The sequence below is a fragment of the Microvirga sp. 17 mud 1-3 genome, assembly GCF_003151255.1.
Classification (GTDB): domain Bacteria; phylum Pseudomonadota; class Alphaproteobacteria; order Rhizobiales; family Beijerinckiaceae; genus Microvirga.
Map to the genome: position 1 here is coordinate 3628360 of NZ_CP029481.1, position 112269 is coordinate 3740628.

At 66.9% G+C, this 112269-nt stretch carries 103 protein-coding genes, 1 tRNA gene, 1 other RNA gene and 3 pseudogenes (1 of these 108 only partly in view); 48 read left to right on the plus strand and 60 right to left on the minus strand.

The features are described 5' to 3' along the window. Positions 1–72: 72 nt before the first annotated feature. Together C4E04_RS17055 and C4E04_RS21495 are read right to left on the minus strand one after the other, a co-directional pair. Positions 73–417 (minus strand): hypothetical protein, encoded by a 345-nt coding sequence (locus tag C4E04_RS17055; RefSeq protein WP_245416136.1) that lies wholly within the window; start codon positions 415–417, stop codon positions 73–75. 422 nt (positions 418–839) lie between these two features. Beyond that, a complete protein-coding gene (locus tag C4E04_RS21495) occupies positions 840–1202 on the minus strand; it encodes a hypothetical protein (RefSeq protein WP_245416137.1) in 363 nt (120 codons plus the stop codon). Positions 1203–1420: 218 nt separating this feature from the next. On the opposite strand from C4E04_RS21495, the gene C4E04_RS17065 reads away from it, so the two are divergent. Next, positions 1421–2692, plus strand: coding sequence for an efflux RND transporter periplasmic adaptor subunit (locus C4E04_RS17065; protein ID WP_109599315.1), 1272 nt, complete (start codon positions 1421–1423; stop codon positions 2690–2692). Between the two features lie 79 nt (positions 2693–2771). Then, positions 2772–5927 (plus strand): efflux RND transporter permease subunit, encoded by a 3156-nt coding sequence (locus C4E04_RS17070; RefSeq protein ID WP_109599317.1) that lies wholly within the window; start codon positions 2772–2774, stop codon positions 5925–5927. A 64-nt stretch (positions 5928–5991) separates the two neighbouring features. Here the strand turns inward: C4E04_RS17070 and C4E04_RS17075 are convergent, their stop codons facing one another. Next, on the minus strand, positions 5992–6696 hold the full coding sequence (locus tag C4E04_RS17075; protein ID WP_245416345.1) for an outer membrane protein: 705 nt from the start codon (positions 6694–6696) through the stop codon (positions 5992–5994). A 193-nt stretch (positions 6697–6889) separates the two neighbouring features. Here C4E04_RS17075 and C4E04_RS17080 point away from each other — a divergent pair, with 193 nt between their 5' ends. After that, complete coding sequence (locus C4E04_RS17080; protein WP_210204581.1) at positions 6890–7171, plus strand: DUF2218 domain-containing protein; 282 nt, start codon at positions 6890–6892, stop codon at positions 7169–7171. 74 nt (positions 7172–7245) lie between these two features. Here C4E04_RS17080 and glmM read toward each other — a convergent pair whose 3' ends face one another. Beyond that, the gene (glmM, locus tag C4E04_RS17085) at positions 7246–8616 is read right to left on the minus strand and encodes a phosphoglucosamine mutase (RefSeq protein WP_109599324.1); all 1371 of its coding nucleotides are present in this window, start codon (positions 8614–8616) and stop codon (positions 7246–7248) included. A 255-nt stretch (positions 8617–8871) separates the two neighbouring features. On the opposite strand from glmM, the gene C4E04_RS17090 reads away from it, so the two are divergent. Together C4E04_RS17090 and C4E04_RS17095 are read left to right on the plus strand one after the other, a co-directional pair. Then, positions 8872–9117 carry a hypothetical protein gene (locus tag C4E04_RS17090; protein WP_109599326.1) on the plus strand — a complete coding sequence of 82 codons (246 nt, stop codon included), beginning with the start codon at positions 8872–8874 and terminating at the stop codon, positions 9115–9117. Continuing rightward, positions 9117–9560, plus strand: a complete 444-nt coding sequence (locus tag C4E04_RS17095; protein WP_109599328.1) for a hypothetical protein — start codon at positions 9117–9119, stop codon at positions 9558–9560. Before C4E04_RS17090 ends, C4E04_RS17095 begins: the two co-directional genes overlap by 1 nt. Before the next feature lie 51 nt (positions 9561–9611). On the opposite strand, the gene ftsH is transcribed toward C4E04_RS17095, so the two are convergent. The 4 genes from ftsH to pal form a co-directional block, all read right to left on the minus strand. After that, complete coding sequence (gene ftsH / locus C4E04_RS17100; RefSeq protein WP_109599330.1) at positions 9612–11531, minus strand: ATP-dependent zinc metalloprotease FtsH; 1920 nt, start codon at positions 11529–11531, stop codon at positions 9612–9614. A 143-nt stretch (positions 11532–11674) separates the two neighbouring features. Further along, positions 11675–12709 carry a tRNA lysidine(34) synthetase TilS gene (tilS, locus tag C4E04_RS17105; protein ID WP_371682006.1) on the minus strand — a complete coding sequence of 345 codons (1035 nt, stop codon included), beginning with the start codon at positions 12707–12709 and terminating at the stop codon, positions 11675–11677. Positions 12710–12752: 43 nt separating this feature from the next. Beyond that, positions 12753–13718 (minus strand): tol-pal system protein YbgF, encoded by a 966-nt coding sequence (gene ybgF / locus C4E04_RS17110; RefSeq protein WP_109599334.1) that lies wholly within the window; start codon positions 13716–13718, stop codon positions 12753–12755. A gap of 121 nt (positions 13719–13839) precedes the next feature. Beyond that, entirely contained in the window at positions 13840–14340 is a 501-nt protein-coding gene (gene pal, locus C4E04_RS17115) for a peptidoglycan-associated lipoprotein Pal (RefSeq protein WP_109599337.1), read from the minus strand. 237 nt (positions 14341–14577) lie between these two features. On the opposite strand from pal, the gene C4E04_RS17120 reads away from it, so the two are divergent. Both C4E04_RS17120 and C4E04_RS17125 read left to right on the plus strand, forming a co-directional pair. Next, positions 14578–16125, plus strand: coding sequence for a phosphatidylserine/phosphatidylglycerophosphate/cardiolipin synthase family protein (locus tag C4E04_RS17120; RefSeq protein ID WP_245416138.1), 1548 nt, complete (start codon positions 14578–14580; stop codon positions 16123–16125). Between the two features lie 86 nt (positions 16126–16211). Further along, complete coding sequence (locus C4E04_RS17125; protein WP_109599342.1) at positions 16212–16829, plus strand: HdeD family acid-resistance protein; 618 nt, start codon at positions 16212–16214, stop codon at positions 16827–16829. Between the two features lie 39 nt (positions 16830–16868). Here the strand turns inward: C4E04_RS17125 and C4E04_RS17130 are convergent, their stop codons facing one another. Further along, positions 16869–17495, minus strand: a complete 627-nt coding sequence (locus tag C4E04_RS17130) for a TetR/AcrR family transcriptional regulator (RefSeq protein ID WP_245416139.1) — start codon at positions 17493–17495, stop codon at positions 16869–16871. Between the two features lie 100 nt (positions 17496–17595). Here C4E04_RS17130 and C4E04_RS17135 point away from each other — a divergent pair, with 100 nt between their 5' ends. Continuing rightward, on the plus strand, positions 17596–18357 hold the full coding sequence (locus tag C4E04_RS17135) for an NIPSNAP family protein (RefSeq protein WP_174219289.1): 762 nt from the start codon (positions 17596–17598) through the stop codon (positions 18355–18357). A gap of 64 nt (positions 18358–18421) precedes the next feature. Here the strand turns inward: C4E04_RS17135 and C4E04_RS17140 are convergent, their stop codons facing one another. The 5 genes from C4E04_RS17140 to tolQ all read right to left on the minus strand — a co-directional run bounded on the left by C4E04_RS17140 (position 18422) and on the right by tolQ (position 22963). After that, positions 18422–19093: a calcium-binding protein gene (locus C4E04_RS17140; RefSeq protein ID WP_109599344.1), complete on the minus strand. Its 672-nt coding sequence runs from the start codon at positions 19091–19093 to the stop codon at positions 18422–18424. A gap of 174 nt (positions 19094–19267) precedes the next feature. After that, positions 19268–20602, minus strand: coding sequence for a Tol-Pal system beta propeller repeat protein TolB (gene tolB, locus C4E04_RS17145; protein ID WP_109599346.1), 1335 nt, complete (start codon positions 20600–20602; stop codon positions 19268–19270). Between the two features lie 32 nt (positions 20603–20634). After that, complete coding sequence (tolA, locus tag C4E04_RS17150) at positions 20635–21753, minus strand: cell envelope integrity protein TolA (RefSeq protein ID WP_109599348.1); 1119 nt, start codon at positions 21751–21753, stop codon at positions 20635–20637. Positions 21754–21784: 31 nt separating this feature from the next. Continuing rightward, a complete protein-coding gene (locus C4E04_RS17155; protein WP_174219290.1) occupies positions 21785–22231 on the minus strand; it encodes a biopolymer transporter ExbD in 447 nt (148 codons plus the stop codon). Between the two features lie 12 nt (positions 22232–22243). Continuing rightward, positions 22244–22963, minus strand: a complete 720-nt coding sequence (tolQ, locus tag C4E04_RS17160; protein ID WP_109599350.1) for a protein TolQ — start codon at positions 22961–22963, stop codon at positions 22244–22246. A gap of 510 nt (positions 22964–23473) precedes the next feature. On the opposite strand from tolQ, the gene C4E04_RS17165 reads away from it, so the two are divergent. Beyond that, positions 23474–24700, plus strand: coding sequence for a glycosyltransferase (locus tag C4E04_RS17165; protein ID WP_109599352.1), 1227 nt, complete (start codon positions 23474–23476; stop codon positions 24698–24700). Positions 24701–24734: 34 nt separating this feature from the next. Here C4E04_RS17165 and ybgC read toward each other — a convergent pair whose 3' ends face one another. The 11 genes from ybgC to C4E04_RS17220 all read right to left on the minus strand — a co-directional run bounded on the left by ybgC (position 24735) and on the right by C4E04_RS17220 (position 31782). Then, positions 24735–25211, minus strand: a complete 477-nt coding sequence (ybgC, locus tag C4E04_RS17170) for a tol-pal system-associated acyl-CoA thioesterase (RefSeq protein WP_109599354.1) — start codon at positions 25209–25211, stop codon at positions 24735–24737. Further along, the gene (gene ruvB / locus C4E04_RS17175; RefSeq protein WP_109599356.1) at positions 25204–26250 is read right to left on the minus strand and encodes a Holliday junction branch migration DNA helicase RuvB; all 1047 of its coding nucleotides are present in this window, start codon (positions 26248–26250) and stop codon (positions 25204–25206) included. The genes ybgC and ruvB overlap by 8 nt, the downstream gene beginning before the upstream one ends. A 146-nt stretch (positions 26251–26396) precedes the next feature. Next, complete coding sequence (ruvA, locus tag C4E04_RS17180) at positions 26397–27014, minus strand: Holliday junction branch migration protein RuvA (protein ID WP_109599358.1); 618 nt, start codon at positions 27012–27014, stop codon at positions 26397–26399. Positions 27015–27152: 138 nt separating this feature from the next. After that, positions 27153–27656 (minus strand): crossover junction endodeoxyribonuclease RuvC, encoded by a 504-nt coding sequence (gene ruvC, locus C4E04_RS17185; RefSeq protein ID WP_109599360.1) that lies wholly within the window; start codon positions 27654–27656, stop codon positions 27153–27155. A 7-nt stretch (positions 27657–27663) separates the two neighbouring features. Continuing rightward, positions 27664–28410 (minus strand): YebC/PmpR family DNA-binding transcriptional regulator, encoded by a 747-nt coding sequence (locus C4E04_RS17190; RefSeq protein ID WP_109599362.1) that lies wholly within the window; start codon positions 28408–28410, stop codon positions 27664–27666. 127 nt (positions 28411–28537) lie between these two features. Next, on the minus strand, positions 28538–29227 hold the full coding sequence (locus tag C4E04_RS17195) for an exopolysaccharide biosynthesis protein (protein WP_162559443.1): 690 nt from the start codon (positions 29225–29227) through the stop codon (positions 28538–28540). Between the two features lie 62 nt (positions 29228–29289). Continuing rightward, positions 29290–30111: a TIGR00282 family metallophosphoesterase gene (locus tag C4E04_RS17200; RefSeq protein ID WP_109599366.1), complete on the minus strand. Its 822-nt coding sequence runs from the start codon at positions 30109–30111 to the stop codon at positions 29290–29292. Positions 30112–30120: 9 nt separating this feature from the next. Then, positions 30121–30717 (minus strand): 5-formyltetrahydrofolate cyclo-ligase, encoded by a 597-nt coding sequence (locus C4E04_RS17205; protein WP_109599369.1) that lies wholly within the window; start codon positions 30715–30717, stop codon positions 30121–30123. A gap of 4 nt (positions 30718–30721) precedes the next feature. Next, positions 30722–30877: non-coding RNA, 6S RNA (gene ssrS, locus C4E04_RS17210), on the minus strand. 241 nt (positions 30878–31118) lie between these two features. Next, complete coding sequence (locus C4E04_RS17215; protein ID WP_109599371.1) at positions 31119–31487, minus strand: cell division protein ZapA; 369 nt, start codon at positions 31485–31487, stop codon at positions 31119–31121. Between the two features lies 1 nt (position 31488). Beyond that, entirely contained in the window at positions 31489–31782 is a 294-nt protein-coding gene (locus C4E04_RS17220) for a DUF4164 domain-containing protein (RefSeq protein WP_109599373.1), read from the minus strand. 261 nt (positions 31783–32043) lie between these two features. On the opposite strand from C4E04_RS17220, the gene tkt reads away from it, so the two are divergent. From tkt to C4E04_RS17265, 9 genes are all read left to right on the plus strand, one after another. Next, the gene (gene tkt / locus C4E04_RS17225) at positions 32044–33978 is read left to right on the plus strand and encodes a transketolase (RefSeq protein WP_245416346.1); all 1935 of its coding nucleotides are present in this window, start codon (positions 32044–32046) and stop codon (positions 33976–33978) included. 43 nt (positions 33979–34021) lie between these two features. Beyond that, positions 34022–35029, plus strand: a complete 1008-nt coding sequence (gap, locus tag C4E04_RS17230; RefSeq protein WP_109599377.1) for a type I glyceraldehyde-3-phosphate dehydrogenase — start codon at positions 34022–34024, stop codon at positions 35027–35029. 11 nt (positions 35030–35040) lie between these two features. Next, a complete protein-coding gene (gene pgk / locus C4E04_RS17235) occupies positions 35041–36231 on the plus strand; it encodes a phosphoglycerate kinase (protein ID WP_109599379.1) in 1191 nt (396 codons plus the stop codon). A 53-nt stretch (positions 36232–36284) separates the two neighbouring features. Beyond that, positions 36285–37373 carry a class II fructose-bisphosphate aldolase gene (fba, locus tag C4E04_RS17240; protein WP_109599381.1) on the plus strand — a complete coding sequence of 363 codons (1089 nt, stop codon included), beginning with the start codon at positions 36285–36287 and terminating at the stop codon, positions 37371–37373. 107 nt (positions 37374–37480) lie between these two features. Further along, on the plus strand, positions 37481–38131 hold the full coding sequence (locus tag C4E04_RS17245) for a thiamine phosphate synthase (protein WP_109599383.1): 651 nt from the start codon (positions 37481–37483) through the stop codon (positions 38129–38131). Further along, on the plus strand, positions 38131–39027 hold the full coding sequence (locus tag C4E04_RS17250) for a tetratricopeptide repeat protein (RefSeq protein ID WP_109599385.1): 897 nt from the start codon (positions 38131–38133) through the stop codon (positions 39025–39027). Before C4E04_RS17245 ends, C4E04_RS17250 begins: the two co-directional genes overlap by 1 nt. A gap of 365 nt (positions 39028–39392) precedes the next feature. Continuing rightward, entirely contained in the window at positions 39393–40187 is a 795-nt protein-coding gene (locus C4E04_RS17255) for an inositol monophosphatase family protein (RefSeq protein ID WP_109601241.1), read from the plus strand. A 104-nt stretch (positions 40188–40291) separates the two neighbouring features. Continuing rightward, positions 40292–41254, plus strand: coding sequence for a flagellar motor protein MotA (locus C4E04_RS17260; protein ID WP_109599387.1), 963 nt, complete (start codon positions 40292–40294; stop codon positions 41252–41254). Next, entirely contained in the window at positions 41254–42282 is a 1029-nt protein-coding gene (locus tag C4E04_RS17265; protein ID WP_109599389.1) for a peptidoglycan -binding protein, read from the plus strand. Before C4E04_RS17260 ends, C4E04_RS17265 begins: the two co-directional genes overlap by 1 nt. A gap of 4 nt (positions 42283–42286) precedes the next feature. Here C4E04_RS17265 and C4E04_RS17270 read toward each other — a convergent pair whose 3' ends face one another. Both C4E04_RS17270 and C4E04_RS17275 read right to left on the minus strand, forming a co-directional pair. Then, positions 42287–42469 (minus strand): DUF3606 domain-containing protein, encoded by a 183-nt coding sequence (locus C4E04_RS17270; protein WP_109599391.1) that lies wholly within the window; start codon positions 42467–42469, stop codon positions 42287–42289. A gap of 82 nt (positions 42470–42551) precedes the next feature. Next, positions 42552–44351, minus strand: a complete 1800-nt coding sequence (locus C4E04_RS17275) for an ABC transporter transmembrane domain-containing protein (RefSeq protein ID WP_109599393.1) — start codon at positions 44349–44351, stop codon at positions 42552–42554. 158 nt (positions 44352–44509) lie between these two features. Between C4E04_RS17275 and rpmE the strand changes: the two genes are divergently transcribed. After that, a complete protein-coding gene (rpmE, locus tag C4E04_RS17280) occupies positions 44510–44746 on the plus strand; it encodes a 50S ribosomal protein L31 (protein ID WP_109599395.1) in 237 nt (78 codons plus the stop codon). A 182-nt stretch (positions 44747–44928) separates the two neighbouring features. On the opposite strand, the gene C4E04_RS17285 is transcribed toward rpmE, so the two are convergent. Further along, a complete protein-coding gene (locus C4E04_RS17285; protein WP_109599397.1) occupies positions 44929–45456 on the minus strand; it encodes a DUF1465 family protein in 528 nt (175 codons plus the stop codon). Positions 45457–45735: 279 nt separating this feature from the next. Continuing rightward, positions 45736–45942, minus strand: coding sequence for a DUF1192 domain-containing protein (locus C4E04_RS17290; protein WP_109599399.1), 207 nt, complete (start codon positions 45940–45942; stop codon positions 45736–45738). A 98-nt stretch (positions 45943–46040) separates the two neighbouring features. Between C4E04_RS17290 and C4E04_RS17295 the strand changes: the two genes are divergently transcribed. Both C4E04_RS17295 and C4E04_RS17300 read left to right on the plus strand, forming a co-directional pair. Next, on the plus strand, positions 46041–47039 hold the full coding sequence (locus tag C4E04_RS17295; protein WP_109599401.1) for an NAD(P)H-quinone oxidoreductase: 999 nt from the start codon (positions 46041–46043) through the stop codon (positions 47037–47039). A 152-nt stretch (positions 47040–47191) separates the two neighbouring features. Next, complete coding sequence (locus C4E04_RS17300; RefSeq protein ID WP_109599403.1) at positions 47192–47926, plus strand: DUF1013 domain-containing protein; 735 nt, start codon at positions 47192–47194, stop codon at positions 47924–47926. A 259-nt stretch (positions 47927–48185) separates the two neighbouring features. Here the strand turns inward: C4E04_RS17300 and C4E04_RS17305 are convergent, their stop codons facing one another. Continuing rightward, positions 48186–50147: a propionyl-CoA synthetase gene (locus C4E04_RS17305; RefSeq protein WP_109599405.1), complete on the minus strand. Its 1962-nt coding sequence runs from the start codon at positions 50145–50147 to the stop codon at positions 48186–48188. A 100-nt stretch (positions 50148–50247) separates the two neighbouring features. On the opposite strand from C4E04_RS17305, the gene C4E04_RS17310 reads away from it, so the two are divergent. Continuing rightward, a complete protein-coding gene (locus C4E04_RS17310; protein WP_109599407.1) occupies positions 50248–51006 on the plus strand; it encodes a sulfite exporter TauE/SafE family protein in 759 nt (252 codons plus the stop codon). An 82-nt stretch (positions 51007–51088) separates the two neighbouring features. Here the strand turns inward: C4E04_RS17310 and C4E04_RS17315 are convergent, their stop codons facing one another. Further along, positions 51089–51271, minus strand: coding sequence for a YdcH family protein (locus C4E04_RS17315; protein ID WP_109599409.1), 183 nt, complete (start codon positions 51269–51271; stop codon positions 51089–51091). 197 nt (positions 51272–51468) lie between these two features. On the opposite strand from C4E04_RS17315, the gene C4E04_RS17320 reads away from it, so the two are divergent. From C4E04_RS17320 to C4E04_RS17345, 6 genes are all read left to right on the plus strand, one after another. Continuing rightward, a complete protein-coding gene (locus tag C4E04_RS17320) occupies positions 51469–51669 on the plus strand; it encodes a YdcH family protein (protein ID WP_109601243.1) in 201 nt (66 codons plus the stop codon). 127 nt (positions 51670–51796) lie between these two features. After that, positions 51797–52288: a 5-(carboxyamino)imidazole ribonucleotide mutase gene (gene purE / locus C4E04_RS17325; protein WP_109599411.1), complete on the plus strand. Its 492-nt coding sequence runs from the start codon at positions 51797–51799 to the stop codon at positions 52286–52288. A 4-nt stretch (positions 52289–52292) separates the two neighbouring features. Beyond that, positions 52293–53372 (plus strand): 5-(carboxyamino)imidazole ribonucleotide synthase, encoded by a 1080-nt coding sequence (locus C4E04_RS17330; protein ID WP_109599413.1) that lies wholly within the window; start codon positions 52293–52295, stop codon positions 53370–53372. Positions 53373–53551: 179 nt separating this feature from the next. Beyond that, positions 53552–53800, plus strand: a complete 249-nt coding sequence (gene rpsU, locus C4E04_RS17335; RefSeq protein WP_109599415.1) for a 30S ribosomal protein S21 — start codon at positions 53552–53554, stop codon at positions 53798–53800. A gap of 176 nt (positions 53801–53976) precedes the next feature. Beyond that, positions 53977–54810 (plus strand): tetratricopeptide repeat protein, encoded by an 834-nt coding sequence (locus C4E04_RS17340; RefSeq protein ID WP_109599417.1) that lies wholly within the window; start codon positions 53977–53979, stop codon positions 54808–54810. 14 nt (positions 54811–54824) lie between these two features. Next, positions 54825–55415, plus strand: coding sequence for a nucleotidyltransferase family protein (locus C4E04_RS17345; RefSeq protein ID WP_109599419.1), 591 nt, complete (start codon positions 54825–54827; stop codon positions 55413–55415). Here C4E04_RS17345 and C4E04_RS17350 read toward each other — a convergent pair. The 8 genes and pseudogenes from C4E04_RS17350 to C4E04_RS17385 form a co-directional block, all read right to left on the minus strand. After that, a complete protein-coding gene (locus C4E04_RS17350; protein WP_162559444.1) occupies positions 55399–55878 on the minus strand; it encodes a GNAT family N-acetyltransferase in 480 nt (159 codons plus the stop codon). The two genes, C4E04_RS17345 and C4E04_RS17350, sit on opposite strands and share 17 nt — an antisense overlap. Positions 55879–55948: 70 nt before the next feature. Beyond that, positions 55949–57348, minus strand: a pseudogene (locus tag C4E04_RS17355) (NAD(P)(+) transhydrogenase (Re/Si-specific) subunit beta). A gap of 4 nt (positions 57349–57352) precedes the next feature. Further along, entirely contained in the window at positions 57353–57790 is a 438-nt protein-coding gene (locus C4E04_RS17360) for a proton-translocating transhydrogenase family protein (RefSeq protein WP_109599423.1), read from the minus strand. Positions 57791–57804: 14 nt separating this feature from the next. After that, complete coding sequence (locus tag C4E04_RS17365; RefSeq protein ID WP_109599426.1) at positions 57805–58941, minus strand: Re/Si-specific NAD(P)(+) transhydrogenase subunit alpha; 1137 nt, start codon at positions 58939–58941, stop codon at positions 57805–57807. A 79-nt stretch (positions 58942–59020) separates the two neighbouring features. After that, on the minus strand, positions 59021–59314 hold the full coding sequence (locus C4E04_RS17370) for an aa3-type cytochrome c oxidase subunit IV (protein ID WP_109601245.1): 294 nt from the start codon (positions 59312–59314) through the stop codon (positions 59021–59023). Positions 59315–59420: 106 nt separating this feature from the next. After that, on the minus strand, positions 59421–60638 hold the full coding sequence (locus C4E04_RS17375; RefSeq protein WP_162559445.1) for a glycosyltransferase: 1218 nt from the start codon (positions 60636–60638) through the stop codon (positions 59421–59423). 78 nt (positions 60639–60716) lie between these two features. Further along, positions 60717–62093, minus strand: coding sequence for an AarF/ABC1/UbiB kinase family protein (locus tag C4E04_RS17380; RefSeq protein ID WP_109599429.1), 1377 nt, complete (start codon positions 62091–62093; stop codon positions 60717–60719). 5 nt (positions 62094–62098) lie between these two features. Then, positions 62099–63925, minus strand: coding sequence for a M3 family oligoendopeptidase (locus tag C4E04_RS17385; RefSeq protein WP_109599432.1), 1827 nt, complete (start codon positions 63923–63925; stop codon positions 62099–62101). 210 nt (positions 63926–64135) lie between these two features. Here C4E04_RS17385 and C4E04_RS17390 point away from each other — a divergent pair, with 210 nt between their 5' ends. The 4 genes from C4E04_RS17390 (at position 64136) to C4E04_RS17405 (ending at position 69395) form a co-directional block, all read left to right on the plus strand. Continuing rightward, positions 64136–65173 (plus strand): sigma-54 dependent transcriptional regulator, encoded by a 1038-nt coding sequence (locus C4E04_RS17390; protein ID WP_109599434.1) that lies wholly within the window; start codon positions 64136–64138, stop codon positions 65171–65173. A gap of 105 nt (positions 65174–65278) precedes the next feature. Then, positions 65279–67039 (plus strand): murein L,D-transpeptidase, encoded by a 1761-nt coding sequence (locus C4E04_RS17395; protein WP_109599436.1) that lies wholly within the window; start codon positions 65279–65281, stop codon positions 67037–67039. Positions 67040–67167: 128 nt separating this feature from the next. Then, positions 67168–68853: a DUF882 domain-containing protein gene (locus C4E04_RS21210; RefSeq protein WP_245416141.1), complete on the plus strand. Its 1686-nt coding sequence runs from the start codon at positions 67168–67170 to the stop codon at positions 68851–68853. Positions 68854–69014: 161 nt separating this feature from the next. Continuing rightward, the gene (locus C4E04_RS17405) at positions 69015–69395 is read left to right on the plus strand and encodes a hypothetical protein (RefSeq protein WP_109599440.1); all 381 of its coding nucleotides are present in this window, start codon (positions 69015–69017) and stop codon (positions 69393–69395) included. Positions 69396–69465: 70 nt separating this feature from the next. Here the strand turns inward: C4E04_RS17405 and C4E04_RS17410 are convergent, their stop codons facing one another. The 3 genes from C4E04_RS17410 to C4E04_RS17420 all read right to left on the minus strand — a co-directional run bounded on the left by C4E04_RS17410 (position 69466) and on the right by C4E04_RS17420 (position 70992). Further along, positions 69466–69726 carry a DUF2312 domain-containing protein gene (locus C4E04_RS17410; protein ID WP_109599442.1) on the minus strand — a complete coding sequence of 87 codons (261 nt, stop codon included), beginning with the start codon at positions 69724–69726 and terminating at the stop codon, positions 69466–69468. A gap of 79 nt (positions 69727–69805) precedes the next feature. Next, positions 69806–70111, minus strand: a complete 306-nt coding sequence (locus tag C4E04_RS17415; RefSeq protein WP_109599444.1) for a DUF1244 domain-containing protein — start codon at positions 70109–70111, stop codon at positions 69806–69808. Between the two features lie 35 nt (positions 70112–70146). After that, positions 70147–70992 carry an N-formylglutamate amidohydrolase gene (locus tag C4E04_RS17420; protein ID WP_109601247.1) on the minus strand — a complete coding sequence of 282 codons (846 nt, stop codon included), beginning with the start codon at positions 70990–70992 and terminating at the stop codon, positions 70147–70149. Between the two features lie 117 nt (positions 70993–71109). On the opposite strand from C4E04_RS17420, the gene C4E04_RS17425 reads away from it, so the two are divergent. From C4E04_RS17425 to pyk, 3 genes and pseudogenes are all read left to right on the plus strand, one after another. Continuing rightward, the gene (locus C4E04_RS17425; RefSeq protein WP_371682007.1) at positions 71110–72033 is read left to right on the plus strand and encodes a DMT family transporter; all 924 of its coding nucleotides are present in this window, start codon (positions 71110–71112) and stop codon (positions 72031–72033) included. Positions 72034–72239: 206 nt separating this feature from the next. Then, positions 72240–72689 (plus strand): annotated as a pseudogene (locus C4E04_RS17430) (DUF1036 domain-containing protein); the annotation flags it as partial. A 13-nt stretch (positions 72690–72702) separates the two neighbouring features. Continuing rightward, positions 72703–74139 (plus strand): pyruvate kinase, encoded by a 1437-nt coding sequence (gene pyk / locus C4E04_RS17435; RefSeq protein WP_109601252.1) that lies wholly within the window; start codon positions 72703–72705, stop codon positions 74137–74139. A 276-nt stretch (positions 74140–74415) separates the two neighbouring features. Here pyk and C4E04_RS17440 read toward each other — a convergent pair whose 3' ends face one another. From C4E04_RS17440 to cpdR, 4 genes are all read right to left on the minus strand, one after another. Further along, the gene (locus C4E04_RS17440) at positions 74416–75015 is read right to left on the minus strand and encodes a tetratricopeptide repeat protein (protein ID WP_109599446.1); all 600 of its coding nucleotides are present in this window, start codon (positions 75013–75015) and stop codon (positions 74416–74418) included. Positions 75016–75086: 71 nt separating this feature from the next. Then, entirely contained in the window at positions 75087–75212 is a 126-nt protein-coding gene (ykgO, locus tag C4E04_RS17445; protein WP_109599448.1) for a type B 50S ribosomal protein L36, read from the minus strand. A gap of 45 nt (positions 75213–75257) precedes the next feature. Then, a tRNA-Val gene (locus C4E04_RS17450) sits at positions 75258–75332 on the minus strand. A gap of 91 nt (positions 75333–75423) precedes the next feature. After that, entirely contained in the window at positions 75424–75780 is a 357-nt protein-coding gene (gene cpdR / locus C4E04_RS17455; protein ID WP_109599450.1) for a cell cycle two-component system response regulator CpdR, read from the minus strand. A gap of 175 nt (positions 75781–75955) precedes the next feature. Between cpdR and C4E04_RS17460 the strand changes: the two genes are divergently transcribed. From C4E04_RS17460 to hisN, 4 genes are all read left to right on the plus strand, one after another. Continuing rightward, positions 75956–76846: an N-formylglutamate amidohydrolase gene (locus C4E04_RS17460; RefSeq protein WP_109599452.1), complete on the plus strand. Its 891-nt coding sequence runs from the start codon at positions 75956–75958 to the stop codon at positions 76844–76846. Positions 76847–77173: 327 nt separating this feature from the next. After that, entirely contained in the window at positions 77174–77311 is a 138-nt protein-coding gene (locus C4E04_RS20990) for a hypothetical protein (RefSeq protein WP_162559446.1), read from the plus strand. Between the two features lie 80 nt (positions 77312–77391). Beyond that, on the plus strand, positions 77392–77637 hold the full coding sequence (locus C4E04_RS17465; RefSeq protein ID WP_109599454.1) for a PsiF family protein: 246 nt from the start codon (positions 77392–77394) through the stop codon (positions 77635–77637). A 395-nt stretch (positions 77638–78032) separates the two neighbouring features. Beyond that, positions 78033–78815 carry a histidinol-phosphatase gene (hisN, locus tag C4E04_RS17470; protein WP_109599456.1) on the plus strand — a complete coding sequence of 261 codons (783 nt, stop codon included), beginning with the start codon at positions 78033–78035 and terminating at the stop codon, positions 78813–78815. Here the strand turns inward: hisN and C4E04_RS17475 are convergent. Further along, the gene (locus C4E04_RS17475) at positions 78735–79841 is read right to left on the minus strand and encodes an alpha/beta hydrolase (RefSeq protein ID WP_109601254.1); all 1107 of its coding nucleotides are present in this window, start codon (positions 79839–79841) and stop codon (positions 78735–78737) included. The genes hisN and C4E04_RS17475 overlap by 81 nt on opposite strands. Before the next feature lie 168 nt (positions 79842–80009). Between C4E04_RS17475 and C4E04_RS17480 the strand changes: the two are divergent. Continuing rightward, positions 80010–80470: pseudogene (locus tag C4E04_RS17480) on the plus strand (Hsp20 family protein). 179 nt (positions 80471–80649) lie between these two features. Here the strand turns inward: C4E04_RS17480 and C4E04_RS17485 are convergent. Then, complete coding sequence (locus tag C4E04_RS17485) at positions 80650–81726, minus strand: low specificity L-threonine aldolase (RefSeq protein WP_109599460.1); 1077 nt, start codon at positions 81724–81726, stop codon at positions 80650–80652. A 491-nt stretch (positions 81727–82217) separates the two neighbouring features. Between C4E04_RS17485 and gltB the strand changes: the two genes are divergently transcribed. Next, a complete protein-coding gene (gene gltB / locus C4E04_RS17490) occupies positions 82218–86954 on the plus strand; it encodes a glutamate synthase large subunit (protein ID WP_371682008.1) in 4737 nt (1578 codons plus the stop codon). Between the two features lie 18 nt (positions 86955–86972). Continuing rightward, a complete protein-coding gene (locus C4E04_RS17495; RefSeq protein WP_109599464.1) occupies positions 86973–88394 on the plus strand; it encodes a glutamate synthase subunit beta in 1422 nt (473 codons plus the stop codon). A gap of 24 nt (positions 88395–88418) precedes the next feature. On the opposite strand, the gene C4E04_RS17500 is transcribed toward C4E04_RS17495, so the two are convergent. Together C4E04_RS17500 and C4E04_RS17505 are read right to left on the minus strand one after the other, a co-directional pair. Next, positions 88419–89690 (minus strand): DUF459 domain-containing protein, encoded by a 1272-nt coding sequence (locus C4E04_RS17500; protein WP_162559447.1) that lies wholly within the window; start codon positions 89688–89690, stop codon positions 88419–88421. Positions 89691–89745: 55 nt separating this feature from the next. Beyond that, positions 89746–90969, minus strand: coding sequence for a lytic murein transglycosylase (locus tag C4E04_RS17505; protein ID WP_109599468.1), 1224 nt, complete (start codon positions 90967–90969; stop codon positions 89746–89748). A gap of 284 nt (positions 90970–91253) precedes the next feature. Here C4E04_RS17505 and C4E04_RS17510 point away from each other — a divergent pair, with 284 nt between their 5' ends. Both C4E04_RS17510 and C4E04_RS17515 read left to right on the plus strand, forming a co-directional pair. Next, complete coding sequence (locus C4E04_RS17510) at positions 91254–92120, plus strand: UTP--glucose-1-phosphate uridylyltransferase (protein WP_109599470.1); 867 nt, start codon at positions 91254–91256, stop codon at positions 92118–92120. Between the two features lie 50 nt (positions 92121–92170). Continuing rightward, on the plus strand, positions 92171–93166 hold the full coding sequence (locus tag C4E04_RS17515; protein WP_109599472.1) for an SIS domain-containing protein: 996 nt from the start codon (positions 92171–92173) through the stop codon (positions 93164–93166). A gap of 97 nt (positions 93167–93263) precedes the next feature. On the opposite strand, the gene C4E04_RS17520 is transcribed toward C4E04_RS17515, so the two are convergent. The 8 genes from C4E04_RS17520 to C4E04_RS17555 form a co-directional block, all read right to left on the minus strand. Next, positions 93264–93713, minus strand: a complete 450-nt coding sequence (locus C4E04_RS17520) for an NfeD family protein (RefSeq protein ID WP_109599474.1) — start codon at positions 93711–93713, stop codon at positions 93264–93266. Then, positions 93710–94624, minus strand: a complete 915-nt coding sequence (locus tag C4E04_RS17525; protein ID WP_109601256.1) for an SPFH domain-containing protein — start codon at positions 94622–94624, stop codon at positions 93710–93712. The genes C4E04_RS17520 and C4E04_RS17525 overlap by 4 nt, the downstream gene beginning before the upstream one ends. 223 nt (positions 94625–94847) lie before the next feature. Next, on the minus strand, positions 94848–96533 hold the full coding sequence (locus C4E04_RS17530) for a methyl-accepting chemotaxis protein (protein WP_162559448.1): 1686 nt from the start codon (positions 96531–96533) through the stop codon (positions 94848–94850). Between the two features lie 239 nt (positions 96534–96772). Further along, positions 96773–97834: a ferrochelatase gene (gene hemH, locus C4E04_RS17535; RefSeq protein ID WP_109599478.1), complete on the minus strand. Its 1062-nt coding sequence runs from the start codon at positions 97832–97834 to the stop codon at positions 96773–96775. Positions 97835–97982: 148 nt separating this feature from the next. After that, entirely contained in the window at positions 97983–100223 is a 2241-nt protein-coding gene (locus C4E04_RS17540) for an HWE histidine kinase domain-containing protein (protein WP_109599480.1), read from the minus strand. Positions 100224–100393: 170 nt separating this feature from the next. Beyond that, complete coding sequence (locus tag C4E04_RS17545) at positions 100394–101902, minus strand: bifunctional UDP-sugar hydrolase/5'-nucleotidase (RefSeq protein WP_245416142.1); 1509 nt, start codon at positions 101900–101902, stop codon at positions 100394–100396. A 107-nt stretch (positions 101903–102009) separates the two neighbouring features. Beyond that, a complete protein-coding gene (locus C4E04_RS17550) occupies positions 102010–103341 on the minus strand; it encodes an NAD(P)/FAD-dependent oxidoreductase (protein WP_174219292.1) in 1332 nt (443 codons plus the stop codon). Between the two features lie 47 nt (positions 103342–103388). Beyond that, positions 103389–103760, minus strand: coding sequence for a hypothetical protein (locus C4E04_RS17555; RefSeq protein WP_109599484.1), 372 nt, complete (start codon positions 103758–103760; stop codon positions 103389–103391). 184 nt (positions 103761–103944) lie between these two features. On the opposite strand from C4E04_RS17555, the gene ung reads away from it, so the two are divergent. Together ung and C4E04_RS17565 are read left to right on the plus strand one after the other, a co-directional pair. Next, entirely contained in the window at positions 103945–104649 is a 705-nt protein-coding gene (gene ung, locus C4E04_RS17560) for a uracil-DNA glycosylase (protein ID WP_109599487.1), read from the plus strand. Positions 104650–104718: 69 nt separating this feature from the next. Beyond that, positions 104719–105651 carry a helix-turn-helix domain-containing GNAT family N-acetyltransferase gene (locus C4E04_RS17565; RefSeq protein WP_109599489.1) on the plus strand — a complete coding sequence of 311 codons (933 nt, stop codon included), beginning with the start codon at positions 104719–104721 and terminating at the stop codon, positions 105649–105651. 19 nt (positions 105652–105670) lie between these two features. On the opposite strand, the gene C4E04_RS17570 is transcribed toward C4E04_RS17565, so the two are convergent. Then, positions 105671–109168 carry an indolepyruvate ferredoxin oxidoreductase family protein gene (locus C4E04_RS17570; RefSeq protein WP_109601261.1) on the minus strand — a complete coding sequence of 1166 codons (3498 nt, stop codon included), beginning with the start codon at positions 109166–109168 and terminating at the stop codon, positions 105671–105673. 198 nt (positions 109169–109366) lie between these two features. Here C4E04_RS17570 and C4E04_RS17575 point away from each other — a divergent pair, with 198 nt between their 5' ends. Both C4E04_RS17575 and C4E04_RS17580 read left to right on the plus strand, forming a co-directional pair. Next, the gene (locus C4E04_RS17575; protein WP_109599491.1) at positions 109367–110020 is read left to right on the plus strand and encodes a DUF1007 family protein; all 654 of its coding nucleotides are present in this window, start codon (positions 109367–109369) and stop codon (positions 110018–110020) included. Next, entirely contained in the window at positions 110011–111042 is a 1032-nt protein-coding gene (locus tag C4E04_RS17580) for a nickel/cobalt transporter (RefSeq protein WP_109599493.1), read from the plus strand. The genes C4E04_RS17575 and C4E04_RS17580 overlap by 10 nt, the downstream gene beginning before the upstream one ends. A 6-nt stretch (positions 111043–111048) precedes the next feature. Here the strand turns inward: C4E04_RS17580 and C4E04_RS17585 are convergent, their stop codons facing one another. Next, positions 111049–112269, minus strand: partial view of a gamma-glutamyltransferase gene (locus C4E04_RS17585; protein ID WP_109599495.1) — the 3' portion only. Its footprint extends 354 nt past the window's final position; only the last 1221 of its 1575 coding nucleotides appear in the window; its start codon lies off the right edge, out of view; its stop codon occupies positions 111049–111051.

A 112269-nucleotide genomic window follows, 5' to 3' on the forward strand; every position in this document is an offset into this window, starting at 1 on the left:
CCCGTCAAGACAATTCGGCGCCACCCCGGACGGACGATCATCCCGGCCTGCCGCGAAAGACCGGCCGCACCATCACTTCCAGCGCGTCTCGCACATGCGGGGCAGCGCGAACCACAGGCCGCCGGGATCCTCGTCCTTGGCACCGTTGGCGAGCCACTCGCGCACCACATTCTCGATGATCTCGTCCGGCTTCGATCCATATTGCGGCTGGGCGATCCATTCATGCTCGCCCTCCAGGCCGCCACCCACGACCGGCACCGCGCCGCGCGACAGCAGCTCGGCGATGCAGCGCCGGACATAGTCGGTCAGCGCCTCACCTTCGAAGCCGAAGCCATGGCGACCGCCCGGCACGATCTGCCACATACCGACCGCATCGATCGGCAATTCGTTGGCCACCATCTTGATCCATTCGCTCATAGGGTGGCCATACCGCAAGTGTCTAGGTTCCGTCGTCATTTCTGATGTAACTTCTATCCATTGCGAATATCGGGATGCTCATTCTGAATGACATCAATCGTGATGCCATGGTTCTCGCTTCGTCTCACACCAAAGATGTTTCCGTCCGGGCGCCGATACCAAAGACCTCTATATCCCACAGGCGGCTGAAGGCTCTGCGAGCCCGGTGTCAGAGCCTCGAGCAGGTTGTTGAATTCCGCAGGAGACACCGTACGTGTCGTTTCGTCTGTGCTCCTGTGCTGCATCCCGACATGCTGTCCGTTGGGCATAAGGATTTCCTCCATCGGGCCCCGGACAGGCTCCGGCCTGTTCAATTCCCTCAGCCGGGCCGCTGCCTGTGAGGCTGCGGATTCGTTCGCCAGGATCTCTCCCTCGACACCCTCTTAGATGCTCGGCCTCGGGCGCCAGCTCGGATCGTGTCTCTGCACTTCCTGCACCAGCGCGCGGGCTCGGGCCGACGAAACATCGAGGCGCACTTCCTGCGCCGGCGTCGTTTCGTAAGCCTGGCCGCGGATGACGCGGGTTCCGCCACTTCTCGGACGACGGGCTGATATCCGCGCGATGCGGGCCGAGCCCCCATCCGTCCATTGGCCGCCACCGGGCCGCCCTGCCGGAACGCGGGCTTGCGCCGGGTTGAACCGCCGTAAAGCCAGGATGACGCGAAGGGATCTCAGCTCCAGCCGGGCGGCGTCGAGCGCATAGCGGGCTTTCAGGATTTCCTGCGTCCGCGAGGGGATGAAAGACATAAAGCAATTCCAACACTCCAAAATATGCTATAACGTTAGAACGTATCAGGAACATTGTCAAGCTTGTGCTGGCGGCAGGCTGGGCGGGCAACAGACTTTCGGGGGAGCGTCAGATTACGAAATCGTAATACAAAATCTCGTGCGGCCTGCGGTATGTTCGCTTTGTCTGGCCTAATTTGTGCTAGGAACTCCGACACAAAAAGTTTCAAGGAGCGAGCATGCGTGTGTCACGTCAGCTCGCCGTCATCGCCGTGCTGGGGGCAGCGGGTTATGGCGGCTGGTACGCCTATCAGGGCGGCCACCTCGCGAAGGCGCCGGTCATCGGCGGCTATTTCGCGAAAGCCGGAGAGCCGGCGGGGCCGGCCGGGCGTGGCAGGCGCGGTCCCTCGGGCCCGCCGACGGTCGATGTGGGCACGGTGCAAACCGGCCGGATCGTCGAGACTCGCGAGTCGGTCGGCACGGTGCGTGCCTATGAATCCATCACGGTCACGGCCAAGATCGCCGGCGTGATCAGCGAGATCGGCTTCGAGGAAGGCCAGAAGGTCAAGGCCGGCGACATGCTGGTCCAGCTGGATGCGGCCGAGCGCAAGGCCGAGATCGAGCAGGCCGTCGCCGAGGCAAACCGGGCCGTGGCGCTCCGCAACGAGATCGCGATCAAGCTCGAGCGTGCTCAGGCGCTCAACCGCACCGGCGCCGGCACCACGGCCCAGGTGGAGGACCTGACGGCCCAGTCCAAATCCCTGGAAGGCTCCATCGCCTCCGCCCAGGCCCAGCGGAAGGCTGCGGAAGCCCGGCTCGAGGATCTGACGATCCGCGCCCCCTTCGCGGGCCGCGTCGGCACCCGCGCCGTGTCGCTCGGGGCCTATATCTCGCCCGGCACCCGCATCACGTCCCTGGACGACCTGTCCCGCATCCGGCTGGATTTCGCGGTTCCGGAGAACCTCCTCGGGCGCCTCAAGCCCGGCCAGACCGTGAACGCCACCTCGGCCGCTTATAGGGACCGGGTCTTCAAGGGCACCGTCTCGACCATCGACACGAGGATCGACCAGACCACCCGCACGGTGCGGCTGACGGCCGAGTTCGACAATCCCGACGAGGCGCTCAAGCCCGGCATGTTCCTGGCCGTCGCGCTGGAAGTCACCGTCAAGGACGACGCCGTCGTCGTGCCCGAGGAAGCCATCGTCAGCGAGGGCCTGCGCCAGATCGTCTATCCGGTGAAGGACGGCAAGGTGGAGCGTCGGGTCATCAAGCTCGGCCAGCGCCAGAACGGCAAGGCCGAAATCCTGGAGGGCCTGCAGGCCGGCGAGACCATCGTGGTCCTCGGCGTCCAGCGCGTGCGCCCGGGCCTCGAGGTGATCGCCCGCCCTCTCGGTTCGGCGCCCCAGCAGCCGGCCGACCAGGCGCCGGCGGCGAACCGTGAACAGCCGTCGCGCAGCTCGCTCAACCTGCCGACCGCCATCAGCAGCGCGTCAGCCGCCGAGCGGAACTGATCGGACCCGGCCGCCCCGTACCTCGGGGCGACCCATTCACGTTTGAGTGGCCCCGGCCCTCTTCGGACCTCGTAGGACCATGCAGGTTTCAGACCTTTTCATCCGTCGCCCCGTCTTCGCCATCGTGGTCAGCATGCTGCTCGTCGTCGGCGGCCTCGCGTCGCTGATGAACTTGCCGGTGCGCGAATATCCGAGCGTGGACAAGCCGATCGTCTCGGTCTCGACGATCTATCGCGGCGCGTCGAACGAGGTCATCGAAAGCCGCGTCACCGAGGTGATCGAAGGGGCGGTGGCGGGCATCGAGGGCATTACCCAGATCCGCTCGCAGAGCCGGAACGACCGCTCCTCCGTCTCCATCGAGTTCGCCGTGTCCCGCGACCCCGAAGGCGCGACCTCGGACGTGCGCGACGCCGTGTTCCGCGTCGTGGGGCGCCTGCCGGACGGCGCCGAGCAGCCGGTCATCCGCAAGGTCGACGACGATGCGTCCGCGATCATGTGGATCAGCGTCATATCCTCGACCTACGATGCCCTGGAGCTGAGCGACTTCCTGAAGCGGGTCTATGTGGACCGCCTCTCCACCGTGCCCGGCGTCGCCAACGTCTATATCGCGGGCGAGCGGCGCTATGCGATGCGCCTTTGGATCGACCGGGCCGCCCTCGCGGCCCGCGGGCTCACGGCGCAGGATCTCGAAGCCGCCATCAAGCGCCAGAACGTGGAGCTGCCCGGCGGGCGCATCGAGTCGGAGCAGCGTGAATTCACCGTGAAGACGGATTCCCGCCTCTCCACTCCGCAGGAATTCGAGCAGCTCATCGTCTCGAACAAGAACGGCTATCTGGTGCGCCTCGGCGAGGTCGCCCGGGTCGAGGTCGGTGCGCAGGATACGCGCTTCGAGTTCTACGAGAGCGGCAAGACCGCCATGGGCCTCGGCATCGTGCGCCAATCCACCGCCAACACCCTCTCGGTGGCGGACAGCGTGCGCGCCGAACTCGAGGAGCTGAAGAGCTCCCTGCCGCCCGGCACCACGACGGCGATTTCCTACGACGAGAGCCGCTTCATCAGCGCCTCCATCGAGGGCGTGCTGCACACCCTCGTCGAGGGCCTTATCCTCGTGATCCTGGTGATCCTGCTCTTCCTGCGCGACTGGCGCTCCACCATCGTCGCCATGGTGGCGATCCCGGTCTCGATCATCGCGGCCTTCATGGTGATGAGCTTCTTCAACGCGTCCGTGAACGTTCTCACCCTGCTCGCCGTCGTGCTCGCCATCGGCATCGTGGTGGACGACGCCATCGTCGAGATCGAGAATGTCCACCGCCGCATCGAGGAGGGCCAGCCGCCGCTTCTCGCCTCCTTCGACGGCGCGCGGGAAATCGGCTTCGCGGTGATCGCCACCACGGCGACCCTCATGGCCGTGTTCGTGCCGCTCGCCTTCATGACCGGCAACACCGGCAAGCTCTTCCGCGAATTCGCCATCACGCTCGCGGCCGCGATCTTCTTCTCGGGCGTCGTGGCACGGACGCTCACGCCCATGCTCTGCTCCAAGCTGATGGTGCCGGCCCATGGGCGCATCCAGCTCATGACCGAGCCCTTCTTCACGGGCATGAACAACGTCTACCGGCGCCTGCTGTCCGGCGCCCTGAAGGCGCCGCTCGTCATCCTGGCCATGGGCGTCGCCGTGTCCCTGTCGGCCTATGGCCTGTTCAAGATGATCCCGCAGGAATTCGCCCCCACGGAGGATCGCGGCGCGATCATCGTGCGCATCAGCGCGCCCGAGGGAGCGAGCCTCGACTACACCCGCGAGCGCGTGAAGGAAGTGGAGCGCGAGCTCCTGCCCTATCAGGAGAAGGGCATCATCGCGTCGATCACGAGCCAGGTCGCGCCCGGCTATGCGCGCCCCTCGCCCGTGAACGAGGGCATCATCATTGTCCGCCTCGCGCCCTGGGACGAGCGCTCGTTCAAGCAGCAGGAGCTGACGCAGGAACTCTCCCGGAAGATCACGAACTTCCCGGGCGCCCGCGCCTTCCCGGTCAATCCCGGCTCCCTCGGCCAGCGCGGCACTGCGCAGCCGATCCAGTTCGTGCTCGGCGGACCGGATTACAGCACCCTGCGCGATTGGCGAGACATCGTGATCCAGAAGGCGCAGGAGACCGGCCTCTTCCTCAACATGGATTCCGACTACAAGGAATCCCAGCCCGATATCCGCGTGCAGATCGACCGGTCCCGCGCGGCCGACCTCGGCGTGTCGGTGCAGGATATCGGCCGCACGCTGGAGCTCGTCTTCGGCGAGACGGAAATCTCGACCTTCATCAGCCGCGGCGAGGAATATCCGGTGATCATGCGGGGCCGCCCGCAGGACCGCGCCACGCCGAACGACCTGACGAACACCTTCATCCGGGCCGCGAACGGCGATCTCGTTCCCCTCTCGTCCTTCGTATCGCTGACCGAATCGGCCGCGCCGCAGACCCTCAACCGGTTCGACCGCCTGCGCTCGATCACCATCCAGTCGGCCCTGCGGCCCGGCACGTCCATCGGGGAGGCGCTTGCGGTCCTCGAGCAGATCGTCCACGACAACCTGCCGGCGGAGGCGCGCATCGGCTATGCGGGCCAGTCCAAGGATTTCCGGGAATCTTCCAGCGCCATCTATGTCACGTTCGGCATGGCGCTGCTGGTGGTGTTCCTGGTGCTGGCAGCCCAGTTCGAGAGCTGGATCAACCCGTTCATCATCATGCTGACCGTGCCGCTCGCCGTCACGGGCGGTTTGGCGGCGCTCGCGCTGACGGGTCAGTCCCTCAACATCTACAGCCAGATCGGCATGATCCTGCTCATCGGCCTGATGACCAAGAACGGCATCCTGATCGTCGAGTTCTCGAACCAGCTGCGCGAGCGCGGCTACTCGGTGCGGGACGCGGTGATCGAGGCCTCCGTGCTGCGCCTGCGCCCGATCCTGATGACCTCCATCGCCATGATCGGCGGCGCGATCCCGCTGGCCTGGTCATCGGGCGCCGGTGCGGAGGCCCGCAATGCCATCGGCACTGTGATCGTGGGCGGCGTCACCCTGTCGACCCTGCTCACGGTCCTCGTGGTGCCGGCGATCTACCTGCTCCTCGGCGGCTACACCAAGCCCGCCACCTATGTGAGCGAGCTGATCGACAAGCTGCGCGAACAGACCGGCCTGAAGGCCCATGGGGAGGATATCGGCCCGGCCGAACCGCGCCCGCCCGCGCATCCGGCCGAGTGAGGCTTCCGCCTCCGGTCTTACGCGAGGCGCAGGAGCGTATGCCCCTCGCCTGCGCGGCGTGTGTCTAGTTGAAAGTGTAGCGAGCCCCCAGGCGCAGCTCGTGAGTGCCGATGCTGCGGGCCCGTAAGGGGGGGGCGAATCCGTCCGGCTCGCTGCGCGCCCAGCCCAGATGCGTGTAGCGATAGGCGAGATCGAGCTTGAGGTGGTCCGTCAGGTCGAACGCGACACCGCCCGTGAGCGCCCAGGCGAGAGCGGATTTCGTGTGAGAGGCCAGCGGAACCGCATCGGCCGGGAAGAGGCGCTGCGCCTCCTCGAACCGGTTGAGACTGACGCCTATGCCGGCCCCGAGATAAGGGGTCACGCGACTCCACAGGGGCAGGTCGATATAGGCGTTGAGGAGAAAGGTCGTGGCCTGGAAATCCGCCCGGTCGAAGGCAAGGTTCGAGGCGCCGAAGCGGCTGCCTTTGTAGGATCCACCGAACCGGTGATCGACCGTGATGTCGGTCCGCAGCCAGGGCGCCATGTGATAGCCGATTCCGGCGCCGATGCTCCCTTCCCGCTCGAAGCGGGCCTTCGCGAGGGGCGGTGTGGCCGCCGTTCCCAGATCGCGCCCATGGCGCAGCACAGGCTCGTCGAGGCCGATATCGCCGCGCAGGTACCAGCCGGCGCTGACGGGCTCGTCGGAATCGTCCAGGATGGGCGCCGGCGGAAGGTCGGCGGCGCGGGCCTCCGCGGCCGCGAGGCCGAGGGCGAGGCCGCCTGCCACCATGATCGTCACTCGACGCAATCCGCCACTCCGCACGTGTTCCTCCGGTCCCGGCCATGCGGCGGGCTCTGAAGGCCGAACGTTAAAGGGCAGTGGTTAAGGGGCGATTAACCTTAATTTTCGGTCTATGGACAAAGCCCGACACAGGCGCGGAGGCGCGAATGTTCATGCGGCAGCCATCGAATGGAGACGCACAATGATCCGATCCAGCGCAAGGGTTTCGACCGCGAATGCCAGCCGCTACCTGCAGCAGCTCAGCAAGCATTGGGCGCACAAGTTCGACGTGACCTATAGCGAGACGCAGAGCACCATCCCGTTCGCCGAGGACCGGAAGGCCGAGTTGACGGCCGGGCCAGATCATCTCGAGATCGTCCTCACGGTCCCGGACGAGGAGAGCCGGAACCGGATGCAGAAGATCATCGAGGACCATCTGAACCGCTTCGCGTTCAGGGAGGCGCTTGTCTACGACTGGAGCTGAGCGACAGGCGTCGAGCGTCCTTGCCTCCAAGCCCGCCCCTCACGAAAGGGGCCGGGCTCCAGGGAGAGTGCAGCTCAGGCCGCACCCTTGACGGGAGTATCGGCCAGGGAGGCCGCGCGGCTGACAGCGTCGACCACGTCGTCCACCACGCGGGCGACGAGATCGCTGTCGTCCCCCTCGGCCATGACCCGGATGACGGGCTCGGTGCCCGAAGGACGGATGACAAGGCGGCCCGTCGCGCCCAGGCGCTCGCGGCCGGCCTCGATGGCCTTGACCACGGTTTCGGACTGGAGAGGCTTGCCGGACTTGTAGCGCACGTTCTTCAGGATCTGCGGCAGCGGCTCGAAGCAGTGGCAGACCTCGGAGACCGGGCGGCCAAGCCGCTTGACCACCGCCAGGAGCTGGAGCGCCGCAATGAGGCCATCGCCCGTGGTGGTGTAGTCCGACATGATGATATGGCCGGATTGCTCGCCGCCCAGGTTGAAGCCATGGGCCCGCATGTGCTCGAGCACGTAGCGGTCGCCGACCGCGGTGCGGACGAGGCTGAGGCCGAGATCGCCGAGATAGCGCTCGAGGCCGAGATTCGACATGATGGTGGCCACGATGCCGCCCTGGGTCAGGCGCCCATCCTCGTGCCAGGACCGGGCGACGACGCCCATGAGCTGGTCGCCGTCAACCTTCTGGCCCTTCTCGTCGACGATGAGAACCCGGTCGGCGTCGCCGTCGAGGGCGATGCCCACATCCGCGCGCAGCTCGCGCACCTTGTGGACCAGGGCCTCGGGAGCCGTGGAGCCGACCTCGTGGTTGATGTTGAAGCCGTTCGGCTCGACGCCGATGGACATGACTTCGGCACCCAGCTCCCACAAGGCCTCCGGAGCGACCTTGTAGCCGGCCCCGTTGGCACAGTCGATCACGACCCGCATTCCTTCGAGGTCGAGCTGACGCGGCAGGGTGCGCTTGGCGAATTCGATATAGCGGGCATCCGCGCTCTCGATGCGCTTGGCGCGCCCGAGCAGGGAGGAACCGGCGAGGCGGAACGACAGATCGGAATCGATCAGGCGCTCGATCTCGCGCTCCACTTCGTCGTTGAGCTTGAACCCGTCCGGGCCGAACAGCTTGATGCCGTTATCCTCGTAAGGGTTGTGGGAGGCCGAGATCATGACGCCCAGGTCACAGCGCATGGAGCGGGTCAGCATGGCGACCGCCGGGGTCGGCATCGGTCCAAGGAGCAGCACGTCCATGCCGACCGACGTGAAGCCGGCCACCAGGGCGTTCTCGATCATATAGCCGGACAGGCGGGTGTCCTTGCCGATGATGACCCGGTGCCGGTAATCGCCCCGCTGAAACATGAGGCCGGCCGCCTGGCCGACCTTGAGAGCCAGGTCCGGCGTGATGACCCCGTTAGCACGCCCGCGGATTCCGTCGGTTCCAAAGTATTTGCGCACGTGCTGGTTCTCCGCCTTCTGTAGCGCCGATATGCGCCTTGGTCTTCTCAAAGCAACCTCCCTGAATCGGGTCAAGACTTTCGCGCAGAACCGGCCATCACAAGTGATGAGCGATTGTTACAGTGACGAAGCTCCGCCCCGGTTTGAATTCGGAACTTCGAAGTAGACAGAAAGAAGGTCTTTTGCCGGAAGAGACCCTTCCGGCTACCCCATGGGCCGACTTGACTCTACCTTGGTACATAGGTACCAACGATTATGATCATCGAACGAATCCAGACCGGCGTGCGCCTCGAGAAGAGGCTGGTAAAAGTGCTCAAGGCCCTCGCCGAGCACCAGGACATGAGCCTCGGAGACCTGATCGAGGGGATTGTCCTGCACGCCTTCGAGGGGAAGCAGCCATTCTCCCCTGAAACGCTCCAAACCATTGCGGACCTGCGACGCATCTACGGCCTCACGCTTCAGGCGTCGGACAGTCACAGGCTCAGCGAGGAAAAGCCGTGATGCATCTCGAACGCCGCCATAGCATTGTGCTTCCCGCGCCCGTCGCGGAGATTTTCCCGCTCTTCACCCCGAGTGGCGAGACCCTCTGGGTGAAAGGCTGGGAGCCCGAGTTCCTGCATCCGACGAATGGCGACACGCAGGACGGCATGGTCTTCCGGACCGAGCACGGGGGCGAGACGACCCTCTGGGCCTGTTGCTTATGGGAGCCCGAGGCTTACCGGGTCCGGTACGTCCGGGTCACGCCAAACTCGCGCTTCGGCTTCGTCGAGGTCCGGTGCCGCGAGATCGCTGCCGGGCGAACGGAGGCGACCGTCAGCTACGCCTTCACGGCCCTGAGCGGGGACGGCGAGTCCTATCTTGCCGACCTCGACGAGGAGGCTTTCCGGCGCATGATCGAGGACTGGCGGGTTTCCATCGGCGAATGGCTTGCGAAGGCCGCATGAAAAAAGCCGGCTGGTGTTCCAGCCGGCTTCGGATCGTAATGTGAGGCCGGATCAGGCCTGGGGCTGGGGCTCCATGCCGCCGCCGCTCTCCTTGGGCCGGCCGCGGCCAGCGGTCGGGACGGCGGATCCCCGGCTCGACGACAGATTATCGCCGGTGTCGCGGATCGGAGGCTGGCCGTCGAGGAGGTTGTGGATCTCGTCGCCGGTCAGGGTCTCGTATTCCAAGAGGCCCTTAGCCAGGGTCTCGAGATCGTGGGCCTTCTCGGTCAGGATGCGGCGGGCATCCTCCAGGCCGGCCTCGACCAGGCGGCGCACCTCGGAGTCGATCTTCTGGGCGGTGGCTTCGGACACGTTCTGCTGACGGCCCATCTGCATGCCGAGGAAGACCTCGTCCTGGTTCTCGCCATAGGCGACGGTGCCGAGCTCGGGCGAGAAGCCCCACTTGGTCACCATCATCCGGGCGAGGCGCGTGGCCTGCTCGATGTCGGACTGGGCGCCCGAGGTCACCTTCTCCTTGCCGAAGATCATCTCCTCGGCGATGCGGCCGCCCATCATGATGGCGAGGCGCGAGGTCATCTGCTCGAAGCTCATGGAGAGCTTGTCGCGCTCAGGCAGCTGCATGACCATGCCCAGCGCCCGGCCACGGGGGATGATGGTGGCCTTGTGGACCGGGTCGGTCGCCGGGACGTTGAGGGCGACGATGGCGTGGCCGGCCTCGTGATAGGCCGTCAGGCGCTTCTCGTCGTCGGTCATGACCAGGGTGCGCCGCTCGGCGCCCATCATGACCTTGTCCTTCGCGTCCTCGAACTCGTGCATGGTGACGATGCGCTTGCCGCGCCTTGCCGCCAGGAGGGCCGCCTCGTTCACAAGGTTCATCAGGTCGGCGCCCGAGAAGCCGGGGGTGCCGCGGGCGATGACCTTCAGGTCCACGTCGGGAGCGAGCGGGACCTTGCGCACATGGACGCGCAGGATCTTCTCGCGGCCGGTGACGTCCGGGTTCGGGACAACGATCTGCCGGTCGAAGCGGCCGGGACGCAGGAGCGCCGGGTCAAGCACGTCGGGGCGGTTCGTCGCCGCGATGATGATGATGCCCTCGTTGGCCTCGAAGCCGTCCATCTCCACCAGGAGCTGGTTGAGGGTCTGCTCACGCTCATCGTTGCCGCCGCCGAGGCCGGCGCCGCGATGGCGGCCGACCGCGTCGATCTCGTCGATGAAGATGATGCAGGGGGCGTTCTTCTTGGCCTGGTCGAACATGTCGCGTACGCGGGAAGCACCCACGCCCACGAACATCTCGACGAAGTCGGAGCCCGAGATGGTGAAGAACGGCACGTTGGCCTCGCCCGCAACGGCCCGGGCCGTCAGGGTCTTACCCGTGCCGGGAGGGCCGACGAGCAGCACACCGCGCGGGATGCGGCCGCCGAGGCGCTGGAACTTCTGCGGATCGCGGAGGAATTCCACGATCTCCTGCAGGTCTTCCTTGGCCTCATCGACGCCCGCGACATCGTCGAAGGTCACGCGGCCATGCGCCTCGGTCAGAAGCTTGGCCTTGGACTTGCCGAAGCCCATGGCCCGGCCCGCGCCGTTCTGCATCTGCCGCGACAGGAACACCCACGCGCCGATGAACAGCGCGATCGGCAGGATGTTCATGAGGACGGCGATGAACCAGGGGGTGGAGTCGGATTGCGGACGGGCCGTGATCTGCACGCCCTTCTGCTGCAGCTTCGTCACCAGGCTCGGATCATTCGGCGCATAGGTCGTGAAGGTACGGCCATCCGTATAGGTGCCGCTGATCTCCGGACCGGAGATGACCACGTTCGAAATGCGCCCAGCATCGGCATCGCTGAGAAGCTGGCTATAGGCAATGTCGCCGCTGCCGCCACGATGGCCCGGGCTCTGGAACAGGGTCACGAGCGCGAGCACCAGCAGGAAGATGACGACCCACAAGGCGAAATTGCGGAAATTTGAATTCATCGGATCAGTTTCTGCCCCAGAGGGAGACGAACGCGGGGCATGCCCCGCGCGGCTAAACTCAATGTAGGCGTGGAGCCTCCCCTTGCCAAGGGAATGCGGCGCCCATGCGGCATCTCATGCGGTCTTTGATGAACGGATAGCCCTCAAACCGGCGCCCTTCCCCGCCGACGAGGCGGTTCCGGCGCCAGGGTGAGGCCCCCGCGGGCATCGAGCCGGACCAGCGCCCCTGACACGGTGGCCCGAAAGGCTTCCCCCTTCGCCAGGGCATCCCGGAGCCGACCGACGCAGGCCTCGATACGTTGGAGACGGCCGGTTTCCGGCCGGATTCCCGCCCTGTCGAGGGCCTGGACGAAGGCCCGGAGCGCGATCTCGAAGGGCTCCTCGGCCAGGGGGGCGGCATCGAGCCGCAAGCCACCCTCCCCGGCCACGGGCCGAGCCCGGCCCAGGGCCTCGGCGGCCTTGGCATCAAGCGCCTCCTCGGCCTGCCGGGCCCTGCGCGCGAGGCCGGCCAGGCGCTCGGCCGTCAGGCCCTCCGCAGCGAGGGCCGGCATGAGGCGCCGCCAGCGCACCCGCGCGAAGCGCTCGTCCAGGTTCGAGGGGTCCTCCACGAAGGGCCACCTTTCCCGGCCGCACAGGGCGAGGAGCATGCTCTTCGGGCAATCAAGGAGCGGCCGGACATGGCGCAGGCCGTCCCGGTCGCGCTCGGGCCGCATCCCGCCGAGGCCCGCGAGCCCCGACCCCCGCGACAGGCGCATGAGCAGGGTCTCGGCCTGGTCGTCCAGCGTGTGAGCGGTGACGAGGTGGGTGGCGCCCTCCTCCCGGGCGCAGCCGATCAGAAGCCGGTAGCGCGCCTCGCGGGCCGCCTCCTGAAGACCCGTCCCGGGCTTGGGGCCAGTCCAGACGAGGGTCCGGTGGGGAAAGCCGAGGCGGGAGGCCTCCGCGGCCACGAAAGCGGCCTCCCGGGCAGCTTCGGGGCGCAGGCCGTGATCCACGGTGGCGACGATCACGGGCGGCCGGGCAGCGGATCCGCGCCACAGGGCCAGGAGATGCATGAGAGCCATGGAATCCGGCCCGCCTGACACGGCTGCGACGATTCCACGGGCGGAGGATAGGGAAAAAAAGAGAGCCTCCAGCCATTCGGCGGAGGCAGGATCAATGGGTGCGGAGGAGCGGGTCACGCGAAAGGCGGGAGCGGCACGCAGGCCATCCTCAACCGCACGCTCAGCTGCACTTGGACCGGCGCTGCTCGCGCTCGGAGGCCTGGCGCACATTCGGGGAAGCCTGGGGATACTTGCGGTCGAGTTCGCCGAAGACCGCGCAGGCCCGGTCGCGGGCGCCGAGGCCGTTGAGGGAAATGCCAAGCTTCAGGAGCGCATCGGGCGCACGGGCCGCGCTGGGGTGCTCCGTGGACACGTTCAGGAACTGCTCCGCCGCCTCCCGGTAGCGGTTGCGCTGGAGATAGGTCTCGCCGAGCCAGTAGGCGGCTTCGGGCACCAGCTTGTCGCGGGGGTTGGACTGCAGGAACCGGCGGAAGCCCATCTCGGCCTCCTCGTACTGGCGCTGCGCGAAATAGCCGTAGGCGGTCTCGAAATCGGACCGCGGATCGCCGACGCTGGTGGCCGCGACGCTCGGACCGCGGGAGGCCGGAGCGGCCGGGATCGCCCCTGTTGGGATCGCGACCGTGCGGCCGGCGGGATTGATGTCGAGGGGCGCCGCATCCATGGCCATGTCGTCCTCCTGGATCAGCTCCCCGATTCCGGACACCTGCCCGGGCATCTGGCCCCCGGGAAGGGGAGCGGGCTGGCCCATCTCCGCCGTGAGAGGGGCCGACGGAGGGGTCGCTCCCAGGGGAAGCGGAGCCCCGGGGGCGCTGGGCGCCTCCGAGGGGTTGAAGACGTCGCTGCGTCGCTGGGGCTGCGGGGCCGGACGGGCCGGCGCGCTGCCACCGGGCGAGGCCTTGCCGCCCCGGCCCTCCTGGAATCGGTAATCCACGTCTTCCTGGAACTTGCGGAGCTGCTCCTTGAGAACCTGGTTCTCGTGCTGGAGCTGCTCCATCTGCCCGGACATCTGCCGGAACTGGTTCTCGAGCCGGTTGAGACGGACGATAGCCTCGGCGGCGTCCTGCGCGGCGGCAGGCCCGGCGAGGGCTGTCAGGAAGGCGAAGAAGACGATCAGTCGGCGCAGCATTCTGGAAAACCGTTGAGGTCGCAGCAAAGGTGCCGATAACACAAATGCGCCGCCACGGCGAGATTGTGGCGGCGCAGCGCGGCCCTTCGCGAATCGGAAGGGAAAAGTCACGTTTTGATCCTTACGCTCCGGCACCTGCGCTCAGCACCGTGACGGCGCGGCGGTTCTGCGACCAGCAGGAGATGTCGTTGCAGACCGCAACCGGGCGCTCCTTACCGTAGGACACGGTGCGCAGGCGCGAGGCGTTGATGCCGCGGGACACCAGATAATCACGCACGTTCTGGGCGCGGCGGGCGCTGAGCGAGAAGTTGTATTCGCGGGTACCGCGCTCGTCCGCATGGCCCTCGATGATGAAGGTGTAGTTCGGATAGCGGTTGAGCCACTGGGCCTGCTTGTCGAGGGTCGCGGTGGCGGTCGGGGTCAGGTCGGTCTGGTCGGTCTCGAAGAACACCCGGTCGCCCACATTGACGACGAAATCCTGGGCGCTGCCCGGCGTGGCTGCTCCGCCGGCCCCGAAGCCGCCGGCCCCGTCGGCCATTCCATCTTTGTTGGACGAACACGCCGCCGCCCCGAGGGCGAGGACGATGGCAGCGGCGAACTTGACGGCGCGCAACGTCATCATTGGCAATACTCCTTACACAAACGTCTGCCGAACGTTGTGTGATCTATATCGGGCGATGGTTAAGGGACGGTTTTGTCGGTCGGGACGGGCGAAGCTGGATTAAGGTGAATCGCACCCGGGCCGGGAAACCTGGGCTTAGGGTTAATTAGGAGTAAATGCGGCAAAGAGGTGGCATCGGAGGGCCGGTGACGCACGGCTTGGCTTTTTGATCGCACGGGCAAGCCGAATGGCCGGTTCATGCGTTATACAGTCATGAGTTCGTCCATCACGCCCTTCCCTCCCCTAAGACATCCCGAGCCGACGCCTCCGGGTCCCCTGGACTACCGGCTGGAACGCGCCTTTGCGCGCATTGCCGACAGCGACCTGCGTAAGGGCAATGCCGTCGCGCTCCTGAAGGATGCCGGCGAGAATTATCCGGCCTGGCTCGAGGCGATCCGCGGCGCCCGCCAGGTCATTCACTTCGAGAACTTCATCATTGCGGACGACACCACCGGCCGCACCTTCGCCGAGGCCCTGATGGAGCGGGCCCAGGCCGGCGTGACGGTGCGAGTGCTCTACGACTGGCTCGGCTCGTCCTGGCGGGCCCTGCCGGGCTTCTGGAACCGGCTGCGGCGGGCCGGCGTGGAGGTGCGGGTGTTCAATCCTCCGCGTTTGACGAATCCCTTCTGGATCCGCCGCAATCACCGCAAGGTCATCACGGTGGACGGCCGCAAGGGCTTCGTGGCGGGCCTGTGCGTCTCGAATGCCTGGGAGGGCTCGGACGGGGCCGAACCCTGGCGGGACACGGGCCTGATGCTGGAGGGCCCCGTGGTGGCCGATCTCGATGCCGCCTTCGCGGACAGCTGGGCGCGGGCCGGCACGCCCATCGACCGGGGCGAGCGCAGCGGCCTTCCGGCTATCCCAGAGGCCGGCACGGTGGCCGCGCGGGTGATCTGCGGCCGGCCGGGCATGTTCCGGACCTATCGGTTCGACCAGTTCGTCGCCGCGACGGCCCAACGCAATCTCTGGCTGACGGACGCCTATTTCGTTCCCACCACCTCCTATGTCCAGGCGCTGGCGGAGGCCGCGCGGGACGGGGTGGATGTGCGGCTTCTCGTGCCGGGCACGAGCGACGTGACATGGCTGCAGCCGGTCGTCCGAGCCGGCTATCGCTCCCTCGTGGAGGCCGGAATCCGCATCTTCGAATGGAAAGGCACCATGCTCCATGCCAAGACCGCCGTGGCGGACGGGCGCTGGGCGCGGGTGGGCTCGACCAATCTCAACCTAGCGAGCTGGGCCACCAACTGGGAGCTCGACGTGGTGCTGGAGGACCGCGGCTTCGCCGAGGCCATGGAGGAGATGTATCTCAAGGACCTCACCAACGCGACCGAGATCGTCCCGGGCCTCCTGACCCGCCGCCGGCAGACCCAGAAGATGCGCTCCCGCCGCCTGCACCGCCCCCGGAAGGGCGATGTGCGGCGGCTGGCCGCCGGGGCCCTGGCTCTGGGCAACAGCATCGGCAAGTCCGTGAATGCCCGCTCCCTCACGGCGACGGAGGCAAGCAGCATCGCGGTGATCGGCGGTGCCCTGCTGGTGCTGGCCGTGATCGTCGCCCTGTTCCCGACCCTGGTCGTGCTGCCGCTGGTGATCGGGCTCGCCTGGATCGGACTGGCGCTCATGACCCGGGCGCTGCGCCTGAAATGGCGTGTCCGGGCGCGCCGCCGGAAGCTGGAGCGCAGGCGGAGATTCGCGATCGCCCAGGAGGAAGAGGCCGCTGCCGACCGGGAGGCCCTCCGAGAGGAATGAAACCCTCTGCCAAGCTTGAGCGTTGACTTGTTACCTAACGTTATGTCGGGCATGATGACGTGCCCGAAAGACCGAAGGAGGTCACCATGGCAGGCGGTTCTTCACCATCCTACGGATCCTTCGACCGCGCCGAGGCGATGAGTGCCCTTTTGGCGCAGAACTGGTGGGCGGTCGCCCTGCGCGGCGTCTTCGCCATCATCTTCGCGCTGATCGCCCTGTTCGTGCCCGGGGCGACGATCCTGTCCCTTGTGCTGTTCTTCTCTGCCTACATGCTGGTGGACGGCGTCATCACCATCGTGGCGGCCGTGCGGGCGGCCTCGCAGCACCAGCGCTGGGGCCTGCTCGTCTTCGAGGGGATCGTCGACATCGCGGTCGGTGTCATCGCGTTCCTCTGGCCAGGCCTGACAGTGGTGTTCTTCGTCACCCTCATGGCTGTGTGGTCGCTGATCACGGGCATTCTCGAAATCGTGGCCGCCTTCAAGCTGAACCCGGCCTATGGACGCGGCTGGCTGATCTTCAGCGGGATCGTGTCGATCCTGTTCGGTATCGCGCTGCTCGTCGCTCCGCTTCTCGGCGCCGTGGTGCTGACCTGGTGGCTCGGCGCCTACGCGATGGTCTTCGGCATCACGCTGCTCGTCCTCGCCTTCAAGCTGCGGAGCCGCAAGGACGATACACCCGCCGCCGCCATGCCGCGCGGGGCCTGAAGAGGTCCACCACCGGACTCATGACATAGGGCCGTCGCCTCAGGCGGCGGCCTTTCCGGTCATCATCTGCCCGAGAAGAGCGGCACACACCCGCAAGGGCTCTGCGCTCTGGCCCGCCTTCGCCATGGCCATCGCGCCCGAATAGGCCGCGACCACGAAGGTCGCGAAGGCCTCGGCCTCGAGGTGGGCAAACCGGCCTGCCTCCTGATCGGCCCGGATCCTTTCCGCAATCGCGTGACGCCAGCGCCCGAAGATGTCGTCGATCTCCGCCTGAAAATCCGCATCCTGCCGGGACAGCTCAAGGGCGAGGTTGTTGAGCGGGCAACCCGATACCGCCCCCTTCCCGTCCAGCTCCGCCGCGATGGCCGCAAAGACGCTTTGGATGCCCTCCGCCGCATCCGGTGCCGCGCGGACAGGCGCGATCCAGGTCTCCTCGACCGCATCGGCCACCCGGTCCCGCAGGACCGCGAGGCCGAGATCCTTCTTGGTCGGGAAATGATGGGACAGAGCCCCGCCCGTGGCCCCGGCCTCCCGTTTCAGATCGTGCACCGAGGTGGCGTTGTAGCCCTGCGCCGTGAAGGCCGCGAAAGCTACATCGAGCAGCCGCTGCCGCATCCCTTCCGGATCGTTCGTCCGCTTCCGCCGCTCGGAATCCCGTCTCGTCATCCTGTCCTCCCCGTCCGAGAAAGATAGCAGGTTGACAAAACAGGACAAGCGTCCTGTATTTGCAAACAGGACGCTTGTCCTGTTTTATGGGGGAACTTCAATGTCGGCACAGGTCATGGATCGGATGAAGACGGAGGACACAGGCGGCCCGGTGGTCGAGCTGCGGCGATACCGGCTGCGGCCGGGCGCACGGGAGGACCTGATCGGCCTGTTCGAGGAGGCTTTCATCGAGCCGCAGGAGGCAGCCGGCATGCAGGTGATCGGCCAGTTCCGCGACCCCGATGATCCGGACGCCTTCGTGTGGCTGCGGGGATTTGCCGACATGGAGACCCGGGCCCGGGCGCTCGCGGATTTCTATGGGGGCCCCGTCTGGGCCGCTCACCGGGATCGGGCCAACGGCACCATGGTGAACTCGGACAACGTGCTGCTCCTGCGCCCTGCCCTGCCGGGCGGCGGCTTCGCGCTGCCGCATCGCCTTGATGACGATGCGGCCGGGCAGCGGTCCGGCCTGGTCGTCGCGACCACCTGCTCGCTCGCTCCGCACACGGATACGGATTTCTCCGCCTTCTTCGAAGCAAGCGTCAGGCCCGCCCTGACGGCGGCGGGCGCCCGGGTTCTCGCGACCTTCGTGACCGAGCGGAGCCCCAACACCTTCCCGCGCCTGCCGGTCCGGGAGGGCGAGACCGTCTTCGTCTGGTTTTCAGGGTTCGCCGACGAGGCGGCTTACAATCGTCATCGCGCGGACCTCGCCCGCTCGCAGGCGTGGACTGCCGAGGCATGGCCGGAAATCGAGCGCCGCACTTGGCGGCCGAGTGAAGTCACCCGCCTCGTCCCGACCGCCCGCTCCCTGTTGCGAGGCTGAGCCCCGTTCGTGGGAACGAGGCCCTGGCCAGGGGAAAGGGCTAGAACCCGCCCTTTGCGGTTATTCAGATCCCGACGAAATCTGCGTATGTCATCGCGGATTTCGTCACATTATACGCGAAGATGCGCGCGCCTTGCGCACCATTGCCGTCAGGATCGTAGGAGATTGCCCCTGTTGCCTGATTATAGATGATGCGGTCATCCGCCTCGCTCGCTTGTGACCCAAGTTGGAAAGCGCCGCTGGACAGCGTCCCTTTTTGCACCGCCTCGAAGAAGCCGCGGTCAAGCATGATCGTGTCGTCAGAGGCCTTGAAATCCATGATTTTGTCCGGCCTTCCCTGCTCGAATTCGAAGATAAACTTGTCGCGGCCGGGCCCTCCGTAGAGGGTATTCAAGCCCTCATGACCTGCGAGCCTGTCATTGCCGGCTCCGCCATAAAGAATGTCGTTCCCGATCTCGCCGATCAGTTCGTCGTTCCCCGTCCCGCCGTCGAGAATGTCGTTTCCGCTCCCGCCGGTCAGGGTATCGTTTCCGGCATTGCCGTATAGGCGATCATTGCCGCGGTCGTCGAAAATAGTGTCATTTCCGCCAAGACCGGAGATCACGTCGTTGCCCTTTGTCCCCTCAAGATCATCAGAGCGGCTGGTCCCCGCAATTCTCTTCGCGAGCATGAATCCCAGATCATGGGCGCTCGCCGCCGATGCCTCCTGCCAGCCCCGTTCAATCAGCCCCATCATTTCATTCTCCTCGAATAATGGACGAAGAAATGATTGATATATTATATCAGACGAGGATGTAAGACTTCGCACTTCGCGGCCGAACGAGGTCTCGCGCCTCGTCCCGACCGCCCGCTCCTTGTTGCGCGACTGAGCCCCAAACGAAAAGGGCGCCCGAAGGCGCCCTTTTGCGTGTCAGTTCTGGGCCCGGTTCTCGCTCAGGAGCGGGGACCAGGTCGGGTCCGACGCATAGGAGGGGGTCTGTATCGGCTGCTCGACCCGGCCCGTGATGTCGACCATGTAGAGCTTGCCGCCCGCCTGCCCGCCGGGATCGCGGAAGAACAGGATGTACTGGCCGTTCGGCGCCCAGGTGGGGCTCTCGTTGTGGAAGCCTTCCGTCAGGATACGCTCGCCTGAGCCGTCGGGCTTCATGATGCCGATGGAGAAGCCGCCGGCGCGGCGCTTGGTGAAGGCGATGTAATCACCCCGGGGCGACCAGGCCGGCTGCGAATAGGAGCCGTCCCCGAACGAGATGCGGCGCTGGTTCGAGCCGTCCGCGTTCATGGCGTAGATCTGCTGCTGCCCGCCCCGGTCGCTCTCGAACACGATCTGCGAGCCGTCCGGCGAGAAGGACGGGGACGTGTCGATGGCGGCCGTGGAGGTGAGCCGCGTGGTGGCGCGAGAATTCAGGTCCATCATGAAGATGTTGGCGTTGCCGCCCTGCTGCAGGCTCATGACGATCCGCTGGCCGTCCGGCGAGAAGCGCGGGCTCGAGGTCATGTCCGGGAAGTTGCCGACCACCTGGCGGGAGCCGGTCTCCAGGTTGATCACCTGCACCCGCGGCTGCTGGCCCTCGACCTGGGACATGTAGGTGATGTCCTGGGAGGCCGGCGAATAGCGCGGCGTCACCACGAGGTTGTCGCCCTGGGTCAGGAACCGGACATTGGCCCCGTCCTGGTCCATGATGGCGAGCCGCTTGCGGCGGTTCTCCTTCGGGCCGGACTCGTCCACGAACACGATGCGCGTGTCGAAGAAGCCGCCGAAGCCCGTGAGCTTGGAATAGACCGCGTCGGAAATGATGTGGCCGACCCGGCGCCAGAAATTGGGATCCGTCACATATTGCTGGCCGGTGAGCTGCTGACCCGTATCCACGTCCCAGAGGCGGAACTCGGCTTTCAGGCGGCCCGAGGGGTCGCGGGTTACGCGGCCCGTCACCAGGGCCTGGGCGCCCGCGAGCTTCCAGGCCTCGAAGCGCGGCGCCGTGTCGAAGGCCGGACGCTCCGGAAAGCGCGACCGGTCGAGGGGCGCAAAATAGCCCGAGCGCTGCAGGTTGCTGGAGATGATCCCCGAGACCCGCTGGCCGAGGTCACCCTCGCCGGCGAAATCAGCGACCGCGATGGGCATGGGCTGGAACTGCCCGCCCGGCCCGACGCGGAAGCTCAGCTGCGCGAAGGCCGCGGGAGCAATGGCAAGCGTCGGCACAAGGAAGGCGAGCACGACGAGGAGACGGGAGACGAGGCGAGTGATCATGAGGGCATGTCTCAAGCGGTGGGAACTTCAGATCAGGTGGGAGTGAACTCGACGTTCAGGACCTTCCAATCGGAGTAGTAAGGGGCGAATTGGGCCGGAACACGGTAAGGCGCGCAGCGCCGAACGGCTCGCAGCGCCGCATCCGCAATGGCTCGGTCGGTGGATGCTCCGCCGCTCCTCATGACGGTCGGCTCGCTGGCCAGGGAACCGTCCTGGTTGAGGCGGATATCCAGGATCGGAGAGGCGGCATTGCCGGCGGAGGCACTGATCGGCGCGCTGTAGCACCGCTCCATCTGCTCACGCAGGAGTCCCATCAGGGAATCGCGCATGCTCGGGCTGAGCTTCGCGGCCGATCCCGTCGCGGTGCCGAGGGAGGCGGTCTTCTGGACCTCCGATCCAGTCGCGCCGGTGGATTGGTGCCGCTCTTTGTTCTCCAGGAACTGCTTGAGGTCGCCCATGTCGAGCTTCTTGGCGAGCTGGGCCTCCTTGCGGGCCTTGGCCTCGGCCTCCGCCTTGGCCTTCGCTTCCGCGACCTTCTTGGCCTCGGCCGCCGCCTTGGCCTTGGCTTCGGCCTCGGCTTTCGCTTTCGCCTCTGCGAGCTTCTTGGCTTCGGCCTGGGCTTTGGCCTCGGCTTCCGCCTTGGCTTTCGCTTCGGCCTCGGCCTTTGCTTTCTCAGCGGCCTTGGCGCGCTCGATGGCTTCCGCCTCGGCCTTGGCCTCGGCGATCTTCTTCTCTTCCTCGAGCGCCTTGGCCTTCGCCTCTGCCTCGGCCTGCGTGGGCTTGGGCGGAGGAGGCGGCGGCGGAGGCTGAGCCGCGACCGGCTCCTCCTTCTCGGCCACCTTCATCTCTTCGGGGCGCTTGGGCGGGGCCGGCGCGTCGCGCTTGTCCTCGCCGGGATCGCGCAGTTCGGCCTTGTCGGCCACGCGCTCGGCCCGGGGCTTAGGATCCGGCAGGACCGCCTTCGCGGTCTTCTCGCCCTTGGTGATCTGGGAGAACTGGTTGTCCGTGATGACCTCGACCGGGATGCCTTCCTGCGCCTCGGGGAATTCGCTGGCGACGGACAGGCCGGCGAGCGCCGCGACCAGGAGCACCGCATGCGTGGTGCCCGAGACCCACAGGCCCGGCTCGGAGGTGTTGAATTTGAGCTTCAACGCCACGGTCTCGCCCCTCTTCCTGTCCGGCTCAGCGCTGGTCCGGTTCCGTGACGAGGGCGACGCGCTTGTAGCCTGCCCCGGTCACGATGGACATGACCTGTGCGACACGGCCGTAATCGACCTTCTTGTCGCCGCGCACGAAGATGCGCTCGTCGAGACCGCCCTTGGCGACCTCGCTCAGCTTGCCGACGATGGCGTCGTCCGCGAGCTCCGCATCGCCCATGAAGACCTGGCCGGTCGCCTTGATCGACAGGGTCACGGGCTTGGCGTCCATGTTGAGGGGCGCCGCCTTGGTCTGCGGAAGATCGAGGGGAACGCCCGCCGTCATCATCGGCGCCGCCACCATGAAGATGATAAGCAGCACCAGCATGACGTCGATGAACGGCGTCATGTTGATCTCGTTCATGGCGCCGCCGCGATGGGCGCGCCGCCGGCGACGGGAGCCTCCCTTGGCCATGCCTGCCATCGATGCCATTCCGGTTCCCCCTTAGGCCGCGAGCGCGATGCGCTCGTCGATCTGGCGCGACAGGATGGCCGAGAACTCGTCCGCAAAGCCTTCGAGCCGCGACTGCAGCTTGCCCACCTCGCTCTGGAGCTTGTTGTAGGCGAGCACCGCCGGGATGGCCGCGAAGAGGCCGATGGCGGTGGCGAACAGCGCCTCCGCGATGCCCGGCGCCACCACGGCGAGGCTCGTGCTCTTCGAGGCGGCGATGGACGTGAAGGAGTTCATGATGCCGACCACGGTGCCGAAGAGGCCGATATAGGGGCCGGCCGAACCGATGGAGGCCAGGACCGTCAGCTTGGAATCGAGCCGCTCGACCTCCCGCTGGATCGTCACGTCGAGCACCTTGTCGATGCGCTGGGACAGGCTCTGGAAGGAGCGGCCCGAACCTTCGAAGGAGCGCTTCCATTCCCGCATGGCGGCGACGAACACGGCCGCAAGGCCCGAAGCCGGGCGGCTCTGGAGGGAGCGGAACAGCTCCTCGAGGGACTGGCCCGACCAGAACACCTCCTCGAACTTGTCCATGGACCGCTTGGTGCGGGCATAAAGCAGGGTCTTGTCGATAATGATGGCCCAGCACCAGACGGAGGCGCCGAGAAGGCCCAGCATGACGAGCTTGACGATGAAATGAGCCTGCCAGAACAGGCCGAAAAGGGACATGTCGTGGGCCACAGGGACTGCCTGGGCCACATCCGCCGGATTCATGATTCGCGTCCTTGCTCCTCGAGCAGCCCGGAAACGGGCCCACCGCATTCGTAGGAAAATCTTGTGCGTATCATTGTTCGTTCGCGCCCGAATCTGTCGAAAATAAGGGCGTACGCCCATGGGCCGCCGATCTTCCCGGTCCGTTACATGTTAAGCACAGAGTAAGGTTAAGGCTTGGTTTAAGGGGGATTTCGCGCCCGCCCGCCGCACCCTCTCCGAACGAGCTGCGACGCTTCGCCTTAGAGGAGAACCTCATGCCGGGACCGGGCTGGGCTTCAGTCGGTCCCCGCGGCCCGAAGCCTTGCGTGGAGCCGGTCTGACCGGACAAGACCCTGGAGGCAGGCGCTCACATCGCCTTGCTGGATAAGCGCGGGGTAAGTCAGGGAATGGAAGGCACGGCTGCTTTCCGAAATCATCATCTAGCCGCCCCAGGGACTTGCGGCAAGCCCCCCATCATGCGCCATGAATCCCGCCCTCAATTCGAATCACGGATGAGAGGGAGCAGGAAAAATGCGCATTCTGTTATCGACCTATGGGTCGCGCGGAGACGTCCAGCCGCTGGCAGGGCTCGGCCTCGCGCTGCAGGCGCTCGGCGTCGAGGTGCTGGTCTCCGCACCGGCCGATGCCGAGTTCGTGGAACTCCTGGACCGGGTGGGCCTGCCCCTGGCGCCGGCCTTCATGCCCGTGCGCCAGTGGATCGAGACAGCGAAGCTCTCGGGGGAAAGGCTGCCCCGGCTCGCAGCCCGGATGGTCCCGGCTCAATTCGACGCGATCACGGCCGCGGCCAAGGGCTGCGACGCCATCGTGGCGACAGGCCTGTTCCCGTCCACGGCCGCCGCGCAATCGGCCGCCGAGGTGCTGGGCATCCCCTTCGTCCTCGCGACCTTCTGCCCGCTCATCCTGCCGTCGCCGCACCATCCGCCCATGCCCTATCCCGGCTGGCCGCACCCGCCCGGAATGACCGACAATCTGGCCCTATGGGCATTCAATGCCCAGGCGATGGACGCCCTGTTCGGCGAGGCGGTCAACGCGCACCGAGCCACGGTCGGCCTGCCCACGCTCGCCCATGTTCGCGACCATGTCATTACGCGCCGCCCCTGGCTCGCGTCGGACCCGGTTCTCAGCCCCTGGCAGCCGAACGACCTCATTGATGCCGTACAGACCGGCGCCTGGATCCTGCCGGATCGGCGTCCGCTCCCGACGGAACTGGAGGCGTTCCTCGATGCGGGCGAACCTCCGGTCTATGTGGGCTTCGGCAGCATGGCCATGCAGGCCGCGCCGGATGCGGCCCGCGACGCAATCGCGGCGGTCCGCTCGCAGGGCCGCCGCGTGATCCTCGCCCAGGGTTGGGCCAACCTGACGCGGATCGACGACCGGGACGATTGCCTTGCGGTCGGCGAGGTCAATCAGCAGGCGCTGTTCGGCCGGGTCGCGGCCGTCGTGCACCATGGCGGCGCAGGCACGACAACGGCGGCCGCGCGCGCCGGAGCGCCTCAGGTGGTGGTGCCCCAGGTGGCCGACCAGCCCTATTGGGCCCGCCGCGTGGCCGATCTGGGCATCGGAGCCGCCCATGACGGTCCGGTCCCGACCGTCGAGTCCCTGTCGGCGGCGCTCAAGGCAGCGCTTGCCCCCGAGACCCGCAAGCGGGCAGCCGCAACCGCAAGCACGATCTACCCGGACGGCGCAAAGCTCGCTGCGGACAGGCTCGTTGCTGCAATCAACGGGAAGGAGCTTTAGGGCTCAGGGAGCGGGACAGGCCGGAATCGGCGGCTTAAGCTGGTTCCCCCAGAGCGGCGCGCAGGTGATCGGGAATCCGCACGGCGCGCCCGTTTCGGACCGCCGCCACCGTCACCTCGGCGGTGACGAGAACGTCCTCGCCCCGGCGGACCTCCTGGAAAAGGGTCATGGAAGCGCCGCGCATGTCCTTAGGGCGGGTCACGACCGTCAGCACGTCGTCCATGAGGGCCGCGCCGAGGAAATCGATCACCATCTTGCGGACCACGAAGGCCAGCCCGCCCATCTGGGCATGGAGATCCGACTGGGCTACCTCGGCGGCCCGGAGCAGCTCCGTGCGCCCGCGCTCCATGAAGCGGAGATAGCTGGCGTGATAGACCCGCGCGGAAAAATCCGTGTCTTCGTAATAGACCCGGATGGGGAGGATATGGGTGCCGCCCTGGAGATGGCCCGAGAGAGCGCCGCCCTGGCCCTCTCCACGAGGGGAAGGGGAAGTCTCGCGCGTGTCATTCATCGTCGGCCCCGTTGAACAGCCCGAACTGGGCGGCGGTCTCCCGGGTGGGCTCGGCGAGGCCGAGATGCCGGAAGGCGTGGGGTGTCAGGACGCGCCCGCGCGGGGTGCGCTGCACGAAGCCTTTCTGGATAAGGTAGGGCTCGATGATGTCCTCGATGGCGTCGCGGGGCTCGGAAAGTGCCGCCGCGATGGTCTCGATGCCCACGGGCCCGCCGCCGAAGGACTGGGCGACCATGGTCAGGTACTTGCGGTCCATGAGGTCGAGCCCGATGGGATCGACGTCGAGGAGGCGCAGGGACCGGTCCGCCAGCTCGCGGGACACGATCTCGGCCCCCTCGACGATGGCGAAGTCGCGCACGCGGCGCAGCAGGCGGCCGGCGATGCGCGGCGTGCCGCGGGAGCGACGGGCGATCTCGTTCGCGCCCTCCTCGCTCATGCTCAGGCCCATCACCCGGGCGCCGCGCCGGACGATGAGCTCAAGCTCGTCGACCGTATAGAATTCGAGCCGGATCGGGATGCCGAAACGGTCGCGCAGGGGCGTGGTGAGCAGGCCCGCGCGGGTGGTGGCGCCGACCAGGGTGAATTTCGGCAGCTCGATCTTCACAGAACGGGCCGCCGGGCCTTCGCCGATGATCAGGTCGAGCTGGTAATCCTCCATGGCCGGATAGAGGATCTCCTCCACGGCCGGGTTGAGCCGGTGGATCTCGTCGATGAAGAGCACGTCCCGCTCTTCGAGATTGGTGAGCTGGGCCGCGAGGTCCCCGGCCTTGGCGATGACCGGGCCGGAGGTCGAGCGGAAATTGACGCCCAGCTCCCGGGCGACGATCTGTGCGAGCGTCGTCTTGCCGAGCCCCGGAGGGCCGACGAAGAGCACGTGATCGAGGGCATCGCCCCGGGACTTCGCGGCGTTGATGAAGACTTGGAGGTTCGCCCGCGCGGCCTTCTGGCCCGTGAAATCGTCGAGCGACAGCGGCCGGATCGACGCCTCGACATCGTCCTCGCGCTTTTCAGGGCTGAGCAGGCGGCGTGAATCGGTCAAAGACACTTACCTTCCGGCAGAATGAACAGGGGCTCTCCCCTCCACATACGCCATTTTGCACGAGATCAAAACAGGAACGGCGAAAGGTCACAGCCCGGCATTCGCCTCTCTTACCAATCCGGGCCCCGGGATGCCACCCGGGCCCCTCACCGGGCCAGTTCCCGTAGTCCCAGCCGGATCAAGGTCTTGGCCTCGGCCTCTTCGCCTGCCTGCTTGAGGGCGGCCGCAACGGCCGCGGAGGCCTGGGCCTGGGGATAGCCGAGATTGACGAGGGCCGAGATCGCGTCCGAGACCGGCACCGGCGCGCTTTTGTCCTCCACGGCGCCCGTGAGGCGGATGAGGGCCGGATCGACGGCCGCGAAGGCCGGGGCCTTGTCCTTCAGCTCCGCCACGATGCGGGCAGCGAGCTTCGGCCCGACACCGGGGCCGCGGGCCACGGATGCCTTGTCGCCCGTCGCGATGGCGGTCGCGAGCGTGCCGGGATCGAGCACCGACAGGATGCCGAGCGCCACCTTGGCGCCTACCCCCTGCACGGTCTGGAGCAGGCGGAACCACTCCCGCTCCGAATCCGACCGGAAGCCGAACAGGCGGATCATGTCCTCGCGGACCAGGGTCTCGATGGACAGGACCGCCGCCTCGCCCTGGGGCGGCAGGTTCTGGAGCGTGCGGGAGGAGCAATGGACCACATAGCCGACCCCATGCACGTCGAGGATCACGAAATCCTCGCCGTAGGAATCGATCACGCCCTTGAGTTTGCCGATCACGTTCTTCTCCCCTCCGCCGTCATCCCCGCACAGGCGGAGACATCACCGCCGACGGTGCTCAACCACGTTCTATCCGAGTTTATGGGTTCCGGGCTCGGCTGCGCCGCCTCGGAATGACAGTGGTGTCTGTGTAACAAATTAAAGGCTCGCGGCCAAAGCGCGGGCCTTGCGGTGATGGGCGTGGGCGATGGCGATCGCGAGAGCGTCGGCCGCATCCGCTTTCTTGAACTCGGCCTTGGGCAGCAGGATCCTGACCATCGCCTGGACCTGATCCTTCTCGGCGTGTCCGACCCCGACCACGGTCTTCTTCACCTGGTTCGCCCCATATTCCGCCACCGGAAGCCCGTGCAGGGCCGGGACCAGGAGGGACATGGCGCGGGCCTGGCCGAGCTTGAGAGTGGCCTGGGCGTCCTTATTGACGAAGGTCTCCTCCACGGCGACCTCGTCCGGGGTCCAGGTCCGGACCACGTCGGTGAGCCGGTCATGGAGCTGCTTGAGGCGGAGCGCCAAATCGAGGTCGCCGTCCGAGGTCACGACTCCGCAGGCTACGTAGGAGAGCTTGGTTCCCTCGATCGTGATGACGCCCCAGCCCGTGTTGCGCAGGCCGGGGTCGAGGCCGAGAATACGGACGCGCTCGGTCAACCCCTCCTTACTCCGCCATCTTCTGCATCAGCGTCTCGGACAATTCGAAATTGCCGTAGACGTTCTGCACGTCGTCATGCTCTTCCAGAGTTTCCATGAGCCGCATGAGCTTCTCGCCGGCCTCGTCGTCGACCGCCACGGGGGTCTGGGGCTTCCAGACGAGCTTCGAGGCCTTGGGCTCCCCGAACTTCTCCTCCAGCGCCTTGGTGACCTCGTTGAGGGAGCCCTGGTCGCAATAGATCTCGTGGCCGCTCTCGGACGAGACCACGTCGTCGGCGCCAGCCTCGATAGCGGCTTCCAGCATGGCGTCGGCGGTGGCCGCCTCGGGAGCGAATTCCACGAGCCCGACCCGGTCGAACATGAACGAAACCGCCCCGGTCTCGGCGAGGTTGCCGCCGCTCTTGGTGAAGTAGGAGCGGATGTCGGAGGCCGTGCGGTTGCGGTTGTCCGTCATGGCCTCGACGATGAGAGCTGCGCCACCCGGGCCGTAGCCCTCGTAGCGGATCTCCTCATAGTTCTCGCCGTCGTTGCCGGCTGCCTTGTTGATGGCCCGCTGGATGTTGTCCTTGGGCATGTTCTCGGCCCGGGCAGCGAGGATCGCGGCGCGCAGGCGGGGATTCATGTTGGGATCGGGCATACCCATCTTGGCCGCGACGGTGATTTCGCGGGCGAGCTTGGAAAAGAGCTTGGAGCGCACCGCATCTGCGCGACCCTTGCGGTGCATAATATTCTTGAACTGTGAATGTCCGGCCATGGGGCCTCCGCGATCGCGACCGAGGACGTCTTAACGTTCAAGGGCCCGTCAGGCCGCGGATGTTGACGATAGCGGGCTTATAAAACGCTGAAGCGCCCGAGGCAAAGCCCCCCGGCCTCTCTTTGTTCTAGATCCCGAACCAGCTCGCCAGTCCTGCCCGGATCAGATGATAGGAGGCGCCGAGGACGGTCACCGTATAGGCCAGGCCCGCGAGGCCGATGAGATACCCTAAGGTGAGCAGATAGCCGTCCTCCTCCATCACGGCGATGGAGACGATGACGAGGGCGATCGAGGGCGGGAAGTTGGTGCCCGGGAACGGGATCAGCACCGAGAGCGCCACCAGGAAGGCGAAGAGGCCCACCATCCGGTCCCCGACGACGCTAAAGAGCTGAGGCACCCGTGGCTTGCAGTAGCTTTCCAGCCGGCGCAGCTTCGGCTCGGCAATGTCGATCAGCTTCTTGAACTTGGACACCGAGACGGAGCGGCGCTTCACGAAGCCCGGCAGCCAGGGATGCCGGTGGCCCAGCATCATCTGGATGCCGAAGATCAGCACGGGCGTGCCCACGATTCCGGCGATGCCCGGCGGGGCCGGCACGCAGTTGGGCAGGCTGAACAGGATCAGCACGAAGCCGAAGGCGCGCTCGCCGAAGGCCTCGATGATCTCGCCGATGGTAATGGTCTCGCCCTGCGCCCGGTCGATCACCGCCCGCAGAACCGCCGAGACGCTCTTGTGTCCCGCCGCCTCGGGCGCCGTACCGTTCTCACGGACGTCGTCGCGGGGGGCGGCGTGGAGGGTTCGCGGGTCGTCGGCGTTCACTGGCTTCTCCGTCCGAAGACAGATGGGCATGGTTTGCGGCAAACCAAGGGTGCGGCCGGCGCTTAGTCCCAGAAGCGCGGCCAGGATTCCTCGAGATGGGGACCGATCCGCACGGCCGCGACGCGCATGGCGAGCCCGGTCCGGTCATCCGTCTCGACCGCGATGCCCGAGAGGGTCCCGTCGCCGAATCCCGGCTCCATCCGCGGCCCCGGCGTCTTCTGCAGGAAACGGCGGATCGACTCCTCCTTCTGCATCCCGAGGATGGAATCGTAGTCGCCGCACATGCCCGCATCCGACATGTAGGCCGTGCCGCCGGCGAGCACCCGGTGGTCGGCCGTGGGGACATGGGTGTGGGTGCCCACCACGAGACTGGCGCGGCCGTCGAGGTAATGCCCCATCGCCTCCTTCTCGCTCGTTGCTTCCGCATGGACGTCGACGATGATCGCATCGGCGACCTGAGCCAGAGGGCATGCGTCGAGCTCCCGGTCCAGCGCCGCGAAGGGATCGTCCAGGGCATCCATGTAGAGGCGGCCCATGACGTTGACGACGAGCACCCGCTGGCCTGAGGCGGATTCGATGAGGTTGGCGCCCCGCCCCGGCGTGCCGGGCGGATAGTTCACGGGCCGCAGGAGCCGTGGCTGGCGCTCGATGAAGACCAGGGTCTCGCGCTGGTCCCAGCTGTGGTTGCCGAGCGTGACCGCATCTGCGCCTGCCTGGATCAGCTCGTCGCAGATCGCCTCGGTGATGCCGAAACCGCCGGCGGAATTCTCCCCGTTGATGACGACGAAATCGAGCCGCCAGCGATCCCTCAACGCAGGAAGGCGCTCGATGACCGCATTGCGGCCGGAGCGTCCGACCACATCGCCGAGGAAGAGAAGACGCATGAGGGGTCCTTAAGTCGCTTCGCGGACGGCCTGCGTCCGGATGAGCTCGGTTTCGGTCACGACGATGTCGAGTGGCCGGTCGTGGGGTTCGGCCGGGACCTCGTCGATCTCCTGAACCGCATAGGCGAGGCCGATGGTCAAGATGGGATGCTTGTCCGCAAGGGCCGCGATGGCCCGGTCGAAATGCCCCTTGCCGTAGCCGATGCGCCCGCCGCGCCGGTCGAAGGCCAGGAGCGGCACCAGGAGGGCTGCGGGAAAAACCTCGGGCGCGTCGGGGCCGGGCTCCTGCACGCCGAAGCCCCCCTTTATGAGGACGTCGCCGGGCTGCCAGAGACGGAAGCTCAAATGCGGATGGCGGATCTGCGACAGGGCGACGTCCTGGCCGCGGGCGACGAGCGCCTCCATGAGCGGACGCGGATCGACCTCGCTGCGGATCGGCCAATAGGCGCCGACCGGGTTGGCGGCGGCCAGACGGTCGAGATCGAGGGCCTGAGCGGCGATCAGGCGCGCGGCTTGGCGACGAAAGTCCGCATCCAGGCCGTCGCGGATCGCGAAAGCCTCGCGGCGGAGCCGTTCCTTGCGCTCGGGAAGGGGAAGGGAAACCATGAAGTGCGGAGCCACAAAAGCCGTCGGAGAAGCGATCCCGGGAACCTACAAAGTAGGTGGGCGCCGTATGTCCCGGTCCACGGACCGGGTCAGGGACAGCTCCCTTCAGGATCGATAAGGCCCCGGGGAAATGAACTCCTAACGCGCCCCGCAGCCCCGCCTTCCCTATGTAGGGGTGGAAGGGGCTCGGGGGAAGGGGCAATTTTCGGGAAGCCACATCGGTCATACCGGAGCCACTTCACTGTCATTCCGGGATGGTCCGCAGGACCATGCCCGGAACCCATAACCGCTGACAATGCAGGGTAAAGCACGGCGGCTGCCACAGCTCTTCATTCTAACACGCCGGTGTTTATGGGTTCCGGGCTCGGCTCTGCGAGCCGCCCCGGAATGACGGCAGCGCCCTACCCCTGGCCCGACGCGCTCAGGCTCCGGGCCAGGTGCTCGATCCGCTCGGCGGCCCGGTGAACGCCCTCGGCGAAGCGGGCCTCGATGGCCTGGGTGCGCTCGTCGCCCTGGGAGGCAAAGCGCCTGAGCTCCGCCAGTTCGGCCTCGGCAGCCGCGAGCCGCCGTCTCGTCTCGTGCGCCTCGTCCGCCAACGTGATGGCGGCCATCACGTGGAGCCGCATGTCGCCGATCTCGCCGAAGGTGGCCCGCATTTCTTCGATCTTGGCATCGAGGGAGGCGGCCAGGGACTCCAGATGGGCCTCCTCCCCATCCCCGCAGGCGATCCGGTAGATGCGTCCGGCGATGCTGACTGCGACCTGGGGCATGTCAGCCTTCCTCCGGTTCGAGCTGGCCCGCCTGGACGAGGACGGACTGGATCGAGCCGATGGCCTGGCGGACCCGGCGGCTCACGTCGTCGGTGGCGGCCTCGTAGCGGTGGAGACGGGTCAGCGCCCCGTCGAGCTCCACGGCGAGGCGGGCCCGGTCGTCCTGCATGAGCTGGAGCTCGGTATCGAGATCGCCGCGCCGCCGCTCCGCCTCGAGACGGCGGGACAGGGCGGCCTCGAGCAGCCCCACGGCCACGTCGAGCCGTTTCAGCGCATCGTCGAGAAGGGGGGTCATCGCGCCTCCGGGAATCGTTGCCGACACTACGGCCCCGGCCGCCGGCGGGCAACGGCCGCAGGGGAATTTCGGGCCTGGGAGCCCGCGGGAGCCTTTGACTCGCCCCTCCCCCGTGTTAAGGAGCCGACGCTCCTTTCCGACAGGCTTGGCTCGCCGTCAGGGCCGCCGTCACGATTTTTTGTGGATCCAGCCGTGCCCAATACCGTCTCCGCCGATCGCGTCACCCATTCCGATCTGGCGAACGCCGTTCGCGTTCTCGCCATGGATGCCGTCGAGCAAGCCAAATCCGGCCATCCCGGCCTACCCATGGGCGCCGCCGACATGGCGACGGTGCTGTTCACCAAGTTCCTGAAATACGACGCCACCGACCCGACCTGGCCCGACCGCGACCGCTTCGTGCTCTCCGCCGGCCACGGCTCCATGCTGCTCTATGCCCTCCTCCACCTCACGGGCGTGAAGGGCATGACCATCGACGAGCTCAAGCGCTTCCGCCAGCTCGATTCGAAGACCCCGGGCCACCCGGAGAACTTCATGACGCCCGGCGTCGAGACGACGACCGGTCCCCTTGGCCAAGGCATCGCGACGGCGGTCGGAATGGCGCTCGCCGAGCGCATGCTCAATGCCGAATACGGCGACGATCTCGTCGACCACCGCACCTATGTGCTCGCCTCCGACGGCGACCTGATGGAGGGCATCAGCCAGGAGGCCATCGCGCTCGCCGGCCACCTGAAGCTGAACCGCCTCATCGTGCTCTTCGACGACAACGGCATCTCCATCGACGGCCCCCTGTCGCTCTCCGATTCCGTCGATCAGGTGAAGCGGTTCCAGGCCTGCGGCTGGAACGCGGTGCGCGTCGACGGCCATGACGAGAAGGCCCTCGCCCGGGCCCTGTCCCGCGCCCAGAAGTCCGACCGCCCGACGATGATCGCCTGCCGCACCACCATCGGCTTCGGCGCGCCCAAGAAGGCCGGCACTTCCAAGGCCCATGGCGAGCCGCTCGGCACCGAGGAGCTCGCGGGCGCCAAGAAGGCCCTGGGCTGGAACTACGCCCCCTTCGAGATCCCCGAGAACATCCGTGACGCCTGGGCCAAGGCCGGCAAGAAGGGCCGCCGCCAGCGCAAGGCCTGGAGCGACCGCCTGAAGGCCCAGCCGGGCGACAAGCGGACCGAGTTCGAGCGCCGCATGAAGGGCGCGCGCCCCGAGGGGCTGTCGGACGCCGTCGCCAAGCTGAAGGAGCGCCTCTCGGCCGAGCCGCAGAACGTCGCGACCCGCAAGGCGAGCGAGATCGCCCTCGAGGTGATCACCGAGGCCGTGCCGGAGCTGGTGCTGGGCTCGGCTGACCTGACGCCCTCCAACAACACCAAGACCAAGAACCTCACGGCCATCTCGCCCGGCCAGTATGCGGGCCGCTACATCCATTACGGCATCCGCGAGCACGGCATGGCGGCGGCCATGAACGGCATCGCGCTCCATGGCGGCCTCGTGCCGGCCGGCGCGACCTTCCTGGTCTTCACCGATTACGCGCGGCCTGCCATGCGCATCGCGGCGCTCGCCGGCATCCCGGTCGTCTACGTGATGACCCACGATTCCATCGGCCTCGGCGAGGACGGCCCCACCCACCAGCCGGTGGAGCACCTGGCGGCGCTCCGCTCCATGCCCAAGATGCGGGTCTTCCGCCCGGCCGACACCATCGAGACCGCGGAGGCCTGGCAGCTCGCCCTGGAGCGCACGGACGGCCCGACCGTCCTGGCCCTTACCCGCCAGAACCTGCCGCAGGTGCGCCGGGAGGCGGGCCGCGAGAACCTCTCGGCCACGGGCGCCTATGAGTTGTCGCCGGCCGAGGGCAAGGCCCGCGCCACCATCTTCGCGTCCGGCAGCGAGGTCGAGATCGCCCTCGCTGCCCAGAAGATCCTGGCCGAACAAAGCTTCGCCGTACGCGTTGTCTCGGTGCCCTCGCTCGAGCTGTTCCTGGCACAGCCCGAGAAGGTGCGCGCCCGCATCATCGGCGATGCGCCGGTCAAGGTCGCGGTCGAGGCCGCCGTCCGTTTCGGATGGGATTCGGTGATCGGCCCGGACGGAATTTTCGTCGGCATGCACGGCTTCGGCGCCAGCGCGCCGTACAAGGAACTCTACCGGCACTTCGGCATCACGCCCGAAGCTGTTGCGGAGCACATCCTCAGGACGCACAATCTCTGAGGCTCAAGGCATTTAAAGCCCATCGCAGAAGGGAGCTAAGGCTATGACGGTCAAGGTCGCGATCAACGGGTTCGGTCGCATCGGACGAAACATCCTCCGCGCCATCGTGGAGAGCGGCCGCACGGACATCCAGGTGGTCGCCATCAACGATCTCGGTCCGGTCGAGACGAACGCTCACCTGCTGCGCTACGACTCGGTCCACGGCCGCTTCCCGGCCGAGGTGAAGGTCGAGGGCGACTCGATCGTCGTCAACGGCCAGAAGATCAAGGTCACGGCGATCAAGGATCCGGCCACCCTCCCCCACAAGGAGCTGGGCGTCGACATCGCGCTCGAATGCACGGGCATCTTCACCTCGAAGGAGAAGGCCTCGGCGCATCTGAAGGCGGGCGCCAAGCGCGTCATCGTCTCGGCCCCGGCCGACGGCGCCGACCTGACGGTGGTCTATGGCGTCAACCACGACAAGCTGACGAAGGACCACATCGTCATCTCGAACGCCTCCTGCACCACGAACTGCCTCGCGCCGGTCGCCAAGGTGCTGCACGACGCGGTCGGCATCGAGAAGGGCTTCATGACGACGGTGCATTCCTACACCAACGATCAGCCCTCCCTCGACCAGATGCACAAGGACCTCTACCGCGCCCGCGCGGCCGCGGTCTCCATGATCCCGACCTCGACGGGTGCCGCGAAGGCCGTCGGCCTCGTGCTACCGGAACTCAATGGCAAGCTCGACGGCGTCTCGATCCGCGTGCCGACCCCGAACGTCTCGGTGATCGACTTCAAGTTCATCGCCAAGAAGGCGACCACGAAGGAAGAGATCAACGAAGCGATCCGTCGCGCCTCGGAGCAGGAGCTGAAGGGCGTTCTCGCCTACACGCTCGACCCGAACGTCTCCATCGACTTCAACCACAACCCGGCCTCGTCCACGTTCCACATGGACCAGACCAAGGTTATGGACGGCACCTTCGTGCGCATCATGTCCTGGTACGACAACGAGTGGGGCTTCTCGAACCGCATGGCGGACACCGCCGTCGCCATGGCGAAGCTCATCTGACGGAGGCCCGCATGACCGCCTTCCGCACCCTCGACCAGGCCGACGTCAAAGGGAAACGCGCGCTCGTCCGGGTGGACCTCAACGTCCCCATGGAGAATGGCCGCATCACGGACGCGACGCGCATCGAGCGCGTCCTCCCGACCATCCGGGAAATCGCCGACAAGGGCGGGAAGGTAATCCTTCTCGCCCATTTCGGGCGCCCGAAGGGCCGGGATCCGAAGGATTCCCTGAAGCCGGTCGCGGAGGCGGTCGCGCAGCACCTCGGAAAACCCGTCGCCTTCGCCGATGACTGCATCGGCGAGGCGGCCGAAAAGGCTGTCGCCGCCCTCAAGGACGGCGACGTCCTGCTCCTCGAGAACACCCGCTTCCATGCGGGCGAGGAGAAGAACGACAAGGATTTCGTGGCCGCCCTCGCGAAGCTCGGCGACCTCTACGTCAACGACGCCTTCTCGGCGGCCCACCGGGCCCATGCCTCGACCGAGGGGCTCGCCCATGTGCTGCCGGCCTATGCGGGCCGGACCATGCAGGCCGAGCTCGACGCTCTGACCAAGGGCCTGGAGGCACCGCAGCGCCCGGTCGTCGCCATCGTGGGCGGCGCCAAGGTCTCGACCAAGATCGACCTGCTCGAAAATCTCGTCGCCAAGGTCGACGCCCTCGTCATCGGCGGCGGCATGGCCAACACCTTCCTGCACGCCACGGGCCTGAACATCGGCAAGTCCCTGGCCGAGAAGGACCTCGCCGCGACCGCGATGCGGATCATCGAGAAGGCCCGCGACGCCAATTGCGCCATCATCCTGCCGGTGGACGGGGTCTGCGCCTATGAGTTCAAGGCAGGCGCGCACAACCACACCTATGGCATCGACGCGATCCCCGAGGACCAGATGATCCTCGACGTGGGCTCCCAGTCGGTCGAGCGGGTGAACGCGGCCATCAACGACGCCAAGACGCTCGTCTGGAACGGCCCCCTCGGGGCCTTCGAGATCGCGCCCTTCGATCAGGGCACGGTGGCGGCGGCCCGCCATGCGGCGGAGCGGACCAAGGCCGGCAAGCTGGTCTCGGTCGCAGGCGGCGGCGACACGGTCGCGGCCCTGAACCACGCTGGCGTTGCGGAAAGCTTCACCTATGTATCTACGGCGGGCGGCGCGTTCCTCGAATGGCTCGAGGGCAAGGCGCTGCCGGGCGTTGAGGCTTTGAGAGCTTAAGCCACGGTTCAGCTTCGGCGCGCTTCATTGGCGCGCCCAATCAGGAGGAAAAGATGGCGCGCATTACCTTGAGGCAGCTTCTGGATCACGCCGCCGAGCATGATTACGGCGTGCCTGCCTTCAACATCAACAACATGGAGCAGGCGCTCGCCATCATGGCGGCGGCCGGCGAGGTCGATGCGCCCGTCATCATCCAGGCCAGCCGGGGCGCGCGCTCCTATGCCAACGACGTCATGCTCAAGCACATGATGGATGCGGTCACCGAGATCTATCCGCACATTCCGGTCTGCGTGCATCTCGACCACGGCAACGAGCCTGCCACCTGCATGACGGCGATCCAGGCCGGCTTCACGTCCGTGATGATGGACGGCTCCCTCAAGGCCGACGGCAAGACCCCGGGCGACTGGGACTACAATGTCGGCGTGACCCGCAAAGTGGTCGAGATGGCCCATCTCGGCGGCATCTCGGTGGAGGGCGAGCTCGGCGTGCTCGGCTCCCTCGAGACCGGCATGGGCGATAAGGAGGACGGCCACGGGGCCGAGGGCAAGCTCTCGCACGACCAGCTCCTGACCAATCCGGACGAGGCCGTGAAGTTCGTGGCTGAGACGAAGGTGGATGCGCTCGCCATTGCGATGGGCACCTCGCATGGGGCCTACAAGTTCACCCGCAAGCCCGACGGCGACATTCTCGCCATGCGCGTGATCGAGGAGATCCACCGCAAGCTCCCGAACACCCATCTGGTGATGCACGGCTCCTCGTCGGTGCCGCAGGACCTGCAGGACATCATCAACCAGTACGGCGGCCAGATGAAGCCGACCTGGGGCGTGCCGGTGGAAGAGATCCAGCGCGGCATCAAGCACGGCGTGCGCAAGATCAACATCGACACCGACAACCGCATGGCGATGACCGGTCAGATCCGGAAGGTCCTCTCGGAGAATCCCGGCGAGTTCGATCCGCGCAAATACCTGAAGCCCGCCATGGAGGCGATGACCAAGCTCTGCAAGCAGCGCCTCCAGGAGTTCAACACCGCCGGCCAGGCCTCCAAGATCAAGCGGGTCTACACCCTGGCCGAGATGGCCAAGCGCTACGCCTCCGGCGAGCTCGACCCGAAGTTCGGCGCGAGCCGTCAGGCGGCCGAGTAAGCCATCAGGCTTTCGCCTCAATCCCATCCCAGAAACGGGGCCTCGCAAGATGGCCCCGTTTTCGTTATGGCGTAGCTGTCAGACCGTTCCGAACCCCGCAAGAAGCCATGGCCGAACCCTCCCCCCGTCTCTACCTCGTCTCCCCTCTCCTGGAGGACGCCTCCTTCGCGCCGCGCCTCGCCGAGGCCTGCGGCGGCGGCCATGTGGCCGCGGTGCTCCTGCGCCTTGCGGCCGCCGACGAGCGGACCCTCGTCAACCGGGCCAAGGCCCTATGTCCCGCCGTGCAGGAGAGCGGAGCGGCAGCCTTGATCTCCGTCGACGGGAAGGCCGACCTCGCGGCCGTTGCGGCACGAGGCGGCGCCGACGGAATCCACGTGCGGGGCGACGTCGCCCTGGCCCGGGACCTGCGCGAGCGCCTGAAGGCGGACCGCGCCGTCGGGGCCGGCGGCATCAGGACCCGGGACGATGCCATGACCTTGGGCGAAGCGGGGGTTGATTACCTGATGTTCGGCGAACCCCGGCCCGACGGCTCTCTCCCGTCCCTCGACAGCGTGACGGAGCGGGCCGCCTGGTGGGCGGAAATCTTCGAGACCCCCTGCGTAGCCTTTGCGCCGAGCCTGGAGGCGGTTGGGCCTCTTGCGGCGACCGGCGCGGAATTCATCGCGCTGGGCGACGCAGTCTGGTCCCATCCCGAAGGGCCGGCCGCCGCCGTCGCGGCCGCCTCCCAGGCCATCGCGCGGCAGGAGGCCGGGTCCTGATGCGGAAAATCCTGCTCCCGGCGCTCCTGTGCCTTGTGGTCTCCGTCACGGCGGCCCGTGCCGAATCTGACGCCGCCTACGGCGCCTATCAGCGCGGCCACTATCTCGCGGCCTTCCGGGAGGCAACCCAGCGTCTTGTGAAGAACAAGGACGATGCCCCGGCCATGACCCTGCTGGGCGAGCTCTACAACCAAGGCCTCGGCGTCCCCATGAGCCCCGAGAAGGCGGCGGACTGGTATCGGCTCGCGGCGGAGCGCGGCGATGCCCACGCGCTTGCATCCCTGGGGCTGATGGCGCTCGACGGGCGCGGCATGAAGAAGGACACGGCCCAGGCCAAGGCATGGCTCGAACAGGCAGCCGCCAAGAACGAGCCGGTCGCCTGCTACAATCTCGCGCTCCTGCTCCTGTCGAGCACCAACGATGCGGATCTTACCCGCGCCGCCGACCTCCTGCGCAAGGCCTCAGAGGCCGAGGTCCCGGACGCCCAGCACGCGCTCGGCGTTCTCTATCTCCAGGGCCGCGGCGTCCCGCGCGATGCTGCCCAGGCGGCCCATTATTTCGAGCGGGCGGCCCGGAACGGCAGCTCCACGGGCGAGGTGGAATACGCGATCCTGCTCTTCAACGGCGACGGCGTTGCGAAGAATGAGGCCAAGGCGGCGCGCTATTTCCGCAGCGCCGCCGCCAAGGGCAACGCCATCGCCCAGAACCGCCTCGCGCGGATGCTGGCGGCCGGACGGGGCGTGCCCCAGAACAAGGTCGACGCCGCCGCCTGGCACCTCCTCGCCTCGGCCCAGGGCCTCGCGGATGCCTGGCTCGACGATGCCCTGAAGGACATGACCCCCGAGGAGAAGACCCGCGCCGAGAAGGTCGCGGCGGAGCGGCTCGGAATGCGGTGAGGGGACGTTTACCCGTCTCCGCATGAGGTGATGCGGGAGGCGCTACCCTACCCTCTCGCCCACGGATCTCGGGTGTTCCCGAGATCCGCTCCCATCAGACGCAAGTCGGGAACACCCGACTTGCGGTGGGGGAGAGTTGGAGAGGGGGGTGTCAGCGCCGACCTGGTTTCAGTCCTGCGCTGGCACCCCACCCTGGCCCTCCCCACAAGGGGGAGGGAAACAGGTCGCGCCTCCCCGTCATTCCTGGACAGCGCGTAGCGCTGGGCCCGGAACGACGCTGGAAACTTTCCGACGCTTGACGTTCGCCCCCTCCCGTGGTCCACCCGAACCGCATTTCCTCCCGCCCCTTTCAGGACCGTCCGACCATGATCCGTTCGCCCCTCATGACCGTCATGACCGATGCCGTGATGAAGGCCTCGCGTTCCCTCAAGCGCGACTTCGGCGAGGTCGAGAACCTTCAGGTGTCCCGCAAGGGACCGGGCGACTTCGTCTCGGCCGCGGACCGCAAGGCCGAGAAGATCCTGCGCGAGTCCCTCGAGAAGGCCCGCCCCGATTTCGGCTTCGTGATGGAGGAGAGCGGGATCGTGGAGGGCAAGGATCAAAGCCACCGCTGGCATATCGACCCCCTCGACGGCACCACGAACTTCCTCCACGGGCTGCCCCACTTCGCCATCTCGGTCGGCCTGGAGCGCGACGGGCAGGTTGTGGCCGGCGTGGTCTACGACCCGGCAAAGGACGAGCTTTTCATCGCCGAGAGGGGCAAGGGCGCCTTTCTCAACAACCGCCGCATCCGCGTGGCGGCCCGGAACGACATGGCCGAGGCCGTGATCGCCTGCGGCCTGCCCCATATCGGCAAGGGCGACCACGCCCTGTTCCTGCGCGAATCCGCCTCCGTGATGGGCTATGCGGGCGGCATGCGCCGCTGGGGCGCGGCCGCCCTCGACATGGCCTACGTGGCCTGCGGGCGCTTCGACGCCTATTGGGAGCGGGGCCTCAATTCCTGGGATATTTCGGCCGGAATCCTGCTGATCCGGGAGGCCGGCGGCTTCGTGTCCGACGCGGACGGAGGGAGCAACCCCATGGCGACCGGAAGCGTGGCCTGCGGCAACGAAGTTCTGCACCGAGAGCTGGTCAAGCTCTTGAAGAAGGCAAAAGGCTGATATTTCTGTTTGTGGAGGCGGACGATCCGGGCGGCAACGCTTGATCCCGCCTCCCCGTCCCGTCACATTGGAACGGTCTTGAGGCACCAGCGAGCAGGATCCCAATGGAAGACCAGCCCCTCACCCCACCGCGGATCTACCTCATCCGCATGGCTGTTTTCCTGATCCTGGCCGGGTTCGTCGCCTTCATCCTCTACAAGCAGGTCTGGAATGCCTTCCTGGCCAATCCGGGCCTCAACAGCCTGATCATCGGCGTGATGTTCATCGGGATCGTGCTCGCCATCCGGCAGGTCTGGCGGCTCTTTCCCGAGGTACGGTGGGTCAACACCATCCGCCAGACCGAGGAAGGCCTCATCCAGCCGACCACGCCGGTTCTCCTGGCCCCCCTTGCGGCCTTCATCGCCAACCGCTCGATCCATTCGCTCCTGTCCGTCACGGCCACCCGCTCGCTCCTCGATTCGATCGGCGCGCGCCTGGACGAGAGCCGCGAGATCCTGCGCTATCTCGCCGGCCTCCTGGTCTTCCTCGGCCTTCTCGGCACCTTCTGGGGCCTCATCGACACGGTGGGCTCCGTCGGCCGGATCATCTCGTCCCTGCGCACCGGCCAGGACACGGCCGTGCTCTTCGACGAGCTCAAGAACTCCCTGGCCGGGCCGCTCCAGGGCATGGGCCTGTCCTTCTCGGCCTCCCTCTTCGGCCTCGCCGGCTCCCTGGTGCTCGGCTTCCTCGACCTTCAGGCGGGCCAAGCGCAGAACCGCTTCTATACCGAGCTCGAGGACTGGCTCGCCACCTCCACCACCGACACGGCTCCCGACCTCTCCCTGAGGTCCGGCACGCCGAACGACATCGCGCTCGCGCTCAACCGCCTGACGGCTGCCGTCAATGACGGAGCGGGCGGGCGGGCCTCGACCCAGGCCATGGCCAATCTGGCCGAGGGCGTGCAGGGCCTCGTCCAGCACATGCGCGCCGAGCAGCAGATGATCCGCGACTGGGTGGAGGCCCAGGCCGCCCGCGAGAAGGAACTCAAGCAGGTGCTCGACCGGCTTGCCCGCGAAAGGCTGCCCTGATGCCGACCGCCGGCACCGGGGGACGGCGGCGGGGTCGCCAGGGACAGCTCAATTACTGGCCCGGCTTCGTCGATGCGCTCTCGACCCTGCTCCTGTCCATCGTCTTCCTGATCTCGGTCTTCATGGTCGGGCAGTTCTTCCTGTCCCGGGAATTGTCGAGCCGGGACACGGTGCTCGACCGCCTGAACCGGCAGATTGCCGAGCTCACCGACCTCCTGGCCCTCGAGAAATCGAGCCGGCGGACCACGGAGGAGAACCTCTCGGCCCTCCAGACCACGCTCAAGGCGGCGGAGGCCGACAGGGCCCGGCTGCAGGGCCTGATCGAGAGCGGCGGCGACGCTCAGGCCCGGGCCAGCGAGCTGAACTCGGCCCTCGACGCGGAGCGCCAGGCCACCGGGCGAGCCCTGAGCCAAGTGGAAATCCTCAACCAGCAGATCGCCGCCATGCGTCGCCAGCTTGCGGCCCTGGAGGAGGCGCTGGCGGCCTCGGAGAGCCGCGACAAGGAGAGCCAGGCCCGGATCGCCGATCTCGGCAGCCGCCTCAACGTGGCGCTTGCCCAGAGGGTGCAGGAGCTTGCCCGCTACCGCTCGGATTTCTTCGGCCGCCTGCGCCAGATCCTCGGCAACCGGCCGGACGTGCGCATCGTCGGCGACCGCTTCGTCTTCCAATCGGAAGTGCTCTTCCCGGCCGGTCAGGCCACCCTCAAGCCCGAAGCCTCGGACGAGATCGACCGTATCGCCAGCGCGCTCGTGGAATTGCAGAAGCAGATTCCGCCGGACATTCCCTGGGTCGTCCGGGTGGACGGCCATACGGATGCCCGCCCCATCGCGACGTCACAGTTCCCGTCGAACTGGGCCCTCTCGGCCGCCCGCGCCATCGCGGTGGTCCAGGCCCTCGTGGCCCGGGGCGTCCAGCCTCAGCACCTGCTCGCGGCCGGTTTTGGCGAGTACCAGCCCCTCGATCTCGGCACGACCGAAGAGGCTTACGCCCGCAACCGGCGGATCGAGCTGAAACTGACGGAGCGCTGAGGTTTCAGCGATCCTTGCCGAGGGCCTTCGCCACATCCGAGACTTGGACGCCGACGCGCCGGACCGTGTCCATGAGCTGCTGGCGGGACACGTTCCACTTTCCGGTCCAATAGCGGACCTCCCAATCCTCATGGACATTGATGCGGGAGGCATCCTGCGGATGCCGCTTGTTCAGGTTGTCGACCATTCCGATCTCCCTCGGCCCGATGGCACGGCCGAAGCGCGGCCGCCCCTTTCAACGGCCGGAGAGGCGTCCGGGTTCGATCGGCCTATTCGGCCGCCTGGGCCCGGCCGTCCGCGCCCGTGAACTGGAGGCGGGCGAGCCGGGCATAGAGGCCGCTTGCGGCCAGCAGGCTGTCGTGGGTCCCCTCCTCGACGATCTGCCCGCCATCCATCACGAGGATCCGGTTCGCGGACCGCACCGTGGCGAGGCGATGGGCGATCACCAGGGTGGTCCGCCCCTCCATGAGCCGGTCGAGGGCTCCCTGGACCTTTCGCTCGCTTTCGGCATCGAGGGCCGAAGTCGCCTCGTCGAGCAGCAGGATCGGTGCGTCCTTCAGAATGGCCCGCGCGATGGCGAGCCGCTGGCGCTGCCCGCCCGAGAGCGTGATGCCCCGCTCGCCGATTTGCGTCGCATAACCCTGCGGCAGGGCCCGGATGAACCCGTCCGCCGAGGCGAGCTCGGCCGCCCGGCGGACCTCCTCCTCGGAGGCGTCCAGTCGGCCGTAACGGATGTTGTCGAGCACGCTCGTGGCGAAGACCGTCGGCTCCTGCGGCACCAGGGCCATCCGGAGGCGCAGCGCCAGGGGATCCACCTCGGAGATAGGCAGGCCGTCCACCAGGATGGTGCCCTGCTGGGGATCGTAGAACCGCAGCAGCAGCTGAAGGACCGTGCTCTTGCCCGCCCCCGAGGGGCCGACGAGGGCCACGCGCTCGCCCGCCGCCACCGTGAAACTCAGCCCGTGGAGGGCCCGCTGGTCGGAGCGGGTCGGATAGGCGAAATGCACGTTCTCGAACGCCAGGGTGCCGAGGGAGGGCTGCGGGAGCGGCCGGGGATGGGCCGGCGCCTTGACGCTGGGCTGGGCCGCGAGGATCTCGCCGAGGCGCTCCGCTGCCCCGGCCGCCTGGGCGAGCTCCCCATAAACTTCCGAGAGCTGCCCCAGGGAGCTCGCGGCGAAGACCGCATAGAGCACGAACTGGGAGAGCTGGCCGGCGCTCATGGTGCCGGCGATCACGTCCTGCGCCCCATACCAGAGCACCCCGACCACGCTGGCCGAGACGAGGAACAGGCCGATCCCGGTGAGGAAGGCCCGCATGGTCGTAGAGAGGCGCGCGGCCTCGAACGCCTCCTCGGCGGCGGCCGAGAAGCGCAGGGCCGTGTTCCGCTCCATGCCGAAGGCCTGCATGGTCCGCACGGCCCCGATGGCCTCCGCCGCATAGGCCGAGGCGTCGGCAAGCCGGTCCTGAGCGGCCCGGGAGCGGCGCCGCACGGCCCGGCCGGACATGACGAGAGGCAGGACGATGACCGGAATCGCCACGAGAACCAGCGCCGAGAGCTTGGGGCTCGTGAAGATCATCAGTGCCACCGCGCCGATGAACAGGAAAAAGTTGCGCAGGGCGATGGAGATGCTGGCCCCGAAGGCCGCCTTGACCTGGGTGGTGTCGGCCGTGAGGCGGGAGACGATCTCGCCGCTCTTGGCCTGATCGAAGAAGGCCGGATCCAAAGACGTGAGATGCCGGAAGACCGCGGCGCGCAGATCGGCCACCACCCGCTCGCCCAGGGTGATCACGAAATAATAGCGGGAGGCGCTGGCCAGGGCGAGGAGCCCCACCACCAGGAGCAGGACGCCGAAATAGGCATTGATCAGCCCCCTGCCCCCCTCGGTGAAGCCGAGATCGATCACCCGCCGGACGGCGACCGGCATCGCCAGGGTCATGGCGGAGGCGAGGAGAAGGGCCGCCAGGGCCGCCAGGATCCGCCCCTTGTAGGCGAGCGCATAAGGCAGGAGGGGTCTTAGGGCGCTAAGCGCCGCTTTGGGGCGCTGGGATCCGTCGGGGTCAGAAGGCATGTCTGATATCGTTTCCGGGATGTCGGGCGCTCAAAGGGTTTGATTCCCTGTCCCGGCTTGTTTCAGGGTTCCAAGTAAGGTATAGGCCCGCAACCTTTCAAGACAGCTCGATCGCAGGCTGCGGGCACCACGCTGGCGGACCGCAAGAGGATATGGCAATGGCGCGCAAAGAAACCGACCACCCCGACTACCACTACATCAAGGTCGTGATGACCAACGGCACCGAGTTCACGACCCGGTCCACCTACGGCAAAGAGGGCGACACCCTCAACCTGGACATCGACCCGAACACCCATCCGGCCTGGACCGGCGGCCAGCAGCAGCTGCTCGACCGCGGCGGCCGTCTGTCGCGCTTCAACACGAAGTTCGGCAACATGTCGTTCGGCAAGAAGTAAGCCGAATCAGAGTTTCCGGACCTCCGGCCCGAACGCGAAAGCCCCGCTCCGGCGGGGCTTTTTGCGTTTAGGTGACGAGAACAACAATGCGCGACAGCAACGCGGCGCAATTCCCTCCCCCTTGTGGGGAGAGTTGGAGAGGGGAGGTAGGCGCCTCCCGCGCCATTGCGAATTGCGTAGCTCTAGTTCCCGCCGAACACCTGCTCCAGCAGGCGCTGCTGGGCTGCGACCGGGTTGGGGCGCGGCAGAGGTGGGACATGGTCCGGCTCCGACATGAGGCGCTCGAGGTGGAGGATCCGGGCATGGATCCGGGTGGCGAGACCGATCAGCTCCTTCAGGCGGCTCGGCAGGGCCTCGTAATCGTCCACGGTCGTGATGGTGTCCTGCTGGGTCAGATGGACGCGGTTGTTTTCGAGCTGGGCCTGATCGGGCGTGATCTCGCCCTCGGCGACGGCCCGCTGCAGCAGAAGCCACGAGGCGACCTGCATCAGCCGGGTGGTCAGGCGCATGCTCTCGGTCGCGTAGGCGATGACGCCCTCTCGGGGCAGGCGCTTCGAATCGAACCGCCCCTCGCCGTCGAGATAGGCGGCCGTGTCCTCGACGAGCTCCATACCTTCCTGGAACAGGGCCTTGAACGCCTCCGAATGGACGAAGCTATGCCCGAACGGGACAGTTCCGGCTCCCAGCTTGATCACATCGGGTTCGCTCATGAGCCATCTCCAAACACAACGAACCTCCGACCGCCCACCGGCCCGAGACCTCGATCTATCAGGAGAACACTATAGAGCGCCTCTTGGTTCGATGCTCCGATAACCCTCTCTTAAGGTTAAGCTCGGGAGGAGCACCCAAAAATTGAGCCGCCGGGGGCGGCTCGAGTCATAACAGGGAGGCGTCAAACAGAGTGGGCGATGCCACTCGTCATCCAGGGAGAGAACTGGATGGCTCCGATCTTCGCCGAAAAGGCTTAATGCCCGGTTAAAGCTCCACCCTCAGGCGGAGCCGAGCTTGAAGAAAGCGCTCGCGGCAGCCAGGGAATTCTCCTTGCCGCGCTTGGCTTCCTGCAGGCGGGCGATCTCCCGTTCAAGAAGGGCGATGCGGTCCTCGATCTCGTCGATGGACAGGATCGAGAGGTCCTGGCCGAATTCGTGGCTCGCAGAAGCGACCCGCGTTTCCTCGTCGAAGGGATCGAAAGCCATGACATCCTCCTTCCACACACTCCCGAGAGGGTAGAGCGCAATGCGCAGATTGCCAATCTTGCCCTATATCCATCAACCTTTGGCCGAAGGAGGACGGAATGACGGCAATTTCTGACACGATGCGCGCGGTCGTCGCCCGGGAACCGGGCGGCCCCGAGGTGCTCACCGTGGTCGAGCGCCCCGTCCCCCAGCCGGGCGAAGGTGAAATTCTCGTGCGCGTGAAGGCGGCCGGCGTGAACCGCCCTGATGTCCTCCAGCGCCAGGGCGGCTATCCGCCGCCACCCGGCGCGCCGGACATCCTCGGCCTCGAGATCGCCGGCGAGGTGGCGGCCGCGGGCCCCAATGCCGCCCGCTTTCCGCTCGGCGCTCCCGTGATGGCCCTGATCCCCGGCGGCGGCTATGCGGAATACGCCACCGTCCACGAGACCAACGCCCTTCCGGTTCCGGATGGCCTTTCGATGGAGGAAGCCGGGGCGGTGCCCGAGACCTATTTCACGGTCTGGACCAATGTGTTCGAGCGGGGCGGGCTGAAGCCGGGCGAGACCCTGCTCGTCCACGGGGGCACGTCCGGCATCGGCACTACGGCGATCCAACTGGCCAAGGCCTTCGGCTCCCGGGTGATCGCCACCGCCGGAACGGACGAGAAATGCGCCTCCTGCCGGAGCCTCGGCGCCGATCTCGCGGTCAATTATCGGGAGGCCGATTTCGTCGCGGCCGTGAAGGAGGCGACGGATGGTCGGGGCGCCGACGTCATCCTCGACATGGTCGGCGGCGACTACATTTCCCGCAACTACGGGGCCGCGGCCCGGGACGGGCGAATCGTCCAGATCGCCTTTCTCAAGGGGAGCCGGGTCGAGGTCGATTTCCGCTTTCTCATGCTCAAGCGCCTGACCCATACGGGCTCGACCCTGCGGGCCCGCAGCGTTGCCGAGAAGGCCGCCATCGCCCGCGCCCTGGACGAAAAGGTGCTCCCGCTCCTGCGCCAGGGCCGGGCCAGGCCGGTGATGGATTCGCGCTTTCCCCTCCAGGAAGCAGCCCAGGCCCATGCCCGCATGGAGAGCAGCGCGCATGTCGGAAAGATCGTCCTGACCCTTTAAGAGAATTGCAACATGGGGACAGGCTCCCTATAATAATCCTGTTTCCCTCACATCGTGAGACGAGATCGCTCCGGCCCAGCCGGGACGGAGCGCAAGAGAGTTTTGCCGTGCGGTGCCGACGAGCGGGCGCCCGGCCTGAAGGAGCAAAGCCCATGTCCCAAGGACCGCTGATGCCGAAGGCGACAGCCGTGTGGCTCGTCGAGAATACGTCCCTGTCGTTCGACCAGATCGCCGATTTCTGCAAGCTCCACCCCCTCGAGGTGAAGGGCATCGCGGACGGTGAGGTGGCGACCGGCATTAAGGGCCTCGATCCCATCACGACGGGCCAGCTGACCCGCGAGGAGATCGAGAAGGCGCAAGGAAACCCGAACCATCGCCTGAAGATGGCCGAGACCCGGGTGAAGCTGCCGGAGCAGAAGCGCATCAAGAAAGGCCCCCGCTACACCCCCGTGTCGCGCCGCCACGACCGTCCGAACGCCATTCTCTGGCTCGTGCGCAACCATCCCGAGCTGAAGGACGCGCAGATCATGCGCCTCGTCGGCACGACCAAGACCACGATCCAGCAGGTCCGCGACCGCACGCACTGGAATTCCGCGAGCCTCAGCCCGATGGACCCGGTGACGCTCGGCCTCTGCTCGCAGATCGACCTCGACTTCGAAGTCCAGCGCGCCGCGAAGGACCGGCCCCATGCGGTCGCCGCCCAGGAAGGCGGCGGCACCCTCATGCCGGCCGAGATTTCCACGGCCGAGCCCGAGCCCACGCGCGACGAGCCCTTCGCCGACATGAGCCGGCCGAAGCCCGCGAAGGAAGAAGAGATCGACGTGAACTCGGTCTTCGCCAAGCTCAAGCAGCTCAAGCGTCCCGACGAGGACGAAGACGAGGAATAAGACCGCAGGAGGCCCGGAGAGATCCGGGCCTTTTCGTTTCGGTGCCTTTCACCTCTCCTGGAGGGAGAGGTAGCGCGACAGAGACAAGGCGCGACCTGTTTCCCTCCCCCTTGTGGGGAGGGACTAAGGGTGGGGGTGCCGGCGCTGGACTGAATCCAGAATGGCGCTCACACCCCCACCTCCATCTCCTCCCCACAAGGGGGAGGAGAGCAGGGTGGCGTTTCCCGCGTCATTCCAACCCTGGCCGACGGCCCTCAACTCAGCCCAATCCCCTCCCCTTCAGCACCGCGCCGATCTCGTCGAGGATTGCGGGGTCGTCGATGGTGGCGGGCATCGTCCAGGTCTCGCCGTCGGCGATCTTCTTCATGGTGCCGCGCAAGATCTTGCCGGAGCGGGTCTTGGGCAGGCGGCCGACCGTGATGGCGAGCTTGAAGGCCGCGACGGGGCCGATCCTCTCACGCACCAGAGCCACCAGCTCCGTCTCGACCGCCGCGGGCGACTGGCCGACCCCGGATTTCAGCACCACGAACCCGCAGGGCACCTCGCCCTTCAGGGAGTCCCGCACGCCGATCACGGCGCATTCGGCCACGGCCGGATGGGAGGCCAGCACCTCCTCCATGCCGCCCGTGGAGAGCCGGTGCCCGGCCACGTTGATGATGTCGTCCGTGCGGCCCATGATGTAGACGTAGCCGTCCTGGTCGATGAAGCCCGCATCCGAGGTGTTGTAGTAGCCCGGATAGGTCGACAGATACGCCTCGCGGAAGCGCTCGTCCGCATGCCACAGGGTCGGAAGGCAGCCGGGCGGGAGCGGCAGCCTGATGGCGATAGCCCCCATGGTGTCCGGCGGCAGCGGCCGGCCGCCCTCGTCGAGAACCTGCACGTCGTAGCCCGGCATCGGCACGGTGGGCGAGCCGTATTTGACCGGCAGGGCCCCGAGACCGAGGGGGTCGCCCACGATGGGCCAGCCGGTTTCGGTCTGCCACCAATGGTCGATCACCGGCACGCCGAGAATCCGCTCCGCCCATTGCACCGTGTCGGGATCCGCCCGCTCGCCGGCCAGGAACAGGGCCCGGAAGCCCGAAAGATCGTAGGCCTTCAGGAGGTCCCCGTTGGGATCCTCCTTCTTGATCGCCCGGAAGGCGGTCGGCGCGGTGAACAGCACCGCCGCTCTGTGCGCTGAGGCGACCCGCCAGAAGGCACCCGCATCGGGTGTGCCGACGGGCTTGCCCTCGTAGAGGATCGACGTGCAGCCGTGCAGGAGGGGGGCGTAGACGATGTACGAATGGCCGACCACCCAGCCCACGTCCGAGGCGCAGAAATAGACCTCTCCCGGATCGACGCCGTAGAGGTTCTTCATGGACCATTTCAGGGCCACCATGTAGCCGCCCGTGTCGCGCACCACGCCCTTCGGCCGTCCGGTCGTCCCGGAGGTGTAGAGCACGTAGAGCGGGTCGGTGGCGGCCATAGGCACGCAGGGCGCCGTCCGCCCGGCCCGGCGGGCTTCCGCTACCGCCTCGGCCCAGTCCCGGTCGCGGCCTTCCGCCAGCGCGGCTTCCGCCTGGGGGCGCTGGAGGATGAGGCAGGCCTCGGGCTTGTGGCGGCTTAAGGAAATCGCCTCGTCGAGGAGAGGCTTGTAGGGCACAACCCGGGCCACCTCGATGCCGCAGGAGGCCGAGAGGACGAGCTTTGGCGTGGCGTCTTCGAGCCGGGTCGCGAGTTCCCGCGCCGCGAAGCCGCCGAAGACCACGGAATGCACGGCGCCGATCCGCGCGCAGGCCAGCATGGCGAACACCGCCTCGGGCACCATGGGCATGTAGAGGACCACCCGGTCGCCCTTCCCGACGCCCATGTCCTGCAGGACCGCCGCGAGGGTCGCGACCTCGTCCCTCAGCTCATGGTACGTGAAGGTGCGGATCGTTCCGGTGACCGGGCTGTCGTAGATGAGGGCCGCCTGACCGGCGCGACCGCGCTCCACATGGCGGTCGATTGCATTGTAGCAGGCGTTGCACTCGGCCCCGACGAACCAGTGTCCGTAGATGCCGGCCGACGGATCGAAGACCTTCCGGGCGGGCGTGATCCAGTCGATCTCCCGGGCGGCCTCCTCCCAGAACAGCTCCGGATCGGACCGCCAGCGCTCGTAGACTTCCCGGTAGCGGCTCCGCTCAGCCGGGGCCGGATGGGACGATGTCAAGCCGGACGATGTCGCTTGGGTCGACGTCATGACCTTCCCCCAATGTGTCCGCCGCATGAGACTTCACGGCCATACCGTGGTAGCAGGCGGCGGAGCCGCGGTCAGCGGCGACTTTCGGCCAGTTTTTCCCATGATCACCGAACCCCTGTTCTATGCCGCCGCCGTTCCGGCGGTCGTCCTGATGGGCCTCGCCAAGGGAGGCTTCTCGGGCCTGGGGCTCCTGTCCCTGCCGCTCATGGCCCTGGTCGTCTCCCCGGTCCAGTCCGCCGCCATCATGCTGCCGATCCTGATCGTCCAGGACGTGGTGACCGTCTGGGCCTACCGGCACACCTGGGACCGGCGCAACCTCATGATCCTCGTGCCGAGCGCCATCCTCGGCATCCTGTCCGGCTATCTCCTGGCCGCGCGGGTCTCGGATGCCGCCGTGACCCTGGCGGTGGGGACGATCTCGCTCGCCTTCGCGGTCCGGCGGCTGATCCTGGAACGGCGCAAGACACCGCCTGCTCCCGCAAAGGCCGATGTGCCCCGCGGCCTGTTCTGGGGCTGCGTGACGGGCTTCACCAGCATGATCGCCCATGCGGGCGGCCCGCCCTTCCAGATCTATGTGATGCCCCAGCGGCTGCCGCGGGACGTGTTCGTCGGCACCGGGGCGGTGTTCTTCGCTCTCAGCAACTGGATCAAGGTGCCGCCCTACATGGCCCTCGGCCAGTTCACGGGCGAGAATCTCGTGACGGCGGCGGTGCTGTTCCCGGTGGCGATCGCCTCCACGTGGATGGGCGTCCTGCTGGTGCGCCGGGTTTCGGGGGACCGGTTCTACACCCTCGTCTACGGCCTGCTGATCCTGGTGGGTGCGAAGCTCATCATCGACGGAGCGCAGGCGCTCCTATGAGGCTCCACCACGGAAAAACTGCCGCTCTCCCAGAGGACAGCGGCAGCTTTTCGATGGGGAGTCGATTTGTAAAAGGCGGCGTTCAGTGCATCACCGCGTGAGAGCCCTTGAGGCGGGTGATCTGATCCTTGAGCTGAAGCTTTCTGCGCTTCAGTTCCGCCAGCCTCGTGTCATCCATGGACGGGTGGTTGAGAGCATCCTGAATCTCGCGCTCAAGCGCCTGATGCTTCCGTTCGAGTTCCACAAGATGATTCTGCAGCGGCATGTCAGCAACCTCCTGTTCGATGTCTGACGACGGAAGTGTGACACACAGAAAGTGGCGAGTCGAAGGCAAAACGTGCCGCATTGCGGCAAATCGAGGGAGGTCGCCCACAGGGTTTGACCTTGCTCTCGGACAGGGCCGGGCGCATAATTTCGCCTTCTCGCGCGCCCTTCCGGGTGCCGCGCCATCTGGGCTGTTCGATGCACGATCTGGCTGAACTCGAAACAGAACTCTCGCGACTGAAGCAGGAGCACCGGGATCTGGACATGGCGATCGAGGCGCTGGAGCAGATGATCGCCGGCGACCAATTGCAGGTTCAACGCCTCAAGAAGCGCAAGCTCGTCCTCAAGGATCGCATCATGCGGATCGAGGACCAGATCACGCCCGACATCATCGCCTGATCCCTCTCGGGACAGCAGGAGACAAAACGGGCCTTGAAAACCGGAACCCGGCCGCGCAACGGCCTTGCTTGGCCCGAAAGCCTTCGTTATGCCCGCCTGACGCATTGGCCAGAGCCGGAGCCGGAACATGGCGGGAATCCCCGTTGCCATCATCATGGGCAGTCAGTCCGACTGGGCGACCATGCGCCATGCCGCCGAAACCCTCGATCTCCTCGAAATTCCTTACGACGCGCGGATCGTCTCCGCCCATCGGACGCCGGACCGGCTGGTGTCCTTCGCCAAGGGCGCGAAGGCGGCGGGCTTCCAGGTCGTCATCGCGGGTGCAGGCGGAGCCGCGCACCTGCCCGGCATGACGGCCGCCATGACGTCTCTCCCGGTCTTCGGCGTGCCGGTGGAATCGAAGGCCCTGTCCGGGCAGGACAGCCTCCTGTCCATCGTCCAGATGCCCGCCGGCATTCCGGTCGGCACCCTCGCGATCGGGCGGGCCGGCGCCGTGAATGCCGCCCTCCTGGCGGCGGCGGTTCTCGCCCTGCACGATGAGGCCCTTGCCCGGCGTCTCGACGCCTGGCGCGCCCGCCAGAGCGAGAGCGTGGCCGAGCGGCCCGCCGAGGAGGAATGACCGCATGATGCGCCCCGGCTGCACCCTCGGCATCCTCGGCGGCGGCCAGCTCGGCCGCATGATGGCTATGGCGGCCGCCGAGCTCGGCCTGCGCACCCACATCTATGCCCCGGAGCGGGACAGTCCCGCCTTCGATGTCGCCGCCGAGCACACGGTTGCGGCCTATGAGGACGAGGCGGCCCTGGTGCGTTTTGCCAAGGCGGTCGACGTGGTCACCTACGAATTCGAGAACGTCCCGGGCGCCACCGCGGCGATCCTGAGCGCCCATGCGCCCCTGGCGCCCAACGCGCACGCCCTGTCCGTGTCCCAGGACCGGCTGAGCGAAAAGACCTTCGTGTCCGGCCTCGGCATTCCGACGGCGCCCTTCGCGGCCGTTTCCGACGAGGCGGAACTTGCGGCCGCGCTGGAGCGGATCGGCCGGCCTGCCGTGCTCAAGACCCGGCGTTTCGGCTATGACGGCAAGGGCCAGGCGATGATCCGCCCGGAGACGGATCCTGCCGCCGCCTTTGCGGCCATCGGCCGGGCTCCAGCCATCCTCGAAGGGTTTGTGCCCTTCGAGCGGGAAGTGTCGGTGGTGGCCGCCCGCACGGCCGCGGGCGCCTTCGCGGCCTACGATCTCTGCGCGAACGAACACCGCCACCACATCCTGGCGACGACCCGCGTCCCGGCCGGCGTTTCGCAGCGGACCGAGGAAGAGGCCTTCGCGATCGCCCGGTCCATTGCCGAGGCGCTGGATTATGTCGGCGTCCTCGCGGTCGAGCTGTTTCTCGTGACGGATGGGGCTAAGGAGCGCCTGGTGGTCAACGAGATCGCTCCCCGGGTCCATAATTCGGGCCATTGGACCCTCGGCGGCGCCACGACCTCCCAGTTCGAGCAGCATGTCAGGGCTGTCTGCGGCTGGCCGCTCGGCGCCACCGCCCGGCTCGGCCGGGTCGAGATGCAGAACCTGATCGGCGACGACGTGGAGGCCTGGGAACGCCTCCTCGCGGAGCCGGGCGCGCATCTCCAGCTCTACGGCAAGGCCGAGGCAAGGCCCGGCCGCAAAATGGGGCACGTGACCCGGATCTTCCCCGAAGGGGAATGAAACCTTCTCGACCCTCCGGCGTTGTCAGCAACGGCCGTAGCCTTGGCCGGCGCTTTTCTTGGCGGAAACCCTGGACAATCGGGCCCTCCTCTGATAGTCACGCCGGTCAGATAAAGGTGCGCAGGACGCGCCTTATTTGTTTTTGTCACAATCGAAACGGATCAATACGAGGAATTCGCGTGCAGGTTCTTGTCCGGGATAACAACGTCGACCAGGCGCTCCGCGCTCTCAAGAAGAAGATGCAGCGTGAGGGTATCTTCCGCGAGATGAAGCTTCGCGGTCATTACGAGAAGCCGTCCGAGAAGAAGGCCCGTGAAAAGGCCGAGGCCGTTCGCCGCGCCCGCAAGCTGATCCGCAAGCGCATGCAGCGCGAAGGCCTGCTGCCGTCCAAGCCGCGCGTCGCCGCGCCGGGCCGCCCGGCCCGTTAAGCTCTTCCAGAGCATCAAGAATTTGGTCTCTCGATTGTGAGCGGCGCCCGTCTGAAAAGACCGGGCGCCGATTGCATTTCAGGGCCTCCCCTCCCCGTCTATGCTGCTTTATTTCATGGCTGTTAAGGTTTACCCCTTAGGGTGAGCCTATCCCATTCATTGAGCTGGAGACGAAGGTGCTCGACTCATCGATTCGCCGCTTTGCGCCCCTGACCCTGACCTTCGTGGCCCTTGCGCTCGCAGGCTGCGAGACCACCGGCGGGGGCGTCACCCGCCGCATCGCCGTCGTCGAGGAAGATACGCAGGGCACCAGCAAGGTGAACATCGCCTCCCTGTCCGAGGTGATCGAACGCAACCCGGCAGATCCCAGCGCCTACAACACCCGTGGCGCCGCCTATGCGCGGGTGGGCCGCTACAGCGACGCCATGGCGGATTTCTCCAAGGCGATCCAGCTCGATCCCAACTACGCACCGGCCTATACCAACCGCGCCCTCGCCCTGCGGCAGACCGGACGGAACGACCAGGCGCTCGCCGATTTCACCCGCGCCATCCAGGCCGACCCGAATTACGGCCCGGCCTATATCGGGCGCGCCAACCTGCTCCGGGTCCAGAATCAGTATCAGGACGCCCTCAACGACCTGAATGTGGCGATCCGCCTGCTGCCCGAATCGGCCGAGGCGCTCCATGCCCGCGGCCTGCTCTACCAGCGCCAGGGCATGCATCCTCAGGCGATCCTGGACTTCGACGCCACCATCGACCGCAACCCCTTCGTGGCCGCGCCCTACGCGGCCCGCGGCCAGAGCCTCGTGGCGACCGGGCAGTACGACAAGGCCATCGAGGACTTCAACGCCGCCCTCAACGTGAATGCCCGCGACGCCGATTCCTGGGCTTGGCGCGGCGTGGCCTTCGAGCGCCAGGGCAAGAAGAGCCAGGCGGCCGAGAGCTTCCAGCGGGCCCTGTCCATCGACAGCTCCAACACGGTGGCACGCCAGGGGAATTCGCGCCTGTAAGGCACAGGACCGCCATGGCTCAGCCCCTGCGCGGCCTGGCGGATATCGCGAGCCTGATCGAAGCCCACGCCCCCATGCGTGGGCTTCTTGCCGTTGTGGCATCCCTCACCCTCCCCGATAGCTGGATCGGCGCGGGCTTCGTCCGCAACGCCGTCTGGGACGCACTGCACGGGCGCGTCTTCGACCTCGCCTCCCTCGACGATGTGGACGTGGTGTACTTCGACCCGGCCGATGTGAGTAAGGCGCGGGACGCCGCCTTGGAGCGAGAACTCCGCCGCCTCTGCGCCGACCCGAACTGGCAGGTGAGGAACCAGGCGCGGATGCACCTGCGCAACGGCGAAAGGCCCTATCGCAATACGGCGGACGCGATCTCCCATTGGCCCGAGACCGCCACGGCAATCGCCGCGCGGCTCGCTGCCGGTCGGGTGGAGATTCTGGCTCCCCACGGGATCAATGACCTCATCGGTTTGACAGTCAGGCCGACCCCGGCCTTCCGCGGGAAGATGGACATTTACCGGCAGCGGCTCGCCGGCAAGGACTGGGCGGAGCGCTGGCCGAAGCTGATCTTCGCCGAGGCTCCGGCCGGGACTATGACAGCCCCTTGACCATGTAGGACACGTAAGGCTCGAAGCCGAATTCCCGGTAGGTGCGCTCGGCCCGCTCGTTGGCGACGAGGGCGCCGATCATGAGGCGCTGGAGGCCCGCCTCGCGGGTGAGGCGTTCGGCTTCCTCGAGCAGCATCCGGCCGATCCCGCGGCCGCGCCATTCCTCATGCACGATCAGGTCCGTCACGGTGCCGTGCCGGCGCACGTCGTCGGTGACGTAAGCCGCATCCTGATCGATGGAGAAGCCCATGGCGGCGACCACGATGCCGTCCGCCTCGGCCAGCACGATGCGGCCCTGCCGCCCGGCGAGCCGCTGGAGGAGTTCGTTGTAATAATCCCGCGCGGCGCCATGGTCCCGGCGGCGGTCACCGGTGAGATCCGCCTCGAAGACATTGAGCTTGTGGATCAGCTCGATGACGGCACTCCGGTCGGCGGGGCCCGCCATCCGCAACGTCACGCCCATACGCGGCTCCATGAGCCGGGGGCTGGCCGCATCTGGCGCCCCCGGAATTGGCGAGGATTCTGTCGGGACGTCAGTCCAGGTTCTTCAGGATCTCGTCCACGACCTTCTTGGCGTCGCCGAAGAGCATCATGGTGTTGTCCCGGAAGAACAGCTCGTTCTCGACGCCCGCATAGCCGGAGCCCATGCTGCGCTTCACGAAAAGCACGGTCTTGGCCTTCTCCACGTCGAGCACCGGCATGCCGTAGATCGGCGAGGCCGGATCGGTCTTGGCGGCCGGGTTCGTCACGTCGTTGGCGCCGATCACGAAGGCGACGTCGGCCTGCGCGAACTCGCCGTTGATGTCCTCGAGCTCGAACACCTCGTCGTAAGGAACGTTCGCCTCGGCGAGCAGCACGTTCATGTGGCCGGGCATGCGGCCTGCCACCGGATGGATGGCGTATTTCACCTCGACGCCTTCGGCCTTGAGCTGGTCGGCCATCTCGCGCAGGGCGTGCTGCGCCTGCGCCACCGCCATGCCGTAGCCCGGCACGATGATGACCTTGGCGGCGTTCTTGAGGATGAAGGCCGCATCGTCGGCCGAGCCCTGCTTCACGGGCCGTGCCTCGGTGGCGCCGCCGGCAGCGGCGGCCGTCTCGCCCCGAAGCCGCCGAGGATCACCGAGATGAAGGAGCGGTTCATGCCCTTGCACATGATGTAGGACAGGATCGCGCCCGAGGAGCCCACCAGGGCGCCCGTGATGATGAGCGCGAGGTTGCCCAGCGTGAAGCCGATGCCGGCCGCGGCCCAGCCCGAATAGGAGTTGAGCATCGACACCACGACGGGCATGTCGGCGCCGCCGATGGGGATGATGAGCGTCACGCCGAGCACGAAGGACACCAGCACGATCAGCCAGAACAGCGTGTGGCTCTCCGTGCGGATGAAGGCGATGAGCAGGACGAGAAGCAGCACGCCGAGTGCGATGTTGAGCAGGTGACGCTGCGGCAGGAGGATCGGCTTGCCGGACATGCGTCCGTCGAGCTTCAGGAAGGCGATGACCGAACCCGTGAACGTGACGGCCCCGATGGCGACGCCGAGGGCCATCTCGAAGAGCGAGCCGCCATGGATGGTGCCGACCGAGCCGATGCCAAAGGCCTGCGGCGCGTAGAGCGCGCCCGCCGCCACCAGCACGGCCGCCATGCCCACCAGGGAGTGGAAGGCCGCCACGAGCTGCGGCATGGCGGTCATCGGCACACGCTTGGCCACCACGGCGCCGATACCGCCGCCGATGGCGAGGCCGGCGATCACCAGGGCCCAGCCGCCGAAGCCGCTCGGCGGGGACACGAGCAGGGTCGTGACGATGGCGATCCCCATGCCCACCATGCCGTAGAGGTTACCCTGCCGGGAGGTGGTGGGATGGGACAGGCCGCGAAGGGCCAGGATGAACAGGACGCCGGAGACGAGGTACAGGATCGAGGCCAGATTCGCCGACATCGCCTCAACCCTTCTTGCGGTACATGGCGAGCATCCGCTGGGTCACCAGGAAGCCGCCGAATATGTTGATGGACGCCAGGATGAGGGCAATGAAGCCGAGGGCCCGCGCCCAGACCGGCCCATCTCCGAGGGCCGGCGCCACATTGACGCCCACGGCCAGGACCGCGCCCACCACGATCACGGACGAGATGGCGTTGGTGACGGACATGAGCGGCGTATGCAGGGCCGGCGTCACCGACCAGACTACGTAATAGCCCACGAAGATGGCCAGCACGAAGATCGCCAGCCGGAACACCGTAGGGTCGACCGCCCCGTGAGTTGCGGCACTTGCGGCCGCCGCGACCTGGTCGGCGATGGCCTGGGCCGTCTCGGCCGCGCGCTGGGCGGCATCGGCCGCCGCCCGGGACTGTTCGACCGCCTGTTCGGGTGTGAGTACAGCCATGGCTTTCTTGCCCCTTACGCTGTCGGCTGGAAGGCCGTGTGGACGATCGCGCCGTCGCGGGTCAGGCAGGTCGCCTTCACGAGTTCATCGTCCCATTTGACGGCCAGCGTCTTCGCCGCCTTGTCGACCAGCGTCTCGACGAAGGCATAGAGGTTGCGGGCATAGAGGCTCGAGGCGGTCGCCGCGAGGCGGCCCGGCACGTTGAGATGGCCGACGATCTTCACGCCGTTGTGCTCCGCCACCCGGCCCGGCTCGGCGAGTTCGACGTTGCCGCCCCGTTCCACCGCCAGATCGACGATGACGGAGCCGGGCTTCATCGCCTCCACCATCTCGCGCGTCACGAGCTTCGGCGCCGGGCGGCCCGGGATGAGGGCGGTCGTGATGACGATATCCTGCTTGGCGATGTGGGAGGCGACGAGCGCGGCCTGCTTGGCCCGGTACTCGGCCGACATTTCCTTAGCGTAACCGCCTGCGGTCTCGGCCTGCTTGAATTCCTCGTCCTCGACCGCGATGAACTTGGCGCCCAGGCTCTCCACCTGCTCCTTGGCGGCGGGACGCACGTCCGTGGCCGTGACCACCGCGCCCAGGCGGCGGGCGGTGGCGATGGCCTGGAGGCCCGCGACGCCCGCGCCCATGACGAAGACCCGGGCGGCCGGCACGGTGCCGGCAGCGGTCATCATCATCGGCATGGCGCGGCCGTATTCGGCGGTCGCGTCAATCACGGCGCGGTAGCCCGCGAGATTGGCCTGGGAGGAGAGCACGTCCATCACCTGCGCCCGGGTGATGCGCGGCATCAGCTCCATGGCGAAGGCCGAGACCTTGGCATCGGCCAGCGCCTTGAGGGCGGCGTCCTGGCCGTAGGGGTCCATGATGGCGATGAGGAGGGCGCCGGGCTTGAGGGCGGCAAGCTCGGAGGTCTCGGGCCGGCGGACCTTCAGGACGATGTCGGCGTCCTTCGCGGCTTCCTCGGCCGTGGCCGCAACGGCAGCGCCTGCGGCCTCGTACTCCGCGTCCGGGAAGCCGGCGCGCCCGCCTGCTCCTGCCTGCACGGTGACCTCGGCCCCAAGGGCCTTGTATTTCTTGATGGTCTCGGGGGTGGCGGCGACGCGCGCCTCCGCCTGATCGGATTCCGAGAGAACAGCGATCCGCATGCAACCCCCCGCCTTGGGCGACCTAATTGTCTGCCCTTATTTGTTGCGCGAAGGAGACTTTTATCCCCTTCGCGTCATGTCAATAGAAAAAGAGCGCCAGGAGCAGCAGGATCGCGACCACGGCCGGGGCGCGGACACCGATCGCCGGCGCAACGGCGCCGATCGCACCGGCCGCGAGCGAGAGGATGACGCCGAAGATCGCTGTCAGCCAGGCATGGTGGACGCCGCCGACCGCGAGCGCCAGCACATGGCAGATCACCACCGCGGTGGCGATTTCCACGAAGCGCACGAAACCGCCATAGGTCGCCTCGTGAGCCGGCCCGTCCATCTCCGGGCTATATCCCCCAAAGGGTGCATGTTTTGTATCGGCCATGATCGATGCCTTGTTCTGCAACAGTTCTTTGGGCTGCGTTTACCCCATGCGGTGAGACGCCGCAACGCTTCGCTTCCGGCGAGGGATCAAATTTGTGCCAGTCACCTCACCCGACCCCGAGGAAAGCGCGCCACTTCGGTAGGCAGACGTTCTGGAAGTCATAGCGTTCCAGGGCGATTCGCCGGCCCTCCCGGGCCATCTCGGCGGAGCGTGCCTTCTCGGCGAGGGTCTCGCGCACCCTCTCCACCAGGGCCTTGTCGTCGAAAAAGTCGAACAGCCGTCCGTTCACGCCCTCCTCCACGATTTCCCGGACCGGAGCGGTGTCGGACGCGACGAGGCGGCATTCCAGCGCCATGGCCTCGATGGATGACCAGGACAGGACGAATGGATAGGTCATGTAGATATGCGCCGAGGAGACCTGGAGCACCTTCACGAACTGGTCGTAGGGCAGGTTCCCGACGAAGTGCACCCGGGACCAGTCCACCTCCCCGTCGATTCGCTCGCGGAAAACGTCGAACCAGGTCTTTCCGCCCGGCGCCTGGCCGGAATAGCTCGTGCCCTTGCCGCCGACGACGACCACCCGCAGACGTGGATCGATCGCGAGCAGACCCGGCAGGCTGCGGAACATCACATGGGAGCCGCGCATCGGCTCGATGTTCCGGCTCACATAGGTTACGACCGGGATGTCCCGGCTCAGGCGCGGCCCCTTCGGCCCCAGGCGCAGGCTCACGGAAGGGTCGGGCTTCAGGTCCTGAGCATCGATGCCGTCGTGGATCACCGCGATGCGATCGCGCAGATAGGCCGGAAAGGTGTCGCGCTGGTAAGCGGTCGGGGCAACCGCCAGATCCGCGGCGTCGAGCGCTCCGAGCTGCATGGCGTTCTTCGCTCTGAGCCGCCAGATGATCTCCGGGTTGGTGATCGGGAATTCGGGATCGAAGTCGAGATCCTGGCCCTTGGCGGCATAATAATATTCGAAATAGGCCACGTGCCGGGCGTTCGGCCACACATCCTTGAGGAAGAGGTTCTCGCCCCAGCCCGTGTTCACCACCACCACGTCCGGATGGAAGCCCTGCTCGGCCATCTGGCGCGCCCGGTGGGCGACCCCATAGGCGCGCCGCAGGCGCGGCACCACCGGTGAGTAGCGGTTCTGGAAGGGCGCGTCGTCCGGCCCCGGCACGGCGTCGTAGGCGATGTAGCGGACGCCCGGAATGGCGCAGGTCTTGACCATGCCGAGGGCCACGACCTCGTGCCCCTCCTGCGCGAGCGCCCGTGCGATCCGGCCGAACTGGCCCGGAAAATTCTGGTGGACGAAAACGAACCTCATGGCCTCCCCTGACGTGCCGTCACTCCCCATCTACGGCGGGACGGCCGGAAGCGCAACTCCATTACATATTCCTGGTGATTATTCCGGTCGGGGCAGGCCTGAGGCGGCAAGCGCCTCGTCCTGGCGCTTCGCCAGGGTATCGAGGGAAAAGGTCTCGACCTCCGCCTCGAACAGCCTGTGATAGTTCAATTCTGCCCTCAGGTGCAGGAAGACGGCACCGAGCCCCACGGCCGCCCGATCCATGAAGACGAATTCCCGCGGGACCGTGACGGGCCCCTTCTCCTTGAGGGCCCTGTGCACCTCGAAGGCCTGCCGGCGGCCGTAATCGCCGGGCTTCACCCCGTCCGCGACCGTGCGGATGCGGTCATCGAGAAGCGGCCCGTAGATGAACCGCGCCCAGATGTTGAGGATGTCGATGAGCTCCCGGGACAGGTTCTTGAAGCCCCAGGTCTCGTAAGCGTGGACGATCCGGTCCCGGTCCTCGTTCTGGAGGCCCCGATAGAGATCCACCACGCCGCCCACGAAGCGGGGATGGAAGATCCGGACGCAGCCGTAATCGAGCAGGTTGATGCCGGCAGGCTCTCCGCCTTCCGAGAACACGGTGTAATTGCCGAGATGCGGGTCCCCGTGGATCACGGCCGCATGGCTGAAGGGATGCCACCAGGCCTTGAACATGGCGACCGCGAGCCGGTTCCGGGTGGCCACATCGGCCTCGACATAATTGAGGATCCGGTCGCCCTCGAGCCATTCGAGGGACAGGAGCCGCCGCGTCGACAGGTCGGGATGGACCTTCGGAACCCGCACCTCTGGAATGTCCGCCAGGGTCCGGGCATAGAGCGCGGCATGGCGGGCCTCGCGCTCGTAATCGAGCTCCTCCCGCACGCGCTCGCCGATCTCCTTGGCGATCTCGCGGGTATCGATGGCCGGGTCCATGCGCCGGTGGAGGGAGAACACCAGTTCGAGCTGGGACAGATCCGCCTCCACGGCGGATTGCATGTCAGGATATTGCAGCTTGCAGGCGAGCTGCGCGCCGTCCCGCGTGGTTGCGCGATGGACCTGACCGAGAGAGGCGGCCGCGGCCGGCTTCAGGTCGAAGGTCCCGAAGCGGCCCTGCCAGTCCGGCCCGAGCTCCGCCTGCATGCGGCGCTTCACGAAGGCCGCTCCCATGGGCGGGGCCTCGCTCTGGAGCTTCTGCAGCTCCGCCGCATATTCGGGCGGAATCAGGTCCGGAATGGTCGCGAGGAGCTGCGCCACCTTCATGATTGGGCCCTTCAGCCCTCCGAGGGCCTGCGCGAGGGCCGCCGCGTTCGAGGCATTCAGCCCGTCGCGGCCGAACAGGCGCGCGCCCGCCATGCGGGCCGCGACGCCGCCCATATTGGCGCCGACCCGCGCATAGCGTGCTGCGCGGGCAGAGAAGCGGTTGGCTTCCGGATCGTGGTCGGAGCCGTCTGACATGGGCCTTAGGCCGCCTTTTCCATGGCTTCGAGCTCACCGATCAGGCGCTCGATCATGGACAGGCCGATCTGCCAGAAGGACGGGTCACGCGCATTCAGCCCGAAGGGTGCCAGGAGCTCGGAATAATGCTTGGTGCCGCCCGCCGACAGGAGGGCGAAATAGCGGTCCACGAAACCGTCGCTCGACCGCTCGTAGATGCCGTAGAGCGAATTCACCAGGCAATCGCCGAATGCATAGGCGTAGACGTAGAACGGCGAATGGATGAAGTGCGGAATGTAAGTCCAGTAGGATTCATAGCCCGCACCGAGGCGGATTGCCGGACCGAGCGACTCGTCCTGCACGGACATCCACAATTCGCACAGTTTCTCGGCCGTCAGCTCCCCGTTGCGGCGCTCCACATGGACCTTGCGCTCGAAGGAATAGAAGGCGATCTGGCGCACGACCGTGTTGATCATGTCCTCCACCTTCGCGGCCAGCATCGCCTTACGCTGCGCCGGATCGGTCGTCTGGTCGAGGAGCCTGCGGAAGGTCAGCATCTCGCCGAAAACGGAGGCCGTCTCGGCCAGAGTCAGGGGCGTCGGCGCCATCAGCGCGCCGTTGGGCGCGGCGAGCACCTGGTGGACGCCGTGCCCCAGCTCGTGCGCAAGGGTCATCACGTCCCGCGGCTTGCCCTGGTAGTTCAGGAGCACGTAGGGGTGCGCCGACGGCACCGTCGGATGCGCGAAGGCACCGGGCGCCTTGCCCGGACGGGTCGGCGCGTCGATCCAGCGCTCGTCGAAGAAGCGCTGGGCGATCTCGGCCATGCGGGGCGAGAAGGCCGAATAGGCGGAAAGCACCGTGTCCCGAGCCTCGTCCCAGGCGATCGTCCGCTGCTCCACCTTCGGCAGGGGGGCGTTGCGGTCCCAATGGTCGAGGCGGTCCTTGCCGAACCACTTGGCCTTGAGGGCATAATAGCGATGCGACAGGCGCGGATAGGCCTCGCGCACGGCGGAGACCAGCGCCTCCACCACCTCGCGCTCGACCCGGTTCGCCAGGTGGCGGGAATCCGCCACGTCCTCGAAGCCGCGCCAGCGGTCGGAAATTTCCTTGTCCTTGGCGAGCGTGTTGGTGATGAGCGTGAAGGTGCGCAGGTTCGCCTTCAGGGTCTTGGCGAGGGCCTCCGAGGCGTCCTTGCGCACGCTCTCGTCCGGGTCCTGCAGCTTGTTGAGGGTCGGCTCGATGGGCAATTCCTCGCCGCGAACGTCGAACCGCAGGGACGCGATGGTCTCGTCGAAGAGCCGGTTCCAGGCGGCGCGCCCGGTGACGGACTTCTCATGGAAGAGCTTCTCGGTCTTGTCGTCGAGCTGGTAGGGCTTGTCCTTGCGCAGGTCCTCGATCCAGGGCCGGTAATGGGCGAGCGGCTCCTCGGCCATCGCCTTGTCCATCACGGCATCGTCGATTCGGTTGAGCTCCAGCCCGAAGAAGAGCAGGTCGCTCGAGGCCGCGGTCAGCCGCTCCTGGGTGTCGCCATAGAACTTCGCCCGTGCCGGATCGGTGGTGTCGCCCGAATAGACGAGGCCCGCATAGGACATGAGCCGCCCGAGGAGATCCTCGATCCCCTCATAACGCTTCACGGCTTCGCCCAGGGTCGCGGCAGCCTTCTCGTCCCGCGCCAGCGAATCGAGCTTGCCCCGATAGGCCTCCGCGAAATCCCGGCATTCCGTCTCGGCCCTCGCGAGATCGTCCCGGAACGCCTCGCTGTCCATGGCCGGATAGAGATCCGCGAGGTTCCACTCGGGCAGAGCGCCGAGTTCGGCCTGCCTGGCGCCGGCCGCGGACATGGCAGAGGACATGGCATGAAACGGGGAAGCATTCTGGCGTTTCAAGGAAAGACCTTTCGGGAACAGGGAGGTGAACCGATCTTCACCATATTGGCCGTCTGCCCCTCCGGATCAACCCGCCAATGGCTGGGGACAGCGCACCCGCACCCCTCTCCCGTTAAGCGCCGGTTTACTCTTGTCGCGCAGCATCGCGGCGCCCTTCCCCATATTTGATCCCTTTTCATGCCCCTTCGTGAGATCCTTGCCGACGACATCAGAGCCCTACGCCAGGGGGCGGCGGGTCATGTGGCGCACCCCGAAGGCTTGCGCGTCATCCGCCTTGCCGACCGCGCGGCCCGCGGGACATTTCCGGTGCTGATCGAAGCCGAGCCCGGAAGCGGGGCGATCGCGCTGGCCCGGGCCATTCACGGGGCGGGCGAGCGCAAGAGCCGCCCCTTCGCGATCCTTCGTGCCGAGGACCCAGCCGGGAGCGACGCCGTCGAGGCTGCCCTGACGGAACGACTTCGGGAGGCGCAGGGCGGAACCCTGTGCGTCGAGAGCGTGGAGCACCTCCCACCAGGCGCGCAGGTGCGTCTTCTGGAGGTCCTGTCCCCACAGGAGGGCACGCGCCGCGCCATACGCCCGGACGCGCGGATCGTCGCGACGGCCGGCTTCACCCTGAACGAAGCGGTCCGCCGGGGCCGGTTCCGCGAAGACCTCTACTACCGGCTCCAGATCCAGCCCATTGCCCTGCGGCCCCTGCGGGCGGAGCCCGGGCTCGCCGGCGACTGGGCTCGGGCCTTCATGCGCCTCTTCGCCCGGGAGGAGGGTAAGTCCCTCGCGGCGCTTGCGCCCGACGCCCTCGATCTTCTCGCCCGCTACGACTGGCCCGGCAACCTGCGCCAGCTGGAGAATGCGGTGTTCCGCGCCGTCGCCCTCGCGGAAGGCGTAACCCTGACGGCCGCCGAGTTTCCGCAGATCGCCGCCCGTACTGAGGGGCGGCGAATCGAGATCCCTCTCCTCCGGGAGACGGGAGACCCATTGCCGCCTGCCCTCCCCCTCGCCGGCTCGCCGCCGGGCCTGCGCGATCCCGGCACTCTGTCTCTGATGAGCGACGGGGGAGAGATGCGCACCCTTGCGGAGCTGGAAGCGGAGGTCATCCGGTTCGCGCTGTCCCATTACGGGGGTCGCATGTCGGCCATTTCCCGTCGTCTGGGGATCGGCCGCTCCACTCTTTACCGAAAAATGAAAGAACTTGGGCTTGGCGATGAAGCCGCTTGAGTCCTTCGAGCGTTGAGAGCTTGGCGGGTGTGCACTGTCACGCCGTCTGGCGAGAACCCATGAGGCGAATTTTCTGTCGCCCGACACAAGACGAGGAGCATCGGAATGCTTAGCCTGCGCAAGACGGCACTGTGGCTCGGCCTGGTCGGCTCGGTGTCTCTGGCCTCCCTGTCCGCCTTCGCGGCGGAAAAAGAGATCGGCCTGCCGCAGCCGGCGCTTCCGCTCCCCGCCATCGAGCCCGCGGAGCCGTCCTTCGCGGATGTGACGGTCCCGGCCGCCCCCCGCGACGTCGCCCTCCCCGAGCCGCCCCCGGCCGCTCCCGTCGTCCTCGACACCGCCGAGACGGTCGCGCCCCTTCCGGAAATCCCGCTCCCGGATCCGGCGCCCGTCCTGGCGACCGCCCGTGCGGACTGGCTGCGGGTCGCCCTGGAGGAGCGGCTGGCCTCCGACACGCTCCTGCGTGACCTGCGCCTGAGGCAGGCCGACAGGGAGTCCCTGTCGGCTTTCTACGCGAAGGCCGAGCATCCCCTGGCCTTCGTCCGCGACGGCGCTTTCACGGCGGCCGCGCGGGCAGCCGTCACACGCCTGAAGGCCGCCGACGAGGACGGGCTCGACCCGACCGATTATCCGGTGCCGGACCTACGCCTCGCCCGTGAGGCCTCGCCGGCGCAATGGGCGGAGGCGGACCTGAAACTGGCTGCCGCCGTCATCCGCTATGCCCGCGACGCGCGGGGCGGGCGCCTCGACCCCTCGCGGATCTCTCCGCTCATCACGCCGAAGCTCGACCTGCCCGAGGCCGCCGAAGTGCTGGCCCAGGTAGCGAACGCGGCCGACGCGAATGCGGCGCTCGAAGCCTACAACCCGCCCCATGAGGGCTATCGGGCCCTGAAGGAGAAGCTCGCCAAGCTCCGCGCCAGTCATCCCTCCTCACCGCCGCGCCTGAAGGTGCCGAAGGGGCCGACCCTGCGGGTAGGCATGCGTGACGAGCGCGTGCCGCTGATCCGGGCGCGCTTCAACCTCGCCAAGGAGCCGGAGGACAGGACCGTCTACGACGATCGCCTCGCCTCCGCGGTTGCGGCCTTCCAGAAGGAGAAGGGCCTGGCGGACGACGGCGTGCTCGGCCCGGCAACCCTCGCGGCCCTTTCGGGCCCCTCCGTGGCTCACATGGAGAGCGAGATCATCGCCAACATGGAGCGCTGGCGCTGGCTGCCGAGCGATCTCGGTGAGCGCCACATCATGGTGAACGTGCCGGAATTCCGCCTGCGGCTCGTGGACGGCGATTCCATCATTCACCAGACAAGGGTGATCGTCGGCAAGGAGAAGTCCCAGACGCCGATCTTCTCCGAGAACATGAAGTACCTGGTCGTCAACCCGTCCTGGACCGTTCCGCCCTCGATCCTGAAGAAGGAGTTCCTGCCGGCGCTCGCCAACGACCCCTATTACGCCGCGAAGAAGGGCTACAAGGTCATCCGCAAGGGCAACCGGATCACGGTCCAGCAGCCCCCGGGCGAGCGCAACGCACTGGGCTACATCAAGTTCATGTTCCCGAACCAGCACGCGGTCTATCTGCACGACACGCCGAACCGGAATCTGTTCGGCGCCGGCAAGCGCGCCTTCAGCCATGGCTGCGTGCGCGTCGACCAGCCCTTCCAGCTGGCCGAGGAGGTGCTCGGCGAGAAATGGTCGGAGGCGCGGCTCAAGGGCCTGATCGGCAAGGGTGAACGCTATCTCAACCTCAGCCGCCCGCTGCCCGTCCACCTCACGTATTTCACCCTTTCGGTGGACGAGAAGGGCGAGGTGAAGACCTTCAACGACCTCTACGGCTTCGATCTCAAGGTGCGCGAGGCTTTGGGCCTGCGGTCCTGACAAAAGGCTTCCGCCGGAGACATTTTTCTAGGGGCCGCTTAACCTCGAGGTAACCGTCTTCGGCAAAGATCCCTTCACGTTCGGGAGGCCGCGCCCCAAAGCGGCGGCGTGTAAAGACGAGTATCACAGTGAGAGTATTGCGTTCGGATCGTCGCGCGGCCGGGTCTTCGCTCGTGCGCCGCACAGGCGTCGGCCTTGCGGCCCTCCTGGCCGTCCTGTTCGGGGGAACGCGCGGGACGCAGGACGCCGTCGCCAACGGCGACACGCGCACGCTGACCTTCTACCACAACAACACCAAGGAAAGCCTCACGGTCACGTTCCGTCGCAACGGGCAATACGACCCGCAGGCCCTGGAACAGCTCAACTGGTTCCTGCGCGACTGGAGGCGTGAGGAGAAGACGCGCATGGATCCGCGCCTCTTCGACACCGTGTGGGAAGTCTACCGCGAGGTCGGATCGAGCGCGCCTGTTCATGTGAACTCCGCCTATCGCTCGCCCCAGACCAACTCCATGCTCCGGCGCCGTTCCAGCGTGGTGGCGAAGAACAGCCAGCACATGCAGGGCAAGGCGCTCGACTTCTACCTGCCCGACGCCCCCGCCGACCGCCTGCGCGCCATCGGGATGCGGCTGCAGCGGGGCGGCGTCGGCTATTATCCCAACGCCTACACGCCTTTCGTGCATCTGGACGTGGGCAGCGTGCGCGCCTGGCCGCGCATGACCCGCGACCAGCTCGTGCGCCTGTTCCCCGACGGCAAGACCGTTCACATCCCGGCCGACGGTACGCCCCTGCCGGGCTACGAACTCGCCCGCGCCGAGATCCTGGCGAACGGCGGCGCGGTCGCCGGATACACCGCCGTGGCGGATGCCGGCGAGGCTGCGGCGCCGACCCGGCGCAAGAGCCTCTGGGCGACCCTCTTCGGCGGCAGCGACGAGGACGAGGACGTGGAGGAGATCCGCGCCGCGTCCCGGCCGGGCCGCGCTCTCATGGCGTCGCGCTCTGCGCCGCCGCAGCAGAACTACTACGCGAGCGATTCGAACAGCTCGGTCTATGCGGCCCTGCAAACCGCCGAACAACGGACGCAGGTGGCCGCGCGCCCGGCTCCGGTCGTGCAGCCCAGGCCCGCGCCGATGCCCGAGCCCGAACCGATGCCGGCCCCGTCCCCGGCGGCCATTGCGGCAGCCGCCCCGGCCCTGCGCGAGGAGATCACGCCTCCGCCGCCGCTGCCCCCGACCCGAATCGCCGGGCCGCCGAGCACCGTTGCGTCGCCCTCCGGTCCGACCCTTGCCTGGCAGCAGGGTCCGACGGGAATCGGCAGCTCGGAGGCGGGGCTGACCCGCGAGATCGCCTTCGCGCCCATGCCCCCACGGCGGCCGGATGACATCGTATCGACCGGGGCCATCGCCTATGCGCCGATCCCGCCCGCCCGGCCGAGCGCGCTCGCGCAGACGAACCCGATCCCCGGCCTTGCAGATCTGCGCGCGACGGCACAGCTCGCGGAACTCCCCTCCTCGGCGGTTCCGCTCCCGCCGCCACGTCCGGGCGGCCATCCGGTGACGGTGGCGTCCATCGCGCCGGTCGCGATCCCGGTCCCGGCGACCCGGGAGGCGATCGTCCCCGAAGCCCCTAAGGCTCCGGCCGCAGCCAAGAAGGCTCCTTCGGCGAAAGCCAGGGCCAAGGAGCATCCCGCCACAGCCCGCGCCCTGCTGACCGCGGGACCGAGCCTCCAGATGGGCTTCTCGTCGAAGCCCGTGGGAGATCTGGCGACGAACCGCTTCACGGGCCCGGCCGTAAAGCCCCTGCCGGTGGTGCGCTAAAGCCCCGGACCAAAAGTGGATTTGCACTTTTGAGCCCGGGACTTCAGGCGATCCCAGGCGCCCTGCCGCCGGCAGAAATCTCCCGCCACGCTGAAACATAAGCCCTCCGGGCGAGTCATCCGAGGATGACGAAACACGGATTCAGCAGCCCGGAGGTTGAGATGCGGATCAGACCATGGGCCGTCCTGGCCCTTGTGGGGACACTCGCGGCAGGGACAGGCGGCGCCTTCGCTCAGGACAATCCGCCCGGAGCACAGCCCGGGCACGCGCCGGGAGCGACGAGGCCCGCCCCGAGCGTCGACACGGGCAATGCGGGCACGCCCCAGTTTCCTGTCCGCGAAACGACGGACCCCAATGCCACCGGCGCCACGGGCCAGAGCGGCGCGGCCGTGAACCCGCCCGGCGCGCCACCCGGGACCATCACGCCCGGACCGAAGAATGCCATCGATGCGGGCGTGAGCGGCCGGAACAACTGCTATCCCGGCCAGACCGGAAAGGCTGTCGGCAGCACGAACCCCACCGGCATGGCGAGCAAGTGCTGACCTTGCGGCCAAACGAAAAGGCGGGACCTCGGGGCCCCGCCTTGTTTTCGTCCACGGTCCCGAAAGGAACTCAGCCGGCCATTCCGAGTGCCTGCATGTAGAGTTCGAGGATCGCCTCCTCCTCCTGCCGCTCGGCATAGTCGCGCTTGCGCAGGGCGATGATCTTGCGGAGGACCTTGGTGTCGAAGCCGTTGCCCTTGGCCTCGGCATAGACGTCCTTGATGTCGCCTGCGATGCCGGCCTTTTCTTCCTCGAGGCGCTCGATGCGCTCGATGAAGGCCTTCAGCTGGTCGGCTGCGACGGATTCGGTTTGAAAAGCTGCGTCATCCATAAATACTTGCCTTTGACTGGTGGCGCTGGCGCCAGGATCGGGTTCGACGAAACGGTAAGGTCATTTGGTTGAAGCCGTTTTAATGGCTCGGCTTGGATTCTTCAAAGGCCTTGAGTTGCCCCTGCGTCGCCTCCGTCTGGTACCGCGCCTTCCACTCCTCGTAAGGCATGCCGTAGACATAAGTCCGGCTCTCCTCCTTCGAGAGCGTAACCCCACTCGCGTCCGCCTCCTCCTTGAGCCAGTTCGAGAGGCAGTTGCGGCAGAAGCCCGCGAGATTCATGAGGTCGATGTTCTGGACGTCCGTCCGCTCGCGCAGATGCTGCAGGAGCCGACGGAACGCGGCCGCCTCGAGCCGGGTCCGGGTTTCGGGATCGATCTCGGTCATGGGGTCACCTTGCAGATGTGATGGACCTTTAGTTGCTAATGCCGGCGCAGACGGTCCCGGGTGCGGGTCGGCTGGGGCGCCGGAATCCTGAGATCCGCATCGGCCAGGAGAGGGGTGAGAAGCCGCGCGAAACGCTCCGCCCATTCCTCCTGGCCCGCCTCGGCGGCGATCAGGTCCTGCCGGATCTCAACCAGGGCGCTGGCGAGGCCGCGCCGCGTGGCGTGCCGGTCCACCGTATCGCCGAGGAGCGCGCCGTCATAGGGCTCGTTGTCGCCGACGACGAGGCCCTCCTCGGCCTGCAGGGCCTCGATCAGCGGCCGGGCATAGCGCGCATCCGCATCCCACAAAATCCCCACATGCCAGGGCCTGGGCCAGCCGCGCCAGATGGGCGTGAAGCTGTGGATCGTGACGATCACCGGCGGGTGGCCTGCCGCCATGGCGCGCTCGACGGCGGTCGAAACGGCCGCGTCGTAGGGGTCGTAGAAGCGTCGGATCCGCTCCTGCACCTCCTCGTCCGTGATACGGGCATTGCCCGGAACCACGGCCCCGTCGGAGAGGCGCATCACGAGGGTGGGATCGTCCCGGCCCCGGTTGGGGTCGATGATGAGGCGGGAGAAGCGCGTCAGCACCGCCGGAGCGTTTAGGCGCCGGGCCAGGGAGCGGGTCACGCCTGCCGCCCCGATATCGTAGGCGATGTGCCGCTGGAATTCGGTGGGCGGGAGGCCGAGATCGCCGAGATCCGGCGGAACCGCATTGGACGCATGGTCGCACAGGAGCAGGACGCCGGATTCGACCGCCCCCTCGATGGTCTCGACGGGCCAGGGCGCGGAAGCGGTTTCTTCGGCGGGATCTTCGCGCCGGAGCGCAGGGGAGAGAGTCATGGAACGGAACGGCAAGCGGATCAGGGTTGAAGAGAAGCCTTATCCTGCCCTAGGAAGGCTGACAACGCGACCTTCCGGCACCGGCACGGCCGCACGCCCCAGCACCGACGAGCGCCCATGCCCCCGACCCGCATGTCCACCCCCTCCCCCCAGGCACGCCTCGACACGGGCTTCGCGTCCGCCTTCACGGCCCTCTGCCTCGGGGCCGTCGCGATGGGCATCTCGCCGATTTTCGTCCGCTATGCCTCGGCCGATGTGGGGCCTTTCGCGAGCGCCTTCTGGCGCGTCTTCCTGGCCCTGCCGCTCCTCTACGGCTGGATGCGGATCGAGGAGGCGCGCAATCCTCAAGCCCCCCGCGCCTCCTTCCCCAAGCCCACGATCCTGGCCGGGCTCGCCTTCACGGGGGATCTGCTCTTCTGGCACCTGTCGATCCTCGAGACCACGGTCGCCAACGCCACCTTCTTCGCCACCACGGCGCCGTTCTTCGTCGTCCTGGTCACCTGGCTCGTCCTGAAGCAGCGGATCGCGGCCGGCACCATCGCGGGCCTCGGCTTCTGCCTCCTGGGCGGCACCGCCCTGATCGGCCAGAGCCTCCATGTGGATCCAGCCCGGATCCGCGGCGACATGTTCGGTCTCGCGACCGCATTCTTCTTCGGCCTCTACTTCATCTTCGCCGGCCGGGCGCGCGCCGTGGCGGGCGCAGCCCGGGTCACGTTCGAAAGCGGGGTCATCACGTCCGCGGCGCTCCTCGTCGTCGCGCTCGTCCTCGACGGCCGCGTCCTGCCGCAGACGGGCCAGGGCGTCGCGGCTCTGGTGGCCATGGCGTTCATCAGCCATGCGGGCGGCCAGGGGCTCCTCGCCATCGCGCTCGGACGCCTCTCCCCGGTCTTCTCATCCCTCGTGATCTTCCTGGAGGCCGTGGCGGCGGCACTCTTCGGCTGGCTCCTCCTGGGCGAGGCGCTGACGCCCGTGCAGGCGCTCGGCGGCGCGGCCATCCTGGCCGGCATCTGGGTCGCGCGACCGAGGTCGGCAAAGTCCTAGCCGGCAAAGGACCGATCCCTTCCACGCCTCTCCGTTCGAGGGGGGTTGCGGGCTTTTCTCCCTTCAAAACGACACGCCCGCCCCCGCCCGGTGCCTGCCGGGAGGATTAGGGCTTGATGCGACGACGCTTCTGGCCGACAAGGATTCGACATACTTCCCGAAGCATTGTGCATCCGCATTATCCGAACCGACTCACGACACCATCCATGATTGCCGGATTCCTCCCATCGGTCTGCAGCGGGCGGCGAAGCCTTGGGCTCCTGGCCGCCGTTCTCGGGACAGGCCTGCTGGCTGCCTCTCCGGCGCGGGCGGATCTGCGCATGTGCAACATGACGTCGAGCCGTGTGGGCGTGTCGCTCGGCTATCGGGACAGCCAGGGCTGGGTGACGGAAGGCTGGTGGAACCTGGAAGCCCGGGCCTGCGAGACCCTTCTGAAAGGCCAGCTCGCGAGCCGCTTCTTCTATGTCTACGCCATCGACTACGATCGCGGAGGCGAGTGGAGCGGGCGCTCCTTCATGTGTACCCGTGAGCGGGAATTCACGATCCGCGGGACGGAAGACTGCCTCGCCAGAGGCTTCGATCGCAACGGCTTCTTCGAAGTCGATACAGGTGAACAGAAGAGCTGGACCATCCAGCTCACAGAAACTAATCGCCCGGGGGGCAATGATGATGAGACGCGCACGGCGCACGAAGATCCTCGCAACCTTGGGGCCGGCCTCCGAGAACCCGGAGATGGTGGAACGCCTCTTCAGGGCGGGGGCCGACGTGTTCCGCCTGAACATGAGCCACCTGCCTCGCGAGAAGCTGAAGGAGCGGGTCGAGATGATCCGCGGCGTGGAGGCGAAGTTCAAGCGCCCCATCGCGATCCTGGCCGACCTTCAGGGCCCGAAGCTGCGCGTCGGCACCTTTGCGGGCGACAGCGCAATGCTCGAGAAGGGCCAGACCTTCACGCTCGACGCCGACAAGGCTCCCGGCAGTGCGGAGCGCGTGCACCTGCCCCACCCGGAAATTCTCGAGTCTCTGGAGCCGGGCCACACCGTCCTCATCGACGATGGCAAGCTGCGCCTACGCGTGAAGAGCGTGAAGCCGGGCGTCGTCGTCACGGAGGTGGAGGTCGCGGGCAAGATCATGAACCGCAAGGGCGTGAGCCTTCCCGACACGGTGATCCCCGTCGCAGCCATGACCGAGAAGGACCGCTCCGATCTGGAAGCGGCGCTGGATGCGGGCGTGGACTGGATCGCCCTGTCCTTCGTGCAGCGCCCTGAGGATGTGGCGGAAGTCAAGAAAGTGGCCCGCGGCCGGGCGCTCGTCATGTCCAAGCTCGAGAAGCCCCAGGCCATCGCCCGGCTCGACGAGATCATGGAGATTTCCGATGCCGTGATGGTCGCCCGCGGCGATCTCGGCGTCGAGATGCCCCTCGAGAAGGTGCCAGGCATCCAGAAGCGCATCATCCGTGCGGCGCGCAAGCTCGGAAAGCCCGTCGTGGTCGCGACCCAGATGCTGGAATCGATGATCACCGCGCCCGTCCCGACCCGCGCCGAGGTCTCGGACGTCGCGACCGCCGTCTATGACGGCGCCGACGCCGTGATGCTGTCGGCCGAAAGCGCCTCGGGCCAATTTCCCATCGAGGCGGTGACCACCATGAACCGCATCGCCGAAGAGGTGGAGCAGGACCAGAGCTACTGGTCCATCGTCAGGGCCCAGGCTTCAGAGCCGGAGGCGACCGGATCGGACGCCATCGCGGCCGGCACCTACCAGATCGCCGAGACGCTGCATCTCAGGACGATCGCGGCCTGGACCTCGTCCGGCGCCACGGCCTTCCGCCTGGCCCGCGAGCGGCCGAACTCGACCGTGATCGCGCTCACGCCCAACATCAATACGGCCCGGCGCCTCGCCCTCGTGTGGGGCACGCATCCGATCCGCACCAAGGACGCCAGCGACATCGACGACATGGCCTTCCGGGCCTGCAAGTTCGCCGTACGCGAAGGTTTCTCGGAGATCGGCGAGCGCATCATCATCGTGGCGGGCGTGCCCTTCGGTACCCCGGGCGCGACCAACATGGTCCGCATCGCCTTCGTCAACAGCGAGCACGCCGCCAAGGCCTGAACCTCCGCGGGGAGCGCCGACACGCGCTCCTCGCCTGCGGACCTCGCGTGTTCGTGGAAGGCGCTACCGCGCCCTCTCCCCCCTTGTGGGGGGAGAGTTGGAGAGGGGGGTGTGAGCGCCACGTTCTGAAGGTCCTGCGCCGACATCCCCACCCTAACCCTCCCCACAAGGGGGAGGGAATCTTGTCGCGCATCCTCGCCTGCCCATCCTGGCCGGGCTTATCCCGGGGATGACGAAGAAGGGTGAAGGGACGCCCTTATCTTCCCGTGATGCCGTCTAAAGGTCCTGTCCTTCGATCTCGGGCCCGAGATGGGACACGATGGTCTCGATGTCCGAGGTCTGCGGGCGAATCTTCAGCACCTTGCGATAGGCCGCGAGCGCCTGCGCCTTCTCGTCGGAGGCCATGAACAGGTGCCCGAGGGCCGTCCAGGCGCCGAAATGGCGAGGCTCCAGCTCCACGGCCCGGTTCAGATCGGCAAGAGCGCTCACCGGATCGTCGAGCATATAGAAGACCAGGGCGCGCCGGTACCAAGCCTCGGCCCATTGCGGCTCGAGGGTCAGGATACGGTCGAGCAATTCGACCGAGAGGGGATAATCCTTGTCCTCGACGGCCTTGCCGGCGCGGGTCAGGAGAAGGTCGGCTGTGTCGGAGCCGGAGCGGGACAGGCGGCGCTCGATGAGGGACGCGATTCCGTCTGCCTCCCGCTCGCTGCCCGCCTTGGCGAGGCGCTCGAACAGGCTGTCCAGGGTGACGGCCCGCGGCGCTGAGCGGCTGGGGGCCGGGGGGGCATCCTGCGGGCGCCCGTCATCCTGCGCGAAGCCCGGAGGCGCCACGAGGCTGAAGGCCAGGATCAGAGGTAACGCAAAAAAGCGCATGCCGGGATTCTAGGATCCCGGCATGCGCCGTCAATTCGCAATTGCGTGCGGCAAAAGCCGCCCGTCGAAGCTTAGCCCTGGCGGGCCTTGTAGCGCTTCTGCGTCTTGTTGATGATGTAGATGCGGCCCTTGCGACGAACCAGCTGGTTGTCGCGGTGACGGCCGCGCAGCGACTTCAACGAGTTACGGATCTTCATGTCCGATCTCCTGCAGCAGCCTCACGGGGAAGGCCGACGAAAGAATGGTGGGCGCGGCTGGGATCGAACCAGCGACCCCTACGATGTCAACGTAGTGCTCTCCCGCTGAGCTACGCGCCCTTGAAACGGCGAATTTTCAGGTCCCGCTTCAGGTGTGGAGCGCGATATACCGGCAAGCGCGCGGGGACGCAAGCCATGATCGCGACCTTTTTCAGGCCGCCATCATTTTATCGACCTCGTTCACCAGATCGCGCAGGTGGAAGGGCTTGGACAGCACCTTGGCCTCCCGCGGAGCCTGGGAATCGGGGTTCAGCGCCACAGCCGCGAAGCCGGTGATGAACATCACCTTGATGTCCGGATCGAGCTCGGTCGCCCGGCGAGCCAGCTCGATTCCGTCCATCTCGGGCATGACGATGTCGGTCAGGAGCAGCTCGAAGGGTTCCTCGCGCAGCCTGTTATAGGCCGAGAGGCCATTGTCGAACGAGGCCACGTCGTAGCCGGCGTTCTCCAGCGCCTTCACGAGGAAGCGCCGCATGTCATTATCGTCTTCGGCAAGAAGGATCTTCATCGCCGCCAACCTCGAATCGTCACGAACGTCCCCGTCTTGATGCCCGCTCCGGGTAAATAAGCCGTGAAAGAACGACGCATCCCGTCAACGATATTGCCATGGACAGAATATGGCGCTGCCTTACACTATCCCCAGCCCTTTCCCTGTCACCAGTTCAAGATCCCAAAAAAATCGGATGCGGCCAGCCATCACCGACGAGTTCGAACCTCCCTTTGTCGTCATCGAGCCAGCCGGCCAGACGGTGCCCTTCGTGTTCAATGTCCCCCATGCGGGAGCGATCTACCCGGCCTCCTTCCTGGCGGCTTCGCGCCTGGATGCGCTGGCGCTGCGCCGCTCGGAGGACGCCTATGTGGACGAGCTCTTCGCTCCCGTGGTCGACCTGGGCGCCCCGCTCATGACGGCCCGCTTCCCCCGGGCCTATCTGGACCTGAACCGGGAGCCCTACGAGCTCGATTCCCGCATGTTCGAAGGGCGCCTGCCGCCCTTCGCCAATACCCGCTCCATGCGCGTGGCAGGGGGGCTCGGCACCGTTCCGCGCATCGTGGCCGACGGGCAGGAGATCTATGCGACGCGCCTGCCGGTCGACGAGGCCCTCCAGCGGATTGAATGGCTCTACAAGCCCTATCATCGCGCCCTGCGGCAGCTCATCCGGCGCACGGCCCAGACCTTCGGCCAGTCCTTCCTGATCGATTGCCACTCCATGCCCTCGACCAGCGTCAGCCGGGATGACGGAGCCAAGGCGGACATCGTGCTCGGCGACCGCTACGGCACGAGCTGTACGCCCCTTCTCATCGAACTGACGGAAGCAGCCCTGCGCGGGCGCGGCTACACCGTGATCCGCAACAAGCCCTATGCTGGGGGCTTCATCACCGAGCATTACGGGGAGCCGACTCTCGACCGGCATGCCCTGCAGGTGGAAATCAACCGGTCGATCTACATGGACGAGCGCAGCCTGCAGAAGAAGCCGGGCTTCGGAAGTCTGGCTCAGGACCTCGCCCTTGCGTTTTCCGAAGTGATCGAGACCCTTGCGGGCGAACGGCCGCCCCAGCAGATCGCGGCCGAGTAGAGCCGCCGGGCGACTGACCGGACAAGAAAAAAGGCCGCTGTTGCCAGCGGCCCGAAGTTTAGGGAGGAAACGCCCAAAAGGGCAGCAACAGAGCGACGCCGTCGCCCTATCGCAAGACACGAGATAGTTCGGGTCTGAACGGTTCGCAAGACCGAAAGGGCAGCATCGCTGCCCTTTTTTATGGCATCGCTGCGACATTTGGCACGCCCCGAGGCATTGCGCCGGCGCCCTCACCGTGGTGGCATGGGGTTCGCGACGGGCACATGCATGGCGCCGGAACGGCCTGTCACAAGAATGAGATATCCGGCAGATAGGGGCACCTGCATCATGAGCCCGAACGACAAATACGATCTGGACCTCCTGGGCGATCCGCCCTCCGCCACCCTGCACTGCCCCCGATGGCTTCCCCTCTTCCTGCTCGGGATCGGCCTGATGGGCATCGTCTGGCATCACGGCTTCGGCTGAGCCCTCACGCTCCTTCCGGGTGATTGCCTTCGGACCTCGGCGCCCTAGCCTCTCAGGGGTTATTCCCGGGAGATACACCCATGAAAGCCATAGCTGCAGCCTTCGTCCTGATCCTCTGCGCCGGAAGTGCCTATGCGGCCGAGAGTTCCTGCACGGCGCAGGCAACCGAGAAGAAGCTCGCAGGAGCCGCCAAGACCAGCTTCATGACCAAATGCGAGCGGGACATGAAAGCCTCCTGCGACACGCAGGCGACAGAGAAGAAGCTTAGCGGCGCCGCCAAGACGAGCTTCACTAACAAATGCGTGAAGGATTCCGTCGGGATGTGATGCGTATAGGCGGTCACACGCCAGGCTGACCCGACCACAGGTGAGCCCTGAAAAGAAAAAAGGCCGCTGTTGCCAGCGGCCCGAAGTTTAGGGAGGAAACGCCCAAGAAGGGCTACGATACGGCGACGCCATCGCCATATCGCACTGCACAATATAAAGTGCGCCGCACAATTCGCAAGGAAAAATTCAAGCTGGGCCATGCCTCAGACGCATGCCAGCTTGGCGCCGGGACAATATCCCTTTCGGGCTCTGTGCACAGACGACGAAAAGCCCGTTCGTCCGCCCAACCGCCTCAAGCCCTCTTGCCGCGGCAGGCGCGGTTGATAAAAGCGGGGCAGCGACGGATTGCGGCACGTGCCGCTCCGCGAAGCGACGGCACAGGGGCACCGGGCGGCATGAGGCTCATCGACTTCACCCATTTCGTCAACGAGCTCGCCACGGTCTCGGGCCGGGCGATCCTGCCCTTCTTCCGCAGCAGCATCGCCGCCGAGGACAAGTCCCGCGGCGGCGCCTTCGATCCGGTGACCGAGGCGGACCGGGCGAGCGAGGCCGCCATGCGCCAGCTCATCAAGCGCACCTTCCCGACCCATGGCATCGTCGGAGAGGAATTCGGCGCCGAGAGAGAGGATGCCGAATATGTGTGGGTGCTCGATCCCATCGACGGCACCCGCGCGTTCATCGCCGGCCTGCCCACCTGGGGCACCCTGATCGGGCTGACCCGGCATGGGCGTCCGGCGTACGGCATGATGCACCAGCCCTTCACGGGCGAGCGCTTCTTCGGCGACGGCGGCCGCTCGACCTATTGCGGCCCCGGAGGCGAACGCACGCTGATGACCCGCCGCTGCGCCTCGCTCAAGGACGCCATCATCTCGACCACCAGCCCCAAGCTTTTCGCCGGGGAGGAGCTGCGAGCCTATGACCGGGTGGAGAGTGTGGCACGCCTCGCCCGCTACGGCTGTGACTGCTACGCCTATTGCATGCTGGCGGCCGGGCATATCGATCTGGTGGTGGAATCCGGCCTCAAGCCCTACGACATCGTCGCCCTGATCCCGATCATCGAGGGCGCGGGCGGGATCGTCACTGCCTGGGACGGCGGGTCAGCCGCTCAGGGCGGGCGCATCGTCGCGGCGGGGGACCGCCGGGTCCATGCCGCTGCCGTCGAGCTCCTCAGCCGCTAGGGCCTGTTCCGCTTCGACCTCCTCCACGCTCTCAAGTGCGGCCACCGCATCGGGGCTGCCCGGAATGAAGGCATCGAAGGCGGCCCAGAACTGCTCGCGGATATCGTTCCGCTCCATCATGACCTCGTGCCGCGCCCCGGGAATTACGATGGCGTGGCCAGCCTTCAGGCGAGACGCGAAGCGCTCGGTGGCGGGCGTCGCACAGACGGGATCCGCTCCGGCGGCCAGAATCAGGGTCGGCAGGCGGATCTTCAGCGCATAGGCCGGATCGGTGAAGCCTTTCATGAAGCGGAAGGCCGAATCGAGCCAGGCGACGGTCGGGGCCCCGATCGCCCCGGCGCCGATCGCGCTCGCGGCCTCCGCATTGCGGGCATAGCGCTCCGGATCGCTCGTCAGCCGGTTGCCCTTGAAGGGCTTGGTCGAAATCGACGTCTCGCCCCCTCCCGGCACGAAGGCCCGCCCAAAGCCGAGCCACCGCATCAGTCGGACGACGACCACCGCGGTCCTGACGGACCTGATCATGCTCAAGGCAATCATCGGGGTCGTCGTCACGAGGCGGCGGAAGGGCAGCCAGCTTTCATAGGCGGCGCTCAGCGCGATGGCCCCACCCATGGAATGGGCCAGGGCGAAATGAGGCTCCGGCAGGTGCGGGAGGAGCACCTGATCCCGCACCGCCTCCAGATCGTGCCGATAATCGGCGAAGCGGCGCACATGGCCCTTGCGAGGGTTCTTCACCTGCCGGTCCGAAAGCCCCTGCCCGCGCCAGTCGAAGGCCGCCACGGCGAAGCCCCGGTCCAGCAACTCGCCGATCACCTCGAAATACTTTTCGATGAATTCCGCCCGGCCCTGGAGGATGCACACCGTTCCCTTCGGCGCCTCGGAGGCTGGCATCCAGAAGGCCGCCCGGAGGGTCAGGCCGTCCTTCGTCCTGACGCTGACGAGGGTCGGCTCGTCCGGCATGGGGTTGTTCGGCGTGGGAGCGAGCTGCACGGGAAGGGTCTCGGAACACGGATCGAGGGATTTCATATAGGGCATTTTTCGGCAGAGCCAGCGGCTTCGCGGCCCCTCTTGAAAGGAATGATTCCTTCACCCACATCACAAACGTGCCGGCCAAGAAGGCGGCACAAACCCTGAAGATCCAGCCTCTTACGGTGGATCGAAAACCGCATGTTGCTTCACGTGGAGAATGTGCCTATGCGACAGTTTGATCTTGCCCCCTGTACCGCAACACGGTCGGCTTCGACCGTCTTTTCTCGATGCTCGACCAGTTCGTCGGCGTCGATGCGGCCCCCAGCTACCCGCCCTACAATATCGAGCGCACCGGCGAGAACGCCTACCGCATCTCGGTCGCGGTGGCCGGCTTCACCGACCAGGACCTCACCATCGAGGTGAAGGAGAACTCCCTCTCGATCCGCGGTGAGAAGAAGAACTCCGACGAGCGCAAGACCGATGTCCTCTACCAGGGCATTGCGGCGCGCACGTTCGAGCGGCGCTTCCAGCTCGCCGACGGCGTCCAAGTGGTCGGCGCGGCCCTCGAGAACGGCCTGCTCCATGTGGACCTCGTCCGAGAGATCCCGGAGGCCAAGAAGCCGAAGCTGATCCCGATCGGCACCAACGGCGCTTCCCGCACCATCGAGGCCCGGCAGGCCGCGTAACTTCGGCGCTCTCGCAGAGACCGCACAAAAAATGCGCCCCGGCCATCCGGGGCGCAATGCTTTTCGTTTCTTATTGTTCAGGCCTGGTCCTTTGAGCCCCGCCGGGGTTGGAGGCACCCCGTCATTGGTCTCGGGGGGACAGATTGTCGGAGAATGCGGCAGGGTTAGGGCGAGGCCTCCTATTCCGCCGCCTGCCGGGACAAAGCCGCCCGGGCCGCATCCAGGAAACGGCGCACCTCCTCCTCGGGCGTCGCATAGGACACCACAAGGCGGATCAGGGCCTCGTCCGGCCCAACCTTTTCGCCCTCGGGCAGGCTCGCCTCGGTCCAGCCCATGAAGGCGGCGCCGGCGGCCCTCAGGGCATCGGCGGCTGTTTGGGGCAGGATCGGGAAGACCTCGTTCGCCTCCGCCGGCCAGGCGAGGCGGATGCCCGGAAGCCGTGTCAGCCCCTCGGCAAGGAGCCCGGCCATCCGGTTGGCATGGCGCGCATTGTCCAGCCAGTGATCCCCGGCGAAATAGCCCTCCAGCTGCGCCGAAATGAAGCGCCCCTTCGAGATGATCTGCCCCGCGCGCTTGGTCCGGTGTTCGAGCGCCTCCGCCAGGTCCGGCCGGAACACCACCACGGCCTCGGCCATGAGGCAGCCGTTCTTGGTCGCGCCGAAGGACAGGATGTCGACCCCCTGCTTCCAGGTCATCTCGGCGGGCGTGCAGCCAAGCGATACGAGCGCGTTGACAAAGCGGGCCCCGTCCATGTGAAGCGCCATGCCGTGGTCGCGGCACACGGCGCTGAGATGCGCGATCTCGTCCGGCCGGTAGACGGTGCCGCATTCCGTCGCCTGAGCGATCGAGAGCGCTTTCGGCGGCATCTGCTTCGCGGCCCTCGGCAGGCCGTCGAGATAGGCCCGGACCGTATCGGCCGAGAGCTTGGCCCCCTCCCCCGGAAGCCCGATGAGCTTCGCGCCATGCATATAGAATTCCGGCGCGCCGCACTCGTCGTCGATCACATGCGCCTCCCGGTGGCACACACACAGCCCCCAGGGCGGCACGGCCGAGGACAGGGCGAGCGCGTTCGAGGCCGTGCCCGTCGTCACCAGGATGATCGAGACCTCCCGCTCGAAGATCTCGGCGAAGCGTGCCTTGATCCGCCGGGTGATCTCGTCCGCCCCGTAAGCCGGCATCGTTCCTGCATTGGCCCGGGCGAGGGCCTCCATCACCGGGGCGCTGGCGCCCACGATGTTGTCGCTCACGAAATTCATGACTCGTTCTCCTTGCGACGCGCAGCCTCGCCAGCCTGAGGATCATGTCAAGGTCATTGACCCTTCGGAGAAGCCTTTCGTCGGCCCGCCCCGAAACCATGCCTTTGTTACACGCCGAAGGGCCTGCTTGAAACTTTTGTCTAAAACTTTTCCAAACCCTCTTGTGCGGTGCGTCGAGTTCTGGCACCTTGCCTGTATTAGGACAGCGATACTGTCCCATCTGGAGCGTTCGCGCTCCCCTTCGTCCCTGAGGTTTTCTTGATGCTTCGCACCCCGCGAACGAAACGAGATGCCACAACAACCGCCCCCAAAACGTGGGCGGAACGGGCGACTCTGGGCTGAAGACAGGCCCAAGGCAGCCCGCGAGGAACGGGCTCCCTCCAGGAACCCACCCCTCCAAGAAACGCTAGAAGCGGCGGGCTCCGGATCTTCACTGACATCCGGCGGTCCCAAAAGCCGCCCCGAACACTCGATATGACCCGTTCGCCTGGATGCGAGGATCTGGAATGACCGACGTGCCGATGAAGAGCCTGCCGACCGACGTCCCGAGCCGCACGGCCGCCACGACGGATACGACCCGCACGGCTACGGACCCCGCCTTCCCGGCCCGCCAGGGCCTCTACGATCCGGCGAACGAGAAGGATTCCTGCGGCGTCGGCTTCATCGCCGACATGAAGAACCGCAAGTCCCACACCATCGTCGAGCAGGGCCTTCAGATCCTTCACAACCTCGACCATCGCGGTGCGGTCGGCGCCGATCCGAAGACCGGGGACGGCTGCGGCATCCTGGTCCAGGTTCCGCACCGGTTCTTCGCGGCCGAATGCGCCAAGCTCGGCATCTGGCTGCCGGAGGCAGGCGCCTACGGCGTCGGTCACCTGTTCATGCCCCGCGACCCGGACGGCCTGAAGCTCGTGGAGGAGATCGTCACCAAGGCGATCACCGACGAGGGCCTGCAGGTTCTGGGCTGGCGCGACGTGCCGGTCGATTCCAGCGATCTCGGCGAGAGCATCAAGGCGTCCGAGCCCGTCCACCGGCAGATCTTCGTCGGCAAGGGCAAGGGAATGGACGACCCGGAGACCTTCGAGCGGCGCCTGTTCCTGGCCCGCAAGGTGATCTCCAACGCGGTCTACGACATGAAGGACCCGCGCACGGCCGGCTATTACCCGGTCTCCCTGTCGTCGCGCACCATCGTCTACAAGGGCATGGTGCTGGTGACCCAGCTCGGGAACTACTATCGCGATCTCCAGGATCCGCGCTTCGAGAGCGCCATCGCGCTCGTGCACCAGCGCTTCGCCACCAACACCTTCCCGACCTGGCAGCTCGCCCACCCGTACCGCATGGTCGCCCATAACGGCGAGATCAACACCCTGCGCGGCAACGTGAACTGGATGGCGGCCCGCCAGGCCTCGGTCGATTCCGAAGAGCTCTTCGGCAACGACATCTCGAAGCTCTGGCCGATCTCCTACGAAGGCCAGTCCGACACCGCCTGCTTCGACAATGCCCTCGAATTCCTGGTGCGCGGCGGCTATTCGCTGGCGCACGCCATGATGATGCTGATCCCCGAGGCCTGGGCCGGCAACCCGCTCATGGACGAGGACCGGCGCGCCTTCTACGAATACCACGCCGCTCTCATGGAGCCGTGGGATGGCCCAGCCGCCGTGTGCTTCACGGACGGCAAGCAGATCGGCGCGACCCTCGACCGCAACGGCCTGCGCCCTGCCCGCTATCTCGTGACCGATGACGGCCTCGTGGTGCTCGCCTCCGAGATGGGCGTGCTGCCGATTCCGGAGGAGAAGATCGTCGAGAAGTGGCGCCTGCAACCGGGCAAGATGCTGCTCATCGACCTGGAAGAGGGCCGCATCGTCTCCGACGACGAGATCAAGCAGCAGCTCTCGCAGGCGCATCCCTACAAGGATTGGCTGAAGCGCACGCAGATCGTGCTGGAGGACCTGAAGCCCGTGCAGGCGCGGGAATCCCGCACCGACGTGTCGCTCCTCGACCGCCAGCAGGCCTTCGGCTACACGCAGGAAGACCTGAAGCTTCTCATGCAGCCCATGGCCGTCACGGGCCAGGAGGCGGTAGGCTCCATGGGATCGGACACGCCGATCTCGGCGCTCTCCAGCAAGCCGAAGCTCCTCTACACCTACTTCAAGCAGAACTTCGCCCAGGTGACGAACCCGCCGATCGATCCGATCCGCGAGGAGCTCGTCATGAGCCTCGTGTCGTTCATCGGCCCGCGCCCGAACATTCTCGATCTCGAAGGCACATCTCGCCGCAAGCGCCTGGAAGTCCGCCAGCCGATCCTCACCAACGAGGATTTGGAGAAGATCCGCTGCATCGGCCATTTCGAGGACCGCTTCGACACCAAGACGCTGGACATCACCTATCCGGCAGAGCTCGGCGCGGCGGCGCTCGACGGCGCCCTCGACCGGCTCTGCGACCGCGCAGAGGCGGCCGTGCACGGCGGCTACAACATCATCATCCTGTCCGACCGCATGGTGGGGCCGGACCGCATCCCGATCCCGGCGCTCCTCGCCACCGCGGCGGTCCACAACTACCTGATCCGCAAGGGCCTGCGCACCTCCGTCGGCCTCGTGGTGGAATCGGGCGAGCCGCGCGAGATTCATCACTTCGCGTGCCTTGCCGGATACGGCGCCGAGGCGATCAACCCGTATCTCGCCTTCGAGACCATCATGGCCATGCACCGGGAGGGTGAGCTGCCGGGCGAGGTGGACGAGGAGGAAGCGGTCAAGCGCTACATCAAGTCCATCGGCAAGGGCCTGCTCAAGGTCATGTCCAAGATGGGCATCTCCACTTACCAGTCCTATTGCGGCGCGCAGATCTTCGACGCGGTCGGCCTGAAGTCCGAATTCGTGAACCGGGACTTCTTCGGCACCGCCACCATGATCGAGGGCATCGGCATGGACGAGGTGGCGACCGAGAACGTGCAGCGCCACCGTGATGCCTTCGGCGATGCGCCGGTCTACCGCAACATGCTCGACGTGGGCGGCGAATATGCCTACCGCATCCGCGGCGAGGAACACGCCTGGAACCCCGACACGGTGGCGACGCTCCAGCATGCGGTGCGCCTCAACGCGCAGGACCGCTATCGTGAGTTCGCCCGGCTCGTGAACGAGCAGGAGACCAGCCTCAAGACCATCCGCGGCCTCTTCCGCATCAAGCTCGCCGAGGAGGCCGGACGCCCATCCGTTCCGCTCGAAGAGGTGGAGCCCGCGCACGAGATCGTGAAGCGCTTCTCCACCGGTGCCATGTCGTTCGGCTCGATCTCCAAGGAGGCGCACGAGACCCTGGCGCTCGCCATGAACACCATCGGCGGCAAGTCCAATACCGGCGAGGGCGGCGAGGAGCCGGAGCGCTTCCGGCCCCTCCCCGATGGGCGCTCCAAACGCTCGGCCATCAAGCAGGTGGCCTCCGGCCGCTTCGGCGTGACGACCGAATACCTCGTCAATGCCGACATGATGCAGATCAAGGTGGCTCAGGGCGCGAAGCCCGGCGAGGGCGGCCAGCTTCCGGGCCACAAGGTCGACGCGAAGATCGCCCGCGTGCGCCACTCCACGCCGGGCGTCGGCCTCATCTCGCCGCCGCCGCACCACGACATCTATTCCATCGAGGATCTGGCGCAGCTCATCTTCGATTTGAAGAACGTCAACCCGTCGGCGGATGTCTCCGTGAAGCTCGTCTCGGAGGTCGGCGTCGGCACGGTGGCGGCGGGCGTCGCCAAGGCACGGGCCGACCACATCACCGTCTCGGGCTTCGAGGGCGGCACGGGCGCATCTCCGCTCACGTCCCTCAAGCATGCGGGCTCGCCCTGGGAGATCGGCCTTGCGGAGACGCAGCAGACCCTGGTGCTAAACCGCCTGCGTGGACGCGTGGCGCTCCAGGCCGACGGCGGCCTGCGCACGGGCCGGGACGTCATCATCGCGGCGCTTCTCGGCGCCGACGAATACGGCTTCTCGACCGCACCGCTGATCGCGGCCGGCTGCATCATGATGCGCAAGTGCCACCTCAACACCTGCCCTGTCGGCGTCGCGACGCAGGATCCTGTTCTGCGCAAGCGGTTCAAGGGTTTGCCGGAGCACGTGATCAACTACTTCTTCTTCGTCGCCGAGGAAGTGCGCGAGCTGATGGCCGAGATGGGCTTCCGCACCCTCAACGAGATGATCGGCCTGTCCGACCTCCTCGACAAGAAGGCCGCCATCGACCACTGGAAGGCGAAGGGTCTCGATTTCTCAAGGCTCTTCCACAAGCCGGAGGTCGGCCCGGACGTCGCGATTCACCACACCGAACGCCAGGTCCACCCGATCGCCAATGTGCTCGACCGCGCCTTCCTGGCGAAGGCCGGGCCGGCCCTCGAGAAGGGCGAGCCGGTGGTCATCGAGGAGGCTGTGCGCAGCGCCGACCGCGCGGTGGGCGCCATGCTCTCCGGCGAGGTCGCCAAGCGCTACGGTCATGAGGGTCTGCCCGACGACACGATCACCGTGAAGCTGAAAGGCACGGCAGGCCAGAGCTTCGGCGCGTGGCTCGCAGCCGGCGTGACTCTCGCGCTGGAAGGCGAGGCCAACGACTATGTCGGCAAAGGCCTGTCGGGCGGCAAGCTCATCATCCGGCCGGCCACGGGCTCGAAGGCGGTGCCGGAGCGCTCCATCATCGTCGGCAACACGGTGATGTACGGCGCCATCGCGGGCGAGGCCTATTTCCGCGGCGTCGCGGGCGAGCGCTTTGCGGTGCGCAATTCCGGCGCCATCGCGGTGGTGGAAGGCACGGGCGACCACGGCTGCGAATACATGACCGGCGGCCTCGTGGTCGTGCTCGGCCAGACCGGCCGCAACTTCGCGGCCGGCATGTCGGGCGGCATCGCCTACGTGCTTGACGAGGACGGCAGCTTCGCCAAGCGCTGCAACCTCTCCATGGTCGATCTCGAACCCGTCGAGGAGGAAGAGGAGCTGATGCGCCGCGTGCTGCATCACGGCGGCGACCTGGAGACCAAGGGGCGCATCGACATCCTCGCCAACATGTCGGGCTCGGACGAGGAGCGGCTCATGCAGCTCATCACCAACCACCACACCTATACGGGATCGGCGCGCGCCAAGGACATCCTCGACAACTGGGCGACCTACCGGACGAAGTTCGTGAAGGTGATGCCGGTCGAGTATCGCCGCGCGCTTCAGGAAATGGATCGGCTGCGTACCTTGCAGGCGGCGGAATAAGGATCAGGGGCAATTCCAATGGGCAAGGTCACAGGCTTTCTCGAATACGACCGCCAGGAGCAGAAGTACCAGCTCGCCGGCGAACGCGTGCGCCATTTCCGCGAATTCACGCTGCCGCTCGACGACAACGACCTGAAAAAGCAGGCGGGGCGCTGCATGGATTGCGGCATCCCGTTCTGCCACGGGCCGACGGGCTGCCCGGTGCACAATCAGATTCCCGACTGGAACGATCTCGTCTGGTCCGACGACTGGGAGGCGGCGGCACGCAACCTGCACTCCACCAACAACTTCCCGGAATTCACGGGCCGCATCTGCCCGGCGCCCTGTGAGGAAGCCTGCACGCTCAACCTCGAGAACCAGCCGGTCACCATCAAGACCATCGAGCAGGCCATCGCCGACAAAGCCTGGGAGATGGGCTGGATCAAGCCCGAGATCGTCGAGACCTCCACGGGCAAGCGCGTGGCGATCATCGGTTCCGGCCCCGCCGGCCTGGCGGCTGCGCAGCAGCTCGCCCGTGCGGGCCACGAGGTCCATGTCTACGAGCGCGAGGCGAAGCCCGGCGGCCTGCTGCGCTACGGCATTCCGGACTTCAAGATGGAGAAGTACCACATCGACCGTCGCGTGAAGCAAATGGAGGCCGAGGGCGTCATCTTCCATTGCGGCGTGAATGTCGGCGTGGACAAGAACTTCGCGTCTCTCCACAACGAGTACGACGCCGTGCTCTTCGCGGGCGGCGCGGAGGACCCGCGCGATCCTGGCCTGCCGGGCCAGGACCTCTCGGGCGTGCATTTCGCGATGCCTTACCTCACCCAGTCCAACAAGCGCTTGGGGCAGGAAGAGGTCGCCGGTGAACCGATCCTGGCGGCCGGCAAGCACGTGGTGGTGATCGGCGGCGGCGACACGGCCTCCGACTGCGTCGGCACTGCCTTCCGCCAGGGCGCGCTTTCGGTGACTCAACTCGACATTCGCCCCAAGCCGCCGGAGCGGGAGGACAAGCTGACCGTGTGGCCCTACTGGCCGACGAAGATGCGCACCTCTTCGAGCCAAGCCGAGGGCGCCGAGCGCGAATTTCAGGCGGCGACGCTCGGAATCGAGGGCAAGAAGGGCCGGGTCGTGGGTGTGCAATGCGCCCGTGTGGACGAGAAGCGCCAGCCGATCCCGGGCAGCGAGTTCACCCTCAAGGCCGACCTCGTCTTCCTCGCCATCGGCTTTGCGGGTTCGGTGAAGAAGGGTCTCCTGGAGGAATCGGGCGTCGCCCTCGACCGGCGCGGCAACGTGGTCGCCAACGACGAGGACTACAGGACCTCGAGCGACAAGGTCTTCGTGGCCGGCGACATGCGCCGCGGCCAGTCCCTGGTGGTCTGGGCAATCCGTGAAGGCCGTCAGGCCGCCCGCGCTATCGACGAGCACCTGATGGGGGCGAGCAACCTGCCGCGCTAACGGCAGGCCCTGCCCGCACCCGCCTCAGGTCGGCGGCCAGCGGAAATCGTCGGCCCGGCCCGGCCTCGAACTGGGCGCGATGCCGTTCCGCAGGGCGCGCTGGATTGGGTAGGCCTGATCTCCGTTGAGCTTCGGCTGGGTGGAGATCAGCGTGCCGCTCGGGGTCACTTCCGGCCGATTCAGGGGCAGCACGGGGCCGATCAGGGGCTTGGAGGGGAGGGATACGGGCCCTGCCGCCTCCGGCAGAGCCGGAAGAGCGGCCTCGATGGAATCGGTCTGCGTCGCGCCAGGCGTGCCCTCCACGGGCTGCGGCAGGGCCGCGCTCGCTGCACCGGCCTGCCCCGCCGCGATGATGCGCTTGATCTCCGCATCGGCGAAATGGGCGAGCTTGCGGGCACCGGCCTTGGTGAAGAGGCCCCCGTCATTCGTCCTGAGCTTGGCCGGCTGGCCGTCCACGTCGGGCCCGGTGACGGTATAGCGATTGTCTTCGTCCACGAAGCCGGGCCAGATGTCCACATAGGCCCCGCCATTGCGCTGGACGCTCTCGCGGAAGATCTCGTTCATGGCGAGGAGATCCTCGGAAACCGCCTCGCTCTTCATGGGCGGCAGACCGATCCAGACCACGGGAATCCCGCGCTCGCGGAAGACATGCAACACTGCATCCACGTGCTGGCGGTACGATTCACGCCAGGCGGGCGAAAGGGGCTCGTGCTCGCCGCCCTGGTCCTTGACCGAAACCCGGTCCTTCGCGCCGATCATGACGACCGCGAGGCTGGCCTTCTGGCCGCCGTCCAGGACCTCCCGGATATAGGCGGGCCAGTCCTCGCTTTCCGAGCGCAGGAGACCGCCCTCCTCCTTCGTCTTTCGCACCACGGCGACGTCGTCGGAATCGGCATAGAGATCGGCGATGCCCTGACCGGCGAAACCCGCAAAGGCATCCCCGAAGACGACGACCTGCGTGGCCGCATTGGTCTTCGGCTTCTCCTGACGCGTTGTGGCGACGGGTGGCGGAGCGGCCCGGCGCGGCCGCGCCACGGGCTTGCGGGCTTGGGGCGGAGGCTCGTCCTGCACGCCGAAGAGCCTCCGCAGGCTGAAGCCCTGCTGGGGAGCCGGCTGGACGAGTTTGCCGGGATAATAGCCGGGCGGATAGGCGCGCAGGTCCCGCCGGCCCGGCGGGGGAGGAGCGCCGTAGGGGGGATATTGCGGGTAGACGGGCTGCGCCCAGGCCGAAAGGCTGCCGGTGAAGAGGAGCGGCAGGGCCATCATCAGCAGGCGAAGCACGGTTCTCAAATGCATCAGCGGTTCCATCGGGCCCGGACCGGCTCCTTTATAGAGCCGCGCCGGCGCCCCGTCAGCGGGCCGCGCGCAATTCTCGCAGGAGCGCGAGGTCGGCGTAGCCGTCCGGAATCAAGCCTCGCCGCAGCTGGAAGTTCCGCACCGCTACCCGGGTCTTGGACCCGAGCTTGCCGTCCGCATCCCCATCGTAGAAACCGAGGCCGGCCAGATGCTTCTGCAGCTCTTCGCGCTGGTCCTTGTCGAGGAGCGGCCGGTCCTTCGGCCACGCGGCCTGGATCGCCTGCCCGCCCATGACCCGGTCCCCGAGATGGGCGACGCCCATCGCGTAAGAGTCGGAGGAATTATAGGATTTGATCACGTCGTAATTGTCCGTGACCAGGAAGCTGGGGCCGCTCGCCCCGCCCGGCAGGAAAAGGGTCGCCTCCCCCGAACGCGGGAAAGCCTTCCCGTCCGCCCGGCGCACGCCCAGGGCATCCCAGCTTGCGAATCCCTGCCGCAGGTTGCGGAAGTCGAATCCTTTCGGCAGCTTCACCTCGAAGCCCCAGGGCAGCCCCGGCTGCCAGCCCTGCTGGCGCAGGTAATTGGCCGTGGAGGCGAGCGCATCGGGCACCGAGGTCCAGATGTCGCGGACCCCGTCCCGGTTGCCGTCCACGGCGAACTTCATGAAGCTCGAGGGCATGAACTGGGTCTGACCCATGGCGCCAGCCCAGGAGCCCAGCATCTTGTCCCGGTCGATATGGTCGTTCTCCAGGATCTGGAGCGCCGTCAGGAGCTCCTCCTTGAAGAAGTCGCCCCTGTAGCGGGTATAGGCCAGGGTCGACAGGGCCCGGATCACGTAGATGGAGCCCGTGAAGCTGCCGAAATTGGTCTCCATGCCCCAGACGCCGAGAACGACCGAGCGGGGCACCCCATAGGTGCGCTCGACCATGTCGAGGGTGCGCGACCATTCGGCCGCCATCTTCCGCCCCCGCTCCAGGCGCTGCGCGGACACGGAGCCTTCCACATAGTCCCAGATCGGCCGGACGAACTCGGATTGCTTCCGGGTCAGGGCGATGATCTTCGAATCGGGCTCGACCCCGCGGAAGGCCGCCTCGAAGGTGGCGCGGGACACGCCGCGGGCCTTGGCCTCGGGCCAGAGATCCTGGACGAAGGCCTGGAAATTTCCGCGCGCCTGGGCCTGCGCCGGCGGAATCACGGCCCCGCGCCCGCAGGTCAGGGCAAGGCCCAGAAGGAGCACACCGCCAAAGAGGTGGCGCGCGAGTCGAATCGGCTTCTGCATAGGGGTCACTCACGGTCAGGACGGATGCAGGATCCCGCCATGCGACCTTATGAAGGTTAAAAGCTGGTTGATAGAGGCAATTTCTGCGGCGTTCCGCTCCATTTGGGAGCCCGGACGCGGCCCCTTAACCTTGGCGCTTCAGCCGCAATTCATGTCCGCCCGTCCAAAAGGAAGGCGCCCGGCTGCAACAAGACCTTCATTCGGGCGTTATAGGATGGTCGAACCTTGACAGTTCTCCTTACCCGTTCCTCCCTAAGGTCGTCTCTTGCCCAATGGCTCACTCCATGAAGCGTATCCGTAAAGCCGTCCTGCCCGTCGCCGGTCTCGGCACCCGTTTCCTGCCGGCCACCAAGGCCGTTCCGAAGGAAATGCTCTGCGTGGTGGATCGCCCCGTCGTGCAGCACGTGGTTGACGATGCCCGCGCGGCCGGCATCGAGCACTTCGTCTTCGTGACCGGCCGTAACAAGGCCGTGATCGAAGATCATTTCGACATCGCCTACGAGCTGAACCAGACCCTGGAGAGCCGCCAGAAGACCAAGGAGCTGGAGGCCCTCGCCAAAGACCAGTTTGCGGCCGGCCGCACGAGCTTCACCCGCCAGCAGGAGCCCCTGGGCCTCGGCCATGCGGTCTGGTGCGCCCGTGAGATCGTGGGCGACGAGCCCTTCGCGGTGATCCTCCCGGATATGCTCAGCCGCGGCTCCATGTCCCAGATGATCGGCGCCTACGAGAAGCACGGCGGCAACATCATCGCCGTGGAGGAAGTGCCGCACGACCAGACCCACCAGTACGGCATCGTCTCGGTGGGGCAGGAATTCGGCCAGACCTTCGAGATCACCGGCATGGTCGAAAAGCCGCCGAAGGGCACCGCCCCCTCCAACTACATCATTTCCGGCCGCTACATCCTCCAGCCCGAGATCTTCGACCTGCTCTCCAACCAGGAGCGCGGCGCCGGCAACGAGATCCAGCTCACCGATTCGATGATCCGCCTCATGAAGGACCAGCCCTTCTTCGGCATGAAGTACGAGGGCAGGACCTACGACACCGGGTCCAAGATCGGCTTCCTCATGGCGAATGTGGCCTATGCGCTCGAGCGGGACGATTTGGGGCCGGATTTCCGCCGGGAGCTGGAGGCGCTGCTGCGCCAAAAGTAAGCGGGGCGCGGGGTTTTGCCCCGCCGCCACTCCATGCTAGAGGGGCGGCCATGACATCGGCACACCCCCTTCCCTCCTCCCCGGACCAGGCCGTGGCCTCGGCCCTGCGCACCCTCGGCACCGAGCGGGACGGCCTGACCGCCCTGATGGACGCCCTCGACAATGGCCTGGGCGCCGTGTTCACGGCCGCGGTCGAGACCATCGCGTCCTCCCGCGGCCGGGTTATCGTGACCGGGATCGGCAAATCGGGGCACATCGCCCGCAAGATCGTCGCGACCCTCGCGTCGACCGGCACCCCGGCCCATTACGTGCATCCCGCCGAGGCGAGCCACGGGGATCTCGGCATGGTGCAGCCGGAGGACGTGATCATCGCCCTGTCCTGGTCGGGCGAGACCGCCGAACTCGCCGACATCATCGGCTACGCGAAGCGCTTCCGGGTGCCGCTGATCGCGCTCACGTCCAACGCCGCCTCGACCCTCGGCCATGCGGCCAGCCTTTGCCTGACCCTGCCGAAGGCCCAGGAGGCCTGTCCCAACGGACTGGCGCCCACCACCTCCACGACCATGCAGCTCGCCCTGGGCGATGCGCTTGCGGTGGCGCTTCTGGAAAAGCGGGGCTTCACGGCGGAGCATTTCCGGGTCTACCACCCGGGCGGCAAGCTCGGCGCGCGGCTCAAGCTCGTCCGCGACGTCATGCACAAGAACGAGCGCCTGCCGATCGTCGGCATCGAGGCCCGCATGGACGAGGCCATCGAGGAGATCGGCCGCAAGGGCTTCGGGTCCGTCATCGTGGTCCATCCGGACGGCACGCTTGCGGGCATCGTCACGGACGGGGACCTGCGGCGGAACCTGAAGCCAGACCTCGGCACGCTTCCGGTCACGGCCGTCATGACCCGGACGCCGCGCACCATCGCGCCCGACGAACTCCTGGCCTCGGCCCTGGAGATCCAGGAAAGCTCAAAAATCACCGCCCTGATCGTGGTCGAGAACAGCCGCCCGGTCGGCCTCGTGCACTATCTCGACCTGCTGCGCGCCGGAGCGGCCTGAAGCGCCGGGCGTGAGACCGAACCCAGGCCCGATCCCTCAAGTTTGTGCTTGTTAAGTACCGAACGCAAAACCATTTCCCGCCTTTGCGTTCGGTACCTTAAGGATCATCCACAACAAGGGTCGAGCCCTCGACCCGGACGACGCGCACTTTCGCGCCGGCGAAGCGGTCGGCGCCCGTCACGCGCCAGGACGAATCGTCCACACGGATGCGCCCCTCCCCGTCCTTGATGGGTGTTTCCAGAACGAAGACGCGGCCGACGAGGGACTGCCCGCGCCGGTTGAGATGATCCGCCCCCGTATCCTGCTGGAGGAGCGGACGCATGACGGCCCGGCCGACCAGCACCATCACGACGCAGAGCACGGCAAAGAGCAGGGATGCGGCCTGCCATGACAGGCCGAACACCGCGTCGACCACCCCGGTCGCCAGGGCCGCGAGCGCCAGCCAGATGAAGAAGACACCCGGCGCCAGAAGCTCGATGACGGCCAGGATGAGCCCGAGGAGAATCCAGGCCCAGGGCCCCAGGCTGGCGAGCAGGCCGGCGATCATGGACGCTCCGCCGCCCCGATGACCGTGGGAACGCTGCGCGCGGGCTTCGCCGTGCCGCCGTCGCCGAAGACCGATTTCGTGATCTCGGCGATGCCGCCGAGCGTTCCGGCGAGGCCTGCCGCCTCGATGGGCACGATCACGACCTTCTGGTTGGGAGCCGTTGCGATGGCCCGGAGGGCGTCCACGTATTTCTCGGCCACGAGGAAGTTGGCGGCCGCAAGATCGCCGCCCGTGATCGCATCGCTTACCATGGAGGTCGCCTTGGCCTCCGCCTCAGCCTGACGCTCCCGGCCCTCCGCGTCGCGGAACGCCGCTTCCTTGCGTCCTTCCGCGGCCAGGATCTGCGCCTGTTTCTGGCCTTCGGCGCGCAGGATCTCCGCCTGGCGCAGGCCCTCCGCCTCGAGCACGGCGGCGCGCTTCTCGCGTTCCGCCTTCATCTGCCGGGCCATGGCGCCCGCAAGGTCGGCGGGCGGAACGATGTCCTTGATCTCGACCCGGGTCACCTTGGCGCCCCAGGGGGAGGCCGCCGCATCGACGACGCGCAGGAGCCGCTCGTTGATCTCGTCCCGGTGGGACAGGAGCTGGTCAAGATCCATGGAGCCCACGACCGTGCGGATATTGGTCATGGTGAGCATCAGGAGCGCCTGGTTGAGGTTCGAGACCTCATAGGAGGCGCGCGCCGCATCGAGCACCTGGAAGAACGCGACCGCGTCGATGGTGACGCCCGCATTGTCGCGCGTGAAGGCCTCCTGGCTCGGAACGTCGAGCACCTGCTCCATGACGTTCACCTTCTTCCCGACCTGCTCGATATAGGGCACGATCAGGCCGAGGCCGGGGCTCAAGGTGCGGGAATAGCGCCCGAACCGCTCCACCGTATAGGCATAGCCCTGCGGAACGGTCCTGATCCCCATGGCGATCGTCACGACGACCACGAAGACGAGGGCGATCACGAAAATGTCGAAGCCGCTGAGCACCAACCGAACCTCCAGGCAACGGAGTTGCAGGACGTTCAACCTATCCCAAACCGCCACGAACGCCTAGACCGCCGAACGTCGCCGGCGGCCCAGGTTGTTGAGAACAAGCGTCTTTTTATGCAGGAGCGCGGCTCGTTACCGATCCGCGCTTCGCATTACGTCAGGCGGCCTTCACGTCGGACAGGAAGTCGGCCACCTCGCGGCTGAGGCCCTCGGACTGGCGCGCGAGTTCCTGGGCGGCGCCGAGGACCTGAGAGGCCGCGGCCCCCGTCTCGCCTGCGCCGGCCTGCACGCCCGCGATGCTGCCGGTCACCTGCTCGGTGCCGCGGGCGGCCTCCTGCACGTTGCGGGAGATTTCCTGGGTGGCGGCACCCTGCTCCTCGATGGCGGCCGCGATGCCGGTGGAGATCTGCGACATCTCCGTGATGGTCTGGGCGATCTCGTGAATCGCCGAGACCACGTCCTGGGTCGCCTGCTGAACGCTGACGATCTGGGCGCCGATTTCCTCCGTGGCCTTGGCGGTCTGGCTTGCCAGGTCCTTCACTTCGGAGGCCACGACCGCAAAGCCGCGTCCCGCCTCGCCGGCCCGCGCCGCCTCGATGGTGGCGTTGAGCGCGAGCAGGTTCGTCTGACCCGCGATGTTGTTGATCAGCGCGATCACGTTGCCGATCTTTTCGGCCGTCTCGGCGAGCGCCTGAACGGTCGCATTGGTGCGCTTCGCGCCCTCGACCGCCTGGTTGGCGATCTGTGAGGATTGGTTGACCTGGGAGGCGATCTCCTGGATCGAGATCGACATCTCCTCGGTGGCGGCCGCGACGGTCTGCACATTGGCGGAGGTCTGCTGCGCCGCGGAGGCCACGCTCACGGACTGGTGGTTGGTCTGGTCTGCGATGGCCGTCATGGATTGCGCGGTGACCTCCATCTCGGTCGCGGCGCCCGCCAGCCCCTCGGTCAGGGCGGACACGTTGGCCTCGAAGCGCCGCATCAGCTCGTCGAGCCTCTGGGCGCGGCGCGTCTTCGCATCCGCCTCCAGCGCGGCGGCCTCGTCGGCCTCCCGCTTCGCGATCAGCGCATCCTTGAACACCTGGACCGCATCCGCGATGGTGCCGAGCTCGGTCTTCTGGCCGCGGAACGGAATGGTCGCGGTCAGGTCGCCCTGCGCCAGAAGGCCCATGGGCCGGGTGACGGACGCGATGCCCTGCGAAATCGAACGGATCAGGAGCGCCGCCAGGACAATGGCCAGGAGCGTGCCGGCCGCAAGGACGCCGAGGGTCAGGTTCTCCGTGTCCTGATAGACGGTGGCGGCCCGCTTGCGCGCCGCATCGGCGGCATCGCGGTTCCACTTCGTCATCCGGATCAGCGCGGAGCCGATCTGCTCGGCGACCGGGACGGCCTTCATGGAATTGTGCTCGCGGGCCTTCGCGACCTCGCCGTTGCGGGAATAGTCGAGGACCGTCTTGGCCTCCTTCTCGTACTCGCTCCAGAGCGCCTTGAACGCATCGAACTGCTTCCTGTCCTCAGGATGGACGATCGTCTTCTCGTAGGACTGGATCCCGTCGATGATGTTGTTGATGCGCCAGGCGAGGCCCTCCTCGATCTCCTGCGCCTCCTCGCCGTCGGCGAGCATGTGCCGCAGCACCACGGTCTGGAATTCGCGGACATCGGCATTGAGCGCCCCGATCCGCTGCGTCGAAACCAGCCAGCTATCGGCGATCTCGGCCGTCTGCGCATTCATTTGCCCGAGGCCGCGCAGCCCCAGGAGGCCGAGGGCGATGAGCAGCAGGACAAGGAACGAGAAAGCGCCGATCAGCTTGGCGCGGATGGAAAGAGATCGAAGGGCGTGCATATCATTTCGGTCGCCTGCCACATCGCCGTGGAGGCTCGCGCCGTTCTGACGCGAAAGATTCAGGCTCGCCACAGATGGGCCACAAGGGTGAATTTTTTCTTGAAAAACTTTGAATGAGTGTAGCGTAACCTTCAGGTTACTGAAGAACGATAGCCCCTTCCGAAAAGGAAACTCGGCCCCGCCGAGAGCATCGTGCGGGGCCGGGCGTCAATGGATGAAACCGCTCCCGGAGCGATCCGTCAGAGCCAGCCCTGCAGCTCCCGCTCTGCGACATGGCGGATTACCCGCATCCCGTCCTCGCTGTCGTTGAGGCAGGGAAGGTAGGCGAATTGCTCGCCGCCGTGATGCATGAAGATCTCGCGGTTCTCGCCGTCGAGCTCCTCCAGGGTCTCCAGGCAATCGGCCGAGAAGCCGGGCGCCACGATGGCCAAGCGCTTGACGCCGCTCTCAGCCAGCGCCTCCACGGTCTTGTCCGTATAGGGCTGCAGCCACTCGGCCGTGCCGAAGCGGGATTGGAAGCTCATGCGGAACTTGTCCTCCGGCCAGCCGAAGGCCTCCCGCATCAGGCGCCAGGTCTTCACGCATTGGCAGTGATAGGGGTCGCCCTTCAGCAGATATTCCTTCGGTACGCCGTGGAACGAGACGAGAATGACCTCCGGCTCGAAGGGCAGCTTGGCCAAGTCCCGTTTCATGGAGGAGACGACGGCGTCGATATAGACCGGGTCGTCGTGATAGGGCGGGGACACCCGGATTGTGGGCTGCCAGCGCATCTCCATCAGAGCCCGGAAGGCGTGATCGCAGGCGGTCGCCGAGGTCGCGGCGGAATATTGCGGATAGAGCGGCACAAGGAGAATGCGGTCGCAACCCTGGTCGAGGAGGGCCTGAATGCGCTCGCGGATCTCGGGCTTGCCGTAGCGCATCGCCCAATCGACCGAGACTTTGTCGCCCGCGATGCCCTTGAGGTGCCGGGCAAGGTCCTCGGCCTGGGCGCGCGTGATGGTCTTGAGGGGGCCCTCGTCGCGCTCGTTATTCCAGATCGTCGCGTAGTCGCGCCCTTTCCGTCCCGGGCGGGTCGTGAGGATGATCAGGTTGAGGATAGGCCACCACAGGAGCCGGGGCGTCTCGATCACACGCCTATCGGACAGGAACTCTTTGAGGTAGCGCCGCATCGGCCAATAGCTGGTGCCCTCTGGCGTGCCGAGGTTGAGGAGCAGCACGCCAATGCGGCCTGTCCTGACCCTCGGATGGTCCACCGGGCGCACACCCTGGCGGAGATCGGCAAGCTTGACCGTTTCGTTCATCGGGAGCCCCTCGGCGGCTGCGGCAGGACCGCTCCGCCTGTTCGAAATTCTGAATGGGTTAGACGGGTTCTAGATAGGCGCTTCGGGGCCGCCCGCCAACGGGGCGACTGGCCGCGCCGGCCGAGCTTCTTTCCGGATCGCCTGCCCTCTAGTCGGGCGGGTTGAGGAAGCCCCCGGGGCGCAGCACAGTGTCGATGGACACGGTCAGGCCCGTCGGCCTGAAATCCATATGGACGGTGGCGTTGAGCTGGGTCGCGAGCACCCGGTGCAGCAGGCGCGAGCCGAAGCCCTGCCGCTTCGGAGGCACCACGGGCGGCCCGCCCTCCTCGGCCCAGGTGAGCTTGAGGCGCAGGCCCTCAGGCTCCTCGGCGGAATCCCAGCGCACGGTGACCCGGCCCGAGGCTATCGACAGGGCCCCGTATTTAGCCGCGTTCGTGGTCAGCTCGTGGACCGCCATGCCGATGGGCACCGCGGCCTCCGAGGGCAGCTCCACCGGGGGGCCCTCGATCACGATCCGCTCGCCGGCGGTATCGTTGTAGGGGCTGAGCTCCTTCTCCAGGATCTCCCGTAAGGAAGCCGTCTGCCACACCGCTTCCGTGAGGAGCGAGTGGGTATTGGCGAGCGAGATGATGCGGCCGACGAAGGCCGCGTAGAAATCCTCGATGCTGGACGTGGAGCGCGCGGTCGCGCCGACCACGGCCTGCACGGTCGCGAGAGTGTTCTTGACCCGATGGTGCAGCTCGCGGATCAGCAGGGATTGCTGGGCCTGGATCCGCCTGCGCTCCTCGATCTCGTGCTGCGTCGCCCTGGAGAGGTGGCTGCTCTCGAGGGCGATCGCCGCCTGGCCTGCAAGGCCCGTCACGAGACGCTCCGCGCGGGCCCTGAAGATGCCCGGCTGCTCGTGGCCGAACAGGAGCGCCCCTTCGATGGCGCCGGACCGGGACACCACCGGCACCGCAAGATAACTGCGCAGGACCGGCTGCCCTTCGGGCCTGTCTGCGCCGGCCACAAGGCCGCCACGGGCCTCGTCGGCCGCAATGTCGTTTACGCGCACCATCTTCCCGTCCGCCAGGGTGGAAGCAAGGGCCGGGGCGCGCTGGAGCGCCGCAGCATCCGGGAAAGCCTCCCTCAACGCTCCGGAAACCGCATGGGGCATCGGTTCCGCTTCCCCATCCTCGTTCGCCGCCCGGGGGCACTTCGAGCCCCGATAGAAGAAGACGCCGAGCTGCGCCCCCGTCAGCTCCACACCGGCATCGATCACGTATTGGGCAATCTTTGCCGAATCGAGCTCGGCCGCCAGCATGCTGCCGGTCCGGTTCAGGACTTCGAGCGCGGCGGTCTCGGTGCGCAGCTCGCCCGTGCGCAGATCGACCTCCCGCTCGAGAAGAGCCGCATTGGCGGCCTGCTCCCGGAACTGGCGCGCGGCTACCCCCATGAGCGCCACGAGGGCGAGCAGCGCGAAGAGCGCGAAAGCGCCGTAGATCCGGACCTGGCCGAACCAGGGAGCCCGATAGGCATTGGCCGGGATGCTGACCCGGATATAGAGCGGAAGCTCATCGACCCGATGGTAGGCTCCGATCCATTCCCTGTTCCCTAGCATCTCGAAATAAAGGCCCGCCTCCGGATTCGCCGCGATGGCCAGATCAAGCGCCGTCTTGTCGACCGGCGTAAAGGACACACCGTCGCGGGGGACGGGATATTGCGAGATGATCTTGCCGTCCGTGGCGCGGATCAGGTGGACCTGGGCCTTGGCAGGCAGCCGCAACCGTGACCAGTAATTCCGGAAATAATCCCGCGAGACGGTGACCGACACGACCCCCCGGAACGCGCCGTTCGGATATTGCAGGCGGCGGCTGACCATGAAGGTTGATGTGCCGGTGACGCGCCCGATGATGGGCTCTCCCACGAAAAGGCCCTGGTCGGCTTCGGCCTGAGCCCAGAAGGCATCCCGGTCGCTCACGTTGGACTCGGGCGTCGGGAAGGCAGCCGAGGTCAGGCGCAGCTTCCCGGTCGCGTCATTCAGCCAGATATCCTCGATATAGGGCAGAGCCTGCTTGATGGCGCGCACCTGCTCCCAGAGGGAGCGTGACGGTCCCATCGTGTACCAGCTTTCGTCCGCCACGAGGGCGGCCGTCTGGCGCAGGGTGACGTCGGTGACCTCCAACAGGCGCGCGGCGTGGTCGGCCAGGAAGAAGGCGCTGTTCCGGATGTCGTCCTCGTCCCGCTCGATCAGGCGGCTTCGCTGCTCCCAGGCGATGAACGCAAAGGTCAGGACGATGAACGCGACCCCGATGAGCCCCATGGCCAGGGTGACCCGCCCGCGGAGAAGTGACCGGCGACGCCGCTTCTGGGACAGGACTGAAACCGCCGGACGGGTGACTCTCTGCAAGGAAGGGATCGCTCCAGACCATTGAGGAAGATAGCCGCTCGGTCCGGCTGCACAAACGGACAGACCGGCGGAAGGGAGACATAGCAGCCTCCCCTGCCTTTTCCAAACGTCAGAGCATAAAAAATGGGCCGGAACCGCAGGAGTTCCGGCCCATTCTCGGCTCGATTCGATCAGCGCAGGACGACACGCCCTTCCACCTTCGGCGCCACCGTGCCGGCCTTCGCGACATAGTCGATGACCTGCGAGGCCATGAGCTGGCTCGCGGCGACGTCGATGAGGGGCTTCGCGTCCGTAAAGGCCCGGTAGCCGTCGCCGCCACGGGCCATGAAGTCGTTGGTCGCGAGCTTGTAGGTCTTGGCCGGGTCAAGGGGCTGGCCATTGACCGTGACGGACTTGATGCGGCTGCCGGGCGGCTGCTTCATGTCCACCTCCACGACCATGCCGGAGACCTGCGGGAAGCGCCCGCCGAGCTCGCGCACCTGGCTGACGCCGTTTTCCAGCGCGGCCTTGATCTTGTCGCCCGTAATCTCGAGCAGGACCGTGGTATTGCCGAAGGGCATTTCGGCCAGGATGTCGCGGCGGGTCAGCTTCTGCCCGGCGGTATATTCCTTGTCGGCCCGAAGCCCACCGCCATTGGTGATGGCCACGTCGGCCCCGACCGATGTCCGCAGGGCATCCGCCACCAGGTTGCCGATGGCAGCCTCGCCGCCGCGAACGGTGGCGCGCCGGCTGTCGAGGGGCGTCTCGGTAACGCCGATCTCCACGTCGAGCTCCTTGGAGAGCTTGTCCTCGTAGCCCTTCACGACGGCCTCGATCTCAGGATCGGGCTTGACCGTGGCGCTGTCGACGATCCGGAAATTCGGCGTCCATGACACCGTGGTCTTGCCGTCCTTCTCGGTCTTCTTCACCGTGAGCTCGACGACGTTGATGTAGTTGCCCTGCGACTCGGATTCCGTCACCGCGACCTTGCCGTCATAGAAGGCGAGCAGGTGCTCGTCGTGGCCGCTGAGGATCACGTCGGCGCCCGACGAGCGCGCCAGCAGCATGTCGACCTCGAGAGGCGTATGGACCACCGCCACCACGATGTCGGCGCCCTTGGCACGCAGATCCTTGACCTTGTCGCGGCCGGTATTGATCGAGGACTTGAACTTGATGTTGCCCGGGCTCGACACGATGGGGGTGTCTTCCGTCGTCAGGCCGAAGAAGCCGACCTTGACGCCCTGGACATCGACGATCTTGTCGGCCTTGGTATTGGCCGGCATGCCTTCGCCGTCGACGATGTTGGTGGCGAGGATATCGAACTTGGCCTCCGCCAGGCGCGCCCGGAACACATCGGCCCCGAGGTCGAATTCGTGGTTGCCCGGCACCATGGCGTCCACGCCCATCCGGTTGAGGATGTCGATGATGTGGGCGCCCTTATCGAACCCGGAGAGCAGCGAGGGCGAGAGAGTATCGCCGGAATGGACGAAGAAGGCGTTGCCCTTGGCCCGTTCCTCCTTGATCACCGTCGCGAGCTTCGCGAAGCCGCCCCGGCCCTTCTCGGGGCTCATGCGGTCGATGTCGTTGGTCTGCACGAAGCGGATCGTCACGGCCTCCTGGGCCAGGGCCGTGCCCGACAGGAGCAGGGATAAGCCAAGAAAGCCCGCACGCAGGGCGGCCAGCGGTCGGCTGGGGAGCATGGTCGAATGTCCTCGCATGGGATGGGGTCCACAGGTGATGAACGGAGCCTACGCCCGAAACGTGTCACAGAAGTAACAACCTGTCGACGGCCCCCGTCGGCGATTCCCTAGCCGACCCTTTCGGGCGCGTCCTGGGACTGGGGAGCGGCCTGCTCCTGAGCAGCTGGCCCGGTCTCGGTAATGAGGCGCGCACCGCGCTGAAACGTGAAGTAATTCCAGAGCCAGTTGAAGGCGACGACGAAGCGGTTTCGGATGCCGATCAGGAAATAAATGTGGGCTACCCCCCAGAACACCCAGCCGACGAAACCGCGCAACTGCACATGTTTGAGCTTCACGACCGCGACCTTGCGCCCGATCGTGGCAAGGTCTCCCTGATGGCGGTATCGAAATGGCCCCGGGACCGTATGCCCGGACACCCGGGCCGTGATGACGCTCGCGACGTAGCCACCCATTTGTTTGGCGGCAGGCGCGATGCCCGGGACGGGACGGCCGTCCGCCGTGACCGGCGCGGCCGTGTCGCCGATGGCGAAGATCTCTGGTCTTCCGGGGATCGTTAGGTCGGAGGCCACTTTGATGCGCCCGGCCTTGTCCCGCTCCGCATCGAGCCAGCGCGCGGCCGGTGAGGCGACGACACCTGCGGCCCAGATGATGGTACCGGCTTCGATCCGCCCGCTGCTGGTTTCAACGCCATGCGAATCGCACCGTGTGACCGCCGTCCCGGTCCTGACCTCGACGCCGAGGCGCTCCAGCTCCCGTTGCGCGTAGGCCGAGAGATCCTCCGGAAAGGCTGCGAGCAGGCGCGGCCCTGCCTCGAGAAGGAGGATGCGGGATTGGCGCAGATCCACGTTTCGGAATTCGGACGGCAAGGTCTGGCAGGCCACTTCGGCGATGGCTCCTGCCATCTCGACCCCGGTGGGGCCGCCGCCGACGATCACGAAGGTCAGAAGACGCTCGTGCTCTGTGGGGTCCTGCGTCAACTCGGCCTTTTCGAAAGCGAGGAGGATCCGCCGCCGGATCCGTGTCGCATCCTCGATCTGCTTCAGCCCCGGGGCCGCGTCGGCCCACTCGTCGTGTCCGAAATAGGAATGCGTCGCGCCCGTTGCGAGAACAAGATAGTCGTACGGAACCGCGACCGGCCCTGCATGGACAAGGCGCTTCTCGGTGTTCACGCCCGTGACCTCGGCCATGAGAACCGTCACATTGCGCTGATTTCGCAGGATGCCTCGGATCGGCCACGCAATGTCCGAAGGCGAGAGGGTCGCGGTCGCCACCTGATAGAGAAGCGGCTGGAAACAATGGTAGTTGTGACGGTCGATGACGGTAACGTCGACCGGAACATGGCGCAGCGCCTTTGCGGCCTCGAGACCGCCGAAACCCGCACCTATAATCACGACGCGCGGATGTGCGGCCGGGCTTACAGAAGCTTCAGAAAGGCTCACGATTGGCCCTTTCCGGTCACGGCAAGGGGCGAACGATGTGCTCGCTGTCAGCCGCCTCTGGCGAACCAGGTGCCGAATACGAGAACGACGCCGATTGCAACGATAAAGCTGACGAACAGGGTTGGGAAGCCGTCCTGCTTGTCATGGGCTGCGCCAAGGGCCCGCGCACCATTCGACCAGCGCACGAGGTTCTCCTGGGCGCGGGCCAGGGCGATCCGGAAGGGCGAGGCTGGCGTCCCGGCAGCCTCGTCGTCCGCACCGAGGGAGGCGAGCCCCGGGTCGTAGACCGGGTTCTTGTCGCCGGTCCGGCCGCTGTTGATATCGCCCTTGAGCATCTCGACTGTCGGCTCCTTCGAGGGCGGCGGTGGGCTCATGGGCTTGGTGGTGTGGGTCGGGGGCAGGTCTGAGTGGTCCGTCATGGGAATCTCCATGGGCCGGGACGCCTGGGGGATAGACGGGCGCGGCCTCTCGCAGGATCTGCCTGAATGAACGGCGCAGCGCAGGTGCCGTTCCTTGTGGCAGGTGTCCGCCTGGTCACAGCCGGATGCTCGACAGCGTCCTGCCGCAATGCTACCCGCGAATCCGGATGGAGGATGCCGCCCGATGACAGGTCCCGTCAGCGAAGCCCTTGCGGCCTTCCGCGCCGATCCGCGGGCCGCCTCCTGGCTTTCCCTGCCGTTCTTCGCAAATAGGCGGGCCGACGCCATCGCGGCCGAAATCGACGACGCCGTCGCTAAAGGCGCCCATGTGCTGCCGCCGCCCGAAAAGGTCTTCGCCAGCCTCCTCCTCACGCCCCTGGAGAGCGTCAAGGTCGTCATCCTGGGCCAGGACCCCTATCCCACGCCCGGCGACGCACACGGCCTCGCCTTCTCGTATGCCGGAACGCGCCGGTTCCCGGCGTCGCTCAGGACGATCCTGGCCGAGATGGCGGAGGATCTCGGCGTACCCATGCCGCGAAGCGGAGACCTGACCCGCTGGGCCGAGCAGGGCGTGCTCCTCCTCAACACGGCGCTCACGGTCGAGGCCGGCAAGGCGGGGGCACATCTGAAGCTCGGTTGGTCGGCGCTCGTGGACGATGCGGTTACGGCCATCTCCCGGCGCCGGAGCGCCGTGGTCTTCCTGCTCTGGGGCGCCAAGGCGCGGGAGCGCGCCGCATTGGTGGATGCGGACAAGCACCTGCTGATCGAGGCAGGCCATCCCTCCCCGCTCAATCGCCAGCGCGATTTCAGGGGGACGAAGCCTTTCAGTCGCGCCAATGCCTGGCTTGCCTCGAAGGGTCTCGCTCCGATCGAGTGGCGGCTCGATTGAGCATCTCGAAAATTATTTGACTCAGTCAAATACTTGCCGCAAGCTCCTCCTTCTCAAGGAGGTTCGGCCATGATGCATTCCGTTCCGGCCGAGGATCGCGTCGCCGCGTTCCGCCGTTTCACCCGCTTCTACACCCGCCGGCTTGGCGTGCTGCGGGAGGGTCTGCTCGACAGTCCCTTCACACTCACGGAGGCGCGGGTCCTCTACGAACTGGCCCACCGGCCGAGCCCGACCTCGGGCGAACTGTGCCAAGAGCTCGAACTCGATGCCGGTTATCTCAGCCGCATCCTGAAGCGCTTCGAAGAGCAGGGCCTTGTCCGGCGGGAGCGCTCCGCGAGCGACGGGCGCCAGCACCACCTGACCCTGACCGACATGGGACGGGAGGCCTTCGCGCCTCTCGACCGCCAGTCCCGCGAGCAGATCGCCGCGCTCCTGACGCCCCTCCCGGAGAACGACCAGGAGCGGATCGTCGCGGCCATGCGCCTCATCGAGGAGCGGCTCGGCGGTCTGACGGACACCGACGCTCCGCTCACCCTGCGCCCGCATCGCCCGGGCGACATGGGCTGGATCGTCCATCGGCACGGGGCACTCTACTTTCAGAAATACGGCTGGGACGAGACCTTCGAGGCCCTCGTGGCCGAAATCGTCGCGGGCTTCATCAAGTCCTTCGATCCGGACCGGGAGCGCTGCTGGATCGCGGAGCGGGACGGAGACATTCTCGGCTCCATCTTCATCGTCAGGCAATCGGACGAGGTCGCGAAGCTGCGGCTTCTCTACGTGGAGCCGAAGGCCCGCGGCCTCGGCGTCGGCAAACGCCTTGTGGACGAGGCAATCCGCTTCTCGCGGGAGCGCGGCTACCGGCAGGTAACCCTATGGACCAACGATGTCCTGCACGCGGCGCGCGGCATCTACGCCAAGGCGGGCTTCCGGCTGGTCAGCGCGGAAGCGCACCACAGCTTCGGGCACGATCTCGTCGGCGAGAACTGGATTCTCGACCTCTGAAGCCCCTGCTTCCGCGGCCTTACTCCGCTGCAAGCGCCATCGCCGGCGCGGCGGCGCGGAAGCGGGCGAGAAGCTCCGCCTCCTCGGCCTTGGCGGCCTTGAGGTTGCGCTCCTTCACATGGCCGAAGCCGCGGATCTTCTGCGGCAGCGATGCAAGCCCCACGGCCGTTGCGTGATTGTCCGCATCGAGCCGTGACAGGATCTCCTGGAGCAGGGCCTCGTAGTCGCGCACAAGCCGGCGCTCGGTGCGGCGCTCATGGGTGTAGCCGAACACGTCGAGAGGCGTGCCACGCAGGCCCTTGAGCCGTGCCAGAACCCGGAAGACCTTCATCATCCGCGGCCCGAAGCTCATCTTGCGCGGCAATCCCGTCGCCGGGTCCTTGCGGGCGAAAAGCGGCGGCGCGAGGTGGAACTCGTAGCGCAGATTCTCGCCCTCGAAGGTGGAGGCCACCTGCCGCTCGAAGCTGCCGTCCGTATAAAGGCGCGCCACCTCGTACTCGTCCTTGTATGCCATGAGCTTGAAGAGCGAACGCACCACCGCGTCGGTCAGGCTGGTCGAGCCCGGAACGGCCTTTTCCTCCGCGGCGCGCACGCGCTCCACGGCCCGGCGATAGCGCACGGCATAGCGGGCATTCTGGTAATCGGTGAGGAACTGCGCGCGCCGGTCGATGGTCTCGTCGAGGGTTTCCGACAACCTGCGGGATTCGGTCGGCGCCTTGGCGTCGGTCATGAGGACCGCCAGCATTTCGGGCGCAACGGCGGCACGCCGGCCCCACGCAAAGGCCGCAAGGTTCATCTTGACGGCCTCGCCATTGAGCTCGATGGCCTTCTCGATGGCCGCGCGAGAGAGCGGCACGCGCCCCTTCTGGTAGGCGTAGCCCAGCATGAACATGTTGGCCGCGATCGCATTGCCAAGAAGCGCGTTGGCAGTGGCGGTCGCGTCGATGAAATCGACGCCGTCGGCTCCTGCGGCCGACACGACGGCGCGCTTGAGACGCTCCGTCGGCAGGGAGAAATCGGCGTTGCGGGTGAACTCGCCGGGCATGACCTCGGCGGTGTTGACGACCAGCGCCGTCCGTCCCTTCCTGACCGAGGCCAGCACCTTTTTGGTGCCGGTCACGACAAGGTCGCAGCCGAGGACCAGATCCGCCGACTCGGCCGAGACCCGGATGGCGTTGATGTCGTCCTGCGCATTGGCGAGCCGCACGTGGCTGTAGACCGCGCCGCCCTTCTGGGCGAGGCCCGCCATGTCGATCATGCCGAGGCCCTTACCCTCGAGATGGGCCGCCATGCCGAGGATCGCCCCGATGGTGACGACGCCTGTGCCGCCGACGCCCGTGACGATGATGTTGAAGGTCCGGTCGATGGCCGGGATCGCAGGTTCAGGAAGTGCCGGAAGCGCCCCGTCGTCACGGGCCTGGACGGGCGCCGCCTTCTTCACCTTGGCGCCGTGCACCGTCACGAAGGACGGGCAGAAGCCCGACACGCAGGAGAAATCCTTGTTGCAGTTCGACTGGTCGATCTGCCGCTTGCGGCCGAACTCCGTCTCGACCGGCTGCACCGCGACGCAGTTGGACTGCACCGAGCAATCGCCGCATCCCTCGCAGACGAGATCGTTGATGAGGACGCGCTTGTCGGGATCGGGAAACTCGCCGCGCTTGCGGCGCCGGCGCTTCTCGGATGCGCAGGTCTGGTCGTAGATCATCACCGTCACGCCCGGCAGGGCCGCGAGCTCCCGCTGCACCGCCTCGAGGGCGGAGCGGTGATGGATCGTCATCCCCTGCGGCCAGCGGATGGATTTCGGGTATTTGTGCGGCTCGTCCGTCACGAGGGCGATGCGTTCCACGCCCTCCTCGCGCACCTGGCGCGCGATCATGTCGACCGTGATCCCGCCCTCGTGCTTCTGCCCGCCTGTCATGGCGACCGCGTCGTTGAACAGGATCTTGTAGGTGACGTTCGTCTTCGTATGGATGGCCCAGCGCAGGGCCAGCACGCCCGAATGGTTGTAGGTACCGTCGCCGAGATTCTGGAACACGTGTCCACGCGTCGAGAACGGCGCCTCGCCGATCCAGTTGGCGCCCTCGCCCCCCATCTGCGTGAAGCCGTCGGTCTCCCGGTCCATCCACTGCACCATGTAGTGGCAGCCGATGCCCGCATAGGCGCGCATGCCCTCCGGCACCTTGGTCGAGGTGTTGTGCGGGCAGCCGGAGCAGAAATGCGGGATGCGCGTCGCAACATCCGATGTGGCAGCCAGGACCTGCTGCGCATGGCGCAGCCGCTCGACCCGTCCGCGCAGGTCGTCGTTGTTGTGGTATCTGAGCAGCCGCTCGCCGATCGCAACCGCGATGTCGTTGGGGTCGAGCGCGCCCTTGACGGGGAAGAGCCAGTTGCCGCTCTCGTCCCTCTTGCCGATGCACAGCGGCTGGTTGGCAGTGCCGTAGAGCTCCTCGCGCAGCTGCACTTCGATGAGGGAGCGCTTCTCCTCGACCACGATGACGAGATCGAGCCCCCGCGCGAAATCCGCAAGCTCGGCTTGAGAGAGAGGCCAGGGGCAGGCCACCTTGTAGAGGCGCAGGCCCATGTCGTTGGCCTTCACCTCGTCGAGGCCGAGCTCGTCCAGCGCCTGGCGCACGTCGAGATAGGACTTGCCGACCGTGATCACGCCGATCTTGGGCTGACGCCCGCCGGAGAGCACGATGCGGTTCAGGTTGTTGGCGCGCACGAAGGCCATCATGGCGTCGCGCTTGTAATCCTGGAGCCGGGCCTCCTGGTCGAGCACTCCGTCGCGTGCACGGATGTTGAGGCCGCCGGGCGGCATCTGGAAATCGTCGGGAAGAGCGATCTTCACCCGGTCGAGGGCGCCATCGACGGAGGCGGTCGACTCGATGTTCTCCTTCACGCATTTGAACGCCACCCAGGTGCCGCAGAAGCGGCTCATGGCATAGCCGTAGAGGCCGTAATCCAGGATCTCCTGAACGCCCGCCGGGTTCAGGATCGGCATCATCACGTCGACGAAGTGGAATTCCGACTGGTGCGCAACCGTGGAGGACTCGGCCGTGTGGTCGTCGCCCATGAGGGCGAGCACGCCGCCATGTTTCGACGAGCCGGCCATGTTGGCGTGGCGGAACACGTCGCCGGAACGGTCGACGCCCGGGCCCTTGCCGTACCAGAGGCCAAAAACGCCATCGTGCTTGCCGTCGCCGCGGATCTCGGCCTGTTGCGAGCCCCACACGGCCGTCGCGGCAAGTTCCTCGTTGAGGCCCGGCTGGAAGAGAATGTTCGCCTCGTCCAGCCAGCGCCGCGCGCGCCACAGGTTCTGGTCCATGCCGCCCAGCGGCGAGCCGCGATAGCCGGAGACGAAGCCCGCCGTGTTCAGACCGGCGAGCCGGTCCCGCTCGCGCTGCATGAGCAGCATGCGAACCACGGCCTGGGTACCGGTGATGAAAACCCGGTCCTTGGTGAGGTCGTATTTGTCGTCGAGCGATACGTCGCGGAGCGCTACCTGCCCTTCGGCCATCATCCGTTTCCTCCTGGAGTCTGGGTTCTGCCGCCGGTGGCCCGGTCTTGTCTATGCGCTTATTATGTCAGCAATGCTGACATATACCTCCATCCCCCGTCAATGAAGCGGCCTCATTTTGCCTCCATTAACCATCATGGCCTAGATGAGGAAGCCAGACCGACCCGGCGGCCCAGGCCGCCCCAGACGAGGAACCGCATGATCCCTCGCCTCGCCTCAAGCCTTTTCGCTGCCGCCTTTGCGCTGCTCGCGTCCCCGGCCATCGCGCATCCCCATGTGTGGGTGACGGCCAAGGCGGAGCTCCTCTATGATTCCGAGGGACGCGTGACCGGCATCCGCCATGCCTGGACCTTCGACAAGGGCTATTCGGCCTTCATGACCCAGGGCCTCGACCGGAACGGCGACGGCAAGCTGACGCCGGACGAATTGCAGGACCTCGCGAAAGAGAACACCGAATCGCTTTCGGAATTCGCGTATTTCACGGTGCTCAAGGGCAATGGCCGGAAGCAGGATTTCGATTCGCCGCGGGACTACAGCATGACTTATGGGGAAGAGGCGCTGACCCTGGTCTATCTTCTGCCCCTGAAGGCGCCCGCCGCCGCCAAGACCCTCTCGCTGGAGGTCTACGACCCGACCTATTTCGTCTCGTTTGGCCTTGCCGAAGGGAATGCGGTAGCGCTCGCCGGCGCCGCACCGCAGGGCTGCGCCATCAACATCACGCGCCCGAAGAACGCCGATCAGCCCGCCCAGGCTCAGGCGCAGCCCCTCTCGGAAGCCTTCTTCGAAACCCTGACGGCGGCCTCCACCTACGGGGTCGAGTTCGCCAACAAGGCTATCGTCGCATGTCCGTGACTGCCGAACCTCTCGGCTTCTCCGGCCCCGGCAGGATCCGCCCGGTCGCCCGGCTCGGCCTTGCCCTTGCGACCATGGCCCTCGTCGCCCTCGCGCTCGCGCTCCTCCTGTGGTGGCTCTCGCCGGGTGCGGCGCCTCCGGCTCGCAATCCCTTCGGCATGGGCCTGCGGGAGGCGGCGCCCACGGGACAGCTCGGGGCCGCCATCATCGAGGCCCAGAGCCGCTTCTACAAAAGCCTCCAGCAGAACGTCGTCGCCCTGAAGAGCGACGGAGCTGCCCTGTGGACCCTGATCCTGGTCGGCTTCGCCTATGGCGTCTTCCACGCAGCCGGTCCCGGCCACGGCAAGGGCGTCATCGCGGCCTATCTGGTCGCCGACGGGCGGGCCCTCGCGAAGGGCTTTGCCCTCAGCCTCGCGGCCGCCCTCGTCCAGGCCCTCGTGGCGATCCTGATCGTCAGCCTCCTGGCGCTCCTGTTCCAGGCCACCGCCGCCACCATGACCCGGGTCGCGACCACGGTCGAATGGGTGAGCTTCGGCGCCGTGGCCCTGCTGGGCCTTCTCATCACCTGGCGCAAGGCCGGCAAGGTCTTGGGCGTCCTGGCGCTCGCCCGCGATCCTCTGGCAGCCCCCACACAAGGTGCGGCCTGCGACCATGTCCATATGCCGGAGCCCGAAGAGCTGCGCCGCCTGACCCGCTGGCGGGACATGGCAGGCGTGGTGCTGGCCGCCGGCATCCGCCCCTGCACGGGTGCCCTGGTGGTGCTGGTTTTCGCCCTTTCGCAAGGCCTCTTCGCGGCAGGCCTCGCGGCGACCTTCGCGATGGCCCTCGGCACCGCCCTCACGACGGGCGCCATCGCGGCGCTCGCGGTCTTCGCCAAGGCAGCTGCCCTTGCCCTCGCAGGAGGGCGCGGCGCCACGGGGGCAGTGGCGGTCGCCGCTCTCGAGCTTCTGGCGGCCGCCTTCGTGGCCGTTCTCGGCGGAAGCCTTCTCTTCGGCTTCTGGACCTCCGGCCTCGCGAGCTGAGGCGCCTCACAGGCCCAGCACGGCACCGCCGGAACGGGGATCAGATGCTCCCGCCACGCGTCCGTCGCGAGGATGCTTGACCAGAAACCCCGCCTCTCCGAAGGCGGCCGCGGGCCCTGTCCCGGCCTCCCCCACCCGATGTCCCAGGCGAGACAGATCCCGCGCAAGGGCGGGGTCGAACTCCGCCTCGATCCGCAGCACGGCAGGCTCGGTCCCGGTCGCCGGCATGAGCGCCCAGCGCGGCACCTCCACGGCCTCGGCCGGAGACATGCCGATCCCGGCATGGCGCGCGAAGGTCTGGACCTGAACCTGCGGCTCCTCGGCTCCGCCGGCCCCAAGCACGAGCACCCGCCCGTCCGCGAAGGCCGCCAGGGCAGGCGCGAGGGCATGAAACGGCCGACGCCCCGGCGCCAGCGGCTTCCAGCCTCCGGAATCGAGGGAAAAGCCCATGCCCCGCGCGTGCCAGAGAATGCCCGTCGCGGGCAGGACGCAGCCCGATCCGCCCTCCGGGCCGAGGGAATGGACGCAGGACACCGCAAGACCGTCCCGGTCGATGCAGCCGATCCAGAGAGAGCGGCCCTGCGGGGGAGCCGGCGTCGTAAAGGCGGCGGCCCTTTGCGCCTCGATGGCAGCGGCCTCGCGCTCCAGCCGCTCGGGCCGGAGGAAGGACGAGGGCTCCCGCGGCACCTCCCATGGGTCGGTCACGATCCGGTCCCGCACCGCATAGGCGCGCTTGAGGGCCTCGATCAGCGCATGATGATGCGCAGCGCTCTCCGTCCGGCGGACAGCCATGCGGTCGAGGATTCCGGCCGCGAGCAGGGTCGCGAGCCCCTGGCTCGGCGGCGGCGGGGCGAAGAGGGTCGCGGCCTGCAGGCGGACCGACAGGGGCTCGACGGCCCGGGCGCGATAATTCTCCAGGTCCCGCCGCTGGACGGGGCTGCCGAGCCGTTCGAGGTCGGCCGCGATCTCCCGCCCCACATCGCCCCGGGCAAAATCCCTAAGTCCGGCATGGGCCAGTTGCCCGAGGGTCTCGGCCAGCATGGAGGAAGGCCGCAGGGTCTCGGGCGCGCTGCCCTGCCCTTCCGGAGACGGGGGGACGACGGAGCCTTCCTGGCCGGCCGGCGGAAATGGCTCCGGCGCGGCCGCAGGAGCGGTGCCCTTGGCGAGGCGGATCGCGTCCGCGAGCAGGAGGTCGAGCGGCATCCGCCCGCCGCGGGACCGGGCGAG

Bases quoted from the DNA above. Each gene is read 5' to 3' on its own strand.
- C4E04_RS17055 (WP_245416136.1), bottom strand. From the start codon at position 417: ATGAGCGAATGGATCAAGATGGTGGCCAACGAATTGCCGATCGATGCG.
- C4E04_RS21495 (WP_245416137.1), bottom strand. From the start codon at position 1,202: ATGTCTTTCATCCCCTCGCGGACGCAGGAAATCCTGAAAGCCCGCTAT.
- C4E04_RS17065 (WP_109599315.1), top strand. From the start codon at position 1,421: ATGCGTGTGTCACGTCAGCTCGCCGTCATCGCCGTGCTGGGGGCAGCG.
- C4E04_RS17070 (WP_109599317.1), top strand. From the start codon at position 2,772: ATGCAGGTTTCAGACCTTTTCATCCGTCGCCCCGTCTTCGCCATCGTG.
- C4E04_RS17075 (WP_245416345.1), bottom strand. From the start codon at position 6,696: ATGGTGGCAGGCGGCCTCGCCCTCGGCCTCGCGGCCGCGGAGGCCCGC.
- C4E04_RS17080 (WP_210204581.1), top strand. From the start codon at position 6,890: ATGATCCGATCCAGCGCAAGGGTTTCGACCGCGAATGCCAGCCGCTAC.
- C4E04_RS17090 (WP_109599326.1), top strand. From the start codon at position 8,872: ATGATCATCGAACGAATCCAGACCGGCGTGCGCCTCGAGAAGAGGCTG.
- C4E04_RS17095 (WP_109599328.1), top strand. From the start codon at position 9,117: ATGCATCTCGAACGCCGCCATAGCATTGTGCTTCCCGCGCCCGTCGCG.
- ftsH (WP_109599330.1), bottom strand. From the start codon at position 11,531: ATGAATTCAAATTTCCGCAATTTCGCCTTGTGGGTCGTCATCTTCCTG.
- ybgF (WP_109599334.1), bottom strand. From the start codon at position 13,718: ATGCTGCGCCGACTGATCGTCTTCTTCGCCTTCCTGACAGCCCTCGCC.
- pal (WP_109599337.1), bottom strand. From the start codon at position 14,340: ATGATGACGTTGCGCGCCGTCAAGTTCGCCGCTGCCATCGTCCTCGCC.
- C4E04_RS17120 (WP_245416138.1), top strand. From the start codon at position 14,578: ATGCGTTATACAGTCATGAGTTCGTCCATCACGCCCTTCCCTCCCCTA.
- C4E04_RS17125 (WP_109599342.1), top strand. From the start codon at position 16,212: ATGGCAGGCGGTTCTTCACCATCCTACGGATCCTTCGACCGCGCCGAG.
- C4E04_RS17130 (WP_245416139.1), bottom strand. From the start codon at position 17,495: ATGACGAGACGGGATTCCGAGCGGCGGAAGCGGACGAACGATCCGGAA.
- C4E04_RS17135 (WP_174219289.1), top strand. From the start codon at position 17,596: ATGTCGGCACAGGTCATGGATCGGATGAAGACGGAGGACACAGGCGGC.
- C4E04_RS17140 (WP_109599344.1), bottom strand. From the start codon at position 19,093: ATGATGGGGCTGATTGAACGGGGCTGGCAGGAGGCATCGGCGGCGAGC.
- tolB (WP_109599346.1), bottom strand. From the start codon at position 20,602: ATGATCACTCGCCTCGTCTCCCGTCTCCTCGTCGTGCTCGCCTTCCTT.
- C4E04_RS17155 (WP_174219290.1), bottom strand. From the start codon at position 22,231: ATGGCATCGATGGCAGGCATGGCCAAGGGAGGCTCCCGTCGCCGGCGG.
- tolQ (WP_109599350.1), bottom strand. From the start codon at position 22,963: ATGAATCCGGCGGATGTGGCCCAGGCAGTCCCTGTGGCCCACGACATG.
- C4E04_RS17165 (WP_109599352.1), top strand. From the start codon at position 23,474: ATGCGCATTCTGTTATCGACCTATGGGTCGCGCGGAGACGTCCAGCCG.
- ybgC (WP_109599354.1), bottom strand. From the start codon at position 25,211: ATGAATGACACGCGCGAGACTTCCCCTTCCCCTCGTGGAGAGGGCCAG.
- C4E04_RS17190 (WP_109599362.1), bottom strand. From the start codon at position 28,410: ATGGCCGGACATTCACAGTTCAAGAATATTATGCACCGCAAGGGTCGC.
- C4E04_RS17200 (WP_109599366.1), bottom strand. From the start codon at position 30,111: ATGCGTCTTCTCTTCCTCGGCGATGTGGTCGGACGCTCCGGCCGCAAT.
- C4E04_RS17205 (WP_109599369.1), bottom strand. From the start codon at position 30,717: ATGGTTTCCCTTCCCCTTCCCGAGCGCAAGGAACGGCTCCGCCGCGAG.
- C4E04_RS17215 (WP_109599371.1), bottom strand. From the start codon at position 31,487: ATGCCCCAGGTCGCAGTCAGCATCGCCGGACGCATCTACCGGATCGCC.
- C4E04_RS17220 (WP_109599373.1), bottom strand. From the start codon at position 31,782: ATGACCCCCCTTCTCGACGATGCGCTGAAACGGCTCGACGTGGCCGTG.
- tkt (WP_245416346.1), top strand. From the start codon at position 32,044: ATGGATGCCGTCGAGCAAGCCAAATCCGGCCATCCCGGCCTACCCATG.
- gap (WP_109599377.1), top strand. From the start codon at position 34,022: ATGACGGTCAAGGTCGCGATCAACGGGTTCGGTCGCATCGGACGAAAC.
- pgk (WP_109599379.1), top strand. From the start codon at position 35,041: ATGACCGCCTTCCGCACCCTCGACCAGGCCGACGTCAAAGGGAAACGC.
- fba (WP_109599381.1), top strand. From the start codon at position 36,285: ATGGCGCGCATTACCTTGAGGCAGCTTCTGGATCACGCCGCCGAGCAT.
- C4E04_RS17245 (WP_109599383.1), top strand. From the start codon at position 37,481: ATGGCCGAACCCTCCCCCCGTCTCTACCTCGTCTCCCCTCTCCTGGAG.
- C4E04_RS17250 (WP_109599385.1), top strand. From the start codon at position 38,131: ATGCGGAAAATCCTGCTCCCGGCGCTCCTGTGCCTTGTGGTCTCCGTC.
- C4E04_RS17255 (WP_109601241.1), top strand. From the start codon at position 39,393: ATGATCCGTTCGCCCCTCATGACCGTCATGACCGATGCCGTGATGAAG.
- C4E04_RS17260 (WP_109599387.1), top strand. From the start codon at position 40,292: ATGGAAGACCAGCCCCTCACCCCACCGCGGATCTACCTCATCCGCATG.
- C4E04_RS17265 (WP_109599389.1), top strand. From the start codon at position 41,254: ATGCCGACCGCCGGCACCGGGGGACGGCGGCGGGGTCGCCAGGGACAG.
- C4E04_RS17270 (WP_109599391.1), bottom strand. From the start codon at position 42,469: ATGGTCGACAACCTGAACAAGCGGCATCCGCAGGATGCCTCCCGCATC.
- C4E04_RS17275 (WP_109599393.1), bottom strand. From the start codon at position 44,351: ATGCCTTCTGACCCCGACGGATCCCAGCGCCCCAAAGCGGCGCTTAGC.
- rpmE (WP_109599395.1), top strand. From the start codon at position 44,510: ATGGCGCGCAAAGAAACCGACCACCCCGACTACCACTACATCAAGGTC.
- C4E04_RS17285 (WP_109599397.1), bottom strand. From the start codon at position 45,456: ATGAGCGAACCCGATGTGATCAAGCTGGGAGCCGGAACTGTCCCGTTC.
- C4E04_RS17290 (WP_109599399.1), bottom strand. From the start codon at position 45,942: ATGGCTTTCGATCCCTTCGACGAGGAAACGCGGGTCGCTTCTGCGAGC.
- C4E04_RS17295 (WP_109599401.1), top strand. From the start codon at position 46,041: ATGACGGCAATTTCTGACACGATGCGCGCGGTCGTCGCCCGGGAACCG.
- C4E04_RS17300 (WP_109599403.1), top strand. From the start codon at position 47,192: ATGTCCCAAGGACCGCTGATGCCGAAGGCGACAGCCGTGTGGCTCGTC.
- C4E04_RS17305 (WP_109599405.1), bottom strand. From the start codon at position 50,147: ATGACGTCGACCCAAGCGACATCGTCCGGCTTGACATCGTCCCATCCG.
- C4E04_RS17310 (WP_109599407.1), top strand. From the start codon at position 50,248: ATGATCACCGAACCCCTGTTCTATGCCGCCGCCGTTCCGGCGGTCGTC.
- C4E04_RS17315 (WP_109599409.1), bottom strand. From the start codon at position 51,271: ATGCCGCTGCAGAATCATCTTGTGGAACTCGAACGGAAGCATCAGGCG.
- C4E04_RS17320 (WP_109601243.1), top strand. From the start codon at position 51,469: ATGCACGATCTGGCTGAACTCGAAACAGAACTCTCGCGACTGAAGCAG.
- purE (WP_109599411.1), top strand. From the start codon at position 51,797: ATGGCGGGAATCCCCGTTGCCATCATCATGGGCAGTCAGTCCGACTGG.
- C4E04_RS17330 (WP_109599413.1), top strand. From the start codon at position 52,293: ATGATGCGCCCCGGCTGCACCCTCGGCATCCTCGGCGGCGGCCAGCTC.
- C4E04_RS17345 (WP_109599419.1), top strand. From the start codon at position 54,825: ATGGCTCAGCCCCTGCGCGGCCTGGCGGATATCGCGAGCCTGATCGAA.
- C4E04_RS17350 (WP_162559444.1), bottom strand. From the start codon at position 55,878: ATGGGCGTGACGTTGCGGATGGCGGGCCCCGCCGACCGGAGTGCCGTC.
- C4E04_RS17360 (WP_109599423.1), bottom strand. From the start codon at position 57,790: ATGGCTGTACTCACACCCGAACAGGCGGTCGAACAGTCCCGGGCGGCG.
- C4E04_RS17365 (WP_109599426.1), bottom strand. From the start codon at position 58,941: ATGCGGATCGCTGTTCTCTCGGAATCCGATCAGGCGGAGGCGCGCGTC.
- C4E04_RS17370 (WP_109601245.1), bottom strand. From the start codon at position 59,314: ATGGCCGATACAAAACATGCACCCTTTGGGGGATATAGCCCGGAGATG.
- C4E04_RS17375 (WP_162559445.1), bottom strand. From the start codon at position 60,638: ATGAGGTTCGTTTTCGTCCACCAGAATTTTCCGGGCCAGTTCGGCCGG.
- C4E04_RS17380 (WP_109599429.1), bottom strand. From the start codon at position 62,093: ATGTCAGACGGCTCCGACCACGATCCGGAAGCCAACCGCTTCTCTGCC.
- C4E04_RS17385 (WP_109599432.1), bottom strand. From the start codon at position 63,925: ATGTCCTCTGCCATGTCCGCGGCCGGCGCCAGGCAGGCCGAACTCGGC.
- C4E04_RS17390 (WP_109599434.1), top strand. From the start codon at position 64,136: ATGCCCCTTCGTGAGATCCTTGCCGACGACATCAGAGCCCTACGCCAG.
- C4E04_RS17395 (WP_109599436.1), top strand. From the start codon at position 65,279: ATGCTTAGCCTGCGCAAGACGGCACTGTGGCTCGGCCTGGTCGGCTCG.
- C4E04_RS17405 (WP_109599440.1), top strand. From the start codon at position 69,015: ATGCGGATCAGACCATGGGCCGTCCTGGCCCTTGTGGGGACACTCGCG.
- C4E04_RS17410 (WP_109599442.1), bottom strand. From the start codon at position 69,726: ATGGATGACGCAGCTTTTCAAACCGAATCCGTCGCAGCCGACCAGCTG.
- C4E04_RS17415 (WP_109599444.1), bottom strand. From the start codon at position 70,111: ATGACCGAGATCGATCCCGAAACCCGGACCCGGCTCGAGGCGGCCGCG.
- C4E04_RS17420 (WP_109601247.1), bottom strand. From the start codon at position 70,992: ATGACTCTCTCCCCTGCGCTCCGGCGCGAAGATCCCGCCGAAGAAACC.
- C4E04_RS17425 (WP_371682007.1), top strand. From the start codon at position 71,110: ATGCCCCCGACCCGCATGTCCACCCCCTCCCCCCAGGCACGCCTCGAC.
- pyk (WP_109601252.1), top strand. From the start codon at position 72,703: ATGAGACGCGCACGGCGCACGAAGATCCTCGCAACCTTGGGGCCGGCC.
- C4E04_RS17440 (WP_109599446.1), bottom strand. From the start codon at position 75,015: ATGCGCTTTTTTGCGTTACCTCTGATCCTGGCCTTCAGCCTCGTGGCG.
- ykgO (WP_109599448.1), bottom strand. From the start codon at position 75,212: ATGAAGATCCGTAACTCGTTGAAGTCGCTGCGCGGCCGTCACCGCGAC.
- cpdR (WP_109599450.1), bottom strand. From the start codon at position 75,780: ATGAAGATCCTTCTTGCCGAAGACGATAATGACATGCGGCGCTTCCTC.
- C4E04_RS17460 (WP_109599452.1), top strand. From the start codon at position 75,956: ATGCGGCCAGCCATCACCGACGAGTTCGAACCTCCCTTTGTCGTCATC.
- C4E04_RS20990 (WP_162559446.1), top strand. From the start codon at position 77,174: ATGAGCCCGAACGACAAATACGATCTGGACCTCCTGGGCGATCCGCCC.
- C4E04_RS17465 (WP_109599454.1), top strand. From the start codon at position 77,392: ATGAAAGCCATAGCTGCAGCCTTCGTCCTGATCCTCTGCGCCGGAAGT.
- hisN (WP_109599456.1), top strand. From the start codon at position 78,033: ATGAGGCTCATCGACTTCACCCATTTCGTCAACGAGCTCGCCACGGTC.
- C4E04_RS17475 (WP_109601254.1), bottom strand. From the start codon at position 79,841: ATGAAATCCCTCGATCCGTGTTCCGAGACCCTTCCCGTGCAGCTCGCT.
- C4E04_RS17485 (WP_109599460.1), bottom strand. From the start codon at position 81,726: ATGAATTTCGTGAGCGACAACATCGTGGGCGCCAGCGCCCCGGTGATG.
- gltB (WP_371682008.1), top strand. From the start codon at position 82,218: ATGCGAGGATCTGGAATGACCGACGTGCCGATGAAGAGCCTGCCGACC.
- C4E04_RS17495 (WP_109599464.1), top strand. From the start codon at position 86,973: ATGGGCAAGGTCACAGGCTTTCTCGAATACGACCGCCAGGAGCAGAAG.
- C4E04_RS17500 (WP_162559447.1), bottom strand. From the start codon at position 89,690: ATGCATTTGAGAACCGTGCTTCGCCTGCTGATGATGGCCCTGCCGCTC.
- C4E04_RS17505 (WP_109599468.1), bottom strand. From the start codon at position 90,969: ATGCAGAAGCCGATTCGACTCGCGCGCCACCTCTTTGGCGGTGTGCTC.
- C4E04_RS17510 (WP_109599470.1), top strand. From the start codon at position 91,254: ATGAAGCGTATCCGTAAAGCCGTCCTGCCCGTCGCCGGTCTCGGCACC.
- C4E04_RS17515 (WP_109599472.1), top strand. From the start codon at position 92,171: ATGACATCGGCACACCCCCTTCCCTCCTCCCCGGACCAGGCCGTGGCC.
- C4E04_RS17520 (WP_109599474.1), bottom strand. From the start codon at position 93,713: ATGATCGCCGGCCTGCTCGCCAGCCTGGGGCCCTGGGCCTGGATTCTC.
- C4E04_RS17525 (WP_109601256.1), bottom strand. From the start codon at position 94,624: ATGGGGATCAGGACCGTTCCGCAGGGCTATGCCTATACGGTGGAGCGG.
- C4E04_RS17530 (WP_162559448.1), bottom strand. From the start codon at position 96,533: ATGCACGCCCTTCGATCTCTTTCCATCCGCGCCAAGCTGATCGGCGCT.
- hemH (WP_109599478.1), bottom strand. From the start codon at position 97,834: ATGAACGAAACGGTCAAGCTTGCCGATCTCCGCCAGGGTGTGCGCCCG.
- C4E04_RS17545 (WP_245416142.1), bottom strand. From the start codon at position 101,902: ATGCTCCCCAGCCGACCGCTGGCCGCCCTGCGTGCGGGCTTTCTTGGC.
- C4E04_RS17555 (WP_109599484.1), bottom strand. From the start codon at position 103,760: ATGACGGACCACTCAGACCTGCCCCCGACCCACACCACCAAGCCCATG.
- ung (WP_109599487.1), top strand. From the start codon at position 103,945: ATGACAGGTCCCGTCAGCGAAGCCCTTGCGGCCTTCCGCGCCGATCCG.
- C4E04_RS17565 (WP_109599489.1), top strand. From the start codon at position 104,719: ATGATGCATTCCGTTCCGGCCGAGGATCGCGTCGCCGCGTTCCGCCGT.
- C4E04_RS17570 (WP_109601261.1), bottom strand. From the start codon at position 109,168: ATGGCCGAAGGGCAGGTAGCGCTCCGCGACGTATCGCTCGACGACAAA.
- C4E04_RS17575 (WP_109599491.1), top strand. From the start codon at position 109,367: ATGATCCCTCGCCTCGCCTCAAGCCTTTTCGCTGCCGCCTTTGCGCTG.
- C4E04_RS17580 (WP_109599493.1), top strand. From the start codon at position 110,011: ATGTCCGTGACTGCCGAACCTCTCGGCTTCTCCGGCCCCGGCAGGATC.